Consider the following 107,129-nt stretch of genomic DNA (forward strand, 5'->3'; position numbering starts at 1 on the left):
ATCGTCACCGCCGCATCGGCGTCGAGCAGCTCGACCTCGTAGTCGATCACCGCGAGGTGGCGATCGGTGAAGCTCGTCATGCGGCGGCTCGTGATGAGCACCCGCTTGCCGGCGGGCGTGCGCCACTCGATCGACCGGCTGAGCGCGCCCAGCCGGAAGTCGAGCCGGCGCTCGTACGACCGCAGCTCGGCCTCGGTGAGCACGAGCGGCTCGTCGTCGACGTACAGGCGGATGATCTTGGCATCCGGTGCGTTGACGATCGTCTGGCCGACCCGGGCGAAGCCGAACGCCTCCTCGGCGTGACGGATCGGCCACGTCTCGTGGAACCCGTTCACGAAGGTGCCGTGCATGTGGCCGTCGCGGCCCTCCTCGACGTTGCCGCGGAGGCCGAGGTAGCCGTTGCCGACGCCGAAGAGCGTCTCGGTGCGGCCCATGTCGGCGTCGCCGAACTCGGTCTCGACCAGCGCCCACGGGTCGACCGGGAAGCGGCTGCGGTTCAGCGGGTCGGTGTCGGCGAACCTCATTCGGAGTCCTTCCGGGTCGGCGGGAGACGGGGGATCAGCTCGTCGAGCTCGTCGACGACGAGATCGGCGCCGAGGCGCTCGAGCACCGCCCGACCGCTGCCCCGGTCGACGCCGACCACGAGCCCGAACTCACCGGCGGCCCCGGCCTGCACGCCCGACTCGGCGTCCTCGACGACGGCACACGCGGTGGTCGGCAGGCCGAGCAGCTCGGCGGCGCGCTCGAAGGTGTCGGGCGCCGGCTTGCCGGGCAGGTGCTCGGCCGCGGCGTAGCCGCCGTCGACGACGACCTCGAAGCGGTCGGCGAGGCCTGCGGCGGCGAGCACGGCCGGCGCGTTCTTCGAGCTCGAGACGACGGCCACGTGGCATCCGGCCGCCTGCACCGCGTCGAGGAACGCGACGCTCGCGGGGTACGCGGCGACGCCCTCCTCGGCGAGGGTCTCGTTGAACGCGGCGTTCTTGCGGTTGCCGAGGCCGTGCACCGTGTCGAGCTCGGGGGCGTCGGTCACCTCGCCCTCGGCGACGCGGATGCCGCGACTCGCGAGCAGGCTGCGGACCCCGTCGTACCGGGGCTTGCCGTCGATGTGGGCGAAGTAGTCGGCCTCGGTGTACGGGGCCGCGCCGTGCTGCACGAGGTAGGGCGTGAAGAGGCGCGCCCAGGCGTGCATGTGCACGGTCGCGGTGGGCGTGAGCACGCCGTCGAGGTCGAAGAGCCAGCCGCGGATGCCGCGGAGATCGAGTCGCCCGTCGGGGGAGTGGGTCACGTGGGCGCTCCTTTCGTCGCATCGGTCATGGGCGCCGGTACCCGGGTTTCGATGCTATTCCCGGGCCGCGGGCCGGCGCGAGGTGCAGGCCCGACTCGGAGCGTTTGCCAAGGGTCGGGGCGGCCGGTTCGCACCCGTCGCTGACGGGTCGCAGGACGATCCGGCGGACGCGCCCGGTACGGCGGCGCGGCGTGCGAGTCGTCCTGCGAATCGCCAGGCAGCGGCTGCCGGCGGGAGGCCCCGTGGCCTCGAATGGAGTTGTGGCTCGCGAGATGTTAGGCTCTCGTGGCTGGACGCACTTCGGTGCGACCACATTTGCGCGAGTGGCGGAATTGGCAGACGCGCTGGCTTCAGGTGCCAGTACTCGCAAGGGTGTGGGGGTTCAAGTCCCCCCTCGCGCACAACACAACAGGAAGAGCCCCCGCGGTCGCGGGGGCTCTTCGTCGTTCGGGCGGGCCGTCGGCCGGGGCTACTTCGCCAGGAAGGCGAGCAGCGCCTCGGTGACCTCGTCGCCGTGGGTCCACAGCAGTCCGTGCGGGGCGCCCTCGATCTCGACGTAGTCGGCCGACGGGAGTCGCTTGACGAACTCGCGGGCGGTCGCGTCGATCGGGAGGATGCGGTCGGCGGTGCCGTGCAGGATCAGGCTCGGCACCTCGACCTTCGCGATGTCGTCGCGGAAGTCGGTGAGCCAGGACTGCACGACCGCCGAGGACGCGAACCACGAGGCGCTCGCCGCCGTGTTCCAGCTCGCGCGGACGGCGGCCTCGCTGATGCGGCTGCCGAGGGTCTCGTCGAGGTTGTAGAAGTTCTGGAAGAAGTCGTCGAACCAGGCGTAGCGGTCGGCCTTCGCCGCCTGCTCGATGCCCGAGAAGACGTCGGCCGGAACGCCGGTCGGGTTGTCGTCGGTCTGCAGCAGGAACGGCTCGAGCGAGGCGAGGAAGGCGGCCTTCGCGATGCGCTCGCCGCCGTAGGCGCCGAGGTAGCGGCCGAGTTCGCCGGTGCCCATCGAGAAGCCGACGAGCACGACGTCGCGCAGGTCGAGGGTCTCGAGCACCACCTTCAGGTCGTGGGCGAAGGTGTCGTAGTCGTAGCCGGTCGTGGGCTGGCTCGACTTGCCGAAGCCGCGGCGGTCGTAGGTGATCACCCGGTAGCCGGCCTGGAGGAGGGCGGCCGACTGCTTCTCCCACGAGGCGCCGCTGAGCGGGTAGCCGTGGATCAGCACGACGGGCTGACCGGAGCCGTGGTCCTCGTAGTAGAGGTCGATGTTCTGGGAGTTCTCGGTTCCGACGGTGATGTACGACATGGCGCCCTCCTGGCTTGGATTCATCTCTAACTGGAATGCGGATTCGATCCGGTTAGTTCTGGTGAGTGCAACGCTATAACCCCATTGCTATTCCATGCAAGTTAGAATCGAGGAAAGACCGGATGAACCCGAGGAGACCCGATGAGTGAGACGACCGCGGCAGCGGGGCTACTGCTCGACCTGGTGAACTCGCGACTCGTCTACGGCGACCGGGTCGACGACGAGCTCGACGACGAGCGCGGCGCGGCCTGGCTGCGCGCGCACGGGGCACCGGCCGAGGCATCCGACCTCGCCGACGCCCGCGAGGTGCGCGACGCGCTCGTCGCCGTGCTGCGGGGAACGCGCTCGCCGGACGCGCTCGGGCCCTGGCTCGACGAGATGGCCCGCCGGCCCGAGCTGGCAGCCGAGGGCGGGCTCGTCTGGCGCGATCGCGACGGCGACGGCCGCAGGGTCGGCGGGGCGGCCATCCGCGAGTGGGCGGAGCTGCAGTCGCCCTCGGGCTCGCGCATCCGGCCGTGCGCCGCACCCGACTGCCAGCACTTCTTCATCGACACGAGCCGCGCGAACGCGCGTCGCTGGCACTCGATGGAGACGTGCGGCAACCGGGAGAAGGCCCGTCGGCACTATGCGAAGGCGGCCGTCTGAGGGCGGTTCTCGCCGAAAGTCGATCACGATTCGGGATCGACTGCGGTCGCATCGATGCGCGGGGTGTTTGGATGGACCGCCCGAACTTCTCCGGTGGCCCCCGAAGGCGCACCGACCCCGCCCGAGGTGATGAGTGACCGACCCTGCACCCCCGAAGTACGGCGTTCGCGTCCCGAGCGCCGATTCCGTCGACGAGGCTCCGACCGAGTCCCGGCCTCCGACCGGCGAGTCCGCCGTCGGCGACGTCAGCGCCGGCGACGTCAGCGCCGGCGACGTCAGCGCCGGCGACGTCAGCGCCGGCGACGTCAGCGCCGGCGACGCCAGCGCCGGCGACGCCAGCGCCGTCGAAGCACCGCCCGCGCGACGCCGGCCGTGGGGCGCGATCGTCACGATCTCACTGCTGGGCGTCGCCCTCGCCGGTGCGGTCGCAGGGTGCGTCTGGTTCTTCCTCCAGCTCGACGCCGCGCAGGAGCGGATCTCCGAGCAGGAGCAGGAGCTCGAGCAGCAGCGCGAGCTCATCGACGAGAAGGAGACCTTCGGCGCGGCGATGAACGCCCTGCTCGACTCGACCGTCAAGTTCGACGGCGTGCCGACCGCCTCGGTCGTGCCGTGGGAGGACTACCGCCGCTACGCCGTGCAGGCGTGGGCGCATCGCTGGGACGCCGAGGCGGTCGCCGCCGACACGCGGGCCGTCGAGCAGGCGACCGCCGATCTCGACGCCCGCTGGAACGAGGCGCAGCAGGCGGCGCGGTCGAACGCGAGCGGTTCGGGCTACGAGGCGGTCATCGACCGCCTCTCCGGCGGATTCGTGGACTCGGTCATCGACGACGCCAAGTCGATCTGCGACGACGGCGACGACGCGGCCGACGGCGAACTGCTCGCGTGCGTCGTCCACGACGATCCGTACCTGGTGCACTTCGACGCCGCGGCCAACGCCGTGCCCTACATGAACGACGAACTGCGCGCCGGCATCGCGTACCACGAGTTCGCGCACGTGCTGCAGATCACGAACCCCACCGCCACCCGCGAGGCGCTCGTCGCGTTCGACGGCGACGACGAGGTCATGGCCGATTGCTACGCGCTCACCTTCCTCGACGGATGGAAGCTCGACCACCGGATCTGGACCAGCGACGTCGAGTACTGGGACGTGAACATCGGCTACGGGAAGGCCTGCGACGCGGCACAGCAGCAGGCGATCCGCGACTGGAACGCGAAGCTCGGCGTCGAGCTCCAGGCCGTGACGAGCAGGGCGCTCTGAGCGGGTCCGCAGCGGCACGCGGCATCCAGTACCCCGGAACGATTGCGCAGGGGCGCTCGGCCCGACATCCTTGAGCGGAGCCCTGCCCGACCACCCGAACGAAGGAACCCCGTGCTCGAGTTCTTCGCCGCTGCCCCGATCATCGGCATCATCGCCCTCGTCGTCATCGCCGCCGTCATCCTCTGGATCTGGGCGAAGGTGCTGTATCGCAACGTCTCACCCGACGAGGCGATCGTCGTCACCGGCAAGCGCTCGAAGCGCCGCGTCGTCGACGGCGTCGACACCGAGGAGTCGGGCCAGCGCGTCGTGCACGGCCAAGGCGTGTGGATCATGCCCTTCTTCCAGAAGGCGCACAAGATCTCGCTGCGTTCGCGCGCGATCGAGATCCGCGCCGAGGCGCAGACGAACAACGGCATCACCGTGCACGTCGACGCCGTCGCGATCGTCAAGGTCGGCGACAGCGCCTCCGCGATCCGTGCGGCCGCCCAGCGGTTCCTCGGGCAGGACAAGAACATCGACATCTTCGCCCAGGAGGTGCTGTCGGGTTCGCTGCGCGCCTCGATCGGTGCGACCGATGTGCTCACCATCATCAACCGCCGCGACGAGCTCTCGGCCGCGGTGCTCGGCGTCGCCCGGGAGTCGCTGCTCAGCCAGGGCCTCGACGTCGACTCGTTCGAGATCAAGGGCATCTCCGACAACAACGGCTACATCGACGACCTCGGCCGCGCCGAGCAGGCGAAGGTGCGCAAGCAGGCCGAGATCGCCGAGGCCGTGGCGCAGCGCGAGGCCCGCGAGGCCGTGATCGCCGCCGAGCAGACCGTCGCCGAGCGCGAGGCCGAGCTCGCCCAGCGCAAGGCCGCCCTGCAGCGCGAGACCGACAAGGCCACCGCCGAGGCCGCCGCGGCTCGCCCGCTCGCCGAGGCGCTCTCGCAGCAGGAGGTCGTCGCCCAGCAGGAGATCACGGCGCAGAAGAAGGCCGCGCTCCGCGCCGCCGAGCTCGACTCCGAGGTCAAGGCCGTCGCCGACGCGCAGGCCTACAAGGTCAAGGTCGAGGCCGAGGCCGCCGCCGAGGCCGTGCGCATCGCCGCCGAGGCCGACCGCATCGCCCGTACCGCGTCGGCGGAGGCGCTCAAGGCCGAGGGCCTCGCCGAGGCCGACGCGATCCAGGCCAAGGGTGCCGCCGAGGCGGCCGCGACGAAGGCCGCGGCCGAGGCCGTCGCCCAGCAGTCCGAGGCCCTGCTGCAGATGCGGGTCATCGACGCGCTGCCGCTCATCGCGCGCGAGCTCGCCGCGCCGATGTCGAACATCGACCAGCTCACCGTCGTCTCGACCGACGGCGCCTCGCAGCTCGCGAAGAACGCCGTCTCGGGCATCACCGAGGTCGACGCGATGCTGAGCTCGACCATGGGCGTCGGCCTGCGCGAGCTGCTCGGCTCGATCATCGGCGGCGCCGCCGCAGGCGGTGCGGCCGCTCGCGCCTCCGAGCACGACGGCGCGGCCATCGGCGCTGCGGTCGCCTCGGCGGGTGCGCAGCTCGCTGCTGCGGTCGGGCCGGTCGCCGATCGCCTGGACGCGCCGCTCGTGGACGAACAGCTCGCCTCCACCGCCGACGACGTGCGCTGACGTGTCGACGACCGAGCTCGGCTCCGCGGTCGGGTCGAAGCCCGAGGTCGCCGCGGATCGACCCGTTCCCGGTGCGAACCTTTCGACCGCGCTCGCGCGGTACTTCAGGGGCTACGCGCGCTTCACCGGACGTGCGAGCCGTTCGGAGTTCTGGTGGGTGGTGCTCGTCGTCGAGACGGCGCGACTCGGCACCGCCATCGCGGTCGAGTCGCTCCTCGCGGCGTCGGCCCGCGCGGTCGACGCTCAGGAGTACCTGACGTCGCTCACGCTCGCGAGCGTGCTGGCCCTGCTGCTCGCGGTCGGAATCCTCGCACTCGTCGTCCCGACCCTCGCCCTCTTCTGGAGGAGACTGCACGATGCGGACCATCCTGGGCCGATCGCCCTGCTCACCCTGGTCCCGCTCCTCGGCGGGTTCGTCGTGATCTTCATCGGGTTGCGGCGCTCGAGCCCGGCAGGGCGTCGGTTCGACTCCACGACGACCGCCTGACCGTCGCGACGACGACCGAACCGGGCCGGGTGATCTCCGCTGATCGCCCGGCCCCCGATCGTCGTCGGCCGGGCCCTCGCCGTTCACCCGGCGGTTCACCCGCCCGTGCTAGCGTCGTTCGCGATAGCGCCTAGGGTTCCGGGGCCGCGCGCCCGACTGGTCCGAGCGGCGCCACGGCCGTCGCCGACGACCGTCATCTGACAGGACAAAAGCCCGGAGGACCGTGTTCGTCGCGCCCGCGGCGGACGGAAGGTCCTCGCAATGTCGTCCACGGCTCTCGTCCTCGTCCTCGCCGCAGCGGTCTGCCATGCGGCATGGAACATCGTCGCCCACGGCGTCAGCCGGATCGGCATGCCCTTCCTCTGGTGGGGCGCGGTCGCGTCGACGGTCGTCTGGCTGCCCGCGGTGCCGCTGACCGGCGGGCTCGGCGGTGCCTCGGCCGCCGAGTTCGCGCTGGCGGCCGCGGTCTCGGCGGTGCTGCACTGCGCCTACATGCTCGTGCTCCAGCGCGGCTACGCGACCGGTCGCCTCTCGACCGTCTACGCCGTCGCCCGCGGCACCGGCCCGACGATCACGGTGCTCGTGGCCGTGACCCTGCTCGGTGAACGCCCGTCGCCCGCGGCACTCGTCGGCATCGCGGCGATCATCGTCGCGGTCGTCGCGATGGGCGTCATCGATCGGCCGAGCGGTGCGGATGCCCCGGGCCCCCGAGCCCCGGGCCCTCACGGGCGCCGGCGGCTCGACCCCGGCATCGGCTGGGGCCTGCTCACCGGGGTCGCGATCGCCGCGTACACCGTGTGGGACGCGCACGCCGTGCGCGAGTGGGCGGTGGCTCCGGTCGCCTTCATGGTGGGCTGCACCGTCGGCGAGATCGTGCTGTTCAGCGCCGGGCTCGGCGGCAGGTGGCGCGAGCTCGGTGCGGTGGCGCGGAACCACTGGGGGAGGATCGCGGCGTTCGGCGTGCTCTCGCCGCTCGCGTACATCCTGGTGCTCGCCGCGATCACGATGGCCCCCGTCGCGCTCGTCGCGCCGTTGCGCGAGATCAGCGTGGTCCTCGTGAGCGTGTTCGGCGCGCTCGTGCTGCGGGAGGGTCGTGCGGGTGCGCGCATCGCGGCCTCGGCGGTGGTGGTCGCGGGCATCGTGCTGATGACGGCGTAGCCGGATCGGCCTCAATCCTTCGATCGATGCGGCGGTCGCGGCATCCCGCGATGCTGGAAGGACCGCCGGAAGGGATCGTCATGCTCAAGCTGTTCACCGCCGCGTTCGCCTACATGATCGTGGGGGTCGCCTCGGGGCTGTACTACCGCGAGCTCACGAAGTCGCAGGGGTTCCCCGAGGGGGAGTTCACGCAGCTGGGGCTCGCGCACACGCACCTGCTGACCCTCGGCGTCATCGTGCTGCTCATCGTGCTCGTGCTCGAGAAGGTGTTCGAGCTGTCGCAGAGCCGGTTGTTCGGCTGGTTCTTCTGGGTCTACAACGCCGGCGTCGTGCTGACCTCGGCGATGCTCGTCTGGCACGGCACCCTCACGGTGCTCGGCGAGGAGTCGACGGCCGCGATCGCGGGCATCGCGGGTCTCGGCCACATCCTCGTGACGGCCGGCATGGTGCTGCTCTTCCTCGCGCTGCGCCGCCGGATCGTCACGACCGCGGCGGCGAAGGCCGCAGCGCCGGTCGCCGGCTCGGCGGCGTAGCGGGCTCAGCCGGCGAGTGCGATCGGCAGCACCTCGGCGTCCGGCGACGAGGCGAGGAACGCCCCGCCGACCAGCAGCTTCGCATCGCGCGTGCCGCTGCCGATGATCAACCGCTCATGGCGGGCGACCGATTCGTCGACGAGCACGGGCCAGTCGCCCGGCAGGCCGACCGGCGTGATGCCGCCCACCTGCATGCCGGTGAGCTCGACCGCCAGCTCCATCGGGGCGAACGACAGCTTGCGCGCGTCGAGGTGCCGGCGCACGGCGCCGTTGACGTCGAGGCGGTCGGCGCCGCGCACGAGGCACGCCGCGTACCAGGTGCGCGCGCCGCGGCGCGCCTGCACGATGACGCAGTTCGCCCCGTCGGCCGGCGAGATCTCGTAGTGGGCGCAGAAGGCGGCGGTGTCGGCGAGGCCCGGGTCGATCGCCGCGACGAGCGCGTCGTTCGGGTCGGCGCCCGCGAGGGCGGCCGCGGTCGGCGCAGCGAGCAGCTCGGGGCGGTCGAGGGCAGGGCTGAATTCGAGGGTTCCGAAGCGCATGGTCGTCTCAGGGTACGGCGGACGCCCCCACGATGGCCACGGTCGCGTCAGGCGTCGACGGCGCGCCACATCGTGGTGACGGGGGCGCCGTCGAGGGGCGAGGTGAAGCCGCCGACCCGGCGAAACCCGGCACGCTCGTAGCGGCGGTCGTTCGCCGGGTTCGTCGACTCGAGGTAGGCGGGGAGGCCCTCGGACGCGAAGGCCCGCAGGTTCTCGGCGAGCATTCGTTGCCCGAGCCCCTCGCCGCGGCGGGCCGGGTTCGACGCGAGCAGGCTCAGGTACATGTGCGGCTGCCCGTGGGGGTGGTTCGACTCGAACGCCTCCATGAGCCCGTCGAAGGCACGCCGCTGTTCGGCGTCGAGCCGGTCGTCGACGATCGCCTCGACTGCGGCGAACTGGTCGTCGGTCATCTCGGGCGCGCCCGACGGCAGCCACACCGCGACCGCAGCGCCGTCGTCGGCGACCCAGACGGTCTCGTAGGGCAGCGCGCCCTCGACGAAGCGGCTCCAGAACGGTTCGAGGTGGCTCGTGTCGCCGTCGGGTCGACGCAGGACCGGGCCCCAGACGGGGTCGTCGGCGAAGGCGAGGGCGAGCGTCGCGGCGATCGAGGGGACGTCGGCGGCATCGGCGAGTCTGAGGTGCACGCGATCATCGTCGCACGCCGCTGCCTCGCCCGGACACCCGCCGACGTCGCTGTCAGCCGCGTGCGGCACACTGGTGCGGTGATCGCCGACCATGCCCTCGAGTGGCGGCCGCGGCATCCGACCGATCTCAGACAGACCCTCGGAAGCCTTCGCCGCGGCATCGGCGACCCTTCGTTCCACGTCGACCAGGCGGGCTCCGTGTGGCGTGCCGTGCGCACCGACCACGGAGACGCCACGGTTCGCCTGCGGCAGCTGCCGGGCGGCCTGCTGCGCTGCGAGGGGTGGGGGCCCGGGGCGGCGGCCGCGGTCGAACAGGCGCCCGAGCTGCTCGGCGAGCGTGACGACCCGACCGGTTTCGTCCCCCTCCTTCCGCTGCTCGACGACGCCCATCGCCGCAACCCCGGCCTGCGGGTGCCGCGCACGGCACAGGTGTTCGAGGCGCTTGCGGCGTCGATCCTCGAGCAGAAGGTCATCACGCTGCAGGCGCACGACTCGTGGCGCCGACTCGTCACCCGCTTCGGCACGGTCGCGCCCGGGCCGACGCCGCGGCCCATGCGCGTCGTGCCGAGTGCCGAGGTGTGGCGGGGGATCCCGAGCTGGGAGTGGCACAAGGCCGGCGTCGACCCGCGTCGCGCCGCGACGGTGCAGAACGCGGCGCGGTTTGCGCGCCGCCTCGACGAGGCGGTCGGCATGAGCCCGGCGGATGCCACGACGCGCCTCACCCTGATGCACGGCGTCGGACCGTGGACGGCGGCGGAGGTCGCGCAGCGCGCGCTCGGCGACGCGGACGCCGTCTCGGTCGGCGACTACCATCTCTCGAACTACGTCGGCCATGCGCTCGCAGGGCGCGACATGAGCGACGAGGAGATGCTCGAGGCCCTCGCGCCGTGGGCGGGGCATCGCTACCGGGTGGTGCGCCTGCTCGGTGCGGCCGGGGTTCGCGGGCGTCCGCGGCGCGGGCCGCGGATGCCGTTCGTCGACCACCGGAGCATCTGAGCGTCCCGTCGGGACTCGCCGCGCGCCGCTCGCGGCTCGCCGCTCGACTCGGTCGGCGGCCGGTCCGTTCGCCTGCCCGGCGGGCTCACCTTCCTGCCGCCCTCGGTACTTCGGTACCGGTTGCGCGCGGGAGGAAGGGTCCGGGATACCGGGGCCGAGGGCGGAATCGACGGGGCGGGCCCACCTCCCTCAGCGGTCGGGCAGGGTGGGGCTCGACGTCGCTCGCGGGCGGCGCAGCAGCGCGGCGGCGGTGCGGGTGAACTCGTCGAGCACCTCGGCGACCGGCCGCGATCGTCGCAGCAGGCCCACGCCCTGGCCGGCGTCGACGGGGACGAGCGCGTGGTCGCCGACGCGGTTCGCCGCCGTGATCGCGGCGCGCAGGGCGACGACATCGGTGCCATCGGCCGAGACGGTCGCCGTGCGCAGCTCCTCGACGCGGTCGAGCCACTCGTCGACGAGCGCGTTGCGGATGACGCGCTCGGGGAACCGCTCGGGCCACGGGAGTCCGAGCGCGGCGTCGATCGCCGTCGTGTTGACGGTGTCGTCGCCGGTCGCGGCGAGCAGCACGTCGATCGCCGCGGGCGACGAGAGGGTCTCGGTCGACGCCGAGAGGGCGGTGCCGATCCACGCCCCCGCGGCGCCCGCCGCGAGCACGGCGGCGAGCGCGCGACCCGAGCCGATGCCGCCGGCCGCGAGCACCGCCGGGCCGTCCGACGTCGTGGAACCGCGCGACTCGACGGCGTCGAGCACCGCATCGAGGAGGGCGAGCGTGCCCATGCGCGGGTCGCCGTGTCCGCCGCCCTCGGATCCGCGGGCGACGACGATGTCGACGCCCGCGTCGGCGGCGACCAGGGCCTCCGCGGCGGTGTAGACCTGCGTCGCCGCGAGGGCATCCGCGTCGTGCACGCGCGCGACCCACTCGAAGCGGTCGGCGAAGCTCACCGAGACGAGCGCGGGGTGCGCCCCGAGTGCGACGTCGAGCAGGGCGGGTTCGCGTACGACGCCCCAGTGCACGACGCCGATGCCGAACGGCTCGCCGTCGAGTTCGACGCGGGCGAGCTGCGCCTCGAGCTTCGCCGCCGAGCCGGCGCTGCCCATGCCGATCATGCCGAGCGCTCCGGCCCGCGAGACGGCGCTCGCGAAGCGGCCGCCGGCGACACCGCCCATCGGGGCGCTCACGATCGGCGTCGTGAGCCCGAGCGAGGCCGACCACGGGGTCGAGAGCACGGGCCTCGCGTCGGCCGCGGGGCGAGTCGCTCCTTGCGGGCTCACGGCTGCAGCTCCTGCCGGGCGGCCCATTCGACGAAGGCGGGCTCGGCGGAGACGATGCGCGAGACTTCTTCGCCGCCGTCGCAGCGGCAGAGGCTCACGATCGCCCCGTCGGCGTCCAGGCGGCGGAGCGCCCAGGTGCCGCCGAAGCCCTCCCAACGGTCGAGCTCGGCGAGGGGCGAGGGAGCGCCGGCAGCGGGAGCTTCGAGGGGAGGGGAGGCATCCTCGGGCTCGCTCGTGTCGGGCGGGCCGGGCGCGATCGGCGACTTTCTGGTCCAGCCGACGTGGTCGCCGCGGTCGTAGAAGTGGCGGAAGCTGTAGATGAGCGGATGCCAGGCGTGCGGGTCGATGTGGTTCGTTCCGGGCACGACGAGCTCGGGCAGGGCGTGCACGCGCACCACCTCGACCTCGACCATGAAGTACCCGGGGTCGACGCCGGGGGTCATGCGGCGCACCTCGCCCTCGAACTGCAGCGGTGCTTCGCGCACGCGCGGCGGCGACACCAGTTCGGAGGGCGTCGTCGTGAAGCCCGCGAGCTCGAACTTGCGCGGTTCGAAGCGGTACTGCCCGGCCTTCGCCGCGGGCACGGGGTCGCGGCCCGTCACCGACGAGAGCCGCTCGACCCTGCGCCACTGCCGCGCTGCCGGGAAGTTCACGGTCAGCTGCGGCCGATCGGCGAGGTTGGCCGCGGTCTGCCCGTCGGCCTCCAGTCCGAGCACGAGCATGCGTCCGAGCGCCCAGTGCGAGGAGGCGGGAGCGAGGTTCGCCGTGCCGTCGGCGTTCTCGGTGGCGACGAGGTAGACCGGTGTGCCGACGTAGAGGATGTTCGGCTCGATCACGAGGTGGTCTGAGGCTTCGGCGTCCATCGTGCGCCCTTCTCTTCGGATGCCTCTCACGCTACGCCCGCCCGCGGGAGCGGGCCCATCTGTGACGCCCCTCACGGAAGAGGCATAGCCAACGCATACCTTCGTCGCCTACGGTCGTGTGGGCGGCGAGCCGCGCCGCACCCCCGACCCGAAGGACGACCGTGACCTCGAACACCCCGACCCGCGCCCTGCCCAACCTGCCGCTCATCGGCACCTGGGTCGCCGCCCTCGCCCTGCTCGGCGTCGGCCTCTGGCTGCTCAACACGTCGAACGCGTCGCAGGTCGAGCTCTACACGGCGCAGTCGCAGGACTACGCGGCCTACCTCGGCGCCCAGACCGGCACGACCGTCGGCGGCCTGCTGATCGCGGTCGGCGCGCTCGCGATCGTCATCGCCGCCGCGACGCAGGCGGTCGCCTGGTCGATCGCCCGCCGCGCGACGCAGGCCGAGGTCGCGGCGCCGGCCGGGTTCGACGAGGACGACTCGTTCGACGACGAGCCCGTCGCCATCGTCGTTCCGGCCGCTGAGGCGCCTGCCGCCGCGGCGACCGTCGCCGAGACCGAGCCCGCCGAGGCCGAGCCCGCCGAGGCCGAGCCCGCCGAGGCTGCGCCGGCCAAGCCCGAGGCCACCGACTCGAAGTAACCCGAAGGACGGGTTTCAGCCGGCCGGGCGCTCGATCGAGCGCCCGGCCGTCGTGTCTCCGGTCGTCTCGCCGTCGTGCTCGAGGCCCCACTCGACGAGCGGCTGCAGCAGCTCGATGAGCCTGAGGCCCGTCGCGCTCGGCGTGTAGGCGATCGTGACGGGCGTCGTCGCCTTGACGTGCCGCTCGATCATGCCCTCGGCCTCGAGCTCGCGCAGCCGGGCCGCGAGCAGTCGGTCGGAGATGCCCGTCACCGCCGCCCGGTACTCGGAGAATCGCCGCGCGCCGCGCACGCCCGCGAGCAGGATCGCGCCGTTCCACTTGCGGCCGGCGAACTCGATCGTCGACTGGAAGCGACGGCACGCCTCGTCGTCGATGTGCCCGAGCCCTTCAAGCCGCGCACGATGCGCGGCGAGTTCGTCGCCCGTACCGCGGGCGGGAATGCCGGCCTGCTCGTCGATGCTTACCATGAGTAAGCAGCTTACCCGAGACGAGCGGTTGGAGCATCCATGCCGCATGCTGGGGGAGACGTGGAAAGGGACGCGCACGATGCACTACGGCCATGAACTCGAGTTCGGCACCTTCATCACCCCGACGAACGACCCCCCGCAGGCGCCGGTGCGCCTCGCCGAGCTCAGCGAGGCGGCGGGCTACGACCTCGTCACCTTCCAGGACCACCCGTACCAGCCGCGCTTCCACGACACGCAGACGCTCCTGACCTGGGTCGCCGCCCGAACCGAGCGCATCCGCCTCGCGGCCAACGTCGCGAACGTGCCGCTGCGCCCGCCCGCCGTGCTCGCGCGCTCGGCGGCGAGCATCGACCTGCTCTCCGACGGCCGCTTCGAGCTCGCGCTCGGCGCCGGCGGCTTCTGGGACGCGATCGAGGCCATGGGCGGCCGCCGCCTCACGCCGGGGCAGGCGGTCGATGCGCTCTCCGAGGCGATCGACGTGATCCGCGGCGTGTGGGACCAGGGCGAGCGCGCCAGGTTCCAGCTCGACGGCGACTACTACCGCATCGACGGCGCCAAGCGAGGTCCCGCCCCGGCGCACAACATCCCCATCTGGATCGGCGCGCTGAAGCCGCGCATGCTCCGGCTCATCGGCCGCAAGGGCGACGGCTGGCTGCCCTCGCTCGCCTACCTCCAACCCGGCGACCTCGCCCGGGCGAACACGACGATCGATGACGCGGCGACCGCCGCCGGCCGCGACCCCCGCGAGATCCGTCGCATGCTCAACATCGGCGGCCGCTTCTCGGCCGGCGGCCGGGGCGGCATGCTCGACGGGCCCGCCGAGCAGTGGGTCGAGCAGCTGCTGCAGCTCGTCGTCGACGAGGGCATCGGCACCTTCATCCTCGCGAGCGACGACCCCGGCACCATCAGGCACTTCGCGGCCGAGGTCGCGCCCGGGCTCCGCGAGGCGGTCGCACGCGAGCTGGGCGCGCGCGGCACCGGTGCATCGGATGCCTCGGCGCCCGGCTCGAATACCGGCGTCGCTGCGGCCGCCCTCTCCGCACCGAGCCGAAGCACCGCCGTGCGCGCCAAGCGGCGCGACGGCATCGACTACGACGCGCTGCCGGCCTCGCTCGCCGCCCGGGCGATCGAGCCTGGCGACGCGGGCTACGCCCGGGTGAAGTCGACCTACCTCCGGGGCGGCGCGCCCGGCCTGGTGCTGCAGCCGGCCACCGCGGCCGAGGTCGCCGACGCCGTGCGCTTCGCCGCGGCGCACCCCGGGGTGCCGTTCGGCGTGCGCAGCGGCGGCCACGGCATCAGCGGCCGGTCGACGAACGACGGCGGCATCGTGGTCGACCTCTCGAAGCTGAACGCCATGACCGTGCTCGATGAGGCGAGCCGGCTCGTGCGCATCGAGGCCGGCGCCCGCTGGAAGGACGTCGCCGCCTTCCTCGCCCCCCATGGCTGGGCGCTGAGTTCGGGCGACTACGGCGGGGTCGGGGTCGGCGGCCTCGCGACGGCCGGCGGCATCGGCTACCTCGCCCGCGAGCACGGACTCACGATCGACCACCTGCGCGCCGTCGAGCTCGTGCTGGCCGACGGCCGGGTCGTGCGGGCCGACGCCGCGGAGCATCCCGAGCTCTTCTGGGCGGTGCGGGGGGCCGGCGCGAACTTCGGCATCGCGACGGCGTTCGAGTTCGAGGTCGACGAGGTCGGCGTCGTGGGGTTCGCGCAGCTCGCCTTCGACGCGAGCGACCGCGCCGGCTTCCTCGAGGCGTGGGGTCGCTGGGTCGTCGAGTCGCCGCGCGACGTGACGAGCTTCCTCATCATGGGCGGGTCGCGGCCCGGCCAGCCGCCGGTCGCGACCGTGATGACGATGGTCGACTCCGACGACCCCGACACCGTGCTCGCGCGTCTCCAGCCGCTCGCCGACGCCGCCCCGCTCGTCGGGCAGGACGTGCGCCTCTCCACCTACGACGCGGTCATGGCGAACGCGGGCGACGAGAGCCACGGCGCCGAGGGCGAGCCGACCTCGCGCTCGGGCCTCATCGGCCCGATCACGCCCGAGTTCGCGCGCGACGCGGCCCGCTACCTCGACGAGGGGTCGAGCTACTTCTTCCAGCTCCGCGCCGTGGGCGGTGCGGTGCACGACGTGCCCGCCGACGCGACCGCCTTCGCGCACCGCGCCTCGGAGTTCTCGGTCGTCGCCTTCGGCACCGCGGCCATGCGCACGAGCGAGCGGTGGGACGCGCTCATCGCCCCGCACACCGACGGGGCGTACCTCAGCTTCGAGACGACGCAGGGCGACGCGACGGTCGCGGCGGCGTTCCCGCCCGCGACGCTCGCACGGCTGCGAGCGCTCAAGGCCGAGGTCGACCCGGGCAACCTGTTCCGCGACAACGCGAACATCGCGCCGGCTGCGCCGGCGACCGCGGGGGAGTAGCGCCCGTCGTCACGCCCCCAGCAACGCGTCGAGGCTCGGGTGCAGGTGACGGGTGACGAGCACGGATGCCGCGTGGCGGGCGCCGGCCTCGAGCGCCTCGTCGAGCTCGGCGCCGGCGAGGCGCGCGTCGAGCACGCCCGCCATGAACGCGTCGCCCGCCCCGTTCGTGTCGCGCACGGCGGTCGGCACGGCCGCGACGTCGTGTCGGGTCATCCGCTCGTCGAGCGCCACGGCCCCGTCGGCGCCGAGGGTGCAGACGACGAGCGAGGCGCCGCCCTCGATGCACGAGCGCATGAACGGCAGCGGGTCGTCGCCGATCCGGTCGGCGTTCATGAAGATCGCGTCGGCCGCCTCGATGAACGGGCGGTGGAACCCGCTCTCGCCGTCGTAGTCGTGGATGTCGGTCCAGACGGGCCGCCCGCTCGCCTTCGCCGTCGGGATGAGGCGGCGCGAGAGCTCCGAGAGGTCGAGGACGATCGCCGAGGCATCCGCCATCGCCTGTCGCAGCTCGGCGTCGAGCTCGGGGTCGCGGCCGTCGCCCGGGTCGCTCGGCGTCGAGAGGTACAGCGAGACCCGCTCGCCCGCGCGGGTCATGAGGTTGACGTGGCGCTCGGTGACGCCTCCGTCGGCCGCGATGAGCGCGACGCCCGCCTGCATGAGGAGTCGCTTCACGCGCGCGCCGTCGGCGTCGGCGCCGAACAACGCGTGCAGGCGCACGTGCCGGCCGAGGCCGACGAGGCCGAGGGCCTTGCCCGCCGAGGTCGCGCCGACGGTCTCGTACTCCTCGAGGGCGAACTGCATGTGCGGCACCGGCTCGGGCAGGCGGTCGAGCACGACGATGCGGTTCCACGAGGCCGGCCCGGAGATGAAGACGTGTTCGCTCACCCGCCCATTCTGGCGGGTCGCGGCTTCGATACGCTGAACTCTCCGCCGAGCGAAGGATGCCCCGTGCCCCGACTTGATGCCCCGATCGACGAGTTGCGCGACTACCGCCCCGCGGTCGTCGAGCCGGCCGACTTCGATGCGTTCTGGGCGGCGACGATCGCGGAGTCGCGGGCCCTCGCTCGGCCGCCGCGGCTCGACCGGGTGGCGTCGCCGCTCACCGCGGTCGAGGTGTACGACCTCGAGTTCAGCGGCTACGCGGGCGACCCGGTGCACGGGTGGTTCCTCGTGCCCGCCGGCACCGGGGGGCGACTGCCCGCGGTCGTCGAGTACCTCGGATACGGCGGCGGGCGGGGCCTGCCGCACGAGCGGCTCGGGTGGGCGGCATCCGGCTACGCGTACCTACTCATGGACACCCGCGGCCAGGGTTCGTCGTGGGGCACCGGCGGCGCGACGCCCGACCCGCACGGCAGCGCGCCGGCGGCGCCGGGCTTCATGACGCGCGGCATCGACGACCCGGCCGCGTACTACTACCGTCGTGTGTTCACCGACGCGGTGCTCGCGGTCGACGCCGTGCGCGGCCTCGACCGGGTCGACCCCGAGCGCGTCGCCGTGACCGGGGCCAGCCAGGGCGGCGGCATCTCGATCGCGGCGGCCGCGCTCGCCGAGGGGCTCGTCGGCGCCATGCCCGACGTGCCGTTCCTCTGCCACTTCGAGCGCGCGGTCGGGCTCACCGACCGCGACCCGTACCAGGAGATCGTGCGCTACCTCGCGGTGCACCGCGGTGCGGCCGAGCGCGTGTTCGAGACGCTCTCGTACTTCGACGGCGCGAACTTCGCGACGCGCGCACGAGTGCCCGCCCTGTTCTCGGTCGCCCTCATGGATCCGGTCTGCCCGCCGTCGACGGTCTACGCCGCGCGCAACCACTGGGGCGCCGAGGCCGAGATCGTCGAGTACCCGTTCAACGAGCACGAGGGCGGCCAGGGCGCGCAATGGCAGCGGCAGGCCGCATGGCTGGCGGCGGTGCTCGCGGGCTGAGGCCAGGTGGTTGCGCCGTGGGGCGCCGTGGTGGGCCGGCGCGTCCGGCTCCGGGGCACCACTGATCCGGTGCGCCGGGGCGAGGAGTACACCCGATCCTGAGTGAACCTCAGTGAAAGGGGTGCATCATGTCCGTGCGCATCGGCGGCGTCGAGCTGCACATGGGACCCGACTCGGTCGGCGGCCCCGACGACCTCGATCTCGCGATCCGCGAGTTCATCGGCGGCGCCAAGCACAGCCTCGCGATCGCCGTGCAGGAGATCGACTCGCGCCCCATCGCCCAGGCCATCCTCGATGCCAAGCGCCGCGGGGTGCGCGTGCGCGTCATCCTCGAGGGCGACTACCTCACGGAGGAGAAGGCGCTCGCCGACCCGTGGAACAGCCTCGGCGCCCATGAGGAGAACCGCACCATCCACGGGGCCCTGCTGAAGGCACGGGTCGACGTCATCAGCGACCTCAACCCGGGGATCTTCCACCAGAAGTTCATCGTGCGCGACTCCGGCAAGTCCAAGGCCGCCGTGCTCACCGGGTCGACGAACTTCACCCACACCGACACGGGGACGAACGCGACCTCCGGCCGAGGTTCGGGGCAGAATCTCAACCACGTGATCGTGCTGCACGGGCAGCGCGCCGCGACCGAGTACCTGCGCGAGTTCGAGCGGATGCGGTCGGGCACCTTCGGCGAGCTGCACGAGCGCGTCGAGCCGAAGCCGAAGGAGTTCGGGCTGCCAGCGGTGCGCGTGAAACCGCTCTTCGCACCGCGTCACGGGCCCGAGATGGAGATCATGAAGCAGATGCTCAAGGCGACGCAGTCGATCGACTTCGCGATGTTCACCTTCTCGCAGTCGTCGGGGATCGACGACGCCATGATCCGCCTGCGGCCGCTCGTGCAACGGATCCGCGGCGTGCTCGACCGCGATCAGGGCGCCGCGAAGTGGGCGGCGACGAGCGACCTCGGGCACGGCGACGTGCAGCTGTTCGCCAACAAGCGCGGCACCGGCGTGCGCAAGCTCCACCACAAGCTCATGGTCATCGACGAGCGGCTGCTCATCGTCGGCAGCTTCAACTACACCGAGCCCGCGAACACGATCAACGACGAGAACATCATCGTCATCGGCGATCTCGAAGAGCAGGATGCCGCGGCCGACGCGGCCCAACGGCAGCTCGCCGGGTACGCGCTCGCCGAGATCGACCGGATCATCGACGAGCTCGCGACGCCGATCCCCGTCGGCTGAGCGGCGAGCACGGCGCGTCGATGATGCGGCGGCGCGCGTCCAGGCTCAGGCGGCTCCGAGCCCGGCGCCGAGCCCTTCACGGAATCCCTCGCGCCAGCTCGCGTACCGAGGCCGCCAGCCCAGCTCGGCCTTCGCCTTCGCGTTCGACGAGCCGCGTGCGGTCGTCATCCACGAGACGCCGAACTCCCCGATCATCGTGCGCGCGACCCAGGCGGGCACGCGCATCGGCGGCTTCGCCCCGATCGCGCGGGCGAGCTCGGGCAGCCACTCGGCGACCGCGGCGGGCTCGTCGTCGACGATGTTGTAGATGCCCGCGGCTCCGCGGCCGACCGCGGCGACCGTCGCCGCCGCGGCGTCGTCGATGTGGCAGAACGACCACACGCCCGCCCCGTCGCCGACGATCGGCACCTGCCGCTTGCGCACGGACTCGAACATCTGGCCGCCCTCGCCGAGTGACTGGCCGGGGCCGTAGAAGTTGCCGAACCGCAGCGCGAGTCCGCCCGCGGCGACCGTCGCCTGCTCGGCGTGGGCGATCGCCGCCAGAGCCGTGCGCGCCGACGACACCGGGTGCGGGTCGAGCGGGTCGGCCTCGGTCTTCACGCGCGAACCGGCGTGCTCGTTCGTCCAGCCGGTGTAGCTCTGCACGACGATGCGGCCCGTGCCGGCCTCCGCAGCCGCGGCGATGAGCGCGTCGGTGCCGCGCGTGCGCATCGCATTGGTGACGGCGAACGTCTCGTCGAAGCGCTTGAAGTCGAACCTGCCCGACAGCGACGTGAGCTGGTGCACGAGCACCTCGGGCGCGGCGTCGAGCACCGCGCGGCGGATCGAGGCCTCGTCGGTGCCGTCCATGACGACGCCGCGGCCGCCGGCCGCACGGATCCGTGCGAGCCCCGCCTCGGTGCGCGCAGTGCCCGTGACCCGGTGCCCGGCTGCGACGAGCCGGGGCAGGAGCCGCGAACCGATCGCTCCCGAACCCCCAGCGATGAAGATCTCCATGATGCGTCCTCTCTCTCACCCCCTCCGACGGGCGACCCCGCCGTGGTGTGACAGCATGCGCGGGATCGGCGTGTGACAGGCTGGGGCGATGGTCGATCTCGCCGTCGAGGCGCCGCGCCTGCGGCCGCTCATGTTCTCGATCTCGTACCGCATGCTCGGCAGCGTGAGCGAGGCCGAGGACGTGGTGCAGGCGGGCCTCCTGCGCATGCACGAGCGGGTGCTGGGCGGCGAGGACATCGAGCGTCCCGACGCGTTCGCGTCGACCGTCGCGACGAGGCTGTCGATCGACGTGCTGCGCTCGGCCCGCCGCACGCGCGAGGTGTACGTCGGCCCGTGGCTGCCCGAGCCGCTGCTCGCCGACAACGCCGACCCCGCCCACCGCATCGAGCACGACGAGACGCTCTCGATGGGCGTGCTCACGATGCTCGAGCGGCTCGGCCCCGTCGAGCGCGCCGTGTTCGTGCTGCACGAGGCCCTCGGCTACGACTACGGCGAGATCGGCGAGATCGTCGACCGCGAGCCGGCGGCCTGCCGGCAGGTCATGCATCGGGCGCGGCAGCGGTTGGCGGCCGGAGGCGCGAGATTCGAGGTGGATGCCTCGGAGGCGACCCGGCTCGCGAGCGAGTTCCTCGCCGCGCTGCGCGAGGGCGATGTCGACGGCATCGTCAGGCTGCTCGCCCCCGACGTCGTGCTGACCGCCGACGGCGGCGGCAGGGCGCCCGCGATCCAGCACCCGATGTCGGGCGACGTCGCGGTCGCGAGGTTCCTCGTCGGGCTCATGCGCCGCGGCGATGCGCTCGGCGTCGAGGCCGAGGAGACGGTCGCGAACGGGGAGCGGACGCTGCTCTTCCGCGGTCGCGACGGCGCCGTGCTGTCGGTGCTCACGCTCCACGTCGACGGCGGCAGCGTGCGCTCGCTCACGAACCAGCTGAACCCCGACAAGCTCGGGCACCTCGGTCCGGTCGGCGACCTCTTCGCGCTGCTGCGCGACGGCGCGGCCGGCGTCTCGGGGTCGGCGGACTAGCGCGGTCGCACGAGCGGCACGGGAGCGCGCCGCCCCCGGGCGACCGGCCGCGTGTGGTGGGATGGCCACGTGGAACCCGTGACGGCGACGAGCACCGGACTCACCGCGGCCGAGGTCGCCGCGCGGGCGGCCCGGGGTGAGACGAACGCGTTCGAGAGCCCCACGAGCCGCAGCGCGTGGAGCATCGTGCGCGCGAACGTGTTCACGCTCTTCAACGGCATCATCCTCGCCTGTTTCCTCGTGCTGCTGCTGATCGGCCGCTGGCAGGACGCACTGTTCGGGTTCAGCGCGCTCGCGAACACGATCATCGGCTCGGTGCAGGAGTTCCGCGCGAAGCGTGCGCTCGACCGGCTCGCCCTGCTGCATGCGCCGCACGCGCGGGTCGTGCGCGACGGTGCCGAGCAGGAGGTCGCGCTCGCCGAGGTCGTGCTCGGCGACCTGCTCGTGCTCAGGGCGGGCGACCAGGTCGCCGCCGACGCGCGGGTGGAGGCATCCGAGCGCCTGCAGCTCGACGAGTCGATGCTGACAGGGGAGTCCGACCCGGTCGACAAGGGGATCGGAGACGCCGTGCTCTCGGGGTCGATCGTGATCGGCGGCGGCGGCACCGCGATCGTCGACAAGGTCGGCGCCGACTCCTTCGCCAACACGCTCTCGAGCGAGGCGAAGCAGTTCTCGCTCGTCGCGTCCGAGCTGCGCAGCTCGATCGACCGGGTGCTCGGCTGGGTCGCCTGGATCATCGGGCCGGTGAGCCTGCTCGTGCTGAACGCGCAGATGGTGTCGCGGGGAGGCTGGGCCGAGGCGATCGAGAGCGGGGCGTGGCAGGACGCGGCGGTCGCGGCGATCGCGGCGATCGTCGCGATGATCCCGCTCGGGCTCGTGCTCATGACGAGCATCGCCTTCGCCGTCGGCGCGGTGAGGCTCGCGAACCGGAAGGTGCTCGTGCAGGAGCTTCCGGCCGTCGAGGGGCTCGCCCGGGTCGACCTCATCTGCCTCGACAAGACCGGCACGCTGACCGAGGGCGACATCGTCTTCGACGCGGCGCACCCGCTCTCGGTCGCGCCCCCCGCCGACTGGAAGGACGTGCTCGCCTGGTACGGCGCCGAGCCCGAGGCGAACGCGACGGCGCGATGCCTCGTCGAGCCCTACCCCGTGCGGCGCGTGCTCGAACCCGAGGCGCGCATCGCGTTCTCCTCGGCGCGCAAGTGGAGCGCCGTCGGGTTCCCCGGCGCCGGCACCTGGGTGCTGGGCGGGCCCGAGATGGTCTTCGCGGCGCCCTTCGGCGCGTCGCCCGGCGTTGGGGCGTCGAGCGAGGCCGCACCCGACGACGGGTCGCACGCCGAGCTGCGCCGACGGGCCGCCGCGCTCGCCGCCACCGGTCGCCGCACGCTCGTGCTCGCGCACAGCCCCGAGGAGCTCACCACCGAGCGGGCGGAGGCCGAGCGTCTGCCCGGCGGGCTCACCCCCGTGACGCTCCTGACCTTCCGCGAGAGCGTTCGGTCGGATGCGGCCGAGACGCTCGAGTTCTTCGCCGAGCAGGGCGTGGCGGTGCGCATCATCTCGGGCGACAACCCGCAGACCGTCGCCGCGATCGCGCGCGAGGTCGGCGTCGAGGCCGCCGAGGGCTTCGACGCCCGCGAGCTCCCGACCGATCCCGACGAGCTCGGCGAGGTGCTCGAGGAGCACCTCGTGTTCGGCCGGGTCACGCCGTCGCAGAAGAAGGACATCGTCACCGCGCTGCAGCGGCGCGGCCACACCGTCGCGATGACCGGCGACGGCGTGAACGACGCCCTCGCCATCAAGCAGGCCGACATCGGCATCGCGATGGACTCGGGGTCGGCGGCGACGAAGGCCGTGGCGCGGATCATCCTGCTCGACGGGCGGTTCTCGCGGCTGCCCGGCGTCGTCGCCGAGGGTCGTCAGGTCATCGCGAACATCGAGCGCGTCTCGATGCTGTTCCTCACGAAGACGGCGTACGCGACGGGCCTCGCCGTGATCTTCGGCGTGATGCTCCTCGAGTTCCCGTTCCTGCCCCGCCAGCTCTCGGTCACCGACGGGCTCACCATCGGCATCCCCGCGTTCTTCCTCGCGCTCATGCCCAACCGGCAGCGCTACCGGCCGGGGTTCCTGCGCCGATCGCTGAGCTTCGCGATCCCCGCGGGCATCGTCATCGCGCTCGTGCTCGCGCTCTACAGCCGGATGGCGCTCGATGCGGGCATCTCGCAGGCCGAGCTGCGCTCGGGGTCGACCCTCATCCTCGGCATCGTCGGGCTGTGGGTGCTCATCGTGCTCTCCCGACCGATCGACGGGCTGAAGATCGTCATCATCGGCGCGATGATGATCGGCCTCGTGCTGATCTACGCGATCCCGCTCGTCGCCGACTTCCTCGAGTTCGTCGACCTCTCGCTGACGACCGCGCTGCTCGTGATCGGGGCGTCGGTGCTCGCGATCGCCGGCATCGAGGTGGTCAGGTTCGTGCACCGTCGCACGGCTGCGTGATCCGGCGCTCGGCGACTCGGGCGACTCGGGCGACTCAGGAGGACGGCGTCGCCCGTCGCGCATGGCGGAAGAACGCCGCGCCGCGTCCCGCCCACATGGCGAGGACGATGAGGCCGGCCACCGCCGTGCCGACCACGAAGGTCCACAGCGACGAGGCATCGGTGGGATGAAGCGCCAGGTCGACTCCGGAGACGATCACCGAGAGCGACACGAGCGCCGTCACGAAGATGCGGGCGGAGTTGCGGCCGCGCGTGAGCCCCGACCCCATGGCGATGGTCAGCAAGCCGATGAGGATCATCAGCGCGCCCCAGAGCGTGACGGCGAAGGCGTCGCCCGCGCGACGCACCTCGTCGTCGTAGCGCAGCAGGATCAGCACGAGACCGGCGAGGATGTCGAGGATGCCCGAGAGGTAGGCGAGCACCACGATGGCGATCATCCGCTTCGGCATGCGCGGTCGTCGAACCGGCTCGCTCATCCCGCCTCCCCCCGGCGCCGCGCGACGGCGCTCGGGTACAGCCTATGAGCGCGGACCGCGGTCATCGCATGCTGTCGAGGATCCCCACCAGCTGCTCGAACGTCGTCATCGGGTTCACGATCGCGAACCGGGTGTTGGGCCGGCCCGCGTGCGAGCTCGGCGTCACGAACGCGCGCTGCTCGTCGAGGAGTCTCGCCGACCAGCGCTCGTAGTCGTCCATCGTCCAGCCCTCGCGCTCGAAGACGACGATCGACAGCTGGGGGTCGCGGACGAGCTTCAGCTCGGGGCGCGTGCGGATCTCGTCCGCGATGCGCTGCGCGAGCTCGAGCGAGTTCGTGATCGCCGCGCGGTACGCGGCGGCGCCGTACGTCGCGAGCGAGAACCAGAACGGCAGGCCCCGCGGTCGCCGGGTGAGCTGCACCGCATAGTCCGACGGGCTCCACTCGGGCTTGCCCGTGAGGGTGTCGAGGTACTCGGCGTGCTGGGTGTGGGCCCGTCGGCCGATCTCGGGGTCGAGGTAGATGAGCGCGCACGCGTCGAAGGGGGCGAAGAGCCACTTGTGCGGGTCGACGATGACGGAGTCGGCGCGCTCGACGCCCGCGTAGCGCTCGCGGGCGAGCGGCGAGAGCATGCCGGTCAGGCCGTAGGCGCCGTCGATGTGCAGCCAGAAGTCGAACTCGTCCTTGAGCGCCGCGATGGAGGCGATGTCGTCGACGATGCCGAAGTTCGTCGAGCCGGTGGTCGCGATGACGGCGAACACGTCGTCGCCGTGCTCCTCGAGCGCCGCGCGCACGGCGTCGCCGCGGAGCATCCCGTCGTCGCCCGCCGGGACGAGCACGACGTCGACGTCCATGACCTTCGCGGCCGACTTGTTCGAGGAGTGCGCCTCGGTCGAGCAGACGAGCTTCCACCGCGCGGGCATGGCCTCGCCCGCGGCGGCGCGCTTCTCGCGCGCCACCTCGCGCGCGGCGACGAGCGCCGAGAGGTTGCCGATCGTGCCGCCCTGCACGAAGACGCCGCCGGCGCCGGTGGGCAGCCCGAACTCGTGGGCCAGCCACGTGAGCACCTCGTTCTCGGCGTGCACCGCGCCGGAGCCCTCCATCCAGCTGCCGCCGTAGAGGCTCGACGCCGAGACGACGAGGTCGAACGCCATCGCCGCCTTCGTCGGGGCCGCGGGGATGAACGAGAGGTACTGCGGGTGGTCGATCGTGATGCAGGCCGGAGCGAGCACGTGCTCGAAGATCGAGAGCGCTCGGGTCGCGCCGATGCCGCGCTCGTCGATCGTGCGGCCCGCGAGACGTGTGAGTTCGGCCTCGGTCTCGGGCTTGTCGAGCGGGGTGTCGGTCGAGAGCAGCCGTCGGCGCGAGTAGTCGAGGACGAGGTCGACGATCGACTCGGTCTCGCCGGTCACGGCGTGCATGCGGGTGGGGTCGATGGATGCCTCGGGCCGGCGCCGCTCCGCTGCGGCGTCGCTCTCGGGGGCGAGGTCGTGGTCGATGGTCACTGGTGTCTCCGGCGGGTCAGGTGGTGGCGACACAAGTGTGAACATCCGCGCCCGCGAACGCAAACTATCGGCACAGTTTCGAGCGAAGACGCAGGATATCTGCACTCAGCTGCTCGAGATGCAAGAATGCTGACCTTCGTGCATCACGGCAGCGGGACCACGCGATCGCCGGCGAGCCCCCGGGAGTCGAGCAGCCGGCCCAGATGCTTGTGGACGCGCAGCACCATCGAGCGGTCCGCGATGCGCGAGCGCGGCAGGCGCTGCTCGAGCTCGGCCTCGATCTGCAGGACCTCGGGCTTCGCCCGTGCGCCAGCCGCGACGATGAGGTTCGCCGGACCCGAGGTGATCGCGGCGTACTGGAGCGAGGCCATCGTCGAGAGCGACTCCCGGGCGGCGTCGAGCGTCGAGGCCGGCGCCTGGATGAAGAACCAGGCCGCCAGCGGCCAATTGGAGTAGGGCGCCGCGACGTCCGTGCGGAAGATGAGATCGCCCTCGGCGCGCAGGCGCGCGACGGCATCGGCGACCCGCTGCGCGCTGTAGCCGAGGTCGCGACCCAGATCGGTGAACGAGGCGCGCGCATCGAAGCCCAGTCGTCGGCGGAGTGCGCGCGCCAGCTCGGGGTCCACGCGCTTCGCCGATCCGCGGCGCGGCGGTCGAGGTGCAGGGATCCGTGCCTGCTGCGAGGGCGTGAGCGACTGGACCGACCAGTCGGAGCCCAGGCGGAGCACCTCGTGGACGACATGCGTGCGAATGCTGCGCACGCCCGGAATCGCTCCGAGGCGGTCGAGGGCGTACTCCGCGAGCTCGCGGTCGTCGGCCGTGACGAGCGTCGCGAGCACATCGCGCTGGCCGGCCGTCAGGTCGATCGAGTAGATCGCGGGGTCGGCGGCAGCGACGTCCGCCGTCGCCAGCACGCGACCGGGCTCGCAGACGAACTCGACGAGCGCGCCGGCCGTCTCCGCAGATCGGCCGACCGCGCCGGGAATCGTCGAGGTCCACGCGAGACCGGCGGCGCTGATGCGCTCCCAGCGGCGCGACAGGGTCACCGGGTCGCTGCCGAGCACGCTCGCCAACGAGGTCCACGCCACGCGGGGTTCGAGCTGAAGCGCGTGAATCAGGTGAAGATCGAGGTCGTCGAGCGAGATATCCTGCAACGACTCAGTCCCTTCCGCGAGTTTCTTTCGAATCCTACGTAATCTCCGCGGATCGATGAGAGTGGACGCCGCACACCGATGTGCATCCCCGACTCCTCGAACAGGACTTCAATGGACACTCCCGACCTCGCACCCGGTCGGACCCGCAACGCAGCGGGCGCCGCCCTGGTGCCGACATTCATCGCACTCGAGCTCTTCGGCGGCCTGATCCAGGGCTGGATCACCCCGCTGCTCGGGGTCATCGGCACGCAGTACCAGGTGCCGGGCGGCGCCCTCAGCTGGATCCTCACCGTGGGCCTGCTGTCGTCCGCCGTCTCGGTGCCGCTCATGACGATGCTCGCCGACCGCTTCGGCGGGCGCAGGCTGCTCGTGATCGCCGTCGCGCTCAGCGCGATCGGGTCGACGCTGATCGCGATCGCGCCGAGCTTCGCCGTCATCATCATCGGCTCGATCGTGCAGGGCCCGGTCGCGGCAATGCTGCCGATCGAGATGTCGTTGCTCAAGCACCTGCGACCGACGTCGGCGACGAAGATCATCGGCGTGCTGGTCGGCACGCTGACCTTCGGCGTCGCGCTCGGCTCGCTCGGAGCGGGCCTCGTGATGGACGCCGTCGGCGACCTCGTCGTGACCCAGCTCATCGGTGCGGCGCCGCTCGTGGTGCTCGCGATCATCGTCGGCTTCGTCGTGCCTCGCGTCGCGGGCGACTCCGGTCGCGTCGTCGACTGGGCCGGGGCCACAACGCTCGGCCTCGCGCTCGTCGGTCTCATGTACGGCCTCTCCGAGGGATCGAACGCGGGATGGCTCTCGCCGATCACGCTCGGCTCGCTCGCGCTCGGCGTCGTCGCGCTCGTCGGCTTCGTCATCGCGGAGTCGCGTGCGACGACGCCGCTCTTCGACGTGAAGATGATCCGCCGGGCCAGGCTCGGCGTGCCGCTGCTGCTCGGCGTCTTCATCGCGATGACCCTCTTCGGCTCGCAGACGCCGACCGTGCTCTACCTCGGCGCCGACCCGGCGACCGCCGGCTACGGCGTGGGCGTCTCGACGTCGATGACCGGCATCGTGCTCGCCGTCACCACGCTGTTCGCCACGATCGGTTCGTTCGTCGCTCCGCTCGTGACGCGCGCGATCGGGGTCCGCCTGGCCGTCGCGGTCTCCTGCCTCGTGATCGGGGCGGGCCAGGTCGTCCTCATGACGGCGCCGTCGCAGCTCCTCCTCGTGATCGGCGTGTTCGCCGTGACCTCGCTCGGCACGGGCGTCGTGCTCGCGGTACTGCCCGGGGTGGTGATCGAGCGAGCCCCCGAGAGCGCGTCCGCCTCGGTGTCGGGCCTCTACAACTCGGGCCGCACGCTCGGCGGATCGCTCGCGGGCGCCTTCGTGGCCTCCGTCATGACCGCCTTCGCGCTCGCGGGCGGCGGCGCCGAGGCGACCGCCGCCACACCGTTCGCCGCGTTCCAGGTCGTCTGGGGCGTCTTCGCGGCCCTGCTGCTCGTCGCGGCGGTCCTCGCGCTCTTCCTCACGCCGTCGCGCCGCACCCCGGCGCCGGTCGCCATCGACGAGTCCATCCAGATCGGAGCCGCATCATGACCCTCACGAACGAACGACCGGCCGCCGCCGGCGTCGCCGCCCCCGTGGATCGCGTCCGCGCGGTGATCGAGGCCGAGCGTGAACGCATCGTCGCCCTCAGCCACGCCATCGGCGCCGACCCCGAGCTCGCCTTCGAGGAGCACCGGGCCGCCGCCCGCGTCGCCGAGGTCCTCGAGGCTGCCGGGTTCGCGGTGGAGGTCGGGGCGTACGGACTCGAGACCGCCGTCGAGGCGGTCTACGGCGACGGCGAGGTGACCGTCGCCGTGGTCGGGGAGTACGACGCGCTTCCCGGTGTGGGCCATGCCTGCGGCCACAACATCATCGCCGCGGCCGGCGTGGGGGCGGCACTCGGGCTCAAGGCGGTCGCCGACGAACTCGGCTTCCGCGTGAAATTCCTCGGCACACCGGCGGAAGAGCTCGGCGGCGGCAAGATCCTCATGCTCCAGCGGGGTGCGTGGGACGACGCCACCTTCTCGCTCATGGTGCACGGAGGGCCGTTCGCGCAGATCGCGACCGCGGGATTCGCGAGCCAGGCGTACGAGCGCATCCGCGCCGAGTTCACCGGGCGGGCCGCGCATGCTGCGGCGATGCCGCACGAGGGCGTCAACGCCGGCGACGCGGTGACGCTGGCCCAGGTCGGGTTCGGCCTGCTGCGCCAGCAGCTGCGCAAGACCGTCGTCGTGGGCTCGTTCGTCGTCGAGGCCGGCGGCGCGACCAACGTCATCCCGGAGCACGGGGTCATGGAGGTGGAGATCCGCGGAAACACCGAGGAAGAGTGGAACGACGCCCGCCGGAGGGTGCGCGCCGTGCTCGAAGGGGCCGCGCTCGCCGCGGGCTGTGCGCTCGAGGTCACGCAGCCCGAGCTGCCGTACGAGCCCCTGCGGAGCGATGCCGACCTGGCCCGTCTGTTCGACGAGGCGATGGTCGACGGGCTCGGCTACGAGCTCGCGCCGATGCCCGCGGGTTCGGCCGGCGGCTCGACCGACATGGGCAACGTGTCGCAGTACCTCCCGGCGATCCACCCGATGATCGCGCTGATCGGCGTCGAGGCCGTGCCGCACCACCAGAGCTTCGCCGCCGCGGCGGTCGCGCCGGCGGGCGACACGGCGGCGATCGACGGGGCGCTCGGTCTCGCGTTCGCGGCGGTCTCGGCCGTCACGGACGACGCCGTGCGCGAGCGCCTCCTGACGGAGCAGCGAGCTCGCCCACCGTATCGCGAGGCGAGCACGGCACCGCTGGGCTGATTGTCATCAGGGCGCGGGTGATCGCGCCGCCGCCGCCCGCATCGACGACCGTCGGTGCGGGCGGCGTTTGCGTTCGGCATCCCGATGTGCTTAGACTGACTAGTCAGTACAAAAACGAAGGATGCATCGTGCCGATCATCGTGCGGGCGCATGAACTCGCCCTCCACTCCAAGCGCGGCCCCGTCTACGGCCCCGTCTCGTTCCTCGCCGACTCCGGCCTGACCGTGCTCACCGGCCCCGCGGGCAGCGGTCGCACGAGCCTCCTGCTCACGCTCGCCGGGCGCATGAAGCCCTCGGGCGGCCACCTCGAGACCCTCGGCTACGAGCTGCCCCGCCGCGCCCGACCGGTCCAGGTCGCGACGGCCATCGCCGGGTTCCAGGGCATCGACACCCTCGAGGAGTCGGTCACCGTCGGCGCCGCCATCCGCGAGCGTGCCGCGTGGCTCTCGCCGTGGTGGGCGTTCGTCCGCCGCACCGACGAGGCCGAGCTCCGCCGGGTACTCGCCCCGGTCTTCGGCGAGGTGGCGCTGCCCGGCGTCGACACCCTCATCTGGGACCTCGACGAGGTGCAGGCCGTGCTGCTGCGCATCGCACTGGCGATGATGAGCGAACCCGACGTGCTCTTCTTCGACCAGATCGAGCAGCTCCAGGCACCCGAGGCCCGGCTGGTCCTCTGGCACCGTCTCGACGCGATCAGCCGGGCGGGCACCGCGGTCGTCGCCTCGGCGGCGGCACCCGAGCTCGAGCTCTGGGCCGAGCTCGGCCTCACCCCGCACGTCGTCGACCTCGCCGCGCCGCAGGGCGAGGCATCCGCCGCACCCCGCGACGACGCATCCGACCTCACCGATCTCATCCTGGAGCACGCCTGATGTTCGCCTTCCTCTCCTCCGGCACCGAGCTGCGGCGCTTCCGCAAGGGAGTGCTGCCCAAGATCGCGCTCGTCGTGCTGCTGTTCATCCCGCTCATCTACGGCGCCCTCTATCTGTGGGCGTTCTGGGCGCCCAACGACGAGATGAAGAACCTTCCCGTCGCCATCGTCAACGAGGACACGGGGGCCAGTTCGGGCGGCGAGGATATCACCGCAGGTGACGACCTCGTCGACGAGCTCACGAGCCGCAACGACCTCGACTGGCAGGTGACGGACGCCGCGGATGCCACTGCCGGCGTCACCGACGGCGACTACTACTTCGCCGTCACGATCCCGAGCGACTTCTCGACGAACGCCGTCTCGGTCGGCACCGACGACCCGCAGCCCGCGATGGTCGAGGTCGACTACAACGACGCCAACAGCTTCCTCGCCTCCACCATGGGCAAGCAGGCCATGGTCCAGCTGCGCGACACCGTCGCCGAGCAGGTGAGCAAGCAGACCGCCGACACCATGCTCGTCGGCCTCAACGACGCCGGTGACGGCATCCGGTCGGCAGCGGATGGCGCGGAGACCCTCGCCGACGGGGTCGCGACCGCGAACGCCGGGGCAGGCCGTCTCGTCGTCGGCCTCGGCGACCTCACGAACGGCGCCGGGGCGCTCGACGCCGGGGCGATCCGCCTCGCCGACGGTTCGGGCACCCTCGCCGACGGTCTCGACCAGCTCGCCGACGGTGCGGGCAGCCTCTCGAACGGCACCTCGACCCTCGCGGGCGGTCTCGGCCAGCTCGCCGACGGTGCGGGCTCGCTCTCGAGCGGCACCTCGACCCTCGCGGGCGGTCTCGACCAGCTGGCGGCGGGCGCGGGCACCCTCTCGACGGGCGCGACCACGGTCGCCGACGGCGCGGCCGCGCTCTCGACGCAGCTCGGCCAGGCGGCCGCCGGCGCGGGCCAGCTCGCGACCGGCTCGCACCAGCTCGCCGACGGGGCGGGCGAGATCTCGGCGCAGACCGCGAAGCTCGCCGGCGGCAGCGCACAGCTCTCCGACTCGCTCGCCCAGCTCCTCGCCGCGATGCAGGCGAACCCCGACGTGCCCGCCTCCGCCTACCTCGACGCGCTCCAGCAGGCGGCCGACGGTGCAGCGACCCTCGACGCCGGCGCGCAAGCCGCGGTGCCGCAGGTGCAGGGCTACGCCGCGAGTTCGACGGCGTTCGCCGGCAAGGTCGACCAGCTCTCGGCGGGCCTGAACGCCGGCGCGCCGAAGGCGGCCGAGCTCGCCGCCGGCGCGGCGCAGGTGCGCGACGGGGCATCGACCCTCGCCCAGAAGTCGGGCGCGGCGGCATCCGGTGCGCACGGGCTCGCGAGCGGAGCCTCGACCCTCGCGGGCAAGTCGGGCGACGCGGCATCCGGTGCCGCAACTCTCGCGAACGGCGCGTCGACGCTCGCCGGCAAGTCGGGCGACGCCGCCTCGGGCGGGCACACCCTCGCCGACGGCGCCGCGCAGCTCAGCGCCGGCACGGGCGATCTCGCCGACGGCGCGCAGCAGCTCGCCGACGGCGGCTCGACCCTCGCCTCCGGCGCCGGGAAGCTCGCCGACGGAAGCCGCACGCTCGCCGACAAGCTCGGTGAGGGCGCCGACCGGGCGCCCTCGATGAGCGCCGCCGACATCGAGGCGCGGGCCGACGTGATGGCCGCGCCCGTGCAGCTCGACGAGAGCTCCCAGAACGAGGCGTCGAGCTTCGGCGAAGGGTTCGCTCCCTTCTTCATCGCGCTCGCGACCTTCGTCGGCGGCCTGATCATGTGGCTCATCCTGCGTGCACTGCCGACGCGCGCGCTCGCCGCCTCGGCGAGCGGCCTCCGCGCCGTGATGACCGGGTTCCTCCCCGCGATGGCGATCGGCCTCGGCCAGGTCGTGATCATGGTGCTGGTCCTCGTCTACGGCATCGGACTCGAGCCCGAGTACTGGCTCGCGACGAGCGCGTTCATCTACCTCGTGACGCTCGCGTTCCTCGCGCTCCAGCAGATGTTTATCATCGTGCTCGGCACAGCCGCCGGCCGCGTCGTCAGCCTCGTGCTGCTCATGCTGCAGCTGAGCTCCTCGGGCGGCACCTACCCCGTCGAGACGACGCCCGAGTTCTTCCAGGTGCTGCACCCGTTCATGCCCGCCACCTACGTGGTGACCGGCCTGCGCGAGCTCATCACCGGCGGCGTGGACTCTAGACTGTGGCTCTCGGTGCTCGTGATGGCCGGCATCCTCGTCGGCTCGCTCGCGATCAGCGCGTGGAGCGCCGGCAAGCAGCGGATGTGGAGCGTCAGCCGCCTGCACCCCGAGCTCGCGATCTGACCGGAGGAACGATCATGGCCCGCGCGAACACCACCAAGCGCGCCATCCTCGACGCCGCGCTCGAGCTGGCGGCGACGAAGGGCATCACCGGCACGACCATGGACGAGGTCGCCGAGCTCGCCGGGGTCGCGAAGGGCAGCCTGTACTACAACTTCAGCTCGAAGGACCAGCTGTTCGAGGCCATGCTGCAGGAGGGGGTCGGCGCGCTCGCCGACTCCCTCCGGGCGGCGAAGGGCGAGTTGCGCGGCTGGCCGGCGATCGAGGCGCTCGTGCGCCAGCTGCTCGACCGGATCGCGGCGAACGCCCCGCTCGCGAAGCTCATGGCGTCCGAGATCTTCCGCACCGACCGCGCCTGGCAGGAGACGCTGTTCGCGCTGCGGCACGAAGCGCTCGCCGTGTTCGAAGAGGCGATCGACGAGACGGATGTCCCGGAGGGACGTGCGGGCATCATGGCGTCGAGCGTGTTCGGGGCGGTGCTGCTGGCCGGGCTCGAATGGCTCGTCTTCGAGCCCGAGCGCTCGCCCGACGAGGTCGCCGCCGGCATCCTCGCGACGCTGCGCACGCCGCCCGCCTCGGTCGAGTAGCGAGCGCAGCGGGCGTCTCGAGACCCGCCCGCGCGCCTGCAAGACTCTCCTGCATGGCCTGGCTCTTCCTCACGCTCGCGATCGCCTTCGAAGTCGCGGCGACCAGTCTCATCGGCAAGACCGAGGGCTTCACGAAGCTCTGGTGGACGGTCGGGGTCCTCGGCCTCTACGGCGTCTCGTTCGCGATGCTCGCCCAGGCGGTGCGCGAGCTCGAGATCGGCATGGTCTACGCGATCTGGTCGGGGGTCGGCACCGCGGCGATCGTCGCGATCGGCGTGATGTTCCTCGGCGAGAGCCTCACCGTGCCGAAGCTGTTCGGCATCGGGCTCATCATCGCCGGGGTGATCGTGCTGAACCTCTTCGCCGCGCCCGCGGCCCACGGCTGAGCCGCCGCGCTCGCCGCCTCGCCCTACTCGTCGTCGCCCCCGCCGAAGCGCGGCGGGTTGTCGACCGCCGGCCGCTCGGCGACGACGGGGAACGCCCCCGTGTGCCCCTCGCGCTCCTTCGCCGCCGCGGCGATGCGCCCGCGGAAGGCGAACCACCCGATGATGAGCAGCGGGATGAGCGCGAGGCTGCAGAGCAGCACCCAGCGGCCCGTCTCCGAGAACGCCATGGTGACGATCACGAACGCGAGGAAGGCGAGCGTGAGGTATCCCGTGTACGGAGCGCCCCACAGCCGGAACGTCGGCCGTTCGAGCCGGCCCTGCTTCGCCCACCTCGCGAGCTGCATCTGGCAGAGGATGATCGTCGCCCAGCCGCCGATGATTCCGATCGCGGCGACCTCGAGCACGATCTCGAACGCCTGCGACGGCACGATCGCGTTGAGCCCGACGCCGAGCAGGGTGATGACCGCGGTCAGCAGGATGCCGCCGTAGGGCACGCCGCTGCCGCTCATCCGCTCGGTGAAGCGCGGCGCCGAGCCGTTGACCGCCATCGAGCGCAGGATGCGCCCGGTCGAGTACAGGCCGGCGTTCAGCGACGAGAGCGCGGCCGTCAGCACCACGAAGTTCATGACCGACGCCGAGACCGCGGCCGCCTCCTCCGAGCCGAGGTGCGAGAAGAACGTGACGAACGGCGACTCGCCCGCCTCGTACGCCGTGTACGGCAGCAGCAGCGAGAGCAGCAGCACCGAGCCGAGGTAGAAGACCGCGATGCGCAGCACGACGGTGTTGACCGCCTTCGGCATGATCTTGCGCGGCTCCGCGGTCTCACCGGCCGCGGTGCCGACGAGCTCGATCGCGGCGTACGCGAACACGACGCCCGAGATCGCGAGGATGGGCGGGATCGCGCCCGTCGGGAACCAGCCGCCGTTGTCGGCGATGATCGAGAAGCCGGTCGGCCCGACGTCGGTCTGGCCGCCGAACACGATGAAGATGATGCCGAACACGAGGAAGACGAGCAGCGCCGCCACCTTGACGAGCGCGAACCAGAACTCCATCTCGCCGAACATCTTCACCGAGACGAGGTTCAGCGAGAGCACCACGACGAGGGCGATGAGCGCGATCACCCACTGCGGGATCTCCTGCAGCGGCGGCCAGTACTGGGCCCAGAACTTCACGTACAGGGCGGCGGCCGTGACATCCACGATGGAGGTGAACGCCCAGTTCAGGAAGTACAGCCAACCCGCCGTGTACGCCATCTTCTCGCCGTAGAACTCGCGCGCGTACGAGACGAACGATCCCGAACTCGGGCGGTGCAGCACGAGCTCGCCGAGCGCCCGCAGGATGAGGAAGGCGAAGAACCCGCACACCGCGTAGACGATGAGGAGCGCCGGCCCCGAGCTGTTGAGCCGCCCGCCCGCGCCCATGAACAGGCCCGTGCCGATCGCGCCGCCGATCGCGATCATCTGGATCTGCCGCGCCTTGAGCGTCTTGTGGTAGCCGTGCTCCTCGTTCGAGAAGTCCTGCACGGCGAGCATCTCGTCGCCGACGCGCTCGCTGTAGTTCTCGAAGTCGTCGGCCGGGTCGTGCTCGGGAATGTGGTCGGGCGTGTGCTGCGTCGTCATCGTGCTCCCCCTCCACCCAGGGCGGTCACGATGACGGGAACGTCACGTGCGCGACCTCCGGCTTGGTCACACGATACGCTCGCGGCGCTTTCGAGCGCGAGGGTTTCTCGGGTTCGTCGGGAGCGGCGGGGATGCCTCGGGGTGCCCGGATGCGGCGGGTCCGTGACGAGCGGGCGGCAGCGTCAGGCCGCGCGCCGCACCCGCGAGCCGGCCGCCGGCACGAAGGTGAACCGGGCGCGATGCTGCGCCGAGCGCCCGGCGCGGGCGCGCGGGCGCAGCCGCTCGGCCCGGCGCAGGGGGAGTGCGGCCGAGATGAGCGCGTCGTCGAACTCGTCGGCGACGCGGGTCTCGGAGTTCGGCCGCAGGTGGCTGCCCTCGCGCGGGCAGGCGCACGCCAGGCGGGTCTCCTCGCCGAGCGGTCCGTACACGAACTCGATGTGGTGGGCCATGGCGCTTCCCCTTCCCGACGCAGAACAGATGGCTCTGCTTGAGAGATGCGCGCGGGCCCGGATCATGACGCGGGTCGTGCGGGAGTTTCGCTGATCCTGAGAACTGCGGGCGACCACCCGTCTTCAGGCCCCGTCGACGCCCTTCAGCTCGACGCTGATCTGCTCGGCGTCGAGGTCTTCGAGGGCGGCGCTCAGCGCGGCGGCGCTGAACCGCCCCTCGTCGCGGGCATCGAGCAGCGCGTCGCGCTCGGCCTCGATCATGCGCAGGCGCAGGCGGCGCACCTGCTCGGGGTCGACACGGGGGCGGGATGCCTCGGGCCCGACGCGCTTCGCCGGGCCGTCGACATCGCCGGTGCCGACATCGCCGGTGCCGACATCGCCGGTGCCGACACCGCCGGTGCCGGCACCGGCGACGCTGTCAGCTGTGCGATCGTCGCGCTCGCCGACACCCGCCGCTTCGGCTTCGGCCTCGTCCGTGGCATCCGTCTCGCCCGCCCCCTCGTCGTTGGAGACCTGCCAGGCCGCGCGCATGCGCTCGGCCATCATGCGCGACTGCGGGTCGCCCGACTCGGCGAGCTCGCGCATCGCGGCCGTGCGCAGCAGCTCGCGCAGCTCGCGCCGCTCGGCGGCCCCCGCGCCGGGGTCGCGCGCCGGGATGAGCCATCGCACGAGCCAGGGCAGCGTGCTGCCCTGCACGAGGAGCGACGCCACCGCGACGAGGAACGCGATGAAGACGAGCATCGAGCGGTTCGGGGTGTCGGCCGGCAGGGTCTGCGCGGCGACGAGCGTCACGACGCCGCGCATGCCCGCCCACACGATGACCGTGCCGTCGCGCCAGTCGAGCGACTCGTCGACGAAGTAGTCGATGTCGGCGACCCGTCGTCGCAGCATCGAGCGGAACCGCGCCGACCTCGCGTGGTCGGGCTCGCGGCCCGCCCGGATCGCGAGCGCCGCGGTGTCGGCCGGAAGGGACTGCAGCTTCTCCTTCACGCGGGCGCCGCGCTGCGCGCGCCGCCCGAGTGCGCCGATCAGCGGCGCGACGTACGCCGCGCGCACGAGCGTGACCGCGACGAGCGCGATCGCCGCGATGCCGACCGCGTGCCACGTGCCGGAACCGCCCTGTTCGAGGTCGTCGACGAGCGCCGTCAGCTCGAGCCCCATGAGGAGGAACACCGCGCCCTCGAGCACGAGCTCGACCGTGCGCCAGTTCTGCACGTCGGAGAGCCGATGCCGAGGGCTCAGGTACTTTGCGGCCCCGCGACCGGTGATGAGACCGGCGACGACCGCCGCGACGAGCCCGGAGGCCCCGAGCAGCTCGGCGGGGATCGACGCGAGGAACGGCATCGTGAACGAGATCACGGTGTTGACCGTCGGGTTCTGCACGCGGGCGCGCACCCGCAGGCTCACCCAGCCGACGACGGCGCCGATCACGGTCGCCACGGCGACCGAGTACGCGAAGCTGCCCACCACGCCCCAGATCGAGACGGATGCCGCGGCCGCGGCGATCGCGGAACGCAGGAGCACGAGCGCGGTCGCGTCGTTGAGCAGGCTCTCGCCCTCGAGCATCGCGACGACCCGCGGCGAGACGCCGAGGCGCTTCACGATCGAGGTCGCGACCGCGTCGGTCGGGCTGACGATGGCCCCGAGGGCGATGCCGATCGCGAGGTCGATGCCGGGGATGATCCAGTGGAACAGGAGCCCGAGGAGCACGGAGCTCAGGACGACGAGCACGACCGAGAGCCCGCCGATCGTGCCGAAGTCGCGTCGGAACTCCATCGCGGGCATCGACACCGCAGCCGAGTAGAGCAACGGCGGCAGCACGCCCGCGATGATCCACTCGGGGTCGATCTCGATCGGTGGGATCGCCGGCAGCAGGCTCACGAGGAGTCCGGCGACGACGAGCAGCAGCGGCGCCGCGACGCCGAGCTTCGGTCCGATCGCGGTCGCGGCGGCGATGGCGAGGAGCGCGAGCACTCCGGCCAGCAGCAGGTCCATTCGCCCATTCTGGCCCCACAAGAGATGATCGAGCAGCGCACGACCGGCGGGGACGGGTCCCCGGACCGGCGATGTCGGTTCGGTGTGGTGTGCTGGCCGCATGGGTTTCGACGCGCAGTTCCTGGGAGTGACCGCACCGATGCCCCGGCCGGTGCCGGGACCCGAGGCCTCCGAATGCGTCGATCTCGCGTACGTGCACTTCTCGGTCCTGCTCGACCCCGTGCGTCGCTTCGCCCGGGTCACCGGGGTGAACGTCGACGGGGCCGCGCTCCTCGACCTGGCGCGGGGCGGCGACGAGTGGCGGCTCGACGAGCGGGTGCCCGCCGACTGGCAGGCGGGCCCGGCCGTCTACGCCGCGAACGACCTCGACCGGGGCCACCTCGTGCGGCGCCGCGACCCGGTCTGGGGCGAGCCGGCCGTCGCCGCCCGGGCGAACGCCGACACCTTCCACTACACGAACGCGGCGCCGCAGGCCGCCGGCTTCAACCAGTCGAAGGAGCTGTGGCTCGGCCTCGAAGACCACGTGCTCGCCTACGCCGAGACGACGGCGCAGCGGCTGAGCGTCTTCACGGCGCCGGTGCTCGGCTCCGCCGATCCCGAGTACCGCGGCATCCGGGTGCCGCTGCAGTTCTGGAAGGTCGTCGCCTGGAACACCGGGGCCGCGCTCGCCGCCACCGGGTTCGTGCTCGACCAGTCGCCGCTCGTCGACACGGGCCAGCTGCGCGAGCGCGCGGCGGGTGAGGCCGCGGGGCCGCCGCTCGGACCGTTCCGCGCCTTCCAGGTGCCGGTGTCGGCGGTCGCCGAGCTCGCCTCCCTCGACATGCCCGAGCTCGTCTCGGCCGACGTGCTGCCGCCGACGGTCGCGGCCGCGGGGTGGCGACGGCTCGAGACGACGGGCGACGTGCTGCTTCCGGGCTGACGCCGGTGCGCGCGCCCGGCGTATCGTGAGGGGCGAGCACGAGCACTTCACGTCGACGAGGTCGGGAGGGCGATGAGCATGGCGGACATCGCGTGGATCGGACTGGGGCACATGGGCGCCCCGATGGCGGCGCGGCTCGTCGCCGCGGGCCACGAGGTGCGCGGGGTCGACCCGGTGCCCGAGGCGCGCGCGGCCGCCGCCTCGCGCGGCGTGAGTGTGGCCGGCTCCATCGCCGAGGCCGTCGACGGCGCCGACGCGGTGTTCACGAGCCTGCCGCGCAGCGAGCACGTGCGCGAGGTCTACGGCGGCGACGGCGGCGTCTGGGCGAGCGCCCCGACGAGCGCGCTGCTGCTCGACACCTCGACGGTGGATGTCACGACCTCGGCGTTCTGCCACGAGACCTCCGCCGCACGCGGCTTCGGCTTCGTCGACTCGCCGGTCTCGGGCGGCATCGCCGGCGCCGACGCGGGCACGCTGACCTTCATGCTCGGCGGGGGCGCCGACGAGGTGGCGCGCGCCCGGGCGCTCGTCGAGCCGATGGCGGGGCACGTCTTCGACCTCGGCGGCCCGACCCTCGGCATCGCGGCGAAGCTCGCCAACAACCTCATGCTGTTCGTCTCGCTGCTCGGCGTCTCCGAGGGGGCCGCGCTCGCCGGGTCGCTCGGGCTCGATCCGAAGAAGTTCTTCGAGGTGGCCTCCGTCTCGTCGGGGGAGTCGTGGCCGCTGCGCACCTGGTACCCGGCGCCCGGGGTCGTGCCCACGAGCCCGGCCGACCGCAACTTCGACGCGACCTTCGCGACGACGCTCGCCCAGAAGGACCTGGCGTTCGCCGTCGACGCGGGCACGGCCGCCGAGCTGCCGATGCCGGCGGCGCGAATCGCGCTCGAGCAGTTCGACCGCCTGATCGACGAGGGCTACGGCGGCAAGGACTGCAGCCTCATCGCGAAGTTCGCGACCGCCGACGGCGGAGTGCCGGGGTTCGACGCGTCGACGGGGTGACCGCGTTCGCCGTGCGACTCAGCCGTGCTGCACGGCCGCGATGACCTCGGTGAGGCGGTCGCGCAGGGCGCCGAGCTCGGCGAGGTCCATGCCGAGGCGGTCGACGACCTGCGGCGGGATCGACAGCGCCTGCTCGCGGAGCGCCCGGCCCGTCTCGGTGAGGGCGACGTCGAGCGCCCGTTCGTCGCGCGCGTTGCGCTCGCGGGTGAGGTAGCCCTGCGCCTCGAGCCGCTTGAGCAGGGGCGAGAGGGTGGCGGGTTCGAGCTGCAGCGCCTCGCCGAGGTCGCGCACGGTGCGCGGGCTGCGCTGCCAGAGGGCGAGCATCACGAGGTACTGGGGGTGGGTGAGCCCCAGGGGCTCGAGGATCGGCCGGTAGATGCCGATCACGCCGCGAGCGGCGACCGCGAGGGCGAAGCAGACCTGGTTCTCGAGTGCGAGCAGGTCGACGGCGTCATCGCCGGCGATGGGGGCGGATGCCTCGGTGCCGGCGGGTGCGGCGGGAGCTCGGTGCGCGGTCATGGGGCTCCAGGGTGTGCAGGCGATTTGTTAGTGCCCTAACGATTATGGCATGGCGACCGGGCGACGTCGAGGGTTCGCGGGTTGGCGGGTTCGCGGGCTCGCGGCGCGATCAGGATGCGACGCTGCCGCGCCGGGCGAGCTGCCGCAGCCGCACGACGAGGAAGGTGCCGACGGCGCCGGCGCCGAGCACGACGACGACCCACTTGAACACGTCGGCGTACTGTTCGACCACGTGCCAGTTCTCGCCGAGGGCGAACCCGGCGACGACGAAGACCGTGTTCCAGATCGCGCTGCCGGCGGTCGTGAGCAGGGTGAAGCGCAGCAGCGGCATCCGCTCGACGCCCGCCGGAACCGAGATGAGGCTGCGGAACAGCGGGATCATGCGCCCGAAGAAGACGGCCTTGCCGCCGTGACGCTCGAACCAGGCCTCGGCTCGCTCGACGTCGGAGACGTTCACGAGCGGCATGCGGTCGACGATGCGGATCAGCCGGTCGCGGCCGAGCCAGGCACCGAGACCGTACAGCGCGAGCGCGCCGATCACCGAACCCAGCGTCGTCCAGAGCAGCACCTCGACGAGGCCGAAGCTGCCGCGGCTCGCCGTGAAGCCCGCCATCGGCAGGATGAGCTCGCTCGGCAGCGGCGGGAAGAGGTTCTCGGCGGCGATGGCGAGGCCGGCGCCGGGCGCCCCGAGCCATTCCATGAGCGAGACCGCCCACTGCGCGATCGCATTCATGCCCTCGGTCTCGCCTGCCATGCCATCGACGCTACGGGGCCGCGGCTGTGAAGCCCGTGCACGGGCCTCAGCCGTGTGCCGGACGACCGAGGCGGCGGCTCACCCAGCGGGCGTACTGCGACCACGGGTCGTCGACTCCCGCCGAGAGCGCCGCGATGTGCTCGAGCAGTGCGTCGTGCACCTCGAACCATTCGGTGCCGGCACCGCGGAACGCGGCGAACTGCTCGTGCCGGGCGCGCTCGAGCAGGCGGCCGCCCTGTTCGAACGCGAGCACCTCGTCGTGCGGCAGGCTCGCGACCCGGCGCCGCGGGTTCGCGGAGGTGCCGATCTTCACCTGGTCGCGATAGCGCAGGTAGTAGACGACCTCGACCGGGTCGTCGTCGAGGGTGCGATCGGGCAGCTCGCCGTAGCGCCACTCGCACTCGGCGCAGATCCACCCGCTCGGGTAGCGCACGCCGACCCGCGACCCGCAGGCCGGGCACGGCCCGGGCAGCAGGTCGGTCGCGCCGACCTCGCGCTCGACCCAGTCGTGGGCGACGAGCAGGTGCCCGGCGCAGAGCGGCAGGGGCGCGGCAGGCTGCGCCGGATTGGGGCATGGACGGCCGTCGTCGTCGACGAGCCCGCAGCGGCGTGCGTCGCGTTCGCCGTGCGCGCCGTGCGCGCCGTGCGTGCCGTCGGTCGACCCGCGCGCGACGCCCTCCGCTCCCGTCATTCCGGCAGGCTACGCCCGACCGGCGACACCGGTCGACCCCGCCCCGGCGTCGCGTCAGCAGCCCGCGATAGGCTCGTTCTCCGACGCCGATCGGCGTCGGACATCGACGTTCACGGGGGTGTGGCATGCCGTTCTGGCGCAGGAAGCGGGCGAAGCGCTTCAAGCCGTTCGACCGCAGCGCCCTGCCCGAGGTCACCCCGCCCACCTTCGACGAGATGCTCGCCGAAGGCATCCTCGTCGCCGAGGCCGCCGGTCGCATGGCGCTGCGCAATCGCTTCGTCATGCACGCCCTGCGCAGCGACGAGCCGTTCGACACCGAACGCGCCGCGGCCGCCGCCCGCGAGGTGCTCTACGAGCTCGTGCAAGAGGCCGACGAGGTCGCCGAGCGCACCGCCGACGACCGCACGGTCGCCGCGAAGCGCGAGGGTCGCGCGTCGAACGAGCACGACTACCGGCGGGCGGATGCCGCGAACCTCCGCCGTCGCGAACAGGTCTACGCCGCCGTGGCGAAAGAGCTCTGGACGAAGCGGAGCGACCCCGAGTACCTCGCCGCCTTCGCCGAGCGCGCCCGCGCCGAGGCGTGGGACGACGTGGCCGGGGCGATCGACGCCCGCCTCGCCCGCGAGTGGGGCGGCGGCTGGCCCGAGATCGAGGTCGACGAGCAGTACGAGGCCGAGCGCGAGACCCGGCTGGCCGGGCTGCTGCTCGACCTCGACGACGAGCTGCGCGCCGCCGAGCGCGAGCGCGAGCGGCGCGCCGAGGAGAACGACCCCTTCCGGGGATTCGTGGGCTGAGCGCCGCCGAGGGTCGTGCCACGCCCTTCCACCGTGGTCGATCCGGCTGGGATGATGGCCTCATCGACGTCCGGGGGGCCGTATGACGAGCGAGGTGTTCAGCGAGCGGGGGCGGCTTCGCCCGCTCACCGACCGCGACCGCTTCGGGCGCGCGATCGAGCGCCGAGACGGGGCCGACTTCCCCTTCTACGACGGCGCACCGGTCGAGCTCGCTCCCTGGCGCTGGGGCGTGGTCTGGGCGGCGTGCGTCGTGGGATTCCTCGTGCTCACCTTCTTCCCGCAGCCGGGCAACGTCGTCGCGATCGTGCCGCGCACCCTCTTCGTCGCGATTCCCCTCGCCGCGCTCGCACTCGTGGCGGGCCGCCACTGGACGGCGGTCTTCCGTCGGGTCGGCTGGCGGGACCTGCTCGCGATGGCGTTCTTCGCCGTGCTGAACATCGCCATCACCTTCTCGGTCGGCACGCTCGTCTCGACGCTCTTCCGGGTGAGCCCCAACACGACGATCGCCGCGGCGGGCGACGCCGGGGAAGTCGATGCCGTCGCCCTCTACGTCGGCAGCGGCATCCAGCTCGTCGGCGAGGAGGTGTTCACCCTGCTGCCGTTCCTCGCGGTGCTCTACCTGCTCTTCGCGAAGGCCGGTCTCTCGCGCAGGACCGCGATCGTGCTGGCCTGGATCGCCTCCGCGCTGTGGTTCGGGGCCGCGCACCTGCCGACCTACGGCTGGAACGTGGCCCAGTCGTTCCTCATCATCGGGTCGGCCCGCATCGCGTTCACGCTCGCGTTCATCCGCACGAAGAACCTGTGGGTCGCGGCCGGAGCGCACATCCTCAACGACTGGGTGTTCCTCACGGCGGCGGTGGCCGGGCTCGCCGGAGCATCCGCGCTAACGTGAAGCCCATGTCTGCGCGCGCGATGGAGTGGAACGACGGCCGTTGGACGCGGGAGCCCGCGTCGATCCGACCCGAGGGCGACGAGCTCGTCGTCACCGCCGTCGAGGCCAGCGACTACTGGCGCACCACCCACTACGGCTTCGTGCACGACGACGGTCACGGGCTGCTCGCCGACTGGCCGGCCGGCAGTGCGTACGAAGTGAGCTTCGACGCGTCGGCGCTCACCGGGCTCTACGACCAGGCGGGCATCCTGCTCTTCGCGGGCGAGGAGCAGTGGGTGAAGGCGGGTCTCGAGGTCTCCGACGGCGTGCTGCACCTCGGGGCGGTCGTCACGAACGGCGTCAGCGACTGGTCGATGGCGCCCGTGCCCGAGTGGGCGGGCGAGATCGTCACCATCCGCGCGAGCCGCGGCGGCGTCGCCGGAGACGCCGTCACGCTGCGCGCCCGCACCGAGACGAGCGGCTGGCGCACGCTGCGCGTCGCCCCCTTCACCGCCGGCGTAGCCCAAGCCGGGCCGATGGTCTGCGCGCCGCTGCGGGCCGACCTGACCGTGCGATTCACCCGGTGGGCGCTCACCGACGGCGATGTCGACCTGCACGAGGACCCGCCGCTCGCCTGAGGCCGTCGGCTGCCGGGGTCGACGCGACGGGTGCTGCTGCGGCCCCTGATTGATGAGGATTCTTTCGCTGGCCAGTGCGCGACGGCGGGCGCTAGCGTTTCAGCACCAAGACGCTCGACGAGACTGGAGAACGGTGCATGAAACGGTTGGGCGCGGTGCTCGTGCTGGCCTCGGTCGCGGCGGTCGTGACCGGATGCGCTGCTGACGAAGGGGGCGTCATCCCATCGAGCTTCGGGCGCAACGGCGGCGCCTGGCAATGCACCCCGCTCGCGAGCGACGAGCGCGTCGTCATCGGCGACGTGCTCCCGGCACCGGGCACCGACATCACCGTGCGCGAGGTCCGGCTCGTCCATGCCGACGGCCTGACCATGCGCGAGGCGTATCTCCTCGACGGGTCGGGCGACGCCATCGGCTCGGCAGAGTACCCGCCGACCCTTCCGGAATGGGACGTGCGCATCCCGGCCGCGGGCACGACGGCAGCGGCCGGCGAGCCGCTGTCGGTCGCCGTCGTGGTCGAACGGGGCGACGCCCCGGGTCGCGCCGACGCGATCGAGATCGTGTACGAGGTCGCCGGCGTCGAGTTCGCCTCGACGGGCGGCGTCTCCTTCGAGCTGACCGATCGATGCGCCTGAACCGCCGTTGCGGGCGGGCGTCTTCATCGGGCCGTCGCGCGTGAGTCCGCGGCGACGGCGGCCAGAGTCCGTGCGCGCGATCGCCTGGGCGAGGATCGCGGCGGGAGCGTCGTGCATCGCGGTGCTCGGCTACGCCTGGGGACTGCGTGTGGTGGCGGGAGACGGAGGCGTCTTCGACTTCTTCGGGTACTTCACCAACCAGACGAGCCTGCTCATGGGTCTCGTGCTCATCGCAACGGGCGCGGTCGTGCTCGCCCGGCGAGCGGTGCCGCGCTGGCTCTCGACCGTGCGGGGCATCGGGGTCGCCTGCCTCGTCGTCGTCGCCCTCGTCTACAACGTGCTCGTGCCCGGAACCGGGTCGGCGCCGCCATGGGTGAGCGCGGTGCTGCACATCGTGTTCCCGATCGCCGTCGTGCTCGACTGGACCTTCGTCGCCGACCGGCCGGCGGTGCCGTGGGGTCGCATCTGGCTCGTGCTGCCGTACCCGGTCGCCTGGCTCGTCGTCGTCCTCGCGCGCGGCATGACCGACGGCTGGGTGCCGTACGGATTCCTGCTGCCAGAGCGCGGGCTGCCCTCGCTCCTCGTGCACGTCATCGGTCTGCTGGCCGCGCTGCTCGCCGCGGGCGTGCTCGTCTGGGCTGCGAGCCGGCTGACGGTGTTCTCGATCGAGCCCGCTGAGGCGCCCGCCGGCGCTCGCACGACCGTCCTCGGCTGAGCGCACGGCGCACGAGGCGCGATCACGCTGCTCGCGTGGCTGCCCGCTGCCGAGCCGCCCGCCGTCGCGATGATCCGCCGTCTCGGCGGATCGATACGGCGGGGTCGGGTGCTCGCCTGTTCGGGGCTCGACCGGCGCTTCCGGCCGAGCCCCGACGACTCACGCCGGCGTGATGTTGTGGTTGCGCCGGAACGAGTTGCCCGGGTCGACCTCGGCCTTCACGCGCCGCAGCCGCTCGAGGGTCGCCGGCGGGTACATCGACGCCGTGATCGCGTCGCTGCGGTTCGCCTCGAATCCGCCGTACGAGCCCGTCGTGAACGCGAGCGCCGCGTCGCTGCCGGCCTTGACGGCTGCGACGAGCTCGGGCTCGGCGTCGGCCGGGAGCACGCCGTTGACGACGACCAGCGCCTCGGCGTCGCGATGGGCGATCGCGGTCGCGTCGGCGTCGACCCGTGAGAAGGCGCCGCCGAGCGCGCGCAGCAGCACCATGGTCGGCACGTCGCGGGCGTACGCGGCCGAGACCGCCTCGAGCAGCTCGTCGGAGACGTCAGGGACGAAGCCGTTGCCGCCGACGAACTGGAACGGCGGGCGGCCGGGCGGGGCGTCCTCGAGCAGCTCGCCGTAGGCGATCGGCGCGAGGTCGACCTTCGTGACCGACGGGAGGGCGAGCAGCGGTGCGAGCAGCTCGCGCAGCTCGGCCTCGGTGCCGTGGAGGGCGATGCCGACCTGAGGCCCGCCGGGCATCTCGGGCCCCATCGGGGGCATGAGCATGATCGACGAGTTGAGGTCGTCGCCTCCGGCCCGCATGACCTCTCGCCAGGCGCGCAGCACGGTCGGCACGTCGGAGCGGTCGAAGTGGATCGATCCCCCGGCGAGCCCGTCGACGGGGCTCGCCTGCACGGTGAAGCGCGTGACCACCCCGAAGTTGCCGCCGCCGCCCCTGAGCGCCCAGAAGAGCTCGGGGTGCGACTCGGCGTTGACGGTGAGCACCTCGCCCGCGGCCGTCACGAGCTCGACCTCGCGCAGCGCGTCGATCGTGAGGCCGTGGGTGCGCACGAGCCAGCCGATGCCGCCGCCGAGCAGCAGCCCGCCGACGCCCACCTGCCGGGTGTCGCCCGAGCTGATGCCGAGGCCGCGCGGTGCGAGTGCGGCGGCGACATCGCCCCAGTGGGCGGCGGGGCCGAGGGTGACGAGGCCGGCGTCGTCGACGTCGATCGCGTCGAACTCGGCCAGGTCGATGACGAGCCCGTCGTCGACCGGGAGGAGGCCGTGGCCGCCGCTGCGCACGGCGATCGAGAGGCCGGCTGCGGCGGCCGCGGCCACCGCCGTGGCCACCTCGTCGACAGTGTGCGGGCGGACCACGATCTCGGGGTCGCCCGCGCCGGCGAAGACAGTGCGACCGGTGTCGTATTCGGATGCGCCGGGACCGAAGGCCCGGCCTGGGAGTTGCTCGCTCAGTTCGGTGAGAAGAGACATTGCGTCAGTCTCGCAGCGGCCCGCGGCATCCGGAACAGTGCTCGCTCAGCGCGGAATCGATGCGCTCGCATGGGGCGGTCGCGGGGCGGTCCGCCCGATCGGGCGGCGCGGCTGCGGGTGTCGGCGCCGCGGCGTAGGGTGCACGGCATGAGCTTCGACGACGGCCTCGTGACGGCCAACATCACGGTCTCCCTCGACGGCTTCGTCGCGGGCCCGAACCAATCCCTCGAGAACCCGCTCGGCGAGGGCGGCGAGCCGCTCCACCGGTGGATGTTCGAGCAGCCCGACGAGGCGCAGCCCATCGTCGACCAGATCCTCGCGCCGCGTGCGTACATCATGGGGCGCAACATGTTCGGCCCCGTCCGCGGCGAGTGGCCCGACGACGAGTGGAAGGGCTGGTGGGGCGCCGAACCGCCGTACCACGGCCCGGTCTTCGTGCTCACCCACCACCCGCGCGAGCCCGTCGAGATGGAGGGCGGCACGACCTTCCACTTCGTGACGACCGGCATCCAGCACGCGCTCGCGCAGGCGCGAGCCGCCGTCGGCGAGACGGGGCGCATCTCGGTCGCGGGCGGCGCGAGCACCGTGCGCCAGTACCTCGCCGCCGGGCTCGTCGACCGCATCATCGTGAGCATCTCGCCGATCACGCTCGGCTCCGGCGAGCGCCTGTTCGAGGGCCTCGACCTCGATCTCACGCCCGTCGACGTGCTGCAGACCGACCTCGTGACGCACATCACGTACGACGTGCCGCGGGCCGGCCGGGACGCCTGATCGTCGGATTGCCGACCGGCCGACCGCCCGCCGCCGGGCCGCCCCTCGCGCCCGGCCGCCGCTACTCTCCGCTCGGGTGCGCCTTCGCCGCGTCGATGAGCCACGCGTACGCGAACGCGCGCTCGCGCCAGGCCGCGTAGCGACCCGAGACGCCGCCGTGCCCGGCAGCCATCTCGATCTTCAGCAGCGCGTCGGCGCCGACCTCGCGGAGCCGGGCGACCCATTTCGCCGGCTCGACGTAGAGCACCCGGGTGTCGTTGAGCGAGGTGACGGCGAGGATCGGCGGGTAGTGCCGGCCGCCGTGGGCGCCGTCGTGCACGTTCTCGAGGGGGGAGTACGACTTCATGTACGCGTACACCTCCTCGTCGTCGAGCGGGTTGCCCCACTCGTCCCACTCGATGACCGTGAGCGGCAGCGAGGGGTCGAGGATCGAGGTCAGCGGGTCGACGAACGGCACCTCGGCGAGGAACCCCGAGAAGTACTTCGGGGCGAGGTTCGCCACGGCGCCGATGAGCAGTCCGCCCGCGCTGCCGCCCTGCGCCACGAGCCGGTCGGGCGCCGTGATGTCCTCGTCGATGAGGTGGCGCGCCGCGGCCGCGAAGTCGGTGAAGGTGTTGCGCTTCTCGAGCTTCTTGCCGTGCTCGTACCAGAGCCGCCCCATCTCGCCGCCGCCGCGCACGTGGGCGACGGCGAAGACCATGCCGCGGTCGAGCAGGGACAGCCGGGGGATGCCGAAGCCGGGGTCGATCGAGTGCTCGTAGGCGCCGTACCCGTACAGCAGGGTCGGTGCGGGAACGCCGAGGTCGACGAGGTCGTGCCGGTAGACGAGCGAGATCGGGATGCGCGTGCCGTCGTCGGCCGTCGCCCACTCGCGGCGCTGCGCGTACCGCGTGGCGTCGTAGTCGCCGAGCACGGCCTGGCGCTTCCGCAGCTTGCGCTCGCCCGTCGCGACGACCAGGTCGAGCACGGTCGAGGGGGTGACGAAGCTCGTGTAGCCGAGGCGCAGGGTGGGCTGAGCCCAGTCGGGGTTGCCCGCGAGGCCGACCGAGAAGAGCTCCTCGTCGAAGGCGAGCTCGTGCAGGGTGTCGTCGACGGTCGCCCCGGCCGGCAGCCCGTTCGCCGGCACCTTCGCGACCGCGACCCGGGGCAGCCCGTCGCGGCGGTACTCGAGCGCGACGAAGTCGCGGAAGCCGTCGACGCCCTCGATGCGCACCTCGGGGTTGTGCGGCAGCAGCATGCGCCGCGGCCCCTGCGGGTCGTCGGCGGACACCGAGACGAGCTCGAAGTTCACCGCCCCGTCGTTGTGCGTGATGAGCAGCCGGTCCCTGCCGCCGGCGACGACGTGCTCGACGTCGTACTCGACCCCGTCCTTCCGCGGCCAGACGACGGCGAACGAACCGGTCGGGTCCGAGGCATCCAGCAGCCAGGTCTCGCTCGTGATGTTCGAGCCGGCCTCGATGACGAGGTACTTGCGGCTGCGGGTGAGCCCGACGCCGAGCCAGAAGCGCTCGTCGGGCTCGCTGAAGATCTCGACGTCGGCGGATGCCTCGGTGCCGACCTCGTGCCGCCAGATGGTGTCGGGGCGCCAGGCCTCGTCGACCGTCGCGTAGTAGAGGTAGCGGCCGCTCGGGTCGAAGACGGCGCCGGCCGCGGTGCCCTCGATGACGTCGGAGTACTCGCGCCCCGAGTCATCCACCGCGCGGAGCCTGATCGTGTACCGCTCGTCGCCCTCGACGTCGGTCGCGTAGAGCAGGGTCGAGCCGTCGGCGGTGAGGTCGAAGCTGCCGAGCGCGTAGAACTCGTGGCCCTCGGCTTCGACGTTGTCGTCGAGCAGGATCTGCTCGCCGGGGAGCGGCGCACCCGATTCGGCGGTGACCGGCGGCTCCCAGTCGTCGGGGCCCGCCGCGGGCACCCGGCAGTGGATGCCGTACTGCTGCCCCTCGACGGTGCGGCTGTAGTACCACCAGTCGCCCTCGCGAGCGGGTACCGAGAGGTCGGTCTCCTTCGTGCGGTGCTTGATCTCCTCGAAGATCTGCTCCTGCAGGATGGCGAGGTGCTCGGTGCGCGCCTTGGTGAACGCGTTCTCCTCGTGGAGGTGGGCGAGCACCTCGGGGTCGTCCTTGTCGCGCAGCCATTCGTAGTCGTCGACCACGACGTCGCCGTGGTGCTCGCGTTCGGTCGGTCGCTTCTTCGGCACGGGAGGAGTCAGCACCCTCCCAACGCTACGTCGTCGCACCCGTTTCGGGAACGGGCGGGGGCGGCGCTCAGAACTCGACGACCTCCCACCGGTCGCCGGAGAGGTGCCGGAGCCGGCCGCGCTCGCCGTGCTGGCCGTCGAGCACGCCCGTGAACTCGAGCACGGGCCGTCCGCCCGAACGCTCGTCGTGCACGGTCGTGACCTCGGTCTCGGTGTAGCCCGCCTCGGCGAGCACGAGGCGTCGCGCGTCGGCGTCCCAGGCGGTCGACAGCCCCCACGTCATCAGTGCCCCTGCGACGAACGCGGCGACGCCGACGAAGACGCCGAGCTCGACCACGCGCGGCCGCTTGCGCCGCACGCCCGTGGCGATCACGGCGGCGCCGCCGGCGAGCACGAGCAGGGGAAGCACGAGCGGCCACGGGTTCCATGCCGCGATGGTGACGACCTCGGTCATCGGGCCTCCCTGCCTCGACGCGTGCTCCGACGATAGCGTGCGCGGGTTCGGGCGGGGTGCTCGGGATGGGGAGTGCTGCCCATTCTCGTGGTTCGGGGGGTGCGGTTAGTCTCATGGAGGTCGCCCGTCCGGGTGGCGGAGAATTCTGATGGATGGGGTTGATGATGGCTGATTTCAAGGCGTCGTACGGTGAGATGGAGTCGATGGCCGGTCGTCTCGACTCGGGCCGTGAGGAGATCGGCGACGTGCTGCGTCGCCTGAAGGACGATGTGGACCGTCTCCTGGGTGACGACTTCAAGACGCAGCACGCGTCGGGCAAGTTCGGCGAGGGCTACACCGAGCTGACGACCGGTCTGGAGAAGGCGATCGAGGGCATCTCCGACATGGGCGAGTCGCTGCGCAAGATGATGCAGGCGATCAAGGACACCGACCAGGCGCTCGCCGGCAACTAGTCCTCGGCATTCCGGCGGGCGCGGCAACGGCCGCGCCCGCCGCCCCACGGCGGGACGCAGGGTGAGCACGAAGGAGACGGCGGTCGCGCACGCGCGATCGGCCGAGCTGGGGCCGGGATCGGCCCGTTCCGTCGCGCGCGCCCTGCAGGAACCGCTGCTCGCGGCGATCGGCGCCGCCGACGCATCGGTGCGCGAACGCCTCGAGCTGGTCGATCGCTCGTTCGCGGTCTGGGTCGACGGCTGGGAGACCGGCTCGCGCACGGCGCCGTGGAGGCCCCGGCTCGTGACCCCCTGGCCCGACCTGGTCGGCATGTTCGCGGTCGGCGGCGCGATGGGCATGGCTGCCGCGGCGGGCGCGCGCAGCACGCCGGCGCTCGACAGCCTCGAGGTCACGGCGCCGACGATGGTCGGCTTCCTCACGGTCGCCTTCGCCGCGATCGCGATCGGTGCGGTCGTCGCCCGGCGCGAGCGCGAGGTGCTGCTCATGCAGCGCGACGACTCCGCCGCGGTGACCCGCTCCGCGTTCCTCTGGGTGGGCGCGGTCTTCTCGGCGATGGCCGTCATCGCGATGGCCGTGCGATACGCGAGCGACGAGTTCTTCCCCATCGCCGTTCTGGCCTCGGCGATGTCGGTCGCCGGGCTCATCGCCTGTACGGTGCTCGCACTCGACGCGAATCGCGTCGCGCGGGCGAGCGCGGCCGGCGGAAAGCTGCGGCATCGCGCCCGCGGCGGGGGCCCCGCGGCCCTGCGCGACGAGGCGATCGACGCCTCCGGCGATGCGCGCGAGTGGGCCGAGTCGGTGCTGTCGGTGCTGTCGCCCGAGCTGCGGGCCGAGCTCGCCGAGGCGTACGCAGCCGCCGTCCGCGAGGCGATCGCGCGGCACGTGCTGCCGCGCGACACCGAGAAGCGGCTGCAGCCCCGCGACTGGGTCGCCGCCCGCTACGACGTCGTGCGCTGAGCGGCCGGGCGTCGAGCGCGCCGCGGCACCGTGCGGCGCCGCGCGGCGTTCCACTCCTTCAGTCGTCGGCCTCGATCTCGGCGATCTGCCACTCCGAGCCGCCCTGGTGCCTGAGCACGCCGCGCACGCGTTCGCCGTCGCGCTCGGCCTGGAACGCCACGGCCGCGGCCTCGCCCGGGCCGACGACCTGCTCGGCCGAGAAGGTCGGCGTGACGTAGCCGACCGCGACGAGCGCCTTCGCCCGCTCGCCCTGGTCCCACGAGCCCGGCATGACGCCGAACATCGCCGCGAAGGCGACGACGGCGATCAGGAACACGCCCGATCCGAGTTCGCGGATCGGCTTCGACCGGCGCCGGGTGCCGAGACTCGACACGACGATGCCCGCCACGGCGATCACGATGGGGATCGCGAGCGGCCACGGGTTCCACGGTGCGATGGTGACGATCTCGTTCACAGGAGGATGCCTCGAGCTCAGCCCGTCTTCGTCCAATCCAGGTTGATGACGTTGCCGATGTAGACGGTCTCACCGAAATCATGCACCTGCGGGTTCATCCGCAGCAACTGCTGCTGAGGCAGGTCGAAGCGCTGGGCGATGTCGAAGAAGCTGTCGCCGGCGACGACGGTGTAGCTCACGGGCATGCCGCTGTCGTCGAGCACCGGGGTGCCGTTCGCGCCGTCGCGGGCGCCGAGGTCGTTGGCGGGCCCCGGCTCGACGACCGGTGCCGCGGCGTTCGGCACGGGCTCGGGTGCGGGTGCTGCCGCGGGCGGCGGCGTCGTGGGCGTCGGCTCGGGTGGGGGCGTCGGCGTGACCGTGACGGTCGCCGTGACCGTGACGGTCGGCGCCGCCGCCGTCTCGGACGGGGTGCACGCGCTGAGGACCACGGCGAGGGCAGCGGCCGTGCACACGGCGGTCACCGGGGATCGACGCATCAGGCGCCTCCGATCGTAGGGTGGCGCACACGGCGCCGATCGGCCCTACCCTAGCCGCCGGCCGCCGTCGGGTCGAGAGCGTCGAGGAGGACGGAGCGGATGCGCTCGAGTCCCTCGCCGAGCTGAGCGTCGCCGACGCCGGCGTAGCCGAAGACGATCCCTCCGGGCAGCTCGTCGGGCACCGCGGAGTAGTCGGCGAGCGGGGCCACGCCCACCCCCTCGTCGGCGAGACGGGCGACGATCGCGGCGGAGGCCTCGGTGTCGTCGAATCGGATGACCGCGTGCAGTCCGCCGTCGAGCCCGCTGAGGGGAGCGCCCGGCAGGTCGCCGAGCACGGCCTGCACCATGCGCCGCCGGTGCGCGTAGTCGCGCCGGGTGGCGGCGATGTGGCGGCGCAGGGCGCCGGAGGCGAGGAACGCGCGCATCGCCTCCTGCGCGGGGCCCGGAACGGGGCACGGCTCGTCGGCCCGGATCCGGAGCACGGCGGCGCGGAGTGCCGGGTCGCCCGGCAGCACGAGGTAGCCGAGACGCAGCCAGGGGGTGAGCACCTTCGAGAAGCTGCCGACGAGCACGGTGCGCTCGGCGCTGCGCTCATCGCCGCTCAGGCCGCTCGCCGCGCCGAGGCGGTCGAGCGAGGCGAGCGCGGGCAGCGGCGCCCCGAGATGACGGAACTCGCTGTCGTAGTCGTCCTCGATGATCAGCGTTCCGTGCGCGCGCGCCCAGTCGATGAGCTCGAGCCGGGATGCCACGGGCAGGCGGCCGCCCAGCGGGTACTGGTGGCTCGGGGTGACCATGACGGCCTCCGGCGGACGGGGCATCCGCCGCAGTGCGTCGAGGTCGAGCCCGTCGGCGTCGACGGGCAGCGGCGCGATCGCGAGCCCGCGTCGCTCGAGCAGCCGGCGGGCCGAAGGGTAGCCGGGGTGCTCGACGGCGACCGTCGGCGTGCTGCGCCGGTCGAGCTCGCGTCGTTCGCGCGCGAGCTCGAGCAGCGCCCCGCCGAGCAGCGCCAGGGCCTCGCTCGTGCCGGCGGTGACCACGACGTCGTCGCTCGAGCAGCTCACTCCGCGGGCCTGCCTGAGGTGGTCGGCGATCTCCTCGCGCAGCCCGGCGAGGCCCGTGGGCGGTGGCGACAGCCGGGGGATCGGCGCGGCGGCGGCCCGTCGCCAGGCCGAGCGCCAGGCGCGCTCGTCGATGCGCGAGGTCGACGGGCTGCCGGGCAGCAGGTCGATGCGGTGCTCGGCGCGCTCGGTGCTCGGGGGTGTGGTGGCCGCCGTCCGGCTCGTCGAGGGCCGCGGCGAGGGGGCGGATGCCTCGGGCTCGACGACGAGTCGGGCCACCCGCGTCGGCGCGCCCTGGCGCAGCTCGAGGTAGCCCTCGCCGGCGAGCTGCTCGTACGCGGCGACCACCGAGCTGCGCGAGACGCCGAGCTCGGCCGCGAGCGCCCGCGTGGAGGGGACGGGGTCGCCGGGCGCGAGGAGCCCGCCGAGGATACCCCGGCGCACCCCGTCGACGAGCCGTGCGCCGAGCGGCGCGTCGTCGAGGGGGTCGAGCACGAGCAGGGGGCCGTCCACGGAGGCTCCTCACTGGACTGGTCGGAATCGCAGCAACTGGACTGCTGGTGAGGCCAGTCTACGTCCGAGACTCGAGCCATGACCACGATCGACGCCCCCGCCGAACTCCCCGCCCGCCGCATCCGCCGCCTCGCCGAACGCCAGACCACCGACCGCGAGGCGCTCGCCGAGCTGCTCGACGGCGAACTCGTCGGCCACCTCGCCGCCGTCGCCGACGGCGTGCCGATCGTCGTGCCGATGGGCTACGCGCGCATCGGCGAGGCCGTCTACGTGCACGGCTCGACCGGCGGGGGCTTCGCCCTCCGCGCGGCCGCCGAGCGCGCCACGGTCGCCTTCTCGGTCACCGCGCTCGACGGCCTCGTGTACGCGCGCTCGCTCTTCGACAGCTCCATGAACTACCGCAGCGCAGTCGTCTACGGCGTGCTCGAGGAGGTCGGTCGCGACGAGGCGGATGCCGCGCTGCTGGCGCTCTCCGAACGGCTCATGCCGGGGCGCTCCGCCGAGGTGCGCGCGATGCGGCGGAAGGAGGTCGCGGCGACCCGCGTGCTCCGGCTCGCCCTGGACGACGTCGTCATGAAGGCGCGTGCGCACGGGGCATCCGAGGCGCTCGACGACGGTGAGGACCACTCGCAGTGGGCGGGCGTCGTGCCGCTCGAACGCGTGTGGGGCGAGCCGCAGCCCTCCGGGCTGACCCCGGCGGGTACGCCCCTGCCCGAATCGGTGCGTGCGCTGACGACGCGCGCTCGCCGCTCCCGCAGTATTTCGTGACGGAAAGGGGGTTCACCATGCTCGCAACCATGCTCATGCTGGGGCTGATCGGCGCAGCGGCGCTCGGCGCCGCGCTCGTGCAGTTCCGCCGCGACGGTCTGCACCGTCTGCCGACGATGCACCGCTGAGGGCGGCCCGGGTGCGCCGTCTGAGGTGCCCCGACAGGAAATAGGGCGATCGTCCGATGGGACCGGGGTGCCTTAGCGAGCACCATCGAAGCATCCGATCGCACGATCGACCGAGACGAAGGAATGACCATGCAGTACTCAGCAGAACTGCTCGCCGTGCACACCCACGAGGCGAACCTGCTGCAGGCCGAGCGACGCATCGCCCACCGCCTCGCAGCGGAGGAGCGCGCGAGCGAGCGGGCTGACCAGGCCGAGCCGTTCGCCCGCCAGCGCGCGTTCGGTCGCCGCGGCCTGCGCCTCGCCCTCCGGTGAGCGCGCCGGCGGCGGCGCCCGCCGCGGTACCGCCCGCCACGAGCGCCTCACCTCGCACCGCGCATGTCGGCGGGCCGTGGCACGATGAGATCGTGACCATGTCAGCAGCGGCCATGATCGGCCGCGGCGCCGACCTCTCGCGGCTCGACGAGCGCCTTGACGAGGTGCGCGCCGGCGCGCCGTTCACCGTGATCGTGGGCGGCGAGGCCGGCATCGGCAAGACCCGGCTCATCCGCGAGTTCCAGCAGCACCTGCCGAACGACGTTCGGCTGCTCGCCGGCCAGTGCGTCGACCTGGGCAGCGTGGCCGCGCCCTACGCTCCGGTCAAGACCGCCCTCCGGGCGCTCGTCGCCGACGTCGGCGCGTCGCCGGTGCTCGAGGCGGTCGGCCCGGGTCGGGCGGCGCTCGTCGCCCTGCTGCCCGAGCTCGCCGCCGAGTCGGGCGAGGTGGGCGCGCCCGGGGCCGGCATCGCCGCGGGGCAGCTGCACGAGGGCATCGCGGTGCTCCTCGAGACCTTCTCGCGCGAGCGCCCGATCGTGTTCGTGATCGAAGACCTCCACTGGATCGACGCGGCGAGCCTCGCCCTGCTGCGCTTCCTGCTGCGCGCCCTCGGCTCGAGCCGCGTGCTCACCGTGCTCAGCTACCGCACCGAAGACGTCACGAGGGGCCACCCGCTGCGCTCCTTCCTCTCCGAGGCCGAGCGCGACCGCTGGGTCGAGCGGCTCGAGCTCGGTCGGCTGTCGAAGGCGCAGGTGAAGCGGCTCGTGAAGTCGCTCGTCGTCGACGAGGCGCCGAACGAGCAGGTGCTCGAGACGGTGTTCCGCCGCAGCGACGGCATCCCCTTCTTCGTCGAGGAGCTCGTCGGCATCGACGGGTGCCGCGACGAGGGCTTCGTGCCCGACACCCTGCGCGAGCTGCTGCTCGCCCGCTACGAGCGGCTGCCCGAGTCGGCCCAAGAGCTGCTGCGGCTCATCTCGACCGGCGGGGTGCGGGTGTCGCACGCCCTGCTCGCCGAGGTCTTCCACGGCGACGACGCCGAGCTCGACGCCGCCGCGCGCCAGTGCGTGCTCTACGGCGTCATCACGATCGACGGCGACGACTACTCGTTCCGGCACGCGCTCGTGCGCGAGGCGATCCTCGACGACCTGCTGCCGGGCGAGCGCGCCCGGTTCCACGCGCGTTACGCCGAGGCGTACGAGGCGGCGGCCGCGGCTGGTTCGCGCCGGCTGGCCGCCGAGATCTCCTACCACTGGCTGGGTGCCCACAACGCGGTCCGCGCGTTCCCGTCGACCCTCCAGGCCATGCGCGAGGCGCGCGCCGCTGCGGCGTACGCCACCGCGGCCCAGCTCGGTGAGCGCGCCCTCGAGCTGTGGGACGTCGTGCCCGACCCCGAGGCCGCCGCCGGCATGGGCAAGCTCGAGCTCATGGGCCGCACGGCCTCGCACCTGCGCAACGCGGGCGAGGTCGAGCGCGGGCTCGCGCTCGTCAAGGCCGCGCTCGCCGAGTGCCCGCGCGACGAGCCGCAGTACCCCCGATTCCTGCGCGACAAGGCCCTCTATCTCGCGGCCATCGGCAGGCCCGGCTCGATCGAGATCCTCGAAGAGGCGCTCGAGGTGCTCGGCGACGACGGCGACCCCGAGATCAAGGCGGGCTGCCTCGCGACGCTCGCCGGCCGGCTCATGATCGAGGGCCGCACGGGCGAGGCGATCGAGACGGCCGAGCGCGGGCTCGCGGTCGCGCTCGAGTACGACCTGCCGCGCTCGGCCTCGATCTCGAAGAACATCGCGGCCGTGAGCCGGGCGGTGCGCGGCGAGGTCGAACGCGGCATCGAGATGCTCGCCGAGGCCCGTGAGCTGGCCGAGGGCGACGGCGCCGCGCTGCTGCGCTACTGGGTCAACTCCTCAGACATCGCCTACCTCGTCGGCGACTACGCCGAGGCCGTGCGCCTCGCCGAAGACGGCCTGGGGCGCGCCCGGGCGCAGGGCGTCGAGCGCAGCACCGGCGTGCTGCTCGCCTCGAACGCGGTCGACCCGCTCTTCGCCCTCGGCGAGTGGGAGCGCGGCGGCGAGATCATCGATCGCGCGTTGTCGCTCGACCCGCCGGTGCCGTTCACGGTCTACCTGCAGCGCGCCCGCATCTGGTCGATGCTCTGGCGGGGCGACCCCGCCGGCGCGGCCGAGGCGCTGCGCCGCGTCCGCACGATGATGGCCGGGGTGCAGGCGGTCGAGATGCAGACCCGGCTCGCGGTGGGCCAGATGGCCGCGGAGGTCGCGCTCGCGAACGACGACCTCGCGGGCGCGTGGGCCGAGATCCGCGGCATCTTCCACGAGGAGCGCGCGCTCCATCCGGGCTACGCCCACCCCGGCTTCTGGGTCGCCGCCCGCGTCGCGGCCGCGATCACGGCCCGGCCGCACGCGGTGCCCGAGGGGGTCGTCGACGAGGTCCGCGCCTCGATCGGCGAGCTCGACCGCCTCCTCGAGGCGGCGTCGTTCTGGCCGCACCACGACAGCTGGGCCGCGATGGTCGAGGCCGAACTCACCGAGGCATCCGAGGGTGCCGGCGCCCAGGTGCCGGGCACCGACGTGCCGGCCTGGCGACGGGCCGTCGACGCCACCGAGCGCGACGGCGTGCCGGGCTACCTGCATCCCTACGCCCTGCTGCGGCTCGGCGAGGCCGAACTGGCGGCGGCCGACCGCACCGCCGCCCGGGCGACACTGCAACTCGCGCTGGATCGCGCCGAGGGCGGCGGGGTCACCGCCGTGCGCGAGCGGGTCGAACGCGTCGCGGCGACCGCCGCGATCGTGCTCGACGGAGCCCATCGCCCGGTCGGCGGCGAGGTCGCGGGCATCGCCGGCGCCGCGGCATCCGATGCCGACGCCGCCGCGACCGCCGAGCTCACCGCCCGCGAACGCCAGGTGCTCGAACTCATCGCCGAGGGCCTCAGCAACCGGCAGATCGGCGAGCGACTGTTCATCAGCGGCAAGACGGCCTCGGTGCACGTCTCCGCCATCCTGCGGAAGCTCGGTGCGGCGACCCGCACCGAAGCCGCCTACCGCGCCGGTGCGCTGCGCTGAACCGGCACGTCACGGAGCCATGACGCACGCCGACGAACCCGCGGGCCCTCCCGCCGCACCGGTCATCCGCGCAGCGCGCCACGACGACGCCGCGGGCATCGCGCGCATGCACTGGGCGAGCCACCAGACGACCTACATCGACTCGGGGGCGGTCGCACGCGAACGCATCGAGGCGTGGACGCTCGAACAGCGCCTCGAGGGATGGCGTCAGGTGCTCGCCGACGTCGACGGCCCCGAGCGGATCGTCGTGGTCGCCGTCGACGGCGACCGGATCGTCGGCTTCGCCGACGCCAAGGGGGTCGACCTCGTCGCCGAGCCCGATGCCCCGCGCGACCTCGAGCTCAAGGGGCTCTACCTGCTCGACGCCTACCAGGGATCGGGCCTCGGCCAGGCTCTGCTCGACGCGGCGATCGGCACCCGGCCGGCCTTCCTCTGGGCGATGGCCGGCGAGACGAGGGCTCGGGCGTTCTATCGCAAGAACGGCTTCGAGCCCGACGCCACCGAGGTGCCGTTCGAGCCATGGCGCATCATGATCGTCCGCCTCGTGCGCTGACTCAGCTGCCTCGATCGTCGGGGGCAGGCCGAGCACGCGGGTCGGCTCGTCCGGGCAGTGCCGCCGCCGCGAGGCGCGCCAGGGCCGCCTCGAGTGCCCCGTCCCAGGCCGCTCGCGGTGCTGGAGCCACACCGTGCACGAGGAGGTGCGCGACGGCGGCGATGTTGCCGCCGGGGAGCGGGGCGGTGCCCTCGCCCGCCTGCTCCGAGGGGCGCGCGAGATCGGCGGAGTGCACCTGGCGAGCATGGGGCATCCCCGCCGGTCTCTCGCCGTCGACGACGAACCGGAGCTCGGGGCGTTCGAGTGCGGCCGTGAGCGCGTCGATCCGAGCGCCGTCCTCGAAGGGGAACCCGCTCACCACGACGAGGTCGGCTTCGGCGACCGCCCTGCGTGCAGACGCACCGTCGACGAGACGTACGCCGTAGTCCCGAAGCACGGTGCGGAGTCGATCGCCGTGCGTGTCGTCGCCGAGCTCGGCGACGAGCGTCGGCTCGTCGCCGAGGAGCGAGAGCCCGATCGCGGCGTCGAGGCCGCGGCCGCCCACGAGCTCGCGCGAACCGCGTTCGTCGCGGTGCACCTCCACCCGGGCGTCGCCGATGACCGCGACGCGCGCCCGCAACCGGGGCGCGTCGGCCTGCGACGAGGTGTTCACCCGCCCGCCCGGGCGAGTGAGGGTATCGGCGTGAGCGCGTCGGGGATGAGTGCGGACCGGTCGCGGATCACGCGCGCCTCCTTCGGGGGCCCGATCTGCGACGCGGCGGTCATGCGTCCCCCTCGCATCGGCACCGCCTGGGAACCGCCCCGGTCGGGGCATCCGCTCGTCTTCACTGTATTGCGGTGCTCGCGGGAGCGCCAAGGAGCGCGTCGTGGTGGGTGAGGGCAGGCTCGTTCACCCGGCTCCTCCTCGAGCCGGAGTGCCGCTCGTGCCCTCGCCGGGCCGTCCTGCGCACGGGCGCCGCGCTCGCCGCGCGCTCGCCCGCCGTCGAGTACCGTTGATCGTCGACCCAGAGGAGCAGCACCGCACATGAAGCCCGGCCCCAGGCGCAGCGTCAGCCAGTCCGACATCGTCGACGCCGCCTTCGAGATCCTCGAGGAGAAGGGCGTCGCGGCGGTCTCGGTTCGGGGCGTCGCCGGTGCGCTCGGCCTCACGCCGACCGCCATGTACACCTACTTCGCGTCGAAGAACGCACTGCTTCAGGCCATGGTCGAGCAGCTGCTCACCGGCGTCGCGGATGCCCCGGCGACCGAGTGGCGCGATCGCGTCGTCGCGGTCGCGCTCGCGCTGCGAGCGAAGCTCGCCGAGCACTCGGGCTCGATCGTGCTCGTCACGAGCGGGCCGCTCGACGGCCCCAACGCGCTCTCGCTCGCCGAACGCCTCATCGAGAGCTTCGTCGAGGCGGGACTGTCGGTCGACGACGCCGCTCGCGCCGGTCATGCCGTGCGCGCCGTCGTCGTCGGCCAGTCGGCGCTCGAGGCGGCCCGCCGTACGGCGCCCGTCGAGGTGTCGGCGGCGCAGCCGCTCTGGTCCGACTCGCGGCACCCGCTCGTCGAGGAGACCGCCGGTCTTGCGCTCGACGACGGCGGCGACGCCGAGTTCGCGACGATGCTGGGTCGTGTGATCGACGGGTTCGTCGGGGCGTAGTCTCGCACCGCGCAGGCGTGCGCACACCGGGGTCTTCGCCGGTTCAGCGACGCCGTCGCCTGCTCGCGACTCGGACCACCGTGCATCCGCCCGAAGGCGCCTCCCCGACGCGACGAGGCGCCGACCCCCGGAGGGGGCCGACGCCTCGTCGGTGTTGCGTCAGCGCGTCGCCGCTCAGCCCGCCGCAGGGGGCGTGATGCTGATGAGCGCCGCGGTGTTGCCCTTGAAGGCCTTCTTCACCGAGATGACGGTGCCGTAGCCCACGCCCGCGTCGGCCGGGTTGCCCGATCCGAACACGCCGAGGCCGACATCGACCCCGTCGTAGGCGGGCAGGCGGTTGCCGGCGAGGTCGTACAGCGGGGTGCTGTACTCGGCGTTGCCGACCGAGGGAACCACGGTCGACGCGTCACGGTCGCGGTAGAAGAGCGCGCCGTCGGACTCGCGCAGGGCGAAGCCGGGCACCCAGCCACGGTCGTCGGTGAAGGTGCTCACCGCGTCCTGCGCCGCGACGTCGGTGCAGTACTCGTCGCCGGTCGCGCCGATGAAGCACTCGGTGAACGGGTACGTCTTCGTGAGACCGAACGCCACGTTCGACGACTGGGCACGCGAGGGCATCACGTTCAGCGTCGTCGGGTCGGCGTCGGCCGCGGCACCGGTGCGCTGCAGCGGGTTGAAGTGGCTGTCGACGAGCAGCAGCCCGCCCTTCGCACCGTAGCTCGGCAGCGCCGCCTCGTTGGTGAGGATCTGGTTCGAGTTGCCGTACGTGGTGTCGCGGTACCAGACCAGAGCGCCCGGCGCGTTGTACGCGAGCTTCTCGACCTTCCAGGCGCCGTCGCTGTAGACGGAGTTGTAGCCGTACTTCAGGCCCTCGTCGAAGCCGTCGAAGTTGCGCCACTCGACCAGGTAGTACTGCGCCTTGATCGAGGTGCCGGTGTCGATGCGCCAGCCGGGGCCGGTCGTGTCGGCGAAGGTGCCGACCTTGGGCGTCCAGCCGTTCTCGCCCGACTCGACGTCGTCGCTCCACGTGGTGGTGTCACCGCTCGTGAGCGAGAAGTCGTCGGCGAACCAGCCGCGCTCCTGGAAGGCGGCGTCGGTCGCCATGCGGAGGCGCAGGTCGATCGACTGCCCGGCGTAGGCCGAGAGGTCGACGTACTGGTGCTGCCAGCCGTGCGAGTCGCCCGTCAGGCCGTACTTGCGGTCGCCGAAGCCGTGCAGGTTGCCGTTGGGGTCGGGGTAGCCGTCGGGCGTCGTGGCCTCGGTGCCGTCGGTGTTGTACACCTTCTGGTCGGTCCAGGTCGTGCCGCCGTCGGTCGAGATCTCGACGAAGCCGAAGTCCCAGTCGGACTCGATGACGAAGTTGTTCCACATCCAGAACTTGGCGTCGGCTGCCACGTCGAGCTTGCGCTCGATGCGGATGTCGCCCCAGTCCTGGTCGGCGCCCGTGTACCACATGTTCTCGCCGCTGTGCGGGTCGGCGAGGTTGATGGTCTTGTCGGGCAGGTTCACCTTCACACCGTCTTCGCTGCCCTTGAGGGGGCGCGAGTTCTGGCCGACCTTGACGGTCGTCTCGTCGTCACCGGGGTTCACGACGAGCGGCTCGGCCCAGCCGAGCACCCACTTGTCCCAGAGGCCCATGTGGGTCGGCATCGACTGGAAGATGGGGCCCGCGTGCGAGCCGGAGCTCATGAGGTCCCAGAAGTCGATGTCGCTGCTGCCGGCGTTCGAGGTGTCGTAGAGGTCGGGAAGACCGAGGTCGTGACCGTACTCGTGCGCGAACACGCCGACGCCCGAGTCCTCGGGCTGCACGATGTAGTTCGACAGCTTGAGGTCGGTGCCGGGGATCGTCGCGCCGCCGAGGACGGCGGAGGAGTGCGCCCACAGGGCGTACGTGCCCTGCGCGCCGCCGCCGCCGGACTTGTCCTCACCGGCGTGCACGAGCACGACGTGGTCGATCACGCCGTCGGGCTCGTTGACGTTGCCGTCGCCGTCGCGGTCGCCCTGGTCCTCGATGTCGTAGTCGGCCCAGGGGAAGTCGGGCTGCGCCTCGGCGAGTGCTGCGACCGCGTCGATCGGCAGCTGGCCGGGGCCCTTCGGGTTGGAGGGGTGGCCCTGCTGGTCCTGCATGGGACCGGCCACGTAGACGCCCTCGGAGTTCTGGTGGCACACCGTGGCGCCGTAGTACGCCTCGGAGTGGGGCACCGTGATCCACGGGGTCGCCTCACCGGTGACGGTGTAGGCGCCGCGCGACATCTCTTCGTACATCGACTTCATCGTGTAGCCCGAGATGTCGAAGCCGGGCTTGCCGTCGGGGCCGGTGAGGTCGGTGCGGACGCGCTCGGTGATGCCTTCGTCGGTGAAGAGCATCTTGTTGAAGTGCTCCGACGAGAAGTCGGGCACCCACATCGAGTTGTTGTCCTCGAGCTCGTAGTCGGCGGGGTTGGGGATGCCGTTGTGAAGGGGCCCGTTCTGGACGTTGCCGGGCTTGCACGTGGTCGCGCCGAACTCGGTCGGCACGTAGCTGTCGGTGAAGTCGTCGTTCGCCTGGTCGTTGAACTCGACGAGGATCGTGAGGAGCTTGGCCTCCTGGGTGACGTCGGCCTGCTTGTAGTTGGGGGACTTCTTCGGCTTCTTGGCGTTCTTGTTCGCCTTGAGCTGCTCCTGCTTGAGCTGCTTCGGGCTCTTGCCGGTCTCGTTCGACTTGTTCTCGAGCTTGGCCAGGCCGCCGGCGGCCTGCGGGTTGCCCGCGGCGAACTTCGCGTCGATCTCCATTGCCGTCGCGAGCGCGTCCTCGGCCTTGGGGGTGACGACCTTGTTGCCCTCGATGTCGAAGACGGCTTCGTCGTCGGCGCCCACGATCGCCTCCGCACGGGGGGCGACGTAGTTCATGTAGTACTCCGAGTCGCTGATCACCGCTGGCGATACCGGTGATTCAGCCGCGGCTGCGGTGCTCACTCCGAACGACACCATTCCGGTGGCGGCGAGTGCGAGCACCGGAACGACCGCGACCGCGCGCTTGCGCGCGCGGCTGGTGAATCCAGACATGCTTCTCCCTTCGAGTGACTCGGCGGAGGTGACCGTCGAGACACGCACGGCGCCCGTCGGTGGACGGACGTAATCGGCATCCTGCCGTGCGGCGCCGCATATATGGAAGGCCTGTGTGGAATCTGTGGAGAACTTCGCACGACCGTTGCGCGGAACGGCGCGGATCGACGGGGAGGAGCGGGCTGGGCCTGTCGTGATTCCGCCAGCTGGCGGGATTACGCCATGCCCGAGCGTGCACACGTCCGGCCGTCGTTGCGCCCGAGGACGGTCCACGCGGGTGGTTTGACTGTGGCCGGGAGTTCGGCTAACGTCGGCGGCAATAGGGTAAGAATGGAGACCTCCTGTTGGAGGTTTTCGTCTGCCCTTTTTTGGTTTGTGCGCGTCTCTGACAGGGTTTCCCGACAGAGAGGTCGGACACGTGGCACAACATGTTCTGAGAGGCGTCGGCGACGTCATCTCCTTTATCGATGCACGGTCGCGCATCGGTGGGCGAGCCGGGGTGATCTGGTGGCTCGCGCTCAGCGGACTGTTCCTCGACGCCTTCTCGAACTCGGCGCTCTCGGCCGGCCTCGGGCCGATGACCAGGGACATGGAGCTCAGCGCGACGCAGGTCGCCGTCCTCACCTCGATGGCGTCGTGGGTCGCGATCGCATTCAACCCGATCGGTGGCTGGCTCGCCGACAAGTGGGGCCGCATCCCGCCGCTGCTCATCGCGAAGGTGCTCGCGCTCGCCGGTGCGATGCTCGCGGCGTTCGCCCCGAGCTTCGAGATGGTGCTCGCCGGCCGCTTCTTCGTGGGCGCCGCGTACGGCATCGACTTCGCAATCGCGATGGCGCTGCTCGCCGAGTTCACCCCCGCGCGGTTCAAGGCGCGCCTCAACACCTGGCAGGGCATCTGGTACGTCGCGGTCTGCTCGAACCTCGTCCTCGCGATCCTCTTCTACAACATGAACGTCGGCGACTCGATCTGGCGCTACTCGGTCGGCACCGCCGGCCTCGTGGCGCTCGTGCTCTTCGTGCTCCAGGCGACCTTCATGGTCGAGAGCCCGACCTGGCTCGCGCGCAAGGAGAAGCTCGGCCGTGCCGCCGCCTCGATGACGAGGATCTACGGCGAGACCTTCACCGCAGCGCCCGTCGAGGACCGCATCCCGGTCACGAATCAGGCCACCAAGGGCTTCGCGAACGTCGCACTCATCTTCCGCGGTATCTACCTGCCCCGCACGGTGCTCGCGGCGACCGTGCAGATGGCCCAGTCCATCCAGTACTTCGCGGTCGGCTGGTACCTGCCGATCATCAGCATCGCGCTGTTCGGCGAGGACTTCGTCGTCGCGACCATCGGCGCGCTCGTGTTCAACGTGTTCGGCATCGTCGGCGGCTTCATGTCGCCGGTCATCGGCAAGCGCTTCGGCCTGCGCCGGGCCTCGGCGATCGGCTTCGGCGCGGTGTTCCTGATGCTGGTCGTGCTCGGCTTCTTCTACGAGTCGATGCCGCTCTGGCTCGCCTTCGTCGTGCCGTCGCTGTTCATCCTGTTCCACTCGGGCGGCCCCGGCGCCAACGGCAAGAGCCTGTCGACGCTCTCCTTCCGCAGCGAACTGCGCGCGGGCGCCAACGGCATCATCGGGGCGATCGGCAGTGCGGGCGCGGCGCTCGGCCTGCTCGTCTTCCCCCTGCTGAAGGAGGGCATCGGCCTCGGCCCGACGTTCCTCATCCTCTCGATCGTGCCGCTGGCCGCGTTCATCGTCTGCTCGATCATCAAGTGGGACCCGACCCGCACCTCGATCAGCCCCGACGAGGAGCAGGACGCCCCGCAGTTCCGGAGCGACGCGTCGGCGCAGGCCGCTGCCGCCGAGGCATCCGCTCTGGCCGCCAAGTAACGCGGAAGCGGCATCCGACATGACGACACCCGCGATCCTGGCGATCGACGAAGGAACGACCGGCACCCGTGCGGCGTGGGTCACGGCCGACGGCCTCGTGCACGCGCTCGAGTACCGACCGCTCCGTGTCAGCACACCCGTCGCGGGCGTGGTCGAACAGGATGCGAACGCGATACTCGACAAGACCATCGACGCCTGCCGCGCAGTCATCGCCCGCGCGGCAGGCGACGGGGTCGCTCTCGTCGGGCTCGCGATCGCCACCCAGCGCGCGACCACCGTGCTCTGGGACACCTCCACCGGGCGGGCCCTCGTGCCCGCGATGGTGTGGCAGGACAGCCGCTACGCCGACGAGCTCGCGGCCCTCGGGCCCGGGTGGAACGAGCGACTGATCCGCAGCGTCGGCCGCCCGACGGGGGTGCGCTCGCCCTACCTCTGGGCCGCGCACCACCTCCGCGAGACGTCGGAGGTGGCCGAGGCGCACCGGGCCGGCCGGCTCGGCTTCGGCACGATCGAGACCTGGCTCCTGTGGAGCCTCTCCCGAGATCGCACCTACGCCGCGACCTCGACGAACGCGACCTCGGCGGGCGCCTATGTGCTGGCCCGCCACGAGTACGAGCGCGAGTGGATCGACACGCTCGGCTTCCCGGGCGAACTGCTGCCCGAGCTGCGCCAGGACGCCGACGACTTCGGGGTGACCGACGCCTCGGTCCTCGGCATCGAGGTGCCGATCCTGTCCGCGGTCGGCGACCAGCACGCCGGCACCGTCGGCCTCGGCTGCCTCCGCAAGGGCCAGGCGATGTGCGTGCACGGCACCGGGAGCTTCGTCGACCTCGTCATCGGCAACGAGGCGCCAGCGAACCCGGGCCTCTACGACGGCGCGCTCACCCTCACGGCCTGGCGGAGGAACGGGGCATCCGTCTTCGCCATCGAGACGTTCACGGCGACGACCGGCTCGGCGCTCGACTGGGTGTGCGACACGCTCGGCTGGTTCGAGTCGTCGCAGCGCATCAGCGAGCTGGCCGGGACCGTGTCGTCGGCGAAGGGCGTCATGTTCGTCCCGGCGCTCACTGGCCTCCGGATGCCCGTCATGGAGCCCAGGGCGAAGGCCTCGCTGACGGGCTTCTCGATGTCGACGACCCTGCCCGAGATCGCCTACGCCGTGCTCGAGGGCATCGCCCACTCGGTCGCCTCGAGCGCCGAGGCCGACGAGCAGGTGGCGGGCACCGCGATCACCGAGATCGTCGTCGGCGGCGGGATGTCCGCGAGCGACCCGCTGATCCAGATGCAGGCCGACCTCGTCGGCGTGCCGATGCGCCGCCTGCCCGCCTCGGAGGGGGCGAGCCTCCGGGGCGCGGCGTTCCTCGCCGGCTCCGACGGCCTGCTCTGGAACTCGCTCGAGGAGGCCGCGGCGTCGATGGGCGACGGCGACGTCTTCGAGCCCCTGATCGGGGACGACGAGCGCGCCGAGCGCCGAGCGGCGTGGAACGAACGCATCGACAACGAACTCCGGCTCACGCAGAGCCGTGCACCACGGAAGTAGGAGAGAACCACACGATGGTAGGACTGCCAGCCCGCAAGACCGACACCGCGCGCGAGCGCATGACCCGGGTGGAGCCCCTCCGGCTCAGCCGAGCCGAACAGGTCGCGAACGTCGAGGGCGGTCGCTTCGACATGATCATCGTCGGCGGCGGCGTGACCGGCGCGTACGCCGCGATGGATGCCGCGCTTCGCGGCTACCGCGTCGCGCTGCTCGAGAAGGACGACTTCGCGTCGGGCACCTCCTCGAAGTCGTCGAAGATGATCCACGGCGGGCTCCGCTACATCGAGCAGGGCAACCTGCCGCTCGTGCGCCACTCGCTGCTCGAGCGCCAGCGGCTGCGGAAGAACGCCAGGCACCTCGTGCAGCGGCTGCCGTTCCTCTTCCCCGTGCTCTCGCACGACGGTGTCTTCGACCGCCGCCTCGCCGCCGGCTTCGAGAGCCTGCTCTGGACCTACGACCTCGCGGGCGGATGGCGCGAGGGCGTGCTGCACCAGAAGCTCTCGAAGAACGAGGTGCTCGCGCACTGCTCGACCTTCAAGGCCGAGAACCTCGACGGCGGCTTCATGTACTACGACGCGCGCGCCGACGACGCGCGCCTCACGCTCACGCTCGCCCGCACCGCGGCGCATCACGGGGCGGCGATCCTGAACGGTGCGAAGGTCACCGGGATCACGCGCAGCCGCGGCAAGGTCAACGGCGTCGTCGCCGAGGTCGACGGACGCGAGATCTCCGCCCTCGCGGGCGTCGTCGTCATCGCGACGGGGGCGTGGCTCCGCGACTGGAACGGCGCGGGCGCCGATGCGGACGCCCCGAACATCCGCCCGGCCAAGGGCGTGCACATCGCGGTGCCGTGGTCGAAGATCCGCAACGACTGCACGGTCACGATCCCGATCCCCGGTCGCAACCGCCGCGCGACCATCACCCGATGGGGCGACACCGCCTACCTCGGCACGACCGACGAGGACTACACGGGCGACCTCGACGACGTGAACTGCACGCGTGAGGAGATGGAGTTCCTGATCTCGGGCGCCCGCACCGCGTTGAACACCGACCTCGAGGCCTCCGACGTCGTCGGCAGCATCGGCGGCTGCCGGCCGCTCGTCGCCCCGCCGGGCGGAAAGACCATCGACGTCAAGCGCAAGCACGAGATCCGCACCGACCGCGACGGCCTCGTGACGGTCGTGGGGGGCAAGCTCACGACGTCGCGCCACATGGCCCAGCAGACGATCGACGCCGCGCAGAAGGTGCTCGGCGAACGCCGGCGCTGCGCCACGAAGGACGCCTACCTGCTCGGCTCGGCAGGCTACGACCCCGAGGCCGTCACCGCGTCCGGCGGCCTCGCGGCCCACCTCGGCGAGCGCTACGGCAACGAGGCGCCGTTCGTCACCGACATCCTCGGCGACGACCCGTCGCTCGCGAAGCCGATCGTCGAAGGCCTGCCGTACCTCGAGGCCGAGGTCGTCTACTCGGCGCGGCACGAGATGGCGCGCAGCGTCGACGACGTGCTGAGCCGTCGCACCCGCGCTCGCCTCATGGCGCGCGACGCCTCCGCGGCCGCCGCGCCGCGCGTCGGCGAGCTGCTGCGGGCCGAGCTCGGCCTCAGCGACGCCGCGGTCGCCGCCCAGGTGGCCGCCTACCAGACCGCAACGGCGCACGAACGCGCCATCCTGATGGGAGAGTCCGAATGATCAGCAAGGAAGCCGTCAAGCGCGGTTACAACCGCGGCAACTACGTGGTGGGCGCCCCCACCCAGCCGCACTACGCCGCGAGCATCGAGACGATCGGCGAGGAGGCGTACTTCCAGGAGGACGTCGTCGCCGTGCCGGCGGCCGTGGTCGACGAGCTCGAGGCGGCGGCCGACGAGGTGGTCACCGACGTGGCATCCGTCGTCGAGGGGACCCGCGACTGGTGGGCCGGCAGCATGATCGGCGAGACCGCGGGCCGGCCCGCGACGCCGAACGCCGTGATCGCGAAGGTCTCGACGACCGAGCAGGTGCAGGCCGTCATGCGCATCGCCGATGCGAACGACCTGCCCGTCACCGTCTCCGCCGGGCGCAGCAACGTCACCGGCGCGGCGCTGCCGGTGCGCGGCGGCATCGTGCTCGACGTGTGCGAGCTCAACCGCTTCGTGGGCTTCGACGAGGAGAGCCAGATCGTCGAGGTCGAGGCCGGCATGTTCGGCGACGTCTTCGAGGAGCTCATCCAGTCGCGGTTCGGCATGACGATGGGGCACTGGCCCTCGTCGTACGGCATCTCGACCGTGGGCGGCTGGGTCGCGTGCCGCGGTGCCGGCCAGCTGTCGACGCGCTACGGGAAGATCGAGGACATGGTCTACGGCATGGATGTCGTGCTGGCCGACGGCTCGCTCATCACGGTGGGGGAGAGCGCTCGCGCGGCCGTCGGGCCCGACCTGCTGCAGCTCGTGATCGGCTCGGAGGGCACCCTCGGCGTCATCACGACGATCCGCTTCAAGCTGCACCGGCTGCCGGCGTACGGGCGCGCGATCGCCTACGGCTTCCCGACCTTCGCCGCCGGGCTCGAGGCCTGCCGCCAGATCATGCAGCAGGGCGCGAACCCCGCGGCGCTCCGCCTCTACGACGAGCTCGAGAGCGGGGTGCAGTTCGACCTGCCCGAGCAGAACGTGCTGCTCGTCGCCGACGAGGGCACGCAGGAGCTCGTCGAAGCCGGCCTCGCCGTCAGCGAGCGCATCTGCGCCGAGACGGGCGTCGAGCTCGACCACGAGGCGATCTTCGAGCGCTGGCTCGACACCCGCTACCTCACCGGCAAGAGCGCCGAGGGGTTCACGCGCAGCCCCGGCTTCGTGGCCGACACCCTGGAGATGATCGGCCGCTGGCGCGACCTGCCCGCGATCTACGACGAGGTCGTCGCCGCCATCGACGCCGTTCCGGGCACGCTCGCCGGCTCGGCCCACCAGTCGCACGCCTACGTCGACGGCGCCTGCCTCTACTTCTCGCTCCGCGGAGACGTCGAGGTCGACCGGCGTGCCGAGTGGTACCGGGCAGCTTGGGATGCCGCGAACGCCGTCATCCTGAAGCACGGCGCGACCCTCAGCCACCACCACGGAGTCGGCCTCCTGCGCGCTCCGTACATGGCGGAGTCGCTCGGCGCCGGCTTCGAGGTGCTGCGCGCGGTGAAGGCGGCGCTCGACCCGAAGAACCTGCTGAACCCGGGTAAGCTCGGGCTCGACGCCTGAGCCTGCGATGAACGAGTCCGCAGACGAGGGCAGGAATGCGGTGAACGTGCTGGAGTTTCCGCGCTCGCTCGACGAGCGTCTCTATCGGAATCCCGTCGTCGCCTCGCTCTACGGCACGGAGTCGGTCGAGGCGTTCCTCGCCGGCCCATGCCAGGTCGCGATCGCCGCGAACGTGGCGCTCCCCGACCTCGAGGGCATCGTGTCGACGCTCTCGTCTGCGGGCAAGTTCGTCTTCGTGAACATCGACAACAGCGACGGTCTCGCACAGGACCGCGGCGGCGTCGAGTACTTGCGCAAGATCGGCACGCCGGGGCTCATCACCACGCGCACGATGCTCATCCAGAAGGCGAACCAGCTCGGCATGGTGACCATGCAGAAGGTCTTCATCACCGACCGGTCGACGCTGCCGCGCAGCACCAACGCGGTGCGGCAGAACCGGCCGCACCTCGTGCAGCTCATGCCGTGGCCGGTCATCCCCTACATCAAGCAGCAGGAGCTCGCCGAACTCACGCCGTACGTCGCAGCCGGCTTCGTGCAGAGCCGCGACGACGTGGTCGCCGCGCTCAAGGGCGGGGCGAAGGCCGTCTCGACGAGCGACGTCGAGCTTTGGTCGATCACCAGGCGCTGACCGGATGCCCCGTGGCCGCTGCTCGGCCACGGGGCTCCGTCGCTCCCGCAACCCTGCTGCTCCCACTCGACAGGAGACCCACGTGTCCTCACCCCAGTTCCAGGTCATCGCCCGCTACTTCCCGCTGCCCGGTGAGACCGACGCCGTGCTCGCACTGCTCGGCGAGCTTGCAGAGGCGAGCCGCACCGAGCCGGCGAACCGCGCCTACGACTACTACCGGGGGGTGGCGAACCCCGACGAGATCGTCATCCTCGAGCGCTACGACGACGAGGCGGGGTTCGCGGCGCACCGCGAGTCCGAGCACTTCCAGCGCATCGGCGTCGGCCGGATCATCCCGCTGCTCGCCGACCGGGTGATCGAGCGGTACCGCGAGGCCGCGGATGCGTAGCGCGGTCCTCAGGGAGCAGGGCGCGGCACGGCCCTACGCGGCGAGCCGCCCTCTCGGCATCGAGCCGCTCGCCCTCGCTGCGCCCCGCGCCGGCGAGGTCGGCGTGCGGATCGAGCGCGCGAGTCTCTGCCACTCCGACCTCTCCGTCGTGAACGGCTCACGACCCCGCCCGCTCCCGATGGCGCTCGGCCACGAAGCCGCGGGCGTCGTCGAGGCGGTCGGCGACGGAGTCGATGGCGTCGCGGTCGGCGATCACGTCGTGCTGGTCTTCGTGCCGAGCTGCGGGGCCTGCCGAGAGTGCCGCTCCGCACGGCCGGCGCTGTGCTCGCGCGCGGCCGAGGCCAACGGTTCGGGCGAGCTGCTGCACGGGCCGTCCGTGCTCGCCGATGCGGCCGGCGACCCGGTGCACCATCACCTCGGAGTGTCGGCATTCGCCGAGCGCGCCGTCGTCGCGGCGGAGTCGCTCGTCGTCATCGATCGCGACGTGCCGTTCGACATCGCGGCGATGTTCGGCTGCGCCGCGCTCACCGGCATGGGTGCCGTCTTCAACACCGCGGAGGTGCGGCCCGGGCAGTCGGTGATCGTCTTCGGTCTCGGCGCCGTCGGCCTCGCCGCCGTGATGGCTGCTGCGCAGGTCGACGACGTGACCGTCATCGCCGTCGACCCGAACACCGACAAGCACGAGCTCGCGCTCCGGGCGGGTGCGGACGCGGTCGCGACGCCCGACGGCGCCGCGGAGCTCGTCGAGGGCCTCACCGACGGCGGGGTCGACGTCGCGATCGAGGCCGTCGGCAGCGCCCGCGTCATGGCCGCGTGCCTCGAGCTGCTCGCCCGCGGCGGCGCGCTCGTCTCGGTCGGGCTGCCGCACCCCGAGCAGGAGCTCGCGGTGCCCGCGCTCCAGTTCGCCGGCGCGGGCAAGCGGCTGCTCGGCTCGTACATGGGCGACGCCTCGCCCGCGCGCGACATCGCCCGCTACGTCGAGCTGTGGCGCGCCGGGCGCCTGCCGATGGAGCTGCTGCACACCGACACGGTGCCGCTCGACGAGATCAACGAGAGCCTCGACGCGCTCGCCGACGGCCGCGTGATCCGGCGGCTGTTCGTGCCCGGCGCCGCCTGAACGACGCGCCCGATTCGGCCGGCGGCCCGGTCTGCGGGCCGCCGCCGAGCGATCAGCCGAGCAGCATCGACCGGAGCTGGTCGGCCGAGTGCACGACGGCCATCGCGTCGCCCGCCTCGGCCGGCGAGCCGTAGCCCCATTCGACGAGGATCGTCGGCACGCCGTTGGCGAGGGCGCCGAGCGTGTCGTAGCCGCGGTCGCCGACCATGACGGAGTTCGCGGTGTCGATGCCCTGCGACTGCAGGCGGCGGAGCGCCTCGGCGACGACGTCGGCCTTGGTGCTGCGCGACTCGTCGTCGCTCGCCCCGGTGATGACGGTGAAGTACCGGCTGAGGCCGGCGTGGTCGAGCACCTCGCGCGCCATGCGCTCGGGCTTCGAGGTGGCGAGGGCGACCGGCACGCCGGCGGCGTGCAGCCGCTCGAGCACCCCGGCGACGCCGGGGAAGACGGGCGAGCGCAGCACGTGCTGGCCGTAGTGGTCGCGGTAGACGTTGAGCGCCTCCCAGGCCTCGGCGTCGGAGAAGCCGGCGGTCATGCGGAGGCTGTCGAGCAGTGGCGGCCCGACATAGGCGCGCAGCGTCTCGTCGGACGGCACGGGCAGGCCCATCTCGGTGAACATGTGCGCGAGCGAGCCCGTGATGTCGGTCGCGGAGTCGATGATGGTGCCGTCGAGGTCGAACAGCACGGCCGACCACGTACGCGTGGGGGAGAGCGTCGGGGAAGTCACCGTGACATCCTAGGGGGCGAGAATGCGAGCGATGCTCGAATTACGGCAGGGCTCAGCGAACCCGCAGCGGGCATCCAGTCGCTGCGCGCCGGGTCGAGCGCCGACCGCGGGGCCCCTGCCTAGAACAGCCGCGAGTGGTCGTCGTCGACGCCGCGCATCGCGTCGTAGTCGAGCACGAGGCAGCGGATGCCCCGGTCTTCGGCGAGCGTGCGCGCCTGCGGCTTGATCTCCTGCGCGGCGAAGACGCCCGTGACCGGCGCGAGCAACGGGTCGCGGTTCATGAGCTCGAGGTACCGGGTCAGCTGCTCGACGCCGTCGATGTCGCCGCGCCGCTTCAGCTCGACGGCGACGCTCGCGCCCGAGGCATCCGTCGCGAGGATGTCGACCGGGCCGATCGCCGTCATGTACTCGCGACGCACCAGCCGGTGCCCGTCGCCGAGCAGTTCGATCTGCTCGGCGAGCAGCTTCTGGAGGTGCGCCTCCACGCCGTCCTTCTGGAGGCCCGGGTCGATGCCGAGCTCGTGCGCCGAGTCGTGCAGCACCTCGTGGATCGAGACGATGAGCCGGTCGGCGGTCTTCTTGTGCGTCACCGTCCAGAGCTCGACGATGCCGGCCTCGCGCTGCTCGTCGTCGGGCTCGGCCGTCGCGAGCGTGCAGGGCGGGCTCATCCAGTTGAGGGGCTTGTAGCTGCCGCCGTCGGAGTGCACCAGCAAGCTGCCGTCGCCCTTCACCATGAGCAGGCGGGTGGCGAGCGGGAGGTGGGCTTGGAGCCGCCCCGCGTAGTCGACGGAGCAGCGGGCGATGACGAGACGCACCCGTCGAGTCTACGTGCGGTCGGATGCCTCGTGGCCGTGGCCGTGGCCGTGGCCGTCGCCCGCGACCGAGGTGCGGCTGCGCTCGCGCGCGGCCGGGGCCGCGAGGAACGAGAGCACGAGCAGCACGAGGATGACGAGCAGCGCATTCAGGATGCCGAACTGCTGGCCGATGAACCCGAGCAGCGGCGGGCCCGTGAGGAAGGCGCAGTAGCCGATGATCGCCACCGCGCTGACGCGCGCCGCCGAGTCGGTCGGGTGGTCGGCGGCGGCCGACATGCCCACGGGGAACCCGAGCGAGGAGCCGACGCCCCAGAGCACGGTGCCGATCACGAGCATCCAGGTCTCGGTGCCGAAGATGAAGAGCGAGAGTCCGATGATGCCGACGACCGCGAGCACGCGCAGCACGGGCACTCGTCCGTACCGGTCGAGGACCGGCCCGCCGACGACGCGGGCGGCCGTGATCGAGACCGTGAACACGCCGAACATGATCGCGCCGAAGGTGGGGTCGAAGCCGTGGCCGTCGACGACGGCGAGGGCGAGCCAGTCGTTGGCCGAGCCCTCGGCGAACGACATCCCGAGCATGATGACCCCGATGAGCAGCAGGCGCACATCGCCCCAGACCGCCAGGTTCGCCCTGAGGCGCTCGGCGAACGGCGGGCGGGGCGCGTCGGCATGGGTGTCGTCGCCGACCTCGGCTCGCAGGGGAACGTAGCGCACGGCCACGAAGATGGCGACGGCGATGCCGAGTGCGATGCCCAGGAGGTGGATCGACACCGGCACGGCGGCCGCGGAGGCCGCCGCGGCGACGCCCGCTCCGGCGACCGTGCCGAACGAGAAGAAGGCGTGCATGAGCGGCATGACGGTGCGGCCGATCTCGCGCTCGGCCTCGGCGCCCTCGACGTTCATCATCACGTCGACCGCGCCGTTGCCGAAGCCGAAGAGCGCGAGGCCGATGACCACGAGCGGCACCGAGGGGAGGAGCGCGGAGCCGCCGATGCCGGTGAACACGAGCCCGACCGAGACGGTCACGAGCGCGCCGATCATGCCGAGGCGCGCGCCGAGCCGGGCGAGCAGCCAAGGTGCGGCGACGAGTCCGAGCACGGCGCCGGCCGAGGAGGCGAGGATGACGAGGCCGACCCCCTGCGTGCTGAGCCCGGTGTCGTCGCGGATCGCGGGGATGCGCGCGACCCAGCTCGCCATGCCGAGCCCCGAGAGGAAGAAGATCGCGAAGACGGCGTTGCGCCAGGCGACGAGCTCGCGCGTGGGGCGGGCGGCGGTGCCGCGCGTGGAGCGCCCGCCGTCGGTCTGTTCTGCCATGTCGTCCTCGTGCGATGTCCAGTGGTCCCGATCCGGGAGTCGAATCGATTCGATCACTGTAGCCGAGCTCGCGCGGATCCGCATCCGGCATCGCGCTTGCCGCGTGGGCGGGCGGCGGCTATCGTCGATTGCTAATCGATTAACAAGGTGACTCGAGGGAGAGTGCGATGGCAGCGGTGGGCAGCGAGGCGGGTCACGACGGCGGGGGAGCGGCGCGGCGACGGCCCAACATCCTCCTCATCGTGTCCGACGACCACGGTTACGCCGACCGGTCGGCGCTCGGCATCGATCCCCAGGTGCGCACCCCCGCGCTCGACCGGCTCGCCGCCGAGGGGGTCGGCTGCGAGGAGGCGTATGTCACCGCTCCCGTGTGCTCGCCCTCGCGTGCGGGGCTCATCGCCGGGGCGTACCAGCAGCGCTGGGGCGCCCACTGGTTCGACGACTCCTCGATGGCGGGCCCCGAGCATCCCTCGCTCGCCGAACGCCTGCGCGACGTCGGCTACCGCACCGGCTACTACGGCAAGGTGCACTACGGCGCAGAGCGCGAGGGTGATCGCGGCACGCCGCCGATGCACGGCTTCGACGACAGCTTCTACGGACTCGCCGGGCTGTCGATGGGCCGCCTGAACTACCTTCGCCACTCCGGTGACGCGGTCGCCGACTACGGCGATGCCGCGAAGGCCATGGCCGTGCAGCCGCTGTCGGCGGGCGGCGAGCCGGTCGAGGTCGAGCGGTTCCTCACCGACGAGATCGCCGATCGCGCCGCGGCCTTCATCGCGGACGACGACGAGCGGCCGTTCTTCGCGATGGTCGCCTTCAACGCGGTGCACAACTTCTGCTGGCAGCTGCCCGACGAGGAGCTCGAGGCGCGCGGGCTGCCGAAGTTCGACGACTGGTACCCCGGGGCCTCGGAGTACCTCGACTGGTACGACGGGGCGATCAGCCCGAACCTGCCGAACGGGCGGGCGTACTACCTCGCCCAGCTCGAGCTGATGGACCGGCAGATCGGTCGCCTGCTCGCACTGCTCGACGAACGGGGCGTCGGCGACGACACGATCGTCGTCTACACGACCGACAACGGCGGCTCCCAGTGCAACTACGGCGTGAACGCGCCGCTCCGCGGGTCGAAGTACACGCTCTACGAGGGCGGCATCAGGGTGCCGTTCCTCGTCCGCTGGCCGGCCGAGCTTCCCGGCGGAGCCCTCCGGGACGGCCTCGTCAGCTCGATGGACATCGCGGCGACCGCGCTCGCCGCGGCGGGTGGCGACGTCGACGGCCTCGATGGCCGCGACCTCCGCGCCTATCTGCGCGGGGACGACGGTCCCGTCCGCGACGAGCTGCACTGGGACTGCCGCTGGCAGTGGTCGGTGCGCCAGGGGCGCTGGAAGCTCAGCTGGGTCGAGCCGGGCTCGTCGCACGCGGAGGAGATCCGCCGCGTCGAGCACACCGAGCCCGGCGACGGACTGCGCCTCGTCGACCTCCTCGCCGACCCGGCGGAGCAGCGCGACGTGCGCGACGAGCACCCTGCAGTCGTCGACGAGCTGACCTTGGCCCGCCGGCGGTGGCGCGACGAGATGGACCGTTCGTCCGCGCTTTCGGGCTGACGCTTGCGTCGCCGGGGCTCCCCGGCTACAGTCACGTGTTAATCGTTTAGCTAAACGATTAACATTCCGGCGGGCGCAGCACCGCCGACCCCCACCAAGAGACAGATCCAAAGGAGGATCGGATGCTTCGAAGTGCAATCACCCGTCGCGGGGCCGCCGCGGTGGCGCTCGCCGCCACGGCCGCACTCGCGCTCAGCGCCTGCAGCGACTCGGGTTCGGCCTCGGGCGACGGCGAGGCCGTCACGCTCGAGTACGGCGTCTGGGACCAGAAGCAGGAGGCCGCGATGAAGGAGATCGCCGCCGCATTCACGGAGGAGCACCCCGAGGTCACCGTCAAGCTCGTCACCACGCCGTACAAGGAGTACTTCACGAAGCTCCAGACCTCGGTCTCGGGCGGCTCGGCCCCCGATGTCTTCTGGATGAACGGCCCGAACTTCCAGCTCTACGCCTCGAACGGCGTGCTCGCCCCGCTCGACGACCAGGGCATCGACCCCGCCGACTACCCGCAGGGCCTCGTCGACCTCTACACCTACGACGGCGCGCTCTACGGCGCCCCGAAGGACTTCGACACCGTCGGCCTCTGGTACAACAAGGAGCTCTTCGACGCCGCCGGCGTGGCCTACCCCGAGGCCGGCTGGACGTGGGAGGACCTCGAGGCGACCGCCGCGAAGCTCACCGACCCCGCGAAGGGGCAGTACGGCATCGCCGCCTCGCAGTTCGGCCAGGAGAACTACTACAACTCGATCGCGCAGGCCGGCGGCGAGGTCATCAGCGCCGACGGCACCGAGTCGGGCTACGGCAGCCCCGAGGCGCTCGCGGGCATCGAGCTCTGGACCGACCTCATCGCCGCGGGCTCGTCGCCCACCGCGCAGCAGATGACCGACACCAATCCCGAGGACCTCTTCTTCTCGGGCAAGGTGGCGATGTTCCAGAACGGCTCGTGGGCCGCCGGCGCCTACGCCGACAACCCCGACATCGCCGACAAGGTGAACGTCGCCCCGCTCGCCGCCGGTGCCGAGGGCAACCAGAGCGTCATCCACGGCCTCGCGAACGTCGTGAACGCGAAGAGCGAGCACGTCGACCTCGCCAAGGAGTTCGCCGCCTTCGCGAGCGGCGAGGCCGCGTCCGACATCATGGCCGACTCGGGCACCGTCATCCCGGCGTTCGAGGGCAAGCAGCAGGCCTGGGTCGACGCGCTCCCGCAGTACGACCTCCAGGTCTACATCGACGCGCTCGACACGGCGGTCGCCTACCCCGTCTCGAAGAACACCGCCGCGTGGAACTCGATCGAGAGCGAGATCCTCTCGCAGATCTGGGCCGGATCCGTCTCGCCGAAGGACGGACTCCAGCAGCTCGCCACCGAGATGCAGGCGGCGCTCGACGCGGAGTCGGAGTAACGCCATGACCGACCTGATCGCGCAGCGCGCGAGCGCGCCGATCTCCGAACTCGACCGGGGGCGGCTCGCCGCCGCCCCCGGGCGGGGGCGGCGGCGCGGGCGCGGGCCCGGCCAGTCGCCCTGGTGGGCGCTGCTGTTCATCGGCCCGACGGCCGCGGGCCTGCTCGCCTTCTACCTGTGGCCGACCGTGCGCACCTTCTTCATGTCGTTCACCGAGTCGGGCCCCTTCGGGGGCTCCGAGTTCGTCGGCCTCGACAACTACGTGCGCCTCTTCCAGGACCCCGAGCTGCTCGGGGCCCTCCGCAACACCGCGCTGTACACCGTCATCGCACTCGTCGGCATCCCGCTCGCGGTCGCCATCGCGGCGCTGCTGAACACGACCGGCCTCCGCGGCCGCGGTGTCTACCGCACCCTCTACTTCATCCCGGTCGTCACGATGCCGGCCGCGATCGCGCTCGTCTGGCGCATGATCTACAACGGCGACTACGGCGTGCTCAACGAGGTGCTCGGGGTCTTCGGCATCGAGGGCAAGAGCTGGCTCACCGACCCGAGCACCGCGCTCGTCGCCATCGCCGTGGTCGGCATCTGGGCGGGCCTCGGCACGAACATCGTCATCTTCCTCGCGGGCCTCCAGGGGATCCCCGACACGGTCATGGAGGCCGCCGACCTCGACGGCGCCGGCCCGGTCCGCAAGTTCTTCTCGATCACCATCCCGCTGCTGAGCCCGAGCATCTTCTTCGTCAGCGTGATCAGCGTCATCGGCGCGCTGCAGGTGTTCGACCTCATCTACATGATGCTCGGCCAGTCGAACCCGGCGATGCCGAACACCCGCACGATCGTCTATCTCTTCTACCAGGCGGGGTTCATCGACAACGAGAAGGGCTACGCGGCGGCGATCGCGTTCCTGCTCCTCATCATCATCCTCATCCTGACGGTCGTGCAGTTCCGCCTGCAGAAGAAGTGGGTGCACTATGAGTGACCTCTCCCTCGACACCAGGGCGATGACCGGCGCGGATGCCGCGAGCGAACCCGGGCGCGGGGCATCCGCCGCCCGTGGCTCGCGCAAGCGGAGCCACTGGCTCGTCCACCTCCTGCTCGCCGGCGGGGCGATCCTGATGGTCTTCCCGTTCGTCTGGCAGGCCCTCACCGCCTTCAAGACGTTCCAGGACTCCGTGCAGGTGCCGCCCGTCGTCATCCCCGACCCGTGGGTGTTCACGAACTTCGCCGAGGTCTTCGACTCGATGCCGTTCGGGCAGATGTTCCTCAACTCGGTGCTGCTCACCGTCGGCCGCACCGTCGGCCAGGTGGTGCTCTGCACGATGGCGGGCTACGCCTTCGCGCGCATCCCGTTCCGCGGCCGGAACGTGGTCTTCGTGCTGTTCCTCTCGGTGCTCATGGTGCCCTCGCAGCTCTACCTGCTGCCGCAGTACGAGATCATCCAGAACCTCGGCTGGCTGAACACGCTGCAGGCGCTCATCGTGCCCGGCATCTTCAGCGCCTTCGGCACCTTCCTCATGCGGCAGTTCTTCATGTCGATGCCGGCCGAGCTCGAGGAGGCCGCCCGCATCGACGGCGCCAACCCGTGGCAGACGTTCTGGCGCGTCATGGTGCCGCTCGCGAAGCCGGGCATCGTCGCGCTCACGGTCTTCACGGTGCTGTGGTCGTGGAACGACCTGCTGTGGCCGCTCGTCGTCACGACCGACCCCGAGAAGATGCCGCTCTCGGTGGGCCTGTCGCAGCTCGTCGGCCTCCACGGCACTGACTACCCTGTGCTGATGGCGGGCGCACTGCTGGCGACGCTGCCCATGCTGATCACGTTCATGATCCTGCAGAAGCAGTTCATCCAGGGCATCGCCTTCTCGGGAACGAAGGGGTGACGTGATGGCGCGGACGAACACGGACGGCTCGGCGGCGAACGGTGGCAACGGCCACCTCGGCAACGGCAACGGCAACGGCCACGCCGGTCACGGCGGGGGCAGCAGCGCCGCCGCCCGACGGCGCCCGACGCTGCGCATGGTCGCCGAGCTCGCCGGCGTGTCGACGGCGACCGTGTCCTACGTGTTCTCGGGTCGCAGCGGCGGCGGCTCGGGGGTCGCCGAGGCGACCGCGAAGCGCGTGCTCGATGCGGCCGAACAGCTGAACTACCGGCCGAACCGCGCCGCCCGCACGATCCGCACGGGTCGCAGCGACACGGTGCAGCTCTCGCTGCACATGCTGAGCGACCCGTGGTCGCTGGCCGTCGCCGCCGCCGTCAACGAGGAGGCGAACCGGCACGGGCTCACGACGCTCATCCTCGCCGACGGCGACTGGTACGCCGCCCTCGACCGGGTCGAGAGCGACGTCGCCTACCTCGACGGCGCGATCGGCACCGATGACGCGGAGCGCAAGGTGCAGGCCCTCGCCGAGCGCGGGCAGCGCCTCGTGGTCTTCAGCGAGACGCTCGAGCCGAACGGCTACGACGTGATCCGCTCGGACGCGATCCCGGGCTGCTACCTCGCGATGGACCACCTCCTCGAACGGCACACCGCGATCGGATGCCTCGTGGCCGAGGACGCCGTGCACGCCGGCGAGGGATCGCGGTACACCCCCTACCTCGAGCGCATGCGCGAGCACGGGCTCGAGGTCGTGCCCGAGCACACCGCGACGTACGCGAACACGCAGGCGAGCGCGTTCACCGCCGCGGCCGCACTGCTCTCGCGCGACGACCGCCCGACCGCGATCTACGCGACGACCGACTTCGCGGCGATCGCGGCGATCAACGCCGCGCACATGCTCGGGCTGCGGGTGCCGCACGATGTCGCCGTCATCGGCGTCGGCAACACCCCCGACGCCCAGGCCGTGGCACCCACCCTGACCACCGTCGGCCCGACCGACTTCTACCGCCGACAGGCCGAGATCATCGTCTCGCGGGCACTCGAGCCCGACGACGAGTTCCGGCTGCACGAGTTCGCCTGGTCGCTCGTGCCCGGCGGTTCCACTGATCTCGACGCCCCGCCGCGCGCGGCGCGCACACCGTGACCCCGCGCACGCGGAACACCTGAAGGAGCACCACCCCGTGGATCTGAACATCGGCATCGTCGGCTTCGGCGCGCGCTCGACCCTCGCGAACGAGGCGCATCGCCCCGGCCGCGGCTCGCGCGTGACGGCCGTCTGCGACCTCTCCGAGCGCTCGCGCGCCGAGGCGCGCGCGGCGCTGCCCGAGGCATCCGTCACCGACTCGCTCGACGAACTGCTCGCGAGCGGAATCGACGCCGTCATGGTGCTCACGCCCGACCACCAGCACGCACCCGTCGCGATCGCGGCGCTCGAGGCGGGCGTGCCCGTCTTCTGCGAGAAGCCGCTCGCCGTGACCGTGGAGGACGCCGACGCGATCCTCGAGACGGCCCGCCGCACCGGCACCCGCCTCTACGTCGGCCACAACATGCGCCACATGTCGGTGGTGCTGCTCATGCGCCGGCTCATCCTCGAGGGGCGCATCGGCGAGGTCAAGGCGGTCTGGTGCCGTCACTTCGTCGGCAACGGCGGCGACTACTACTTCAAGGACTGGCACGCCGAGCGCGAGAAGACGACCGGCCTGCTGCTGCAGAAGGGCGCGCACGACCTCGACGTCATCCACTGGCTCGCGGGCGCCTACACGACCGAGGTGCAGGCGATGGGCTCGCTCAGCGTCTACGGCGACATCGACGACCGCCGCGACCGCTCGGGCGAACGCATGCGCGACTGGTTCAGCCTCGACAACTGGCCGCCGACGGCGCAGACCGGCCTCAACCCGGTGATCGACGTCGAGGACATCTCGATGGTGAACATGCGCCTCGGAAACGGCGTGCTCGCGAGCTACCAGCAGTGCCACTTCACGCCCGACTACTGGCGCAACTACACGGTCATCGGCACCGAGGGCCGCATCGAGAACTTCGGGGACGTCTCGGGCTCCGAGGTCGGGCTCTGGAACCGCCGCCACCACGGGGCCGCCCCGGCGGACGAGACCTTCATCGTGCCCGAGTCGCCCGAGGACGTCGGCCACGACGGGGCCGACGCGCTGCTCGTGGCGGAGTTCCTGCGCTTCGTGCGGGACGGCGGGCTCACGGAGACCTCGCCCGTCGCGGCGCGCGAGGCCGTCGCCGTCGGGATCAGGGCGACCGAGTCGCTGCGCGGCGAGACCGGCACGCTCGAGGTGCCGCAGCTCGACGACGGCCTCGTGGCGTACTTCGAGGCCGGCCAGGTCGAGCCCGTCGTCGCCTGACTCGCCGGGCTCGCCCGAGCGCGCCCCGCACCCCGAAGCACACCCCTTCGCGCCGGTACGATGGCTGAGTCATCCGGCGCACCCACCGGACCTCTCGCATGAGCCGCCGCACCCAGCGGTTCGTGCGCCGAACAATGGAGTCACCCTGCGATGAAGGCCCTGTACAAGTCCGCTCCCGGCGCCGGTTTCGAGTTCGTCGAACGGCCCGAGCCCGAGCCCGGCCCCGCAGACGTGAAGATCCGGGTGCTCCGCACCGGCATCTGCGGCACCGACCTGCACATCGAGAAGTGGGACGACTGGGCCGCGTCGACGATCGCGACGCCGCTCATCGCGGGCCACGAGTTCTACGGCGAGGTCGTCGAGGTCGGCCCGCTGGTGCACGACGTGTCGGTCGGCGACAAGGTGTCGGGCGAGGGCCACATCGTCTGCGGCATGTGCCGCAACTGCCGCGCCGGCCGTCGCCAGATGTGCATCCGTACGCTCGGCGTGGGCCTGCACCGCGACGGTGCGTTCGCCGAGTACATCGTCATCCCGGGTGAGAACGTGTGGGTGCACCACTCGCCCGTCGACCCCGAGGTCGGCGCGATCTTCGACCCGTTCGGCAACGCCGTGCACACGGCCCTCGCGTTCTCGGTCGTCGGCGAGGACGTGCTCGTCACCGGCTGCGGCCCGATCGGCCTGATGTCGATCGCGGTCGCGCGTCACGTCGGCGCCCGCTTCATCGTCGCCTCGGACGTCTCGCCCGCGCGCCTCGAGCTCGCCCGGCAGATGGGCGCCGACGACGTCGTGGATGTCTCGAAGGAGCGGGTGCGCGAGGCGCAGGGCCGGCTCGGGATGCGCGAGGGCTTCGACGTCGGGTTCGAGATGAGCGGAGCGCCGAAAGCGCTTCCCGAGATGATCGAGAACATGAACCACGGCGGCCGCATCGCGATGCTCGGCCTGCCCGCGCAGGAGTTCCCCATCGACTGGGGCAAGGTCGTCACGCACATGCTGACGCTCAAGGGCATCTACGGCCGCGAGATGTTCGAGACGTGGAACTCGATGAGCGCGATGCTGCAGACCAGCTCGGAGCTGCGGGAGCGCGTGGCATCCATCATCAGCGACCGCTACGCGGCGCGCGACTGGCGCGAGGCGTTCGACGTGGCCGCCTCGGGAAGCGTCGGCAAGGTCATCCTCGACTGGACGGAGGTCTGAACATGTTCGGAGACGTGAAGGCGCAGCTGCGCGCCGAGCTCGACGAGATCGAGGCCGCGGGCCTCACCAAGCGCGAGCGCGGCATCCACGGCCCGCAGTCCTCGGAGATCGAGGTCGCCGGTCGCGAGGTGCTGAACTTCTGCGCCAACAACTACCTCGGCCTCGCGAACGACCCGCGCATCGTCGCGGCCGCGCACCGCGGGCTCGACGAGTGGGGGTACGGCCTCGCGAGCGTGCGGTTCATCTGCGGCACGCAGGAGCTGCACCTCGAACTCGAGCGTCGGGTGTCCGAGTTCCTCGGCTACGACGACACGATCCTCTTCTCGTCGTGCTTCGACGCGAACGGCGGCGTCTTCGAGACCCTGTTCGGGCCCGACGACGCGATCATCTCCGACGAGCTCAACCACGCCTCGATCATCGACGGCATCCGCCTCTCGAAGGCGCGGCGGTTCCGCTACAAGAACCGCGACATGGCCGACCTCGAGGCTCGTCTCGTCGAGGCTGCGGGCGCCCGCCGCAAGGTCATCGTCACCGACGGCGTGTTCTCGATGGACGGCTACATCGCGCCGCTGCAGGAGATCTGCGACCTCGCCGAGCGCTACGACGCGCTCGTCTTCGTCGACGACTCGCACGCCGTCGGCTTCGTCGGCGAGCACGGGCGCGGCACCCCCGAGTACTGCGGCGTCGAGGGCCGGGTCGACATCACGACCGGCACCTTCGGCAAGGCGCTCGGCGGGGCATCCGGCGGGTACGTCGCCGCCCGACAGGAGATCGTCGACCTGCTGCGCCAGCGTGCGCGCCCCTACCTCTTCTCGAACACGCTCGCCCCCGCGATCGTCGCGGGCACGATCGAGGCGCTGTCGCTCCTCGCCTCCTCGGGCGAGCTGCGCACCCGCCTGAACGCGAACGCGGCGCTGTTCCGCGAACTGATGGATGCCGCGGGCTTCGAGCTGCTGCCCGGCGAGCACGCGATCGTGCCGGTCATGTTCGGCGACGCCGCGCTCACCGCGCGCATCGCCGACGCGCTCCAGCAGCGCGGCGTGTTCGTCACGGCGTTCTCGTACCCGGTGGTGCCGAAGGGCGCCGCCCGCATCCGCGTGCAGCTCTCGGCCGCGCACACCGAGGACGAGATCCGCCGCTGCGTCGCCGCGTTCGCCGAGGCACGCGAGGCGGTCGCCACGGCCTGAGGCGTAGCCTGAGGCGAGACCGTGGACGCGCGCCGACGGCGACGCGCAGTGAGGGGACTGAGCCATGGGCACGGGATACGAGGCGACCTCGAGCGTCGTGATCGACGCACCGCGCGAGCGCGTCTGGGCGGTCATCACCGACCCCGAGGCGGCGCGGGAGTTCATGTTCGGCACCGAGCTCGTGACCGAGTGGTCGGTCGGCGGGCCGATCCGCTGGCGAGGCGTGTGGAAGGGCGAGCCGTACGAGGATCATGGCACCCTGCTCGAGCTGGACGCCCCGCGGCGGCTCGTCCACACGCACTTCAGCCCGCTCAGCGGCGAGGCCGACGTGCCCGAGCACCACCACACCCTGACCTGGACGCTCGAGGAGGACGGCCGGGCCACCGTGCTCACGCTCACCCAGGACAACAACGCGACCGCCGAGGCGGCCGAGCACTCGACGGGCATGTGGGACTCGCTCGTCGCGACGGTGAAGGAGATCGCCGAGCGGGCGTGACCCGCACGGGGACGGACGATCTCGAATCGATTCGGCCTAGAATCGGGCGCATGCAGCCCGATGCAGTCTCCCGCCCGACGCTCGCCGACGTCGCCGCGCACGCCGGCGTCTCGGCATCGACGGCGTCGCTCGCGTTCAGCGGCTCCGGTCCGGTGTCGGACGCCACGAAGCAGCGCGTGCTCGACGCCGCCGCCGAGCTCGGCTACGGCGGCCCCGACCCGCGCGCCCGGTCGCTGCGCCGCGGCCGCTCGGGCATCGTCGGGGTCGTCCTCGAGGAGCGCGTGCGCGCGGCCTTCCTCGATCCGGTGAAGATCCAGATGCTCGACGGCATCACGGAGGGCATCGCGCCGCTCGGCGCCGGCCTCCTCCTGCTCACCGACACCGGCGAGCCCGGCGACAACGCGGTGAGCATCGAGAGCGCGCCCGTCGACGCCGTCGTGCTCATCGGGTGCAGCCCGCGCCTGGCCGAGTCGGTCGATGCGCTCCGACGACGGGGCATCCCGGCCGTCGCGATCGAGGGGGCGACCGGCGACGGCATCCCCGAGATCTCGATCGACAACCGGCAGGCGACCCGACGGGGCGCCGAGTACTTGCGCGAGCTCGGCCACACCCGCGTCGCGATCGTCACCCTGCCCTTCGACGCGCCCCGCACGCGCGGCGCGCTCACCCCCGAGCTCGAGCGCGCGGGCACGGCGGCGACGACGCGCGAGCGGCTCGCCGGCGCCCGCGAGGTGTTCCCCGATGCGCCCGTGCAGGTCGCCGGAGCGAGCTCGATCGAGGAGGGACTCGAGGCCGGCCGCGCCGTGCTCGCCGACCCCGCCACCCGGCCGACCGCGGTCATCGCGCAGAGCGACCTGCTCGCGGCCGGCGTCATCCGCGCCGCGGAGGAGTACGGCATCGCGGTGCCCGCGGAGCTCAGCGTGCTCGGCTTCGACGGGATCCGGGTCGACGGCCTCCAGCACGACCTGACCACGCTCGCGCAGCCCTCCGTCGCGAAGGGGCGGGCTGCCGGCGAGGCGGTCGTGCGGCTGCTCGCGGGCGAGGAGCCCGAGTCGGTGTGCTTCACGAGCACGCTCCACGTCGGCGACACGACGGCCGCACCCGCGCGCTGAGGCCGGGTGCTCCGCGGCGAACCGGCATCGCCGACCTAGGCTGGCGGCATGTCACTCGACCTCGCCGCCGTCTACCGCGACCTGCACGCCAATCCCGAGCTCTCGTTCCAGGAGCATCGCACCGCCGGCATCGTCGCCGAGGCGCTGGGCCCGCTCGGCTACGAGGTCACGACGGGCATCGGCGGAACCGGAGTGGCCGGGGTCCTGGCGAACGGCGATGGGCCGACGGTACTGCTCCGCGCCGACATGGACGGACTGCCGGTGCTCGAGGCGACCGGGCTGCCGTACGCGAGCACGGTGCGATCGACCGACCTCGAGGGCAACGACGTGCCCGTGATGCACGCGTGCGGGCACGACGTGCACGTGACGTGCCTGCTCGGGGCTGCCGAACGCCTCGCGGCCGGCCGCGCGGAGTGGTCGGGCACGCTCGTCGTGGTCTTCCAGCCCGCCGAGGAGCAGGGCGGCGGCGCCGAGGCGATGGTCGCCGACGGGCTCTTCGACCGCGTCCCGAAGCCCGACGTCGTGCTCGGCCAGCACGTCGCCCCGCTGCCCGCCGGCTTCGTCGGCCTGCGCCCCGGCCCCGCGATGGCCGCGGCCGACTCGCTCTCGGTGCTCGTGCACGGCACGGGCGGGCACGGTTCGCGGCCCGAGGCGACCGTCGACCCCGTGCTCCTCGCCGCGGCGATCACCGTGCGCCTCCAGGGCATCGTCGCGCGCGAGATCGCCGCGACCGACTCGGCCGTCGTGACCGTCGGGCAGTTGCACGCAGGCACGAAGAACAACATCATCCCGGCGGAGGCGAAGCTCGGCCTCAGCGTGCGCACCTTCGACGAGTCGGTGCGCGAGAAGGTGGTCGCCGCGATCGAGCGCATCGCGAAGGGCGAGGCGGCCGCGTCGGGCGCACCGCGCGAGCCCGAGCTCGTGTTCGAGGAGCGTTTCCCGCTCACGGTCAACGAGCCGGCGGCCTCCGCGCGCACGGCCGCCGCGCTCCGCGGGGCGCTCGGCGACGACCGCGTGTTCGACCCGGGCGTCGTCTCGGGCAGCGAGGATATCGGGGTGCTCGCCACGGCGGCGGGCGCGCCGCTCGTCTACTGGCTCCTCGGAGGCTTCGATCCGGCGCGCTTCGACCCCGTCGCGCTCGCCGCAGGCCGGCTTCCCGACGACCTGCCGTCGAACCACTCGCCGTACTTCGCGCCCGTGATCGACCCCACGCTCGACGCCGGGGTGGCGGCGCTCGTCGGCGCCGCACGCGAGTGGCTCGGAGGCGGCGCGGCCTGAGCCGGAGCCGCAGCAGCAGCAGCCGCAGCAGCAGCCGCAGCCGGCGCGGCCTCCTCGCCCGTCGCAGTCGAATCGACCCGACGGGCCGGCCGCTCAGTCGGGCGCGCCGGTGATCATCCAGCGGTCGCCGCGCGCCCGCAGCCCGAGGGTCACGGCGCGCGCGGCGAGGTAGCCGATCGCGAACGCCGCCATGAGCCAGGCCGGCCCCGCCGCCCCCGGCGGGGCGATCGCGACGACGCCGAGCGCGAGCGGCACGAAGACGGCGAGGTTCACGAGCCCGGTCCACGCGAGGTACCGGGCGTCGCCGGCGCCGATGAGCACGCCGTCGAGCACGAAGACGAGGCCGCCGAGCGGCGCCGAGAGGCCCAGCACCACGAGCGCGGGCGGCAGCAGGGCGGCTACCTCGGCGGAGCTCGTGAAGAGGCCGGGCAGCACCCACGCCGTCGCGACGAGGATCGCCCCGAGCGCCGCGCCGGCGCCGATGCCCCACTCGACGCAGCGCCGCAGGATGCGCCGCACGACGACGACGTCGCCCACGCCGAGCCCGCGGCCGATGAGCGCCTGCGCGGCGATCGCGAGCGCGTCGAGGGCGAAACCGAGGGTGAAGTAGATCGTCATCGCGACCTGGAACGCCGCCAGTTCGTTCGAGCCGAGCGAGGTCGCCGCCCACGTCGCGAGCAGCAGGGCGACGCGCAGGCTCGCCGTGCGCAGCAGCAGCCAGCCGCCCGACACCGCGCCCCGCAGTACGCCGGCGTGGTGCGGCCAAGGGCTCGCACCGGCGCGCGCCGCGTGCCGGGCGACGACGACGAGGTAGACCGCGACCATGCCCCACTGGGCCACGACGGTGCCGACGGCCGAGCCCGCGATGCCCCACCCGGCGACGTAGATGAACAGGTAGTTCAGCACGATGTTGACGGCGAAGCCGATGCCGGCGACCCAGAGCGGCGTGCGCGTATCCTGCAGTCCGCGCAGCAGGCCGGTCGCGGCGAACACGACGAGCATCGCCGGCAGCCCGGCCATCGAGATCGAGAGGTACACGGATGCCTCGGCCGCGACCTCGCTCGTCGCCCCGAAGAGCGAGACCAGCCAGGGCGCCGCGAACCAGCCCGCGACCGCGAGCACCGCGCCGATGCCGAGCGCGAGCCAGAGCCCGTCGATGCCCGCGGCGACCGCGCCGCGGAGGTCGCCCGTGCCCACCCTGCGGGCGACCGCGGGGGTCGTCGCGTAGGCGAGGAACACCATGAGCCCGATGATCGTCTGCAGCACCGCGCTCGCGATGCCCAGGCCGGCGAGCGGAGTCGCACCGAGGTGGCCGACCATCGCGGTGTCGGCGAGCAGGAACAGCGGTTCGGCGATGAGCGCGCCGAGCGCGGGCACGGCGAGGCGCAGGATGTCTCGGTCGACGGTGCGGGGCGATGGCGTCTCGGTGCTGCTCATGTCACTTGAAGCCTAGGCGCGGCCGCCGACCGCCCGCCCCGGCTCAAGCGGCGGCAGTGACGGTGCGCTCCTCGCCGTGTCCGAGCCGGTCGACGCCCTCGACGCCGCCGTCGACGAACGCAGAGACCGCGTCGAGCGTGCGGTCGGCGGCGAGCAGCCGCGAGTGGCCCGAGCCGTTCGAGAGCAGCAGCCGCGACCGGTCGCCGTGGGCGGCGTGCAGCAGTTCGCTCTGCGCCGCATCGATCTCGCGGTCGTCGCGGTCGTGCAGCAGCAGCAGCCCGACGTCGCGCGGCAGCGGCGCGGCGATCGAGTCGAAACGCTGCCACGGGTCGATCGCGTGCGGGTAGACGCGGCGGGTGTAGTGGTCGCGCTGCGCGGCGGCCGCGGCGGCACTGAGGCCCATCCCGTCGGCGAAGGCGTCGAAGAGGTAGCGGCCCGAGGCCATCGGCGCGATCCCGACGACGCCTCGGGTCGAGACGCCGTCGCGCACGGCGGCCATCGCCGCGAGCGAGCCGAGCGAGTGCCCGACGATCGCCTCGAAGCGGCCGTACTTCAGGTGCAGCCGGTTGATGGCCTCGGTCCACGAGCGGATGTCGGTGCGACGGCCGGACGCGTCGCCGTGGGCGGGCGCGTCGAACGCGACGAGGTGGCATCCGGCGGCGCGCAGCTCGCGGATGATCGGCGCGAACTGCGAGGCGCGGCCGCGCCATCCGTGCACGAGGAGCACGGTGCGGGCGCCCGAGCCCCACTCGTAGAGCACGCCGTCGCCGTGCGGCAGGGGCAGGCGCTGCCGCGAGGCCGCGAGATGCACCGCCCGCTCGCCCTCCTGCACCGGGCGGCTCGGGCGCGTGCGTTCGAAGATCGGCGCGGCGAGGCTCGCCGCGAGCGCGGGGGAGAGGCGGTCGGCGGCATGCACCGCGCCGACGGCGGTGTGCCGCATCCGCACGGAGGTCGACAGAGCCATGGGGGTGTCCTTCCGGTCGTGCTGGTCGGGATGCTCCTCACTCTGGCCGCGACCGCCGGAGACCGACATGGACCCATGTCGCCCATCGGGCGACGCACGGGACCCAGAACGGGGGTCAGTCCGCGGCTCCGTCGAGGTAGCGGATCACCGCGAGCACCCGGCGGTGGTCGTCGGGGGTGACCGGCAGGCCGAGGGCGTCGTAGATGCCGGAGGTGTGCTGCACGATCGCCTTCTCGGTGAGCACGAGCCGCTGGCCGATCCAGGCGTTGCTGCGCCCCTCGGCCATGTAGGCGAGCACCTCCTGCTGCCGGCGGGTGAGCCCGCGCACTACTCCGTCGCCCCGGCCGGCGCGCGAGATCAGCACCGCCACCACTTCGGGGTCGAGGGCCGTGCCGCCCTCGGAGACCCGCCGCAGGTCGGCTCGGAACGCGCCGACGTCCGCGATGCGCTGCTTCAGCAGGTAGCCGACGCTCGCCGCTCTGCCGCCCAGCAGCTCGATGGCGTACCGCCGCTGCACGTACTGCGAGAGCACGACGATGGCGATGTCGGGGTGCTCGTGGCGGATCCGGAGGGCCGCGCGAAGTCCCTCGTCGCGGTGGAGCGGCGGCATCCGGATGTCGGTGATGACGAGGTCGGGGCGGTGCTCCTCGACGGCCTCCAGCAGCAGCTCCGCATCTGGCACTGCGGCGACGACCTCGAAGCCGCCGGCTTCGAGCAGCAGTCGGAGGCCCTGCCGGAGCAGGGTCTCGTCCTCCGCGATCACGACCCGCACGGCAGCTCCGCGCTGAGTCGGGTGCCCCCGGCCGACGTGCTCTCCAGGGACATCCGCCCCCCGATCGCGTCGATGCGGTCGGCGAGACCGGAGAGGCCGCGGCCGCCTCGCGGCACGACGCCGCCGACGCCGTCGTCGGCGATCTCGATCGTGAGCACCCCGCCCGCTCGCGCCAGGCGCACCGAGGCTGAACCCGCGCGGGCGTGCTTGACGGTGTTCGCGAGCCCTTCGGCGACGACGAAGTAGGCCACGTTCGCGACGGTCGGCGCGAGCTCGGCGTCGAGCCCTTCGGCGTGCAGCGTCGTCGGAATCGGCATCCGGTCGACGAGGTCCTCCGCGGCGAGCACGAGCCCGCGCTCGACGAGTGCCGAGGGCATGACGTCGTGCACGAGCCGGCGGAGCTCGTCGGCCGCCTCCTCGATGCCGCGGCGCAGGCGCATCGCCCGATCGCGCTCGCCGTCGTCGCGGGCCGCCTCCTCGAGACCGCCCGCCTCCAGGGCGAGCAGCACGAGCTGCACCTGGAGCCCGTCGTGCAGGTCCTTCGCGATGCGCGTGCGCTCGCGATCCGCGGCCTCCACGAGCCGCACCCGCGAGTGCCGCAGCGCCGTCTGGCTCGCCCGCAGCTCGGTGGTCAGTCGCTCGCGCGCGAGCGCGATCGCCGCGACCCGGCCGACGGCGCGGACGCGCCAGGGGTCGCCCACGAGGCGGGCGTCGTAGACGATCGCGCCGATCGGGGAGCCCGCCGACTCGATGACCTCGAAGCCGCGCTCGCCGGGATCGGGCCGGTCGACGCCGACGCCGCGCTCATCGACGAAGCCGTCGCGCACGGGCAGCCAGTACACGAGCTCGACGCTGGGGTCGCCGAGTGCCCTCGCGACGGCCGAGCGCAGCGGCTCGCGGCCCGACTCGGTGCCGAGCCACGCCGCGAGCTCCTCGAGCTCGGCGGTGCGTTCGAAGCCGCCGACGAGCACGCCCACCGTGAAGGCGACGGCGACGCCGGCGATGAGCGCGAGCTGCACGCCGGCGGTCACCGTAATGGGGGCCGCGCTGAGGATGGTCGGGATCAGGGGGATGAGCACGACCGAGGCGATGCCGTACCCGTAGAGCGGGAAGAGCACGCGGCGGCGGGCGGGCGAGGCGGCGCGCAGTCGGCCGGCGAGCACGGCGGCCGCCGCGGCGACGACCGCGAACCCGGTCCAGCGCTGCACCTCCGCCCCGACGGTCGCCAGGGCGGGGTCGGCGGAGACGCCCGGCGCGAACACGCCGGCGCCGAAGACGTAGTTCGGCACCTGCAGCACGAGGGCGACGACGTAGGCGGCGACGACGATCACGCGTGACGGGGCGTCGGGCAGACGCCCGCTCGGGAAGGCGAGCAGCAGGTGGATCGTGACCGCGAGCATCGCGGTGGAGAAGACGGAGCCGACGATCACGCCGAACGGCAGCCCGGTGTTGAGCAGGCCCGCCGCGAGGATCGTGACGCCGCCGACCCAGATGAGGAGCCCGGTGCGGCTGCTCGGACGACGGCGCCAGGCGATCGTGCCCGCGACGAACCAGACGAGCGCGACGGCCGGGAAGAGCGCGATCACCCAGAACTCAGGCGCGATCGGCATGAGCAGCGCGAGCTCGAGCGCGACGAACAGCACGCCGATGACGAACATGACGGTGAGGGCGGCGCCGAGCGAGCGCGCGAGCGGCGGTGCCGACCAGTCGGGTGCCATACGGCCTCGCTCTCGCGCGCCGGCGTCGCCGACCGCCCGGGACGCCGTTCAGCTCATTCTGGCGGAGCGGGCGTCGGAACGGTATGGACCCAGGTCGCGATGCGGCGGCGCGATGCGGAGGCGCAGCGAGCCGTCAGGCGTCGACGATCTCCTTGCCGAGCGGCGCGAGCGAGACGGGCACGAGCTTGAAGTTGGCGATGCCGAGGGGGATGCCGATGATCGTGATGCAGAGGAGGACCCCGGCGACGAGGTGCTCGAGCGCGAGCCACCAGCCGGCGAGGATCACCCAGATCACGTTGCCGATGAACGACCAGGCGCCCGAGGTCGGCTTCTGCACGACGGTGCGCCCGAACGGCCAGAGCGCGTACCCCGCGATGCGGAACGAGGCGATGCCCCAGGGGATCGTCACGATGAGGACGCACATCACGACGCCGGCGACCACGTAGCCGAGGAAGAGCCAGATCCCCGAGAGCACGAGCCAGATGATGTTGAGCAGCGTGTTCATGTCGGGAACATCCAAGCACGTTCCACCCGGCTTAGGCTGGGGGGATGACCGACGTCGCGCTCCCCTCCGGTATCAAGCAGGACGAACTCGATGCGGCGGTGCGTCCGCAGGACGACCTCTTCCGCCACGTGAACGGCGCATGGATCGAGCGCACCGAGATCCCGGCCGACAAGGCGCGCTTCGGCTCGTTCATCGAGCTGCACGAAGAGGCCGAGCAGGCGGTGCGCGACATCATCCACGAGTCGCAGGAGGCCGAGCCGGGCACCGAGGCGCGCAAGGTCGGCGACCTCTTCTCGAGCTTCATGAACGAGGAGCGCGCCGAGCTCCTGGGCGTCACGCCCATCGCCGGCCAGCTCGTCGACGTCTCGCTCGTGAGCTCGGTGCCGAGCCTCCTCGAGACGCTCGGCCGCCTCGAGCGCCAGGGCGTCGCGGGCTTCGCCCAGCTCTACGTCGACAACGACCCGGGCGACCCCGAGCGCTACCTCGTCTTCGTCGAGCAGGGCGGCATCGGCCTGCCCGACGAGAGCTACTTCCGCGAGGAGCGCTTCGAGAGCGTTCGCGAGGCGTATCGCTCGCACCTCGAGCGGATGCTGCGGCTCGCGCAGCTCGACGAGCCGGCCGAGCGGGCGGCCCGCGTCTTCGAGCTCGAGTCGGCCATCGCGGCCGTGCACTGGAACAACGTCGAGTCCCGCGACAGCGAGAAGACCTACAACCTGAAGCCCTGGCAGGGCGTCGTCGACGAGGCATCCGTCGACCTCGAGATCTGGCGCGACGCGATGGGCGTGCCCGCCGGAGCGTTCGACGAGCTCGTGGTGCGCCAGCCCTCGTTCCTCGCCGGGCTGGGCGCGCTCCTCACCGATGAGCGCATCCCGGCATGGCGCGACTGGCTCGCGTGGCAGGTCGTGCGGTCGAACGCCGCCTACCTCTCGAGCGACCTCGTCGAGGCGAACTTCGACTTCTACGGCCGCACCCTCACCGGCACCCCGCAGATGCGCGAGCGGTGGAAGCGCGGCGTCTCGCTCGTCGAGGGCGCGATGGGCGAGGCGGTCGGTCGCATCTACGTCGAGCGGCACTTCCCGCCCGCCGCGAAGGAGGCGATGGACGAGCTCGTCGCGAACCTCGTGCTCGCCTACCGCGAGTCGATCGAGGCGCTCGAGTGGATGGGCGAGGAGACGAAGGCGAAGGCCCTCGACAAGCTCGAGAAGTTCACGCCGAAGATCGGCTACCCCGTGAAGTGGCGCGACTACTCGGCACTCGAGATCTCGGCCGACGACCTCGTCGCCAACGTGCGCGCGACCGCCGAGTTCGAGTTCAACCGCGAGCTCGGCAAGATCGGCAAGCCGATCGACCGCGACGAGTGGTTCATGACGCCGCAGACGATCAACGCGTACTACAACCCGGGATTCAACGAGATCGTGTTCCCCGCGGCGATCCTGCAGTACCCGTTCTTCGACGCCGGCCGTGACGCCGCCGCCAACTACGGGGCGATCGGGGCCGTCATCGGGCACGAGATCGGGCACGGCTTCGACGACCAGGGCTCGAAGTACGACGGCGACGGGCGCCTCACCGACTGGTGGACGGCCGACGACCGCGCGGCGTTCGAGGAGCGCACGAAGGCGCTCATCGCGCAGTACGACGCGCTCGTCCCGGCGCAGTTGCAGACGGCGGATGCCTCCGACGACGAGCCGCACGTCAACGGCGCCCTCACGATCGGCGAGAACATCGGCGACCTCGGCGGGCTCGCCATCGCGTGGAAGGCGTACGTGGTGTCGCAGGGCGGGAGCGTCGCGCAGTCGCCCGTGATCGACGGGCTGACGCCGGCGCAGCGCTTCTTCCTGTCGTGGGCGCAGGCCTGGCAGATGAAGGGCCGCGACGAAGAGGTGGTGCGCCTGCTCGCGATCGACCCGCACTCGCCGAACGAGTTCCGGTGCAACCAGATCGTCCGCAACATCGATGAGTTCTACACTGGCTTCGGAGTGACTGCCGACGACGCCCTCTGGCTCGACCCTGCCGAGCGGGTGACGATCTGGTAATCACCGATCCGAAGTCCGAGTATCCGAACAACTCGTGCGCGCCGCAGCCCGCGGTGGGGGAGCGCCGACCGTCTGAGGAAGAGCGTGCAAGCACCGTGGTGACGTCGTCGCAGGGATCCGAGCGACGTGCACGTCATGCCGATCTGCGCAAGGGCAAGCACCGCACGGAGGAGCCCAACGAGAACTTCGCACGCGGCTTCGCCGCCCTCGGGGAGCTCGCGCTCGCCGGGGTGCAGGTGTCGGCCCGTGCGACCGACCTCGCGACCGGCAAGGTGCTCTTCTCCGTCGACGACCACGTCGTGATGCCGACGGCGTCGATCGGCAAGGTGCTGCTGCTCGTCGAGGTCGCCTCGCGGCTCGTCGGCGCGAGCGCCGAGTCGTTCACCGTGCTCGACCGGGCCCCGCGCGACGCCGTCGGCGACTCGGGCATCTGGCAGCACCTCCAGTCGCCGTCCCTGCCGATCGCCGACCTGGCCGCGCTCATCGGGGCGACGAGCGACAACCTCGCGACGAACGTGCTGATCCGCCACATCGGCCTCGAGGCGGTGCGCGCCCGCACCGAGACGCTCGGGCTCACCCGCACCGCGCTCCTCGACCTCGTGCGCGACCACCGCGGCCCCGACGACGCCCCGCAGCTCTCGATCGGCTCGGCGAAGGAGCTGACCTGGCTCTTCGCCTCGCTCGCCCGCGGCGAGATCGTCTCGCCCGAGGTGTCGCAGCGCGTGGTCGGCTGGCTCTCGCTGAACGCCGACTTCTCGATGGTGGCGTCGGCCTTCGGCCTCGACCCGCTCGCGCACCGCTCGCCCGATCACGGCCTGCTGCTCATGAACAAGACCGGCACCGACGGCGGCGTGCGCAGCGAGGTCGGGGTGCTGCGCGGCCCCCGTGCGAGCGTCGCCTACGCGGTGTCGATGTACTACGCCGACACGATGCTCTCGTCGCGGCTCGCGGTGCTCGACGGCATGCGCCAGGTCGGCCTCGACCTGCTCGAGTTCGTGCACTGAGCGTGACGGAGCCCGCCGTGCGCATCAGGCCGCTGCGCGACGACGACTGCGCGGTCGTCGATCGGCTGCTCGCGGCGGCGTTCTCCGGGCCGCAGCCCGACGGCTCGCCCGCCGCCTCGCCGCCGGTGGAGGTGGTGCTGAACACGGCGCTGCTCGGCTCAGCCGAGTTCATCCCCGAGCTCGCGCTCGTGGCCGAGCGCGACGCCGCCGTCGTGGGCTACTGCATCACGACCCGCGGATGGCTCGGTGACGAGCCGGCGCTCGGTCTCGGCCCGATCGGGGTCGACCCCGGCGTTCAGCGCGGCGGCATCGGCTCGGCGCTCGTGCGCGAGACCCTGCGGCTGGCCGAGGCGCGGGGCGAGGGGCTCGTCGCGCTGCTCGGCGACCCGGCCTACTACGGCCGGTTCGGCTTTGTGACGAGCACCGAGCTCGGGGTCGCGCCGCCCGAGCCCACGTGGGGTGCGTACTTCCAGGCGATCCGGCTCGGAGGTTCGTCGTCCGCCGGCGCATTCCGCTACGCCGCGCCCTTCGACGAGCTGTAGCCCACCGCATCTTCGGAGATCGCCACTGCGTCGGGCCGATTCGGCCCGATCGAGCCGAGACCGTGGCGATCGCCGAAGTCGTGGCCGGCCGGCCTGGACGCGACCGGGGCGTGCTGCGCCGGCGCGCCGCCGAGTGCTCAGCCCGCCGTCGTGAGCAGGCCGATGCCCGCGAGCACCGCCGCCGAGGTCTCGGGCGCCGCGAGCACCCGGAAGTGACCCGCGACGGGTACCTGCAGGTTCGTCGCGCCCTCGAGCGCGCTGCCGTCGGGCACGTGCGGGTCGAAGGTGCCGAAGATCGACACGATGCGCGCGTTCACGGAGGCCGCGTCCTCGAGCATCACGATCGTCGCGTCGCTCGGCAGGAGCGCCCTGATGCTCGGGTCGCCGAACAGCCGCGCCCGGCGTGCGCCGGCGAACGGGGTGCAGATCGCCACGACCCCGCGGATGCCGAGCAGCTCGCCCTCGTCGTCGATGAGCACGTGCTTGCCGATGAGCCCGCCCTTGCTGTGCGCCACGATCACGCGACCGGCCGGCGGAGGAGCCGAGCGAGCGAGGGCCTTCGCGACGCGGGCGGCGGTCTCGGCGATCGGGCGCCGGTTCGCACGCATGCCGTGCACCACGACGACGCGATGACCCTCGGCGTTGAGCGCGTCGCCGAGCGGCCGCATGAACGACCAGTGCTCGTACACGCCCGGCAGCAGCACGACCTGTGGCTTGCCAGGCTCGCCCGTGCGCCAGGCGCGAGGCTCGTGCCTGGCGCCGAGCCAGGCGAGCTGGCGCACCCCGGCGTAGGCGTAGTCGCGCGCCATCGCGCCGAGCGCGGCAGGCACCCCGAGCGGCCGGCCCTCGGGCGGCGGTTCGACGAGCGTCACCGGGCGGCCCGCGGGAAGTGCCTGCGCATGCCGCACGATCAGCTCGCCGACGCGGCGACCGGCCCTGATCATGGTCTCGTGCCCGCGCCCCGGTACCTCGGCGTAGCGACCGTCGGGCACGAGCCGGGCGACCTCCTCGGCCCAGTCGCGCGGCACGACGCGATCGTGCTCGCCCCTGATGACGAGCGTCGGCGCCGTGATCCCGGGGAGCACGAGCTCGATGCGGTGGTCGAGCATCGGCCGCAGGTTCGCCGCGTACCAGGCGGGGCCCGCCTTCGCGTAGAGCGAGACGCCGTACCAGAGGGCCTTCGGGTGGACGAGCGCGATGTCCTGCAGGAACCGCATCGTCTGCTTCGCGAGCGTGCGCTCGCGGGGATTGACGGTCGGCGCGATGAGCACGAGGCGGCCGACCAGCTCGGGATGCTTCGCCGCCGTCTCCGAGACGACCTGCGCGCCCGTCGAGTGGCCGACGAGCACCGCACCGGCGAGGCCCTCGGCCACGAGCAGATCGGCGAGGAGCTCGCCCGCCGCGGGCATGCTCAGCGGTTCGCTCGGCTCGGGGGCGTCGCCGAAGCCCGGCAGGTCGAGGGCGTGCACGCGGCCGTCCGCCTCGAGCACGACGGCGAGCTCCGACCAGTAGTCGTGCGCCATGCCGAGCCCGTGCACCAGCACGTAGTCCGGCCCGTCGGGCCGGCCCGAGTCGTGGATGACGACCACGTCCTCGCCGCGGCGGAACTCGCGGGTCTGCGACATGACCGCAGTCTAGGGCGGGCTCAGTCGATGACGCCGGATGCCGCGAGGCGGCGCAGCACTTCGGCGCCGGCGGGCGGGCAGCGGTCGAGCTCGCTCGTGGTCACCCAGTGCAGGGAGCCCACCTCGGCCGAGGCCTGCGGCGAGGCATCCGTCTCGGCCCGGAAGACGCGCATGCGCACCAGGCGGCCGTCGGGCTCGCCGTGCGCCTGTGTGACGACCTCGAACAGCTCGTCGAGGGCCTCGGGGTCGAGCTCGAGCGCGACCTCCTCGAACGCCTCGCGGGCGGCGGCCTCCGCGGCGGTCTCGCCGGGGTCGATCTTCCCGCCCGGCATGTAGTAGACCTCGCGGTCGCGCGCGGTCACCATGAGCACCCGGCGGTCGCGCACGAGCGCGATGGCCGAGACGAGGAGGTCGGAATGAGGCATCGTTCCCACCCTAGGCGGCCCGCCGCTACGCTGGCTCGAACGTGCAGAGCACCGACGATCGCGAAGGAGCGACGAGATGGCCGACGACGACCGCGGGTACGGGCGCGCCACCCAGTCCGAGGTGTACCGGGCCGGGCTCTCCGGCATCCGGCCGAAGGTGCCCGTCGACGTCGACGAGCTCGAAGGCGCCGCGCGCAAGGCCGTGTCGGCCGAGGCCTTCGCGTACCTCGCGGGCGGGGCCGGCGCCGAGGCCACGATGGCCGCGAACCGTGCGGCGTTCGCACGACGGCAGATCTGGCCGCGGGTGCTCCGCGACGTTTCGACCCGCGACCTGTCGATCGAGCTCCTCGGGCGCCGCCGGGCCACGCCGTTCGTGCTCTCGCCGATCGGGGTCGCCGAGCTGGCCCACCCCGACGCCGACGTCGCGGTCGGCCGTGCGGCGGCGGCGCTCGACGTGCCCTACGTGCTCTCCAACCAGGCGTCTCGCCCGATGGAGGAGGTCGCCGCGGCGATGGGCTCGCGGTCGCGATGGTTCCAGCTGTATTGGAGCGCCTCCGATGAGCTCAACGCGTCGTTCGTGCGCCGTGCGGAGGCGGCCGGCTGCGAGGCGATCGTCGTCACCCTCGACACGCACCTGCTCGGGTGGCGGACGCGCGACCTCGACGCCGCCTTCCTGCCGTTCACCCGTGGGCAGGGCATCGCGCAGTACACGAGCGACCCGGTGTTCGCCGAGCTGGTGCGCGAGCGGGTCGCGCGCGCGGGCGGTGCGGGCGGTGCGGCCGCCCGCCCGAAGGTCACCCCGACGCTGCTCGTCTCGGCGTTCTCGATCGCCCGCTCGGGCGCGCACACGAGGCTCGTCGACGGCGGCGTGAGGGAGGCGCTGCGCTCGCCGTTGCCGCGGGCCGCCGTCGAGACCTTCCTCGACGTGTTCAGCGACCCGTCGCTCACGTGGGCGTCGCTCGCGAAGCTGCGGGAGTGGACGTCGCTGCCGGTGCTGCTCAAGGGCGTCGTGCACCCCGACGACGCGGCGCAGGCGCTCGACCACGGCGTCGACGGACTCGTCGTGTCGAATCACGGCGGTCGCCAGATCGACCGGTCCGTCGCGACCCTCGATGCCCTGCCCGGCGTGGTCGAGCGGGTCGGCGGGCGGGTCCCCGTGATCCTCGACAGCGGGGTCCGCGGCGGGGCCGACGCCTTCATGGCGCTCGCGCTGGGAGCGACCGCCGTGGGCATCGGACGGCCCTACGCGTACGGGCTCGCGGTCGCCGGAACCGACGGCGTGCGCGAGGTCGTGCGCAACCACGTCGCCGAGCTGGATCTCACGATGGGGCTGGCCGGCCACCGTTCGGTCGCGGAGATCGGGCCCGGCTCCCTCCGCGACGCCGGCTGACGGCCGCCGCTCGCACGGCCAGCCCTCCGGGCGCCAGGCGGGGCGCCCGGACCGCTGCGGGATTTCGTAGGATGGTCTCCGATCCCCTCTCGGGCCTCTGGCCCCTTGCACCATTGGAGCCACCGTGGCCGCACCCAGCCGACTCGAATCCGTCATCGCCCTCGCCCAGCACCGGGGCTTCGTCTTCCAGGCCGGCGAGATCTACGGCGGATCCCGCTCAGCGTGGGACTACGGCCCCCTCGGCGTCGAGCTGAAGGAGAACATCAAGCGGCAGTGGTGGCGCTACATGGTCACCCGCCGCGACGACGTCGTCGGCCTCGACTCGAGCGTCATCCTGCCCAAGCAGGTCTGGGTCGCCTCGGGCCACGTCGGCGTCTTCACCGACCCGCTCGTCGAGTGCCTCCACTGCCACAAGCGCTTCCGCGAGGACCACCTGCTCGAGGCGTACGAGGAGAAGAAGGGTCGCGCCCCCGAGAACGGCATGGGCGACATCGCCTGCCCGAACTGCGGCACCCGCGGCCAGTGGACCCCGCCTCGCGACTTCAACATGATGCTGCAGACCTACCTCGGCCCCGTGCAGGACGAGAGCGGCATGCACTACCTCCGCCCCGAGACGGCGCAGGGCATCTTCACCAACTTCGCGAACGTGCTCCAGGCCGCGCGCATGAAGCCCCCGTTCGGCATCGGCCAGATCGGCAAGTCGTTCCGCAACGAGATCACGCCGGGCAACTTCATCTTCCGCACCCGCGAGTTCGAGCAGATGGAGCTCGAGTTCTTCGTCGAGCCCGGCACCGATGACGAGTGGTTCCAGTACTGGCTCGACTACCGCTGGAACTGGTACATCGACCTCGGCGTCGACGCCGAGAACCTGCGCCTCTTCGAGCACCCTCAAGAGAAGCTCTCGCACTACTCGAAGCGCACCGTCGACATCGAGTACCGCTTCGGCTTCACCGGCGGCGAGTGGGGCGAGCTCGAGGGCGTCGCGAACCGCACCGACTTCGACCTCTCGACGCACTCCGAGCACTCCGGCAAGGAGCTCAGCTACTTCGACCAGTCCAAGAACGAGCGCTGGATCCCGTACGTGATCGAGCCTGCGGCCGGCCTCACCCGCTCGCTCATGGCGTTCCTCGTCGACGCGTACCACGTCGAGGAGGTGCCGAACGCGAAGGGCGGCGTCGACACCCGCACCGTGCTGAAGCTCGACCCGCGCCTGTCGCCGGTCAAGGCCGCGGTGCTGCCGCTCAGCCGCAACGAGAAGCTCTCGCCGCTCGCCCGCGAGGTCGCCGCGTCGCTGCGCCAGCACTGGAACGTCGACTTCGACGACGCCGGCGCGATCGGCCGCCGCTACCGCCGCCAGGACGAGATCGGCACCCCGTTCTGCATCACGGTCGATTTCGACTCGCTCGACGACAACGCCGTGACGGTGCGCGACCGCGACACCATGGAGCAGCAGCGCGTGCCGCTCGCAGAGCTCGAGGGCTTCCTCGCCGCGCGCCTCATCGGCGCATAGCGACCCTTCGTGAAGGCGGGTGCCCGAGGGCGCCCGCCTTCGGCGTTCCCGGAAGCCGCGTCGGGGTCACCCCTTCGCGGCGAGCACCTTCGTGATGCGCTGCAGCGACACGCTCTCGGCGGCCCGCAGCTCCTGTGCGAAGAGGCTGATCCGCAGCTCCTCGATGAGCCAGCGCGCCCGGACGAGGTTGGCGGGCGAGCGCGGCGCGAGCGGGATCGTCCCGCCGGCGTCGGCGAAGCGCCCGAGCGCGGCCTGCACCTCGTTCATCCAGACGCGGTCGCGACCGGGGTTCTGCTCGAGCTTGCCGACGCGCATCGTCACGCCCTCGAGGTAGCGCGGCAGGTGCCGCAGCCGCTCGAGGCCGGTGCGCGAGACGTAGCCCGGGAACACGAGCCCGTCGAGCTGCGCGCGCGCGTCGCCGAGGGCGGGCAGCAGGGCGAGGCTCGTCGCCGACTTGACCGCCTTCTCAGCGGTGCGGAGCGCCACAAGGGTGCTCGCGACGAGCGAGACCGTCTCGAACATGGTGTTCATCACGACGCCCGAGATGCGGTCGCGCACGGTGTCGAACTCGAGCTTCGTGAAGAGCATGCCGTCGTCCTTCACCCGGTACAGCACGTCGTCGACGCACGCGACGAGGCAGTCGGCGAACAGCGCCGCGGTGTTCGGATAGGGGCTCGTCGCGAGCACGAGCTTCTCGTTGCCGGTGAGGTGCTGCTGCACGTAGTTCACCGGCGACGGCGTCGCGAGCATGAGCAACCGTCGGATGCCCCCGGGCATCGCGGCCGCCTGGTCTTCGGGGGTCGCCAGAAGGCGGATGCTCACGGTCTCGCCGTCGTCGACGAGTGCCGGATAGGCGCGCACGCGGTTGCCGCCGACGTCGGTGTCGACGTGGCGCGGGAGCTCGGGGAAGTCCCACTTCGTGAGGCCGCTGCGTTCGAGGCCTGCGCCGCCGGCGCTCGAGGCGCCGCCCAGCGCCGACGGGCTGATCGGCCCCTGCCCGACGTCGACGGCCCGCGGCCCGCGTCGCCGCTCGCCCGCGCCGCCGCCCGTCGCGAAGGTGCCGGCGACGGCGTCGCGCGCCCGGTCGCTGAACTGCGCCTGCAGCGCCCGCAGGTCCTTGCCGACGCCGAGCTGCTTGCCGCGCCCCTCGACCACCCGGAACGACATCAGCAGGTGCGGCGGGATGCGATCCATCGCGAAGTCGGCGCCCGTGACGGGCGTATGGGTCAGCCGCTTGATGACGCCGGCGACCTCGTCGGCGAACGAGGTCTGCGCCGTGGCATCCTGCCCGTCGAGCTCGGCGACGATCTTCGCCGCCCAGTCGGCCGCGGGCACGACGTTGCGCCGGATCACCTTCGGCAGCGCCTTGATCATCGCGGTCACGAGCTCGGTGCGGAGGCCGGGCACCTGCCGGTCGAAGCCCTCGGGGCGGAGGCGCGCGAGCAGCACGAGCGGCACCTGCACGGTCACCCCGTCGTCGGATGCCCCGGGCTCGAAGCGGTAGCGGAGCGTCAGCGTCTGGTCGTCCTGCTGCCACGTCGGCGGGAACGCCTCGTCGTCGATCGCCGGCGCGTCGTCGGGCGCGAGCGTCTCGGCCGTCATCGTGAGCAGGCCCTGGTCGAGCTTCTTCGCCTCGCGCCACCAGGTCTCGAAGAGCCTCGTCGAGGTCACGTCGGCCGGGATGCGCGCGTCGTAGAAGTCGTAGACGGCCTCGTCGTCGAAGAGGATGTCGCGCCGGCGGCTGCGCTCCTCGACCGCTTCGAGCTCGGCGCGCAGGCGGCGGTTGCGCCGGTCGAACTCGAACAGCGGGTCGCGCCGGGTCTCGTTCGGCCAGTCGCCCTCGACGAGCGCGTGGCGGATGAAGAGCTCGCGCGCGTAGGGCGCGTCGATGCGGGCGAGCTGGATGCGCCGGCGCTCGACGATCGGCACGCCGTAGAGCGTGACCTTCTCGTAGGCGACGGCCGAGCCCTGGCGTTTCTCCCAGTGCGGCTCGCTGTGACTGCGCTTCACGAGCGAGCCTGCGAGCGGCTCCGCCCAGGCCGGGTCGATCGCCGCGTTGGTGCGGGCGAACAGCCGGCTGGTCTCGACGAGCTCGGCGCTCATGAGCGCGGCCGGCGGCTTCTTCGCGAGCGCCGAGCCGGGGAAGACGACGAAGCGGGTGTTGCGCGCACCGAGGAACTCGGACTGCTGGCGGCGGCCTCGGCGCTCGGCCTCACGGGCGGCGCCCGCGCCGCCGCGTCCGCTGCCGGTCTTCGAGTCGTCCCGGAGGCCGAGCTGCGAGAGCAGCCCCGAGAGCAGCGCCTTGTGGATCCCGTCGGGGTTGGGCTCCGCTGCCTCGCGTGCGACCTGGAGGCCGAGCGGCTTCGCGAGGCGCAGGAGCTGGCGGTAGAGGTCCTGCCACTCGCGCACGCGCAGGTAGTTCAGGAACTCCGACCGGCACATGCGCCGGAACGCGCTGCCCGAGAGCTCGCGCTGCTTCTGCTCGAGATGGTTCCAGAGGTTGAGCAGCGTCAGGAAATCGCTGGTCGGGTCGACGAACCGCGCGTGGAAGCCGTCGGCCTGCTCGCGGCGGTCGAGCGGACGCTCGCGCGGATCCTGCACGGTGAGGCCGGCGACGATCGCGAGCACCTCGCGCGAGACGTCCTGCGCCTTCGACTCGAGCACCATGCGTGCGAACCGCGGCTCGATGGGCAGTCGCGAGAGCTGCCGGCCGACCTTCGTGAGCTTCGGACCCTCGCTCGAGGTGCCGCCCTCGAGGGCGCCGAGCTCGCGCAGCAGGTCGACGCCGTCGCGGATGCCGCGGCTGTCTGGCGGCGTGAGGAACGGGAACTCCTCGATCGGGCCGAGCCCGAGCGAGGCCATCTGCAGGATGACCGCGGCGAGGTTCGTGCGCAGGATCTCGGGGTCGGTGAACTCGGGGCGGCGCGCGAAGTCGTCTTCGGAGTACAGGCGGATGGCGATGCCGTCGCTCGTGCGGCCCGAGCGACCCGATCGCTGGTTCGCCGAGGCCTGCGAGATCGCCTCGATCGGCAGCCGCTGCACCTTCGACCGCACCGAGTACCGGCTGATACGGGCGGTGCCCGCGTCGACGACGTAGCGGATGCCGGGCACGGTGAGGCTCGTCTCGGCCACGTTCGTCGCGAGCACGACGCGTCGCCGGAGCCCGGCGACCTTCGACGGCTCGAACACCCGGTGCTGGTCGGCCGAGGACAACCGGCCGTAGAGCGGCAGCACCTCGGTCTCGCCGCCGCGCGCACCGGCGCTTGCGTAGTGCCCGCGCACCGCCTGCTCGGCGTCGCGGATCTCGCCCTCGCCGGAGAGGAAGACGAGCACGTCGCCGCGGGATTCGCGGTCGAGCTCGTCGAGGGCGTCGAGGATGCCCCGCTGCACGTCCTTGTCCTCCGCGGCGGCGCCCTCGTCGTCGGCGTCCTCGCCGGTGTCGCCCGACGCCTCGGCGACGAGGGGGCGGTAGCGCACCTCGACGGGGTAGGTGCGCCCCGAGACCTCGATCACGGGCGCGGGCGTGCCCGAAGCATCCGCGAAGTGCCTCGCGAAGCTCTCGGGGTCGATCGTCGCGCTCGTGACGATCACCTTGAGGTCGGGGCGGCGGGGGAGGAGCCGCTTCAGGTAGCCGAGCAGGAAGTCGATGTTGAGGCTGCGCTCGTGCGCCTCGTCGATGATGATCGTGTCGTAGCGGCGCAGCTGGCGATCGCGGTGGATCTCGTTCAGCAGGATGCCGTCGGTCATGACCTTGATGCGGGTCGCCTCGCTCACCTGGTCGGTGAACCGGACCTGGTAGCCGACCAGCCCGCCGAGCTCGACCCCGAGCTCCTCGGAGATGCGCTCGGCGATGGTCCGGGCCGCGATGCGCCGGGGCTGCGTGTGCGCGATCGAGGCGCGCCCGAGCTCGAGGCAGATCTTCGGCAGCTGGGTGGTCTTGCCCGATCCGGTGGCGCCCGCGACGATGACGACCTGGTGCGACTCCAGCGCGCGCGCGATCTCCTCGCGCTGCGCGGAGACGGGCAGTTCGGCGGGGTAGGTGATCGCAGGGATCGGGATCGGCGAGGTCATCAGCCCTCCATCGTAGGACGGCGAACTCCGCGGCGCCCCCTTCGCGTCGCTTCCCGGGCGTGCGATTCGCGGGGAGCGAACCACCCTGTCGCAGGGCAGCGGCCGCGTGATGGGATGGCGGGCATGACGGTTCCCCGCATCCAGCTCAATGACGGCCACTCGATCCCGCAGCTCGGCTTCGGGGTGTTCAAGGTCGATCCGGCCGAGACCGAACGGATCGTGGCCGACGCGCTCGAGGTCGGCTACCGGCACCTCGACACGGCCCGCATCTACGGCAACGAGGAGGGGGTCGGCCGGGCGATCGCCGCATCGGGCATCCCGCGCGAGCAGCTCTACGTCACCACCAAGCTCTGGAACGACGACCAGGGCACGCAGTCGGTGCACGACGCGTTCGACGCGAGCCTCGAACGTCTCGGGCTCGACTACGTCGACCTCTACCTGATCCACTGGCCGAGCCCGGCGCGCGACCGGTACGTCGAGACGTGGCACGCGTTCGAGGAGCTGCGCGACTCGGGCCGGGTGCGCTCGATCGGCGTCTCGAACTTCCTCGTGCCCCACCTCGAGCGTCTGCTCGACGAGAGCGACGTGGTTCCGGCGGTCGACCAGATCGAGCTGCACCCCGCGCACCAGCAGCCGGCGACCGCCGCCTTCGCCGAGGAGCACGGCATCGCCATCGAGGCGTGGGGCCCGCTCGGCCAGGGCAAGTACCCGCTCTTCGAGCTGCCCGAGGTCGCCGACGCGGCGGAGGCGCACGGCAAGTCGCCGGCGCAGGTCGTGATCCGCTGGCACCTGCAGCGCGGGCACATCCTCTTCCCCAAGTCGGGCAGCCACGCGCGCATGGCCGAGAACTTCGACGTCTTCGACTTCGAACTCGGCGAGGCCGAGATGCAGGCGATCACCGCGCTCGAGCGCGAGGGGCGCGTGAGCGCCCACCCCGACGAGGTGAACTGACCCCAGCCGGCCTCTCGCGGATCCGGTCGGCTGATGCCGGCCGGATTTCGCGTTTCATCGGGGCGATTGCCGACCGGCTCGGCTCATGGCGGCGCCGCGACACGCCCGGGTTGCATGGTGGATTTGTGGGGTGGGGTGTGGGTGACGTAGATTTTCTTTTGTCGCCGCGGCGGCCGGGAAGCGCG

Annotated in this window: 95 protein-coding genes, 1 tRNA gene and 1 pseudogene (1 of these 97 cut by a window edge); 59 read left to right on the forward strand and 38 right to left on the reverse strand. The window is 72.2% G+C overall.

Going from position 1 to position 107,129, the window contains the following annotated elements; translation table 11 throughout:
* Nucleotides 1-524: the 5' portion of a glycoside hydrolase family 65 protein gene (locus tag ACFVTH_RS07350; RefSeq protein WP_387088391.1), read on the reverse strand. 1,990 nt of this gene lie to the left of the window's left edge; 524 of the gene's 2,514 nt are visible here — the first part of the coding sequence; it begins with the start codon at nucleotides 522-524; its stop codon lies beyond the left edge, outside the window.
* Nucleotides 521-1,189 carry an HAD family hydrolase gene (locus tag ACFVTH_RS07355; RefSeq protein WP_387088783.1) on the reverse strand — a complete coding sequence of 223 codons (669 nt, stop codon included), beginning with the start codon at nucleotides 1,187-1,189 and terminating at the stop codon, nucleotides 521-523. Before ACFVTH_RS07355 ends, ACFVTH_RS07350 begins: the two co-directional genes overlap by 4 nt.
* A 413-nt stretch (nucleotides 1,190-1,602) precedes the next feature.
* On the opposite strand from ACFVTH_RS07355, the gene ACFVTH_RS07360 reads away from it, so the two are divergent.
* A tRNA-Leu gene (locus tag ACFVTH_RS07360) sits at nucleotides 1,603-1,686 on the forward strand.
* 68 nt (nucleotides 1,687-1,754) lie between these two features.
* Here the strand turns inward: ACFVTH_RS07360 and ACFVTH_RS07365 are convergent.
* On the reverse strand, nucleotides 1,755-2,588 hold the full coding sequence (locus tag ACFVTH_RS07365) for an alpha/beta fold hydrolase (protein ID WP_387088394.1): 834 nt from the start codon (nucleotides 2,586-2,588) through the stop codon (nucleotides 1,755-1,757).
* A gap of 141 nt (nucleotides 2,589-2,729) precedes the next feature.
* Between ACFVTH_RS07365 and ACFVTH_RS07370 the strand changes: the two genes are divergently transcribed.
* From ACFVTH_RS07370 to ACFVTH_RS07395, 6 genes are all read left to right on the forward strand, one after another.
* Nucleotides 2,730-3,233 carry a CGNR zinc finger domain-containing protein gene (locus ACFVTH_RS07370; protein ID WP_387088397.1) on the forward strand — a complete coding sequence of 168 codons (504 nt, stop codon included), beginning with the start codon at nucleotides 2,730-2,732 and terminating at the stop codon, nucleotides 3,231-3,233.
* 133 nt (nucleotides 3,234-3,366) lie between these two features.
* On the forward strand, nucleotides 3,367-4,491 hold the full coding sequence (locus ACFVTH_RS07375) for a hypothetical protein (RefSeq protein ID WP_387088400.1): 1,125 nt from the start codon (nucleotides 3,367-3,369) through the stop codon (nucleotides 4,489-4,491).
* Nucleotides 4,492-4,602: 111 nt separating this feature from the next.
* Entirely contained in the window at nucleotides 4,603-6,114 is a 1,512-nt protein-coding gene (locus ACFVTH_RS07380; protein WP_387088403.1) for an SPFH domain-containing protein, read from the forward strand.
* Between the two features lies 1 nt (nucleotide 6,115).
* Complete coding sequence (locus ACFVTH_RS07385) at nucleotides 6,116-6,601, forward strand: DUF805 domain-containing protein (protein ID WP_387088406.1); 486 nt, start codon at nucleotides 6,116-6,118, stop codon at nucleotides 6,599-6,601.
* A 261-nt stretch (nucleotides 6,602-6,862) separates the two neighbouring features.
* Nucleotides 6,863-7,759, forward strand: a complete 897-nt coding sequence (locus tag ACFVTH_RS07390; protein WP_387088409.1) for an EamA family transporter — start codon at nucleotides 6,863-6,865, stop codon at nucleotides 7,757-7,759.
* Nucleotides 7,760-7,839: 80 nt separating this feature from the next.
* A complete protein-coding gene (locus ACFVTH_RS07395) occupies nucleotides 7,840-8,292 on the forward strand; it encodes a DUF2871 domain-containing protein (RefSeq protein WP_387088411.1) in 453 nt (150 codons plus the stop codon).
* Between the two features lie 5 nt (nucleotides 8,293-8,297).
* Here ACFVTH_RS07395 and ACFVTH_RS07400 read toward each other — a convergent pair whose 3' ends face one another.
* Both ACFVTH_RS07400 and ACFVTH_RS07405 read right to left on the reverse strand, forming a co-directional pair.
* The gene (locus ACFVTH_RS07400; protein WP_387088414.1) at nucleotides 8,298-8,831 is read right to left on the reverse strand and encodes a YbaK/EbsC family protein; all 534 of its coding nucleotides are present in this window, start codon (nucleotides 8,829-8,831) and stop codon (nucleotides 8,298-8,300) included.
* Nucleotides 8,832-8,878: 47 nt separating this feature from the next.
* Entirely contained in the window at nucleotides 8,879-9,475 is a 597-nt protein-coding gene (locus ACFVTH_RS07405; protein WP_387088416.1) for a GNAT family N-acetyltransferase, read from the reverse strand.
* A 78-nt stretch (nucleotides 9,476-9,553) separates the two neighbouring features.
* Here ACFVTH_RS07405 and ACFVTH_RS07410 point away from each other — a divergent pair, with 78 nt between their 5' ends.
* On the forward strand, nucleotides 9,554-10,471 hold the full coding sequence (locus tag ACFVTH_RS07410) for a DNA-3-methyladenine glycosylase family protein (protein ID WP_387088420.1): 918 nt from the start codon (nucleotides 9,554-9,556) through the stop codon (nucleotides 10,469-10,471).
* A 189-nt stretch (nucleotides 10,472-10,660) separates the two neighbouring features.
* On the opposite strand, the gene ACFVTH_RS07415 is transcribed toward ACFVTH_RS07410, so the two are convergent.
* On the reverse strand, nucleotides 10,661-11,743 hold the full coding sequence (locus tag ACFVTH_RS07415; protein ID WP_387088423.1) for an NAD(P)H-dependent flavin oxidoreductase: 1,083 nt from the start codon (nucleotides 11,741-11,743) through the stop codon (nucleotides 10,661-10,663).
* Nucleotides 11,740-12,606, reverse strand: coding sequence for a flavin reductase family protein (locus ACFVTH_RS07420; protein ID WP_387088426.1), 867 nt, complete (start codon nucleotides 12,604-12,606; stop codon nucleotides 11,740-11,742). The genes ACFVTH_RS07415 and ACFVTH_RS07420 overlap by 4 nt, the downstream gene beginning before the upstream one ends.
* 161 nt (nucleotides 12,607-12,767) lie before the next feature.
* Between ACFVTH_RS07420 and ACFVTH_RS07425 the strand changes: the two genes are divergently transcribed.
* Complete coding sequence (locus tag ACFVTH_RS07425; RefSeq protein WP_387088429.1) at nucleotides 12,768-13,247, forward strand: hypothetical protein; 480 nt, start codon at nucleotides 12,768-12,770, stop codon at nucleotides 13,245-13,247.
* 15 nt (nucleotides 13,248-13,262) lie between these two features.
* Here ACFVTH_RS07425 and ACFVTH_RS07430 read toward each other — a convergent pair whose 3' ends face one another.
* A complete protein-coding gene (locus ACFVTH_RS07430; RefSeq protein WP_387088432.1) occupies nucleotides 13,263-13,715 on the reverse strand; it encodes a winged helix-turn-helix transcriptional regulator in 453 nt (150 codons plus the stop codon).
* 79 nt (nucleotides 13,716-13,794) lie between these two features.
* Here ACFVTH_RS07430 and ACFVTH_RS07435 point away from each other — a divergent pair, with 79 nt between their 5' ends.
* A complete protein-coding gene (locus ACFVTH_RS07435) occupies nucleotides 13,795-16,137 on the forward strand; it encodes an LLM class flavin-dependent oxidoreductase (protein WP_387088435.1) in 2,343 nt (780 codons plus the stop codon).
* 9 nt (nucleotides 16,138-16,146) lie between these two features.
* Here the strand turns inward: ACFVTH_RS07435 and ACFVTH_RS07440 are convergent, their stop codons facing one another.
* Entirely contained in the window at nucleotides 16,147-17,022 is an 876-nt protein-coding gene (locus tag ACFVTH_RS07440) for a carbohydrate kinase family protein (protein WP_387088438.1), read from the reverse strand.
* A gap of 63 nt (nucleotides 17,023-17,085) precedes the next feature.
* On the opposite strand from ACFVTH_RS07440, the gene ACFVTH_RS07445 reads away from it, so the two are divergent.
* Entirely contained in the window at nucleotides 17,086-18,057 is a 972-nt protein-coding gene (locus ACFVTH_RS07445; protein WP_387088441.1) for an acetylxylan esterase, read from the forward strand.
* A gap of 128 nt (nucleotides 18,058-18,185) precedes the next feature.
* Nucleotides 18,186-19,292 (forward strand): phosphatidylserine/phosphatidylglycerophosphate/cardiolipin synthase family protein, encoded by a 1,107-nt coding sequence (locus ACFVTH_RS07450; RefSeq protein ID WP_387088444.1) that lies wholly within the window; start codon nucleotides 18,186-18,188, stop codon nucleotides 19,290-19,292.
* A gap of 45 nt (nucleotides 19,293-19,337) precedes the next feature.
* On the opposite strand, the gene ACFVTH_RS07455 is transcribed toward ACFVTH_RS07450, so the two are convergent.
* Nucleotides 19,338-20,288, reverse strand: coding sequence for an NAD-dependent epimerase/dehydratase family protein (locus ACFVTH_RS07455; RefSeq protein ID WP_387088447.1), 951 nt, complete (start codon nucleotides 20,286-20,288; stop codon nucleotides 19,338-19,340).
* An 88-nt stretch (nucleotides 20,289-20,376) separates the two neighbouring features.
* On the opposite strand from ACFVTH_RS07455, the gene sigJ reads away from it, so the two are divergent.
* Both sigJ and ACFVTH_RS07465 read left to right on the forward strand, forming a co-directional pair.
* The gene (sigJ, locus tag ACFVTH_RS07460; protein ID WP_387088450.1) at nucleotides 20,377-21,312 is read left to right on the forward strand and encodes an RNA polymerase sigma factor SigJ; all 936 of its coding nucleotides are present in this window, start codon (nucleotides 20,377-20,379) and stop codon (nucleotides 21,310-21,312) included.
* A gap of 69 nt (nucleotides 21,313-21,381) precedes the next feature.
* Complete coding sequence (locus ACFVTH_RS07465; RefSeq protein ID WP_387088453.1) at nucleotides 21,382-23,808, forward strand: HAD-IC family P-type ATPase; 2,427 nt, start codon at nucleotides 21,382-21,384, stop codon at nucleotides 23,806-23,808.
* Between the two features lie 34 nt (nucleotides 23,809-23,842).
* Here ACFVTH_RS07465 and ACFVTH_RS07470 read toward each other — a convergent pair whose 3' ends face one another.
* The 3 genes from ACFVTH_RS07470 to ACFVTH_RS07480 form a co-directional block, all read right to left on the reverse strand.
* Nucleotides 23,843-24,283 (reverse strand): hypothetical protein, encoded by a 441-nt coding sequence (locus ACFVTH_RS07470; protein WP_387088456.1) that lies wholly within the window; start codon nucleotides 24,281-24,283, stop codon nucleotides 23,843-23,845.
* A gap of 61 nt (nucleotides 24,284-24,344) precedes the next feature.
* A complete protein-coding gene (locus ACFVTH_RS07475; protein ID WP_387088786.1) occupies nucleotides 24,345-25,703 on the reverse strand; it encodes a pyridoxal phosphate-dependent decarboxylase family protein in 1,359 nt (452 codons plus the stop codon).
* 227 nt (nucleotides 25,704-25,930) lie between these two features.
* On the reverse strand, nucleotides 25,931-26,941 hold the full coding sequence (locus ACFVTH_RS07480) for an Lrp/AsnC family transcriptional regulator (protein ID WP_387088459.1): 1,011 nt from the start codon (nucleotides 26,939-26,941) through the stop codon (nucleotides 25,931-25,933).
* Nucleotides 26,942-27,052: 111 nt separating this feature from the next.
* On the opposite strand from ACFVTH_RS07480, the gene ACFVTH_RS07485 reads away from it, so the two are divergent.
* The 6 genes from ACFVTH_RS07485 to ACFVTH_RS07510 all read left to right on the forward strand — a co-directional run bounded on the left by ACFVTH_RS07485 (nucleotide 27,053) and on the right by ACFVTH_RS07510 (nucleotide 33,947).
* Nucleotides 27,053-28,525, forward strand: a complete 1,473-nt coding sequence (locus ACFVTH_RS07485; protein ID WP_387088462.1) for an MFS transporter — start codon at nucleotides 27,053-27,055, stop codon at nucleotides 28,523-28,525.
* A complete protein-coding gene (locus tag ACFVTH_RS07490) occupies nucleotides 28,522-29,769 on the forward strand; it encodes a M20 family metallopeptidase (RefSeq protein ID WP_387088465.1) in 1,248 nt (415 codons plus the stop codon). Before ACFVTH_RS07485 ends, ACFVTH_RS07490 begins: the two co-directional genes overlap by 4 nt.
* 128 nt (nucleotides 29,770-29,897) lie before the next feature.
* Nucleotides 29,898-30,638: an ATP-binding cassette domain-containing protein gene (locus ACFVTH_RS07495; protein ID WP_387088468.1), complete on the forward strand. Its 741-nt coding sequence runs from the start codon at nucleotides 29,898-29,900 to the stop codon at nucleotides 30,636-30,638.
* The gene (locus tag ACFVTH_RS07500; protein WP_387088471.1) at nucleotides 30,638-32,977 is read left to right on the forward strand and encodes a YhgE/Pip family protein; all 2,340 of its coding nucleotides are present in this window, start codon (nucleotides 30,638-30,640) and stop codon (nucleotides 32,975-32,977) included. Before ACFVTH_RS07495 ends, ACFVTH_RS07500 begins: the two co-directional genes overlap by 1 nt.
* Before the next feature lie 14 nt (nucleotides 32,978-32,991).
* Complete coding sequence (locus ACFVTH_RS07505; protein ID WP_387088474.1) at nucleotides 32,992-33,561, forward strand: TetR/AcrR family transcriptional regulator; 570 nt, start codon at nucleotides 32,992-32,994, stop codon at nucleotides 33,559-33,561.
* A gap of 53 nt (nucleotides 33,562-33,614) precedes the next feature.
* Nucleotides 33,615-33,947, forward strand: a complete 333-nt coding sequence (locus tag ACFVTH_RS07510) for a DMT family transporter (RefSeq protein ID WP_387088477.1) — start codon at nucleotides 33,615-33,617, stop codon at nucleotides 33,945-33,947.
* Between the two features lie 23 nt (nucleotides 33,948-33,970).
* Here the strand turns inward: ACFVTH_RS07510 and ACFVTH_RS07515 are convergent, their stop codons facing one another.
* The 3 genes from ACFVTH_RS07515 to ACFVTH_RS07525 form a co-directional block, all read right to left on the reverse strand.
* Nucleotides 33,971-35,479, reverse strand: a complete 1,509-nt coding sequence (locus tag ACFVTH_RS07515; RefSeq protein ID WP_387088789.1) for an amino acid permease — start codon at nucleotides 35,477-35,479, stop codon at nucleotides 33,971-33,973.
* 269 nt (nucleotides 35,480-35,748) lie between these two features.
* Nucleotides 35,749-36,015 carry a hypothetical protein gene (locus ACFVTH_RS07520; RefSeq protein ID WP_387088480.1) on the reverse strand — a complete coding sequence of 89 codons (267 nt, stop codon included), beginning with the start codon at nucleotides 36,013-36,015 and terminating at the stop codon, nucleotides 35,749-35,751.
* A 123-nt stretch (nucleotides 36,016-36,138) separates the two neighbouring features.
* Nucleotides 36,139-38,010 carry a cation:proton antiporter gene (locus tag ACFVTH_RS07525; protein WP_387088483.1) on the reverse strand — a complete coding sequence of 624 codons (1,872 nt, stop codon included), beginning with the start codon at nucleotides 38,008-38,010 and terminating at the stop codon, nucleotides 36,139-36,141.
* 100 nt (nucleotides 38,011-38,110) lie between these two features.
* On the opposite strand from ACFVTH_RS07525, the gene ACFVTH_RS07530 reads away from it, so the two are divergent.
* Entirely contained in the window at nucleotides 38,111-38,929 is an 819-nt protein-coding gene (locus tag ACFVTH_RS07530; RefSeq protein WP_387088486.1) for a DNA/RNA non-specific endonuclease, read from the forward strand.
* 60 nt (nucleotides 38,930-38,989) lie between these two features.
* Nucleotides 38,990-39,928, forward strand: a pseudogene (locus ACFVTH_RS07535) (NAD(P)-dependent oxidoreductase); the annotation flags it as partial.
* A gap of 18 nt (nucleotides 39,929-39,946) precedes the next feature.
* Here ACFVTH_RS07535 and ACFVTH_RS07540 read toward each other — a convergent pair.
* The 3 genes from ACFVTH_RS07540 to ACFVTH_RS07550 form a co-directional block, all read right to left on the reverse strand.
* Nucleotides 39,947-40,447: a MarR family winged helix-turn-helix transcriptional regulator gene (locus tag ACFVTH_RS07540; RefSeq protein ID WP_387088489.1), complete on the reverse strand. Its 501-nt coding sequence runs from the start codon at nucleotides 40,445-40,447 to the stop codon at nucleotides 39,947-39,949.
* A 109-nt stretch (nucleotides 40,448-40,556) separates the two neighbouring features.
* Nucleotides 40,557-41,201: a DedA family protein gene (locus tag ACFVTH_RS07545; RefSeq protein ID WP_387088491.1), complete on the reverse strand. Its 645-nt coding sequence runs from the start codon at nucleotides 41,199-41,201 to the stop codon at nucleotides 40,557-40,559.
* Between the two features lie 46 nt (nucleotides 41,202-41,247).
* Nucleotides 41,248-41,892 (reverse strand): GIY-YIG nuclease family protein, encoded by a 645-nt coding sequence (locus ACFVTH_RS07550; protein ID WP_387088494.1) that lies wholly within the window; start codon nucleotides 41,890-41,892, stop codon nucleotides 41,248-41,250.
* Between the two features lie 125 nt (nucleotides 41,893-42,017).
* Between ACFVTH_RS07550 and ACFVTH_RS07555 the strand changes: the two genes are divergently transcribed.
* The 5 genes from ACFVTH_RS07555 to ACFVTH_RS07575 all read left to right on the forward strand — a co-directional run bounded on the left by ACFVTH_RS07555 (nucleotide 42,018) and on the right by ACFVTH_RS07575 (nucleotide 45,542).
* Nucleotides 42,018-42,686 carry a hypothetical protein gene (locus ACFVTH_RS07555; protein ID WP_387088497.1) on the forward strand — a complete coding sequence of 223 codons (669 nt, stop codon included), beginning with the start codon at nucleotides 42,018-42,020 and terminating at the stop codon, nucleotides 42,684-42,686.
* A gap of 82 nt (nucleotides 42,687-42,768) precedes the next feature.
* Nucleotides 42,769-43,578: a CPBP family intramembrane glutamic endopeptidase gene (locus ACFVTH_RS07560; RefSeq protein ID WP_387088500.1), complete on the forward strand. Its 810-nt coding sequence runs from the start codon at nucleotides 42,769-42,771 to the stop codon at nucleotides 43,576-43,578.
* Between the two features lie 5 nt (nucleotides 43,579-43,583).
* A complete protein-coding gene (locus ACFVTH_RS07565; RefSeq protein ID WP_387088503.1) occupies nucleotides 43,584-44,195 on the forward strand; it encodes a DUF1349 domain-containing protein in 612 nt (203 codons plus the stop codon).
* A gap of 137 nt (nucleotides 44,196-44,332) precedes the next feature.
* A complete protein-coding gene (locus tag ACFVTH_RS07570; RefSeq protein WP_387088506.1) occupies nucleotides 44,333-44,827 on the forward strand; it encodes a hypothetical protein in 495 nt (164 codons plus the stop codon).
* A 70-nt stretch (nucleotides 44,828-44,897) separates the two neighbouring features.
* Nucleotides 44,898-45,542, forward strand: a complete 645-nt coding sequence (locus tag ACFVTH_RS07575) for a Pr6Pr family membrane protein (protein ID WP_387088508.1) — start codon at nucleotides 44,898-44,900, stop codon at nucleotides 45,540-45,542.
* A 159-nt stretch (nucleotides 45,543-45,701) separates the two neighbouring features.
* On the opposite strand, the gene ACFVTH_RS07580 is transcribed toward ACFVTH_RS07575, so the two are convergent.
* Complete coding sequence (locus ACFVTH_RS07580) at nucleotides 45,702-47,018, reverse strand: FAD-binding oxidoreductase (protein WP_387088511.1); 1,317 nt, start codon at nucleotides 47,016-47,018, stop codon at nucleotides 45,702-45,704.
* 147 nt (nucleotides 47,019-47,165) lie between these two features.
* On the opposite strand from ACFVTH_RS07580, the gene ACFVTH_RS07585 reads away from it, so the two are divergent.
* Nucleotides 47,166-47,789 (forward strand): dihydrofolate reductase family protein, encoded by a 624-nt coding sequence (locus tag ACFVTH_RS07585; protein ID WP_387088514.1) that lies wholly within the window; start codon nucleotides 47,166-47,168, stop codon nucleotides 47,787-47,789.
* Nucleotides 47,790-47,850: 61 nt separating this feature from the next.
* Here the strand turns inward: ACFVTH_RS07585 and ACFVTH_RS07590 are convergent, their stop codons facing one another.
* Together ACFVTH_RS07590 and ACFVTH_RS07595 are read right to left on the reverse strand one after the other, a co-directional pair.
* Nucleotides 47,851-50,001 carry a S9 family peptidase gene (locus ACFVTH_RS07590; RefSeq protein WP_387088516.1) on the reverse strand — a complete coding sequence of 717 codons (2,151 nt, stop codon included), beginning with the start codon at nucleotides 49,999-50,001 and terminating at the stop codon, nucleotides 47,851-47,853.
* Between the two features lie 52 nt (nucleotides 50,002-50,053).
* Nucleotides 50,054-50,440: a hypothetical protein gene (locus tag ACFVTH_RS07595; protein WP_387088519.1), complete on the reverse strand. Its 387-nt coding sequence runs from the start codon at nucleotides 50,438-50,440 to the stop codon at nucleotides 50,054-50,056.
* A 161-nt stretch (nucleotides 50,441-50,601) separates the two neighbouring features.
* Here ACFVTH_RS07595 and ACFVTH_RS07600 point away from each other — a divergent pair, with 161 nt between their 5' ends.
* Both ACFVTH_RS07600 and ACFVTH_RS07605 read left to right on the forward strand, forming a co-directional pair.
* Nucleotides 50,602-50,892, forward strand: a complete 291-nt coding sequence (locus ACFVTH_RS07600; protein WP_246192102.1) for a WXG100 family type VII secretion target — start codon at nucleotides 50,602-50,604, stop codon at nucleotides 50,890-50,892.
* Between the two features lie 61 nt (nucleotides 50,893-50,953).
* Nucleotides 50,954-51,850: a hypothetical protein gene (locus ACFVTH_RS07605; RefSeq protein WP_387088522.1), complete on the forward strand. Its 897-nt coding sequence runs from the start codon at nucleotides 50,954-50,956 to the stop codon at nucleotides 51,848-51,850.
* Between the two features lie 58 nt (nucleotides 51,851-51,908).
* On the opposite strand, the gene ACFVTH_RS07610 is transcribed toward ACFVTH_RS07605, so the two are convergent.
* The 3 genes from ACFVTH_RS07610 to ACFVTH_RS07620 are packed head-to-tail and all read right to left on the reverse strand — an operon-like array spanning nucleotide 51,909 to nucleotide 54,351.
* On the reverse strand, nucleotides 51,909-52,304 hold the full coding sequence (locus ACFVTH_RS07610; RefSeq protein ID WP_387088525.1) for a hypothetical protein: 396 nt from the start codon (nucleotides 52,302-52,304) through the stop codon (nucleotides 51,909-51,911).
* Nucleotides 52,305-52,321: 17 nt separating this feature from the next.
* Nucleotides 52,322-52,780: a LysM peptidoglycan-binding domain-containing protein gene (locus ACFVTH_RS07615; protein ID WP_387088528.1), complete on the reverse strand. Its 459-nt coding sequence runs from the start codon at nucleotides 52,778-52,780 to the stop codon at nucleotides 52,322-52,324.
* 50 nt (nucleotides 52,781-52,830) lie between these two features.
* Complete coding sequence (locus tag ACFVTH_RS07620) at nucleotides 52,831-54,351, reverse strand: PLP-dependent aminotransferase family protein (protein WP_387088531.1); 1,521 nt, start codon at nucleotides 54,349-54,351, stop codon at nucleotides 52,831-52,833.
* Between the two features lie 78 nt (nucleotides 54,352-54,429).
* Between ACFVTH_RS07620 and ACFVTH_RS07625 the strand changes: the two genes are divergently transcribed.
* The 4 genes from ACFVTH_RS07625 (at nucleotide 54,430) to ACFVTH_RS07640 (ending at nucleotide 59,186) form a co-directional block, all read left to right on the forward strand.
* Nucleotides 54,430-55,119 (forward strand): pyridoxamine 5'-phosphate oxidase family protein, encoded by a 690-nt coding sequence (locus ACFVTH_RS07625; protein WP_387088534.1) that lies wholly within the window; start codon nucleotides 54,430-54,432, stop codon nucleotides 55,117-55,119.
* Nucleotides 55,120-55,376: 257 nt separating this feature from the next.
* Complete coding sequence (locus tag ACFVTH_RS07630) at nucleotides 55,377-55,559, forward strand: hypothetical protein (RefSeq protein WP_387088537.1); 183 nt, start codon at nucleotides 55,377-55,379, stop codon at nucleotides 55,557-55,559.
* A 98-nt stretch (nucleotides 55,560-55,657) separates the two neighbouring features.
* On the forward strand, nucleotides 55,658-58,633 hold the full coding sequence (locus tag ACFVTH_RS07635) for an AAA family ATPase (protein WP_387088793.1): 2,976 nt from the start codon (nucleotides 55,658-55,660) through the stop codon (nucleotides 58,631-58,633).
* Nucleotides 58,634-58,652: 19 nt separating this feature from the next.
* The gene (locus ACFVTH_RS07640) at nucleotides 58,653-59,186 is read left to right on the forward strand and encodes a GNAT family N-acetyltransferase (RefSeq protein ID WP_387088539.1); all 534 of its coding nucleotides are present in this window, start codon (nucleotides 58,653-58,655) and stop codon (nucleotides 59,184-59,186) included.
* Nucleotide 59,187: 1 nt separating this feature from the next.
* Here ACFVTH_RS07640 and ACFVTH_RS07645 read toward each other — a convergent pair whose 3' ends face one another.
* Nucleotides 59,188-59,838 carry a hypothetical protein gene (locus ACFVTH_RS07645; RefSeq protein WP_387088542.1) on the reverse strand — a complete coding sequence of 217 codons (651 nt, stop codon included), beginning with the start codon at nucleotides 59,836-59,838 and terminating at the stop codon, nucleotides 59,188-59,190.
* 372 nt (nucleotides 59,839-60,210) lie between these two features.
* On the opposite strand from ACFVTH_RS07645, the gene ACFVTH_RS07650 reads away from it, so the two are divergent.
* Entirely contained in the window at nucleotides 60,211-60,828 is a 618-nt protein-coding gene (locus tag ACFVTH_RS07650) for a TetR/AcrR family transcriptional regulator (RefSeq protein WP_387088545.1), read from the forward strand.
* 174 nt (nucleotides 60,829-61,002) lie between these two features.
* On the opposite strand, the gene ACFVTH_RS07655 is transcribed toward ACFVTH_RS07650, so the two are convergent.
* Nucleotides 61,003-63,870 carry an immune inhibitor A domain-containing protein gene (locus ACFVTH_RS07655; RefSeq protein ID WP_387088548.1) on the reverse strand — a complete coding sequence of 956 codons (2,868 nt, stop codon included), beginning with the start codon at nucleotides 63,868-63,870 and terminating at the stop codon, nucleotides 61,003-61,005.
* Between the two features lie 499 nt (nucleotides 63,871-64,369).
* On the opposite strand from ACFVTH_RS07655, the gene ACFVTH_RS07660 reads away from it, so the two are divergent.
* From ACFVTH_RS07660 to ACFVTH_RS07690, 7 genes are all read left to right on the forward strand, one after another.
* Entirely contained in the window at nucleotides 64,370-65,743 is a 1,374-nt protein-coding gene (locus ACFVTH_RS07660; protein ID WP_387088551.1) for an MFS transporter, read from the forward strand.
* A gap of 19 nt (nucleotides 65,744-65,762) precedes the next feature.
* Nucleotides 65,763-67,283 (forward strand): FGGY family carbohydrate kinase, encoded by a 1,521-nt coding sequence (locus ACFVTH_RS07665; RefSeq protein ID WP_387088554.1) that lies wholly within the window; start codon nucleotides 65,763-65,765, stop codon nucleotides 67,281-67,283.
* Nucleotides 67,284-67,297: 14 nt separating this feature from the next.
* Nucleotides 67,298-68,971: an FAD-dependent oxidoreductase gene (locus ACFVTH_RS07670; RefSeq protein WP_387088557.1), complete on the forward strand. Its 1,674-nt coding sequence runs from the start codon at nucleotides 67,298-67,300 to the stop codon at nucleotides 68,969-68,971.
* Complete coding sequence (locus ACFVTH_RS07675; RefSeq protein WP_387088560.1) at nucleotides 68,968-70,497, forward strand: FAD-binding oxidoreductase; 1,530 nt, start codon at nucleotides 68,968-68,970, stop codon at nucleotides 70,495-70,497. The genes ACFVTH_RS07670 and ACFVTH_RS07675 overlap by 4 nt, the downstream gene beginning before the upstream one ends.
* 7 nt (nucleotides 70,498-70,504) lie before the next feature.
* Complete coding sequence (locus tag ACFVTH_RS07680; RefSeq protein ID WP_387088563.1) at nucleotides 70,505-71,125, forward strand: glycerol-3-phosphate responsive antiterminator; 621 nt, start codon at nucleotides 70,505-70,507, stop codon at nucleotides 71,123-71,125.
* An 82-nt stretch (nucleotides 71,126-71,207) separates the two neighbouring features.
* Nucleotides 71,208-71,513 carry a putative quinol monooxygenase gene (locus ACFVTH_RS07685; RefSeq protein ID WP_387088565.1) on the forward strand — a complete coding sequence of 102 codons (306 nt, stop codon included), beginning with the start codon at nucleotides 71,208-71,210 and terminating at the stop codon, nucleotides 71,511-71,513.
* Nucleotides 71,506-72,630 carry an alcohol dehydrogenase catalytic domain-containing protein gene (locus tag ACFVTH_RS07690; protein ID WP_387088568.1) on the forward strand — a complete coding sequence of 375 codons (1,125 nt, stop codon included), beginning with the start codon at nucleotides 71,506-71,508 and terminating at the stop codon, nucleotides 72,628-72,630. The genes ACFVTH_RS07685 and ACFVTH_RS07690 overlap by 8 nt, the downstream gene beginning before the upstream one ends.
* Before the next feature lie 52 nt (nucleotides 72,631-72,682).
* Here ACFVTH_RS07690 and ACFVTH_RS07695 read toward each other — a convergent pair whose 3' ends face one another.
* The 3 genes from ACFVTH_RS07695 to ACFVTH_RS07705 form a co-directional block, all read right to left on the reverse strand.
* Nucleotides 72,683-73,357 carry an HAD hydrolase-like protein gene (locus tag ACFVTH_RS07695; RefSeq protein WP_387088571.1) on the reverse strand — a complete coding sequence of 225 codons (675 nt, stop codon included), beginning with the start codon at nucleotides 73,355-73,357 and terminating at the stop codon, nucleotides 72,683-72,685.
* Nucleotides 73,358-73,476: 119 nt separating this feature from the next.
* A complete protein-coding gene (gene nucS, locus ACFVTH_RS07700) occupies nucleotides 73,477-74,172 on the reverse strand; it encodes an endonuclease NucS (RefSeq protein WP_387088573.1) in 696 nt (231 codons plus the stop codon).
* 9 nt (nucleotides 74,173-74,181) lie between these two features.
* Nucleotides 74,182-75,489, reverse strand: coding sequence for an MFS transporter (locus tag ACFVTH_RS07705; RefSeq protein ID WP_387088576.1), 1,308 nt, complete (start codon nucleotides 75,487-75,489; stop codon nucleotides 74,182-74,184).
* Nucleotides 75,490-75,656: 167 nt separating this feature from the next.
* Here ACFVTH_RS07705 and ACFVTH_RS07710 point away from each other — a divergent pair, with 167 nt between their 5' ends.
* The 11 genes from ACFVTH_RS07710 to ACFVTH_RS07760 all read left to right on the forward strand — a co-directional run bounded on the left by ACFVTH_RS07710 (nucleotide 75,657) and on the right by ACFVTH_RS07760 (nucleotide 87,997).
* The gene (locus tag ACFVTH_RS07710) at nucleotides 75,657-77,093 is read left to right on the forward strand and encodes a sulfatase (protein WP_387088579.1); all 1,437 of its coding nucleotides are present in this window, start codon (nucleotides 75,657-75,659) and stop codon (nucleotides 77,091-77,093) included.
* 122 nt (nucleotides 77,094-77,215) lie between these two features.
* On the forward strand, nucleotides 77,216-78,490 hold the full coding sequence (locus ACFVTH_RS07715) for an ABC transporter substrate-binding protein (RefSeq protein ID WP_387088582.1): 1,275 nt from the start codon (nucleotides 77,216-77,218) through the stop codon (nucleotides 78,488-78,490).
* 4 nt (nucleotides 78,491-78,494) lie between these two features.
* Nucleotides 78,495-79,469, forward strand: a complete 975-nt coding sequence (locus tag ACFVTH_RS07720; RefSeq protein ID WP_387088585.1) for a carbohydrate ABC transporter permease — start codon at nucleotides 78,495-78,497, stop codon at nucleotides 79,467-79,469.
* Nucleotides 79,462-80,367 (forward strand): carbohydrate ABC transporter permease, encoded by a 906-nt coding sequence (locus ACFVTH_RS07725; RefSeq protein ID WP_387088588.1) that lies wholly within the window; start codon nucleotides 79,462-79,464, stop codon nucleotides 80,365-80,367. The genes ACFVTH_RS07720 and ACFVTH_RS07725 overlap by 8 nt, the downstream gene beginning before the upstream one ends.
* Before the next feature lie 4 nt (nucleotides 80,368-80,371).
* Nucleotides 80,372-81,508, forward strand: coding sequence for a LacI family DNA-binding transcriptional regulator (locus ACFVTH_RS07730; RefSeq protein WP_387088592.1), 1,137 nt, complete (start codon nucleotides 80,372-80,374; stop codon nucleotides 81,506-81,508).
* A gap of 37 nt (nucleotides 81,509-81,545) precedes the next feature.
* Nucleotides 81,546-82,730 carry a Gfo/Idh/MocA family protein gene (locus ACFVTH_RS07735; RefSeq protein ID WP_387088595.1) on the forward strand — a complete coding sequence of 395 codons (1,185 nt, stop codon included), beginning with the start codon at nucleotides 81,546-81,548 and terminating at the stop codon, nucleotides 82,728-82,730.
* Nucleotides 82,731-82,880: 150 nt separating this feature from the next.
* Entirely contained in the window at nucleotides 82,881-83,924 is a 1,044-nt protein-coding gene (tdh, locus tag ACFVTH_RS07740; protein WP_387088598.1) for an L-threonine 3-dehydrogenase, read from the forward strand.
* A 2-nt stretch (nucleotides 83,925-83,926) separates the two neighbouring features.
* Nucleotides 83,927-85,111 (forward strand): glycine C-acetyltransferase, encoded by a 1,185-nt coding sequence (locus ACFVTH_RS07745; protein ID WP_387088601.1) that lies wholly within the window; start codon nucleotides 83,927-83,929, stop codon nucleotides 85,109-85,111.
* Between the two features lie 64 nt (nucleotides 85,112-85,175).
* The gene (locus ACFVTH_RS07750) at nucleotides 85,176-85,607 is read left to right on the forward strand and encodes an SRPBCC domain-containing protein (RefSeq protein WP_387088604.1); all 432 of its coding nucleotides are present in this window, start codon (nucleotides 85,176-85,178) and stop codon (nucleotides 85,605-85,607) included.
* Between the two features lie 50 nt (nucleotides 85,608-85,657).
* Complete coding sequence (locus ACFVTH_RS07755) at nucleotides 85,658-86,719, forward strand: LacI family DNA-binding transcriptional regulator (protein ID WP_387088607.1); 1,062 nt, start codon at nucleotides 85,658-85,660, stop codon at nucleotides 86,717-86,719.
* A 48-nt stretch (nucleotides 86,720-86,767) separates the two neighbouring features.
* Entirely contained in the window at nucleotides 86,768-87,997 is a 1,230-nt protein-coding gene (locus ACFVTH_RS07760) for an amidohydrolase (protein WP_387088609.1), read from the forward strand.
* A 93-nt stretch (nucleotides 87,998-88,090) separates the two neighbouring features.
* Here the strand turns inward: ACFVTH_RS07760 and ACFVTH_RS07765 are convergent, their stop codons facing one another.
* The 5 genes from ACFVTH_RS07765 to ACFVTH_RS07785 form a co-directional block, all read right to left on the reverse strand.
* Nucleotides 88,091-89,434 carry an MATE family efflux transporter gene (locus ACFVTH_RS07765; RefSeq protein ID WP_387088612.1) on the reverse strand — a complete coding sequence of 448 codons (1,344 nt, stop codon included), beginning with the start codon at nucleotides 89,432-89,434 and terminating at the stop codon, nucleotides 88,091-88,093.
* 43 nt (nucleotides 89,435-89,477) lie between these two features.
* Complete coding sequence (locus ACFVTH_RS07770; protein WP_387088615.1) at nucleotides 89,478-90,398, reverse strand: alpha/beta fold hydrolase; 921 nt, start codon at nucleotides 90,396-90,398, stop codon at nucleotides 89,478-89,480.
* 115 nt (nucleotides 90,399-90,513) lie between these two features.
* Nucleotides 90,514-91,170 (reverse strand): response regulator, encoded by a 657-nt coding sequence (locus tag ACFVTH_RS07775; protein WP_387088618.1) that lies wholly within the window; start codon nucleotides 91,168-91,170, stop codon nucleotides 90,514-90,516.
* Entirely contained in the window at nucleotides 91,158-92,888 is a 1,731-nt protein-coding gene (locus ACFVTH_RS07780) for a sensor histidine kinase (protein ID WP_387088622.1), read from the reverse strand. Before ACFVTH_RS07780 ends, ACFVTH_RS07775 begins: the two co-directional genes overlap by 13 nt.
* A gap of 133 nt (nucleotides 92,889-93,021) precedes the next feature.
* The gene (locus ACFVTH_RS07785; RefSeq protein ID WP_386941520.1) at nucleotides 93,022-93,393 is read right to left on the reverse strand and encodes a YccF domain-containing protein; all 372 of its coding nucleotides are present in this window, start codon (nucleotides 93,391-93,393) and stop codon (nucleotides 93,022-93,024) included.
* Between the two features lie 44 nt (nucleotides 93,394-93,437).
* Here ACFVTH_RS07785 and ACFVTH_RS07790 point away from each other — a divergent pair, with 44 nt between their 5' ends.
* The 3 genes from ACFVTH_RS07790 (at nucleotide 93,438) to ACFVTH_RS07800 (ending at nucleotide 96,972) form a co-directional block, all read left to right on the forward strand.
* Nucleotides 93,438-95,426, forward strand: coding sequence for a M13 family metallopeptidase (locus ACFVTH_RS07790; RefSeq protein ID WP_387088625.1), 1,989 nt, complete (start codon nucleotides 93,438-93,440; stop codon nucleotides 95,424-95,426).
* 98 nt (nucleotides 95,427-95,524) lie between these two features.
* The gene (locus ACFVTH_RS07795) at nucleotides 95,525-96,430 is read left to right on the forward strand and encodes a serine hydrolase (protein WP_386941522.1); all 906 of its coding nucleotides are present in this window, start codon (nucleotides 95,525-95,527) and stop codon (nucleotides 96,428-96,430) included.
* Nucleotides 96,431-96,447: 17 nt separating this feature from the next.
* Complete coding sequence (locus ACFVTH_RS07800; protein WP_387088628.1) at nucleotides 96,448-96,972, forward strand: GNAT family N-acetyltransferase; 525 nt, start codon at nucleotides 96,448-96,450, stop codon at nucleotides 96,970-96,972.
* A 137-nt stretch (nucleotides 96,973-97,109) separates the two neighbouring features.
* Here ACFVTH_RS07800 and ACFVTH_RS07805 read toward each other — a convergent pair whose 3' ends face one another.
* Together ACFVTH_RS07805 and ACFVTH_RS07810 are read right to left on the reverse strand one after the other, a co-directional pair.
* Nucleotides 97,110-98,597, reverse strand: coding sequence for an alpha/beta fold hydrolase (locus tag ACFVTH_RS07805; protein ID WP_387088631.1), 1,488 nt, complete (start codon nucleotides 98,595-98,597; stop codon nucleotides 97,110-97,112).
* Between the two features lie 20 nt (nucleotides 98,598-98,617).
* On the reverse strand, nucleotides 98,618-99,022 hold the full coding sequence (locus ACFVTH_RS07810; RefSeq protein ID WP_387088634.1) for an NUDIX domain-containing protein: 405 nt from the start codon (nucleotides 99,020-99,022) through the stop codon (nucleotides 98,618-98,620).
* Nucleotides 99,023-99,098: 76 nt separating this feature from the next.
* Between ACFVTH_RS07810 and ACFVTH_RS07815 the strand changes: the two genes are divergently transcribed.
* A complete protein-coding gene (locus ACFVTH_RS07815; RefSeq protein WP_387088637.1) occupies nucleotides 99,099-100,412 on the forward strand; it encodes an alpha-hydroxy-acid oxidizing protein in 1,314 nt (437 codons plus the stop codon).
* Between the two features lie 124 nt (nucleotides 100,413-100,536).
* The gene (locus ACFVTH_RS07820; RefSeq protein WP_387088639.1) at nucleotides 100,537-101,922 is read left to right on the forward strand and encodes a glycine--tRNA ligase; all 1,386 of its coding nucleotides are present in this window, start codon (nucleotides 100,537-100,539) and stop codon (nucleotides 101,920-101,922) included.
* A gap of 66 nt (nucleotides 101,923-101,988) precedes the next feature.
* On the opposite strand, the gene hrpA is transcribed toward ACFVTH_RS07820, so the two are convergent.
* Nucleotides 101,989-105,993 (reverse strand): ATP-dependent RNA helicase HrpA, encoded by a 4,005-nt coding sequence (gene hrpA, locus ACFVTH_RS07825; protein WP_387088642.1) that lies wholly within the window; start codon nucleotides 105,991-105,993, stop codon nucleotides 101,989-101,991.
* Between the two features lie 123 nt (nucleotides 105,994-106,116).
* On the opposite strand from hrpA, the gene ACFVTH_RS07830 reads away from it, so the two are divergent.
* A complete protein-coding gene (locus ACFVTH_RS07830; protein WP_387088645.1) occupies nucleotides 106,117-106,944 on the forward strand; it encodes an aldo/keto reductase in 828 nt (275 codons plus the stop codon).
* Nucleotides 106,945-107,129: the final 185 nt, after the last annotated feature.

It is taken from the genome of Agromyces sp. NPDC058104, assembly GCF_042884835.1.
Classification (GTDB): Bacteria; Actinomycetota; Actinomycetes; order Actinomycetales; family Microbacteriaceae; genus Agromyces.

What these genes read in the sequence shown, in the direction of transcription:
- ACFVTH_RS07355 (WP_387088783.1), bottom strand. Translation starts at nt 1,189, where the DNA reads ATGCACGCCTGGGCGCGCCTCTTCACGCCCTACCTCGTGCAGCACGGC.
- ACFVTH_RS07365 (WP_387088394.1), bottom strand. Translation starts at nt 2,588, where the DNA reads ATGTCGTACATCACCGTCGGAACCGAGAACTCCCAGAACATCGACCTC.
- ACFVTH_RS07370 (WP_387088397.1), top strand. Translation starts at nt 2,730, where the DNA reads ATGAGTGAGACGACCGCGGCAGCGGGGCTACTGCTCGACCTGGTGAAC.
- ACFVTH_RS07390 (WP_387088409.1), top strand. Translation starts at nt 6,863, where the DNA reads ATGTCGTCCACGGCTCTCGTCCTCGTCCTCGCCGCAGCGGTCTGCCAT.
- ACFVTH_RS07395 (WP_387088411.1), top strand. Translation starts at nt 7,840, where the DNA reads ATGCTCAAGCTGTTCACCGCCGCGTTCGCCTACATGATCGTGGGGGTC.
- ACFVTH_RS07400 (WP_387088414.1), bottom strand. Translation starts at nt 8,831, where the DNA reads ATGCGCTTCGGAACCCTCGAATTCAGCCCTGCCCTCGACCGCCCCGAG.
- ACFVTH_RS07420 (WP_387088426.1), bottom strand. Translation starts at nt 12,606, where the DNA reads ATGGACGCCGAAGCCTCAGACCACCTCGTGATCGAGCCGAACATCCTC.
- ACFVTH_RS07430 (WP_387088432.1), bottom strand. Translation starts at nt 13,715, where the DNA reads ATGGTAAGCATCGACGAGCAGGCCGGCATTCCCGCCCGCGGTACGGGC.
- ACFVTH_RS07435 (WP_387088435.1), top strand. Translation starts at nt 13,795, where the DNA reads ATGCACTACGGCCATGAACTCGAGTTCGGCACCTTCATCACCCCGACG.
- ACFVTH_RS07450 (WP_387088444.1), top strand. Translation starts at nt 18,186, where the DNA reads ATGTCCGTGCGCATCGGCGGCGTCGAGCTGCACATGGGACCCGACTCG.
- ACFVTH_RS07455 (WP_387088447.1), bottom strand. Translation starts at nt 20,288, where the DNA reads ATGGAGATCTTCATCGCTGGGGGTTCGGGAGCGATCGGTTCGCGGCTC.
- sigJ (WP_387088450.1), top strand. Translation starts at nt 20,377, where the DNA reads ATGGTCGATCTCGCCGTCGAGGCGCCGCGCCTGCGGCCGCTCATGTTC.
- ACFVTH_RS07470 (WP_387088456.1), bottom strand. Translation starts at nt 24,283, where the DNA reads ATGAGCGAGCCGGTTCGACGACCGCGCATGCCGAAGCGGATGATCGCC.
- ACFVTH_RS07475 (WP_387088786.1), bottom strand. Translation starts at nt 25,703, where the DNA reads ATGCACGCCGTGACCGGCGAGACCGAGTCGATCGTCGACCTCGTCCTC.
- ACFVTH_RS07485 (WP_387088462.1), top strand. Translation starts at nt 27,053, where the DNA reads ATGGACACTCCCGACCTCGCACCCGGTCGGACCCGCAACGCAGCGGGC.
- ACFVTH_RS07490 (WP_387088465.1), top strand. Translation starts at nt 28,522, where the DNA reads ATGACCCTCACGAACGAACGACCGGCCGCCGCCGGCGTCGCCGCCCCC.
- ACFVTH_RS07500 (WP_387088471.1), top strand. Translation starts at nt 30,638, where the DNA reads ATGTTCGCCTTCCTCTCCTCCGGCACCGAGCTGCGGCGCTTCCGCAAG.
- ACFVTH_RS07505 (WP_387088474.1), top strand. Translation starts at nt 32,992, where the DNA reads ATGGCCCGCGCGAACACCACCAAGCGCGCCATCCTCGACGCCGCGCTC.
- ACFVTH_RS07510 (WP_387088477.1), top strand. Translation starts at nt 33,615, where the DNA reads ATGGCCTGGCTCTTCCTCACGCTCGCGATCGCCTTCGAAGTCGCGGCG.
- ACFVTH_RS07515 (WP_387088789.1), bottom strand. Translation starts at nt 35,479, where the DNA reads ATGCTCGCCGTGCAGGACTTCTCGAACGAGGAGCACGGCTACCACAAG.
- ACFVTH_RS07520 (WP_387088480.1), bottom strand. Translation starts at nt 36,015, where the DNA reads ATGGCCCACCACATCGAGTTCGTGTACGGACCGCTCGGCGAGGAGACC.
- ACFVTH_RS07525 (WP_387088483.1), bottom strand. Translation starts at nt 38,010, where the DNA reads ATGGACCTGCTGCTGGCCGGAGTGCTCGCGCTCCTCGCCATCGCCGCC.
- ACFVTH_RS07530 (WP_387088486.1), top strand. Translation starts at nt 38,111, where the DNA reads ATGGGTTTCGACGCGCAGTTCCTGGGAGTGACCGCACCGATGCCCCGG.
- ACFVTH_RS07540 (WP_387088489.1), bottom strand. Translation starts at nt 40,447, where the DNA reads ATGACCGCGCACCGAGCTCCCGCCGCACCCGCCGGCACCGAGGCATCC.
- ACFVTH_RS07545 (WP_387088491.1), bottom strand. Translation starts at nt 41,201, where the DNA reads ATGGCAGGCGAGACCGAGGGCATGAATGCGATCGCGCAGTGGGCGGTC.
- ACFVTH_RS07550 (WP_387088494.1), bottom strand. Translation starts at nt 41,892, where the DNA reads ATGACGGGAGCGGAGGGCGTCGCGCGCGGGTCGACCGACGGCACGCAC.
- ACFVTH_RS07555 (WP_387088497.1), top strand. Translation starts at nt 42,018, where the DNA reads ATGCCGTTCTGGCGCAGGAAGCGGGCGAAGCGCTTCAAGCCGTTCGAC.
- ACFVTH_RS07560 (WP_387088500.1), top strand. Translation starts at nt 42,769, where the DNA reads ATGACGAGCGAGGTGTTCAGCGAGCGGGGGCGGCTTCGCCCGCTCACC.
- ACFVTH_RS07565 (WP_387088503.1), top strand. Translation starts at nt 43,584, where the DNA reads ATGTCTGCGCGCGCGATGGAGTGGAACGACGGCCGTTGGACGCGGGAG.
- ACFVTH_RS07570 (WP_387088506.1), top strand. Translation starts at nt 44,333, where the DNA reads ATGAAACGGTTGGGCGCGGTGCTCGTGCTGGCCTCGGTCGCGGCGGTC.
- ACFVTH_RS07580 (WP_387088511.1), bottom strand. Translation starts at nt 47,018, where the DNA reads ATGTCTCTTCTCACCGAACTGAGCGAGCAACTCCCAGGCCGGGCCTTC.
- ACFVTH_RS07585 (WP_387088514.1), top strand. Translation starts at nt 47,166, where the DNA reads ATGAGCTTCGACGACGGCCTCGTGACGGCCAACATCACGGTCTCCCTC.
- ACFVTH_RS07595 (WP_387088519.1), bottom strand. Translation starts at nt 50,440, where the DNA reads ATGACCGAGGTCGTCACCATCGCGGCATGGAACCCGTGGCCGCTCGTG.
- ACFVTH_RS07600 (WP_246192102.1), top strand. Translation starts at nt 50,602, where the DNA reads ATGATGGCTGATTTCAAGGCGTCGTACGGTGAGATGGAGTCGATGGCC.
- ACFVTH_RS07615 (WP_387088528.1), bottom strand. Translation starts at nt 52,780, where the DNA reads ATGCGTCGATCCCCGGTGACCGCCGTGTGCACGGCCGCTGCCCTCGCC.
- ACFVTH_RS07625 (WP_387088534.1), top strand. Translation starts at nt 54,430, where the DNA reads ATGACCACGATCGACGCCCCCGCCGAACTCCCCGCCCGCCGCATCCGC.
- ACFVTH_RS07630 (WP_387088537.1), top strand. Translation starts at nt 55,377, where the DNA reads ATGCAGTACTCAGCAGAACTGCTCGCCGTGCACACCCACGAGGCGAAC.
- ACFVTH_RS07635 (WP_387088793.1), top strand. Translation starts at nt 55,658, where the DNA reads ATGTCAGCAGCGGCCATGATCGGCCGCGGCGCCGACCTCTCGCGGCTC.
- ACFVTH_RS07640 (WP_387088539.1), top strand. Translation starts at nt 58,653, where the DNA reads ATGACGCACGCCGACGAACCCGCGGGCCCTCCCGCCGCACCGGTCATC.
- ACFVTH_RS07650 (WP_387088545.1), top strand. Translation starts at nt 60,211, where the DNA reads ATGAAGCCCGGCCCCAGGCGCAGCGTCAGCCAGTCCGACATCGTCGAC.
- ACFVTH_RS07655 (WP_387088548.1), bottom strand. Translation starts at nt 63,870, where the DNA reads ATGTCTGGATTCACCAGCCGCGCGCGCAAGCGCGCGGTCGCGGTCGTT.
- ACFVTH_RS07665 (WP_387088554.1), top strand. Translation starts at nt 65,763, where the DNA reads ATGACGACACCCGCGATCCTGGCGATCGACGAAGGAACGACCGGCACC.
- ACFVTH_RS07670 (WP_387088557.1), top strand. Translation starts at nt 67,298, where the DNA reads ATGGTAGGACTGCCAGCCCGCAAGACCGACACCGCGCGCGAGCGCATG.
- ACFVTH_RS07675 (WP_387088560.1), top strand. Translation starts at nt 68,968, where the DNA reads ATGATCAGCAAGGAAGCCGTCAAGCGCGGTTACAACCGCGGCAACTAC.
- ACFVTH_RS07680 (WP_387088563.1), top strand. Translation starts at nt 70,505, where the DNA reads ATGAACGAGTCCGCAGACGAGGGCAGGAATGCGGTGAACGTGCTGGAG.
- ACFVTH_RS07690 (WP_387088568.1), top strand. Translation starts at nt 71,506, where the DNA reads ATGCGTAGCGCGGTCCTCAGGGAGCAGGGCGCGGCACGGCCCTACGCG.
- ACFVTH_RS07705 (WP_387088576.1), bottom strand. Translation starts at nt 75,489, where the DNA reads ATGGCAGAACAGACCGACGGCGGGCGCTCCACGCGCGGCACCGCCGCC.
- ACFVTH_RS07710 (WP_387088579.1), top strand. Translation starts at nt 75,657, where the DNA reads ATGGCAGCGGTGGGCAGCGAGGCGGGTCACGACGGCGGGGGAGCGGCG.
- ACFVTH_RS07715 (WP_387088582.1), top strand. Translation starts at nt 77,216, where the DNA reads ATGCTTCGAAGTGCAATCACCCGTCGCGGGGCCGCCGCGGTGGCGCTC.
- ACFVTH_RS07720 (WP_387088585.1), top strand. Translation starts at nt 78,495, where the DNA reads ATGACCGACCTGATCGCGCAGCGCGCGAGCGCGCCGATCTCCGAACTC.
- ACFVTH_RS07725 (WP_387088588.1), top strand. Translation starts at nt 79,462, where the DNA reads ATGAGTGACCTCTCCCTCGACACCAGGGCGATGACCGGCGCGGATGCC.
- ACFVTH_RS07730 (WP_387088592.1), top strand. Translation starts at nt 80,372, where the DNA reads ATGGCGCGGACGAACACGGACGGCTCGGCGGCGAACGGTGGCAACGGC.
- tdh (WP_387088598.1), top strand. Translation starts at nt 82,881, where the DNA reads ATGAAGGCCCTGTACAAGTCCGCTCCCGGCGCCGGTTTCGAGTTCGTC.
- ACFVTH_RS07745 (WP_387088601.1), top strand. Translation starts at nt 83,927, where the DNA reads ATGTTCGGAGACGTGAAGGCGCAGCTGCGCGCCGAGCTCGACGAGATC.
- ACFVTH_RS07750 (WP_387088604.1), top strand. Translation starts at nt 85,176, where the DNA reads ATGGGCACGGGATACGAGGCGACCTCGAGCGTCGTGATCGACGCACCG.
- ACFVTH_RS07755 (WP_387088607.1), top strand. Translation starts at nt 85,658, where the DNA reads ATGCAGCCCGATGCAGTCTCCCGCCCGACGCTCGCCGACGTCGCCGCG.
- ACFVTH_RS07760 (WP_387088609.1), top strand. Translation starts at nt 86,768, where the DNA reads ATGTCACTCGACCTCGCCGCCGTCTACCGCGACCTGCACGCCAATCCC.
- ACFVTH_RS07765 (WP_387088612.1), bottom strand. Translation starts at nt 89,434, where the DNA reads ATGAGCAGCACCGAGACGCCATCGCCCCGCACCGTCGACCGAGACATC.
- ACFVTH_RS07770 (WP_387088615.1), bottom strand. Translation starts at nt 90,398, where the DNA reads ATGGCTCTGTCGACCTCCGTGCGGATGCGGCACACCGCCGTCGGCGCG.
- ACFVTH_RS07780 (WP_387088622.1), bottom strand. Translation starts at nt 92,888, where the DNA reads ATGGCACCCGACTGGTCGGCACCGCCGCTCGCGCGCTCGCTCGGCGCC.
- ACFVTH_RS07785 (WP_386941520.1), bottom strand. Translation starts at nt 93,393, where the DNA reads ATGAACACGCTGCTCAACATCATCTGGCTCGTGCTCTCGGGGATCTGG.
- ACFVTH_RS07790 (WP_387088625.1), top strand. Translation starts at nt 93,438, where the DNA reads ATGACCGACGTCGCGCTCCCCTCCGGTATCAAGCAGGACGAACTCGAT.
- ACFVTH_RS07805 (WP_387088631.1), bottom strand. Translation starts at nt 98,597, where the DNA reads ATGTCGCAGACCCGCGAGTTCCGCCGCGGCGAGGACGTGGTCGTCATC.
- ACFVTH_RS07810 (WP_387088634.1), bottom strand. Translation starts at nt 99,022, where the DNA reads ATGCCTCATTCCGACCTCCTCGTCTCGGCCATCGCGCTCGTGCGCGAC.
- ACFVTH_RS07815 (WP_387088637.1), top strand. Translation starts at nt 99,099, where the DNA reads ATGGCCGACGACGACCGCGGGTACGGGCGCGCCACCCAGTCCGAGGTG.
- hrpA (WP_387088642.1), bottom strand. Translation starts at nt 105,993, where the DNA reads ATGACCTCGCCGATCCCGATCCCTGCGATCACCTACCCCGCCGAACTG.
- ACFVTH_RS07830 (WP_387088645.1), top strand. Translation starts at nt 106,117, where the DNA reads ATGACGGTTCCCCGCATCCAGCTCAATGACGGCCACTCGATCCCGCAG.